At 51.8% G+C, this 113458-nt stretch carries 110 protein-coding genes and 4 pseudogenes (1 of these 114 cut by a window edge); 56 read left to right on the top strand and 58 right to left on the bottom strand.

The annotated features are described in order from the left end of the window. From AC6I8K_RS23140 to AC6I8K_RS23055, 18 genes are all read left to right on the top strand, one after another. Positions 1-425, top strand: partial view of a conjugal transfer protein gene (locus AC6I8K_RS23140; protein ID WP_497827750.1) — the 3' portion only. The gene continues 196 nt to the left of window position 1, outside the view; 425 of the gene's 621 nt are visible here — the last part of the coding sequence; its start codon lies beyond the left edge, outside the window; the stop codon is at positions 423-425. After that, positions 397-3447, top strand: a complete 3051-nt coding sequence (locus AC6I8K_RS23135) for a putative type IV secretion/conjugal transfer ATPase (protein WP_497827749.1) — start codon at positions 397-399, stop codon at positions 3445-3447. The genes AC6I8K_RS23140 and AC6I8K_RS23135 overlap by 29 nt, the downstream gene beginning before the upstream one ends. 18 nt (positions 3448-3465) lie before the next feature. Then, entirely contained in the window at positions 3466-4689 is a 1224-nt protein-coding gene (gene traW / locus AC6I8K_RS23130) for a conjugal transfer protein TraW (protein WP_497827748.1), read from the top strand. A gap of 18 nt (positions 4690-4707) precedes the next feature. After that, entirely contained in the window at positions 4708-5469 is a 762-nt protein-coding gene (locus AC6I8K_RS23125) for a prepilin peptidase-dependent protein (RefSeq protein ID WP_497827747.1), read from the top strand. Continuing rightward, the gene (gene traX / locus AC6I8K_RS23120) at positions 5466-6038 is read left to right on the top strand and encodes a conjugal transfer protein TraX (RefSeq protein ID WP_497827746.1); all 573 of its coding nucleotides are present in this window, start codon (positions 5466-5468) and stop codon (positions 6036-6038) included. Before AC6I8K_RS23125 ends, traX begins: the two co-directional genes overlap by 4 nt. 12 nt (positions 6039-6050) lie before the next feature. After that, entirely contained in the window at positions 6051-6431 is a 381-nt protein-coding gene (locus AC6I8K_RS23115; RefSeq protein ID WP_497827745.1) for a hypothetical protein, read from the top strand. Between the two features lie 29 nt (positions 6432-6460). After that, positions 6461-6883 carry a hypothetical protein gene (locus tag AC6I8K_RS23110; protein ID WP_497827744.1) on the top strand — a complete coding sequence of 141 codons (423 nt, stop codon included), beginning with the start codon at positions 6461-6463 and terminating at the stop codon, positions 6881-6883. Then, positions 6880-7083 (top strand): Hha/YmoA family nucleoid-associated regulatory protein, encoded by a 204-nt coding sequence (locus AC6I8K_RS23105; protein ID WP_497827743.1) that lies wholly within the window; start codon positions 6880-6882, stop codon positions 7081-7083. The genes AC6I8K_RS23110 and AC6I8K_RS23105 overlap by 4 nt, the downstream gene beginning before the upstream one ends. A gap of 87 nt (positions 7084-7170) precedes the next feature. Further along, on the top strand, positions 7171-9309 hold the full coding sequence (locus AC6I8K_RS23100; RefSeq protein WP_497827742.1) for a DotA/TraY family protein: 2139 nt from the start codon (positions 7171-7173) through the stop codon (positions 9307-9309). A 66-nt stretch (positions 9310-9375) separates the two neighbouring features. Continuing rightward, a complete protein-coding gene (excA, locus tag AC6I8K_RS23095) occupies positions 9376-10038 on the top strand; it encodes a plasmid IncI1-type surface exclusion protein ExcA (protein ID WP_497827741.1) in 663 nt (220 codons plus the stop codon). A 105-nt stretch (positions 10039-10143) separates the two neighbouring features. Beyond that, the gene (locus AC6I8K_RS23090) at positions 10144-11358 is read left to right on the top strand and encodes a secretion/conjugation apparatus DotM-related subunit (protein ID WP_497827740.1); all 1215 of its coding nucleotides are present in this window, start codon (positions 10144-10146) and stop codon (positions 11356-11358) included. Between the two features lie 12 nt (positions 11359-11370). Next, positions 11371-12471, top strand: a complete 1101-nt coding sequence (locus AC6I8K_RS23085) for a thioredoxin fold domain-containing protein (RefSeq protein ID WP_497827739.1) — start codon at positions 11371-11373, stop codon at positions 12469-12471. Continuing rightward, positions 12458-14650 (top strand): F-type conjugative transfer protein TrbC, encoded by a 2193-nt coding sequence (trbC, locus tag AC6I8K_RS23080; RefSeq protein WP_497827738.1) that lies wholly within the window; start codon positions 12458-12460, stop codon positions 14648-14650. The genes AC6I8K_RS23085 and trbC overlap by 14 nt, the downstream gene beginning before the upstream one ends. A gap of 217 nt (positions 14651-14867) precedes the next feature. Next, the gene (locus AC6I8K_RS23075; protein WP_497827737.1) at positions 14868-15401 is read left to right on the top strand and encodes a phospholipase D family nuclease; all 534 of its coding nucleotides are present in this window, start codon (positions 14868-14870) and stop codon (positions 15399-15401) included. 141 nt (positions 15402-15542) lie between these two features. Then, a complete protein-coding gene (gene repA / locus AC6I8K_RS23070) occupies positions 15543-15797 on the top strand; it encodes a replication regulatory protein RepA (protein ID WP_479490507.1) in 255 nt (84 codons plus the stop codon). 228 nt (positions 15798-16025) lie between these two features. Next, on the top strand, positions 16026-16097 hold the full coding sequence (gene tap, locus AC6I8K_RS23065) for a RepA leader peptide Tap (RefSeq protein WP_072034413.1): 72 nt from the start codon (positions 16026-16028) through the stop codon (positions 16095-16097). After that, positions 16090-16956 carry a plasmid replication initiator RepA gene (repA, locus tag AC6I8K_RS23060; RefSeq protein WP_497827736.1) on the top strand — a complete coding sequence of 289 codons (867 nt, stop codon included), beginning with the start codon at positions 16090-16092 and terminating at the stop codon, positions 16954-16956. Before tap ends, repA (AC6I8K_RS23060) begins: the two co-directional genes overlap by 8 nt. Positions 16957-18365: 1409 nt before the next feature. Then, the gene (locus AC6I8K_RS23055; protein ID WP_497827735.1) at positions 18366-19412 is read left to right on the top strand and encodes an NAD(P)H-dependent amine dehydrogenase family protein; all 1047 of its coding nucleotides are present in this window, start codon (positions 18366-18368) and stop codon (positions 19410-19412) included. A 241-nt stretch (positions 19413-19653) separates the two neighbouring features. Here AC6I8K_RS23055 and AC6I8K_RS23050 read toward each other — a convergent pair whose 3' ends face one another. Together AC6I8K_RS23050 and AC6I8K_RS23045 are read right to left on the bottom strand one after the other, a co-directional pair. Next, entirely contained in the window at positions 19654-20388 is a 735-nt protein-coding gene (locus AC6I8K_RS23050) for a metallophosphoesterase family protein (protein ID WP_483818602.1), read from the bottom strand. A gap of 198 nt (positions 20389-20586) precedes the next feature. Next, positions 20587-21015, bottom strand: coding sequence for an Rrf2 family transcriptional regulator (locus AC6I8K_RS23045; protein WP_483818601.1), 429 nt, complete (start codon positions 21013-21015; stop codon positions 20587-20589). A 140-nt stretch (positions 21016-21155) separates the two neighbouring features. On the opposite strand from AC6I8K_RS23045, the gene AC6I8K_RS23040 reads away from it, so the two are divergent. Beyond that, positions 21156-22043 (top strand): NAD(P)/FAD-dependent oxidoreductase, encoded by an 888-nt coding sequence (locus tag AC6I8K_RS23040; RefSeq protein ID WP_497827734.1) that lies wholly within the window; start codon positions 21156-21158, stop codon positions 22041-22043. A 203-nt stretch (positions 22044-22246) separates the two neighbouring features. On the opposite strand, the gene AC6I8K_RS23035 is transcribed toward AC6I8K_RS23040, so the two are convergent. Both AC6I8K_RS23035 and AC6I8K_RS23030 read right to left on the bottom strand, forming a co-directional pair. Continuing rightward, positions 22247-22924, bottom strand: a complete 678-nt coding sequence (locus AC6I8K_RS23035; RefSeq protein WP_483818599.1) for an HAD family hydrolase — start codon at positions 22922-22924, stop codon at positions 22247-22249. Between the two features lie 311 nt (positions 22925-23235). After that, entirely contained in the window at positions 23236-23592 is a 357-nt protein-coding gene (locus tag AC6I8K_RS23030) for a DUF6404 family protein (RefSeq protein WP_483818598.1), read from the bottom strand. Positions 23593-25081: 1489 nt separating this feature from the next. Between AC6I8K_RS23030 and AC6I8K_RS23025 the strand changes: the two genes are divergently transcribed. From AC6I8K_RS23025 to AC6I8K_RS23015, 3 genes are read left to right on the top strand one after another with little or no spacing between them, the layout of a single operon-like run. Next, positions 25082-25915 (top strand): SUMF1/EgtB/PvdO family nonheme iron enzyme, encoded by an 834-nt coding sequence (locus tag AC6I8K_RS23025; RefSeq protein ID WP_483818597.1) that lies wholly within the window; start codon positions 25082-25084, stop codon positions 25913-25915. Next, positions 25912-26460 (top strand): carbapenem self-resistance protein CarG family protein, encoded by a 549-nt coding sequence (locus tag AC6I8K_RS23020; protein ID WP_483818596.1) that lies wholly within the window; start codon positions 25912-25914, stop codon positions 26458-26460. The genes AC6I8K_RS23025 and AC6I8K_RS23020 overlap by 4 nt, the downstream gene beginning before the upstream one ends. Then, positions 26457-27002: an SEN1982 family lipoprotein gene (locus AC6I8K_RS23015; protein ID WP_483818595.1), complete on the top strand. Its 546-nt coding sequence runs from the start codon at positions 26457-26459 to the stop codon at positions 27000-27002. Before AC6I8K_RS23020 ends, AC6I8K_RS23015 begins: the two co-directional genes overlap by 4 nt. A gap of 293 nt (positions 27003-27295) precedes the next feature. On the opposite strand, the gene AC6I8K_RS23010 is transcribed toward AC6I8K_RS23015, so the two are convergent. Next, positions 27296-28198: a pyridoxal-phosphate dependent enzyme gene (locus tag AC6I8K_RS23010; RefSeq protein ID WP_483818594.1), complete on the bottom strand. Its 903-nt coding sequence runs from the start codon at positions 28196-28198 to the stop codon at positions 27296-27298. Between the two features lie 415 nt (positions 28199-28613). On the opposite strand from AC6I8K_RS23010, the gene AC6I8K_RS23005 reads away from it, so the two are divergent. After that, positions 28614-29237 carry an aspartate/glutamate racemase family protein gene (locus tag AC6I8K_RS23005; protein ID WP_497827733.1) on the top strand — a complete coding sequence of 208 codons (624 nt, stop codon included), beginning with the start codon at positions 28614-28616 and terminating at the stop codon, positions 29235-29237. A 133-nt stretch (positions 29238-29370) separates the two neighbouring features. Here the strand turns inward: AC6I8K_RS23005 and AC6I8K_RS23000 are convergent, their stop codons facing one another. The 6 genes from AC6I8K_RS23000 to AC6I8K_RS22975 form a co-directional block, all read right to left on the bottom strand. Next, complete coding sequence (locus AC6I8K_RS23000; RefSeq protein WP_483818666.1) at positions 29371-29718, bottom strand: cupin domain-containing protein; 348 nt, start codon at positions 29716-29718, stop codon at positions 29371-29373. A 312-nt stretch (positions 29719-30030) separates the two neighbouring features. Continuing rightward, the gene (locus AC6I8K_RS22995) at positions 30031-30498 is read right to left on the bottom strand and encodes a hypothetical protein (protein WP_483818592.1); all 468 of its coding nucleotides are present in this window, start codon (positions 30496-30498) and stop codon (positions 30031-30033) included. 347 nt (positions 30499-30845) lie between these two features. Next, positions 30846-31022, bottom strand: coding sequence for a hypothetical protein (locus AC6I8K_RS22990; RefSeq protein WP_483818591.1), 177 nt, complete (start codon positions 31020-31022; stop codon positions 30846-30848). Continuing rightward, on the bottom strand, positions 31012-31353 hold the full coding sequence (locus AC6I8K_RS22985; RefSeq protein ID WP_497827732.1) for a hypothetical protein: 342 nt from the start codon (positions 31351-31353) through the stop codon (positions 31012-31014). Before AC6I8K_RS22985 ends, AC6I8K_RS22990 begins: the two co-directional genes overlap by 11 nt. Further along, entirely contained in the window at positions 31344-32486 is a 1143-nt protein-coding gene (locus AC6I8K_RS22980; RefSeq protein WP_483818589.1) for a hypothetical protein, read from the bottom strand. The genes AC6I8K_RS22985 and AC6I8K_RS22980 overlap by 10 nt, the downstream gene beginning before the upstream one ends. 462 nt (positions 32487-32948) lie before the next feature. Then, positions 32949-33401, bottom strand: coding sequence for a GNAT family N-acetyltransferase (locus AC6I8K_RS22975; protein ID WP_483818588.1), 453 nt, complete (start codon positions 33399-33401; stop codon positions 32949-32951). A 291-nt stretch (positions 33402-33692) separates the two neighbouring features. On the opposite strand from AC6I8K_RS22975, the gene AC6I8K_RS22970 reads away from it, so the two are divergent. From AC6I8K_RS22970 to AC6I8K_RS22960, 3 genes are read left to right on the top strand one after another with little or no spacing between them, the layout of a single operon-like run. Beyond that, the gene (locus AC6I8K_RS22970; protein WP_079970346.1) at positions 33693-34016 is read left to right on the top strand and encodes an antibiotic biosynthesis monooxygenase family protein; all 324 of its coding nucleotides are present in this window, start codon (positions 33693-33695) and stop codon (positions 34014-34016) included. Next, positions 34009-34401, top strand: a complete 393-nt coding sequence (locus AC6I8K_RS22965; RefSeq protein WP_497827731.1) for an amino acid-binding protein — start codon at positions 34009-34011, stop codon at positions 34399-34401. The genes AC6I8K_RS22970 and AC6I8K_RS22965 overlap by 8 nt, the downstream gene beginning before the upstream one ends. Beyond that, entirely contained in the window at positions 34398-35108 is a 711-nt protein-coding gene (locus AC6I8K_RS22960; RefSeq protein WP_497827730.1) for an ArsR/SmtB family transcription factor, read from the top strand. The genes AC6I8K_RS22965 and AC6I8K_RS22960 overlap by 4 nt, the downstream gene beginning before the upstream one ends. A gap of 184 nt (positions 35109-35292) precedes the next feature. On the opposite strand, the gene AC6I8K_RS22955 is transcribed toward AC6I8K_RS22960, so the two are convergent. Further along, the gene (locus AC6I8K_RS22955) at positions 35293-36156 is read right to left on the bottom strand and encodes an alpha/beta fold hydrolase (RefSeq protein WP_497827729.1); all 864 of its coding nucleotides are present in this window, start codon (positions 36154-36156) and stop codon (positions 35293-35295) included. A gap of 637 nt (positions 36157-36793) precedes the next feature. On the opposite strand from AC6I8K_RS22955, the gene AC6I8K_RS22950 reads away from it, so the two are divergent. Then, positions 36794-36976, top strand: coding sequence for a con-10 family general stress protein (locus AC6I8K_RS22950; RefSeq protein WP_483818580.1), 183 nt, complete (start codon positions 36794-36796; stop codon positions 36974-36976). Positions 36977-37109: 133 nt separating this feature from the next. Here the strand turns inward: AC6I8K_RS22950 and AC6I8K_RS22945 are convergent, their stop codons facing one another. Then, on the bottom strand, positions 37110-37325 hold the full coding sequence (locus tag AC6I8K_RS22945; protein ID WP_483818579.1) for a YdgH/BhsA/McbA-like domain containing protein: 216 nt from the start codon (positions 37323-37325) through the stop codon (positions 37110-37112). A gap of 401 nt (positions 37326-37726) precedes the next feature. After that, positions 37727-38707, bottom strand: coding sequence for an IS110 family RNA-guided transposase (locus tag AC6I8K_RS22940; RefSeq protein ID WP_483818578.1), 981 nt, complete (start codon positions 38705-38707; stop codon positions 37727-37729). Between the two features lie 433 nt (positions 38708-39140). Here AC6I8K_RS22940 and AC6I8K_RS22935 point away from each other — a divergent pair, with 433 nt between their 5' ends. Continuing rightward, the gene (locus AC6I8K_RS22935) at positions 39141-39347 is read left to right on the top strand and encodes a hypothetical protein (RefSeq protein ID WP_483818577.1); all 207 of its coding nucleotides are present in this window, start codon (positions 39141-39143) and stop codon (positions 39345-39347) included. Positions 39348-39564: 217 nt separating this feature from the next. Here AC6I8K_RS22935 and AC6I8K_RS22930 read toward each other — a convergent pair whose 3' ends face one another. Continuing rightward, the gene (locus tag AC6I8K_RS22930; protein ID WP_497827728.1) at positions 39565-40245 is read right to left on the bottom strand and encodes an SOS response-associated peptidase family protein; all 681 of its coding nucleotides are present in this window, start codon (positions 40243-40245) and stop codon (positions 39565-39567) included. Positions 40246-40434: 189 nt separating this feature from the next. On the opposite strand from AC6I8K_RS22930, the gene AC6I8K_RS22925 reads away from it, so the two are divergent. Continuing rightward, positions 40435-40680, top strand: a complete 246-nt coding sequence (locus tag AC6I8K_RS22925; protein ID WP_309836976.1) for a type II toxin-antitoxin system Phd/YefM family antitoxin — start codon at positions 40435-40437, stop codon at positions 40678-40680. Further along, on the top strand, positions 40661-40936 hold the full coding sequence (locus AC6I8K_RS22920) for a Txe/YoeB family addiction module toxin (RefSeq protein ID WP_483818575.1): 276 nt from the start codon (positions 40661-40663) through the stop codon (positions 40934-40936). The genes AC6I8K_RS22925 and AC6I8K_RS22920 overlap by 20 nt, the downstream gene beginning before the upstream one ends. Before the next feature lie 430 nt (positions 40937-41366). On the opposite strand, the gene AC6I8K_RS22915 is transcribed toward AC6I8K_RS22920, so the two are convergent. From AC6I8K_RS22915 to AC6I8K_RS22865, 11 genes are all read right to left on the bottom strand, one after another. Beyond that, positions 41367-42140, bottom strand: a complete 774-nt coding sequence (locus AC6I8K_RS22915) for a nucleotidyltransferase domain-containing protein (RefSeq protein WP_497827727.1) — start codon at positions 42138-42140, stop codon at positions 41367-41369. Between the two features lie 466 nt (positions 42141-42606). After that, the gene (locus AC6I8K_RS22910) at positions 42607-43635 is read right to left on the bottom strand and encodes a tyrosine-type recombinase/integrase (RefSeq protein WP_483818573.1); all 1029 of its coding nucleotides are present in this window, start codon (positions 43633-43635) and stop codon (positions 42607-42609) included. A 683-nt stretch (positions 43636-44318) separates the two neighbouring features. Continuing rightward, positions 44319-45440 carry a hypothetical protein gene (locus tag AC6I8K_RS22905; protein WP_497827726.1) on the bottom strand — a complete coding sequence of 374 codons (1122 nt, stop codon included), beginning with the start codon at positions 45438-45440 and terminating at the stop codon, positions 44319-44321. Further along, entirely contained in the window at positions 45440-45940 is a 501-nt protein-coding gene (locus tag AC6I8K_RS22900) for a DUF4365 domain-containing protein (RefSeq protein WP_497827725.1), read from the bottom strand. Before AC6I8K_RS22900 ends, AC6I8K_RS22905 begins: the two co-directional genes overlap by 1 nt. A 1504-nt stretch (positions 45941-47444) precedes the next feature. After that, positions 47445-47795 carry a CopM family metallochaperone gene (gene copM, locus AC6I8K_RS22895; RefSeq protein ID WP_497827724.1) on the bottom strand — a complete coding sequence of 117 codons (351 nt, stop codon included), beginning with the start codon at positions 47793-47795 and terminating at the stop codon, positions 47445-47447. Between the two features lie 127 nt (positions 47796-47922). Then, on the bottom strand, positions 47923-49329 hold the full coding sequence (locus AC6I8K_RS22890) for a heavy metal sensor histidine kinase (protein ID WP_497827723.1): 1407 nt from the start codon (positions 49327-49329) through the stop codon (positions 47923-47925). Then, the gene (locus AC6I8K_RS22885) at positions 49326-50006 is read right to left on the bottom strand and encodes a heavy metal response regulator transcription factor (protein WP_031374864.1); all 681 of its coding nucleotides are present in this window, start codon (positions 50004-50006) and stop codon (positions 49326-49328) included. The genes AC6I8K_RS22890 and AC6I8K_RS22885 overlap by 4 nt, the downstream gene beginning before the upstream one ends. A gap of 26 nt (positions 50007-50032) precedes the next feature. Continuing rightward, entirely contained in the window at positions 50033-50965 is a 933-nt protein-coding gene (gene copD, locus AC6I8K_RS22880; RefSeq protein ID WP_497827722.1) for a copper homeostasis membrane protein CopD, read from the bottom strand. A 4-nt stretch (positions 50966-50969) separates the two neighbouring features. Continuing rightward, the gene (gene copC / locus AC6I8K_RS22875) at positions 50970-51350 is read right to left on the bottom strand and encodes a copper homeostasis periplasmic binding protein CopC (protein WP_479408755.1); all 381 of its coding nucleotides are present in this window, start codon (positions 51348-51350) and stop codon (positions 50970-50972) included. A 31-nt stretch (positions 51351-51381) separates the two neighbouring features. Continuing rightward, complete coding sequence (locus AC6I8K_RS22870) at positions 51382-52290, bottom strand: copper resistance protein B (RefSeq protein WP_497827721.1); 909 nt, start codon at positions 52288-52290, stop codon at positions 51382-51384. 34 nt (positions 52291-52324) lie between these two features. Then, positions 52325-54145, bottom strand: coding sequence for a copper resistance system multicopper oxidase (locus AC6I8K_RS22865; RefSeq protein ID WP_497827720.1), 1821 nt, complete (start codon positions 54143-54145; stop codon positions 52325-52327). A gap of 298 nt (positions 54146-54443) precedes the next feature. Between AC6I8K_RS22865 and AC6I8K_RS22860 the strand changes: the two genes are divergently transcribed. After that, positions 54444-54662: a PcoE/SilE family metal-binding protein gene (locus tag AC6I8K_RS22860; RefSeq protein ID WP_497827719.1), complete on the top strand. Its 219-nt coding sequence runs from the start codon at positions 54444-54446 to the stop codon at positions 54660-54662. Positions 54663-54952: 290 nt separating this feature from the next. Next, positions 54953-55279: a four-helix bundle copper-binding protein gene (locus AC6I8K_RS22855; protein ID WP_497827718.1), complete on the top strand. Its 327-nt coding sequence runs from the start codon at positions 54953-54955 to the stop codon at positions 55277-55279. Between the two features lie 239 nt (positions 55280-55518). Here AC6I8K_RS22855 and AC6I8K_RS22850 read toward each other — a convergent pair. Next, positions 55519-55950: pseudogene (locus AC6I8K_RS22850) on the bottom strand (heavy metal translocating P-type ATPase); the annotation flags it as partial. Positions 55951-56031: 81 nt separating this feature from the next. Here AC6I8K_RS22850 and AC6I8K_RS22845 point away from each other — a divergent pair. The 3 genes from AC6I8K_RS22845 (at position 56032) to arsC (ending at position 58244) form a co-directional block, all read left to right on the top strand. Then, positions 56032-56385 carry a metalloregulator ArsR/SmtB family transcription factor gene (locus AC6I8K_RS22845; protein WP_497827717.1) on the top strand — a complete coding sequence of 118 codons (354 nt, stop codon included), beginning with the start codon at positions 56032-56034 and terminating at the stop codon, positions 56383-56385. 97 nt (positions 56386-56482) lie between these two features. Continuing rightward, positions 56483-57766: an arsenic transporter gene (locus tag AC6I8K_RS22840; RefSeq protein ID WP_497827716.1), complete on the top strand. Its 1284-nt coding sequence runs from the start codon at positions 56483-56485 to the stop codon at positions 57764-57766. 49 nt (positions 57767-57815) lie between these two features. Then, positions 57816-58244 (top strand): glutaredoxin-dependent arsenate reductase, encoded by a 429-nt coding sequence (gene arsC, locus AC6I8K_RS22835; protein ID WP_497827715.1) that lies wholly within the window; start codon positions 57816-57818, stop codon positions 58242-58244. A 60-nt stretch (positions 58245-58304) separates the two neighbouring features. On the opposite strand, the gene arsH is transcribed toward arsC, so the two are convergent. Together arsH and AC6I8K_RS22825 are read right to left on the bottom strand one after the other, a co-directional pair. Continuing rightward, positions 58305-59027 carry an arsenical resistance protein ArsH gene (gene arsH, locus AC6I8K_RS22830; protein WP_497827714.1) on the bottom strand — a complete coding sequence of 241 codons (723 nt, stop codon included), beginning with the start codon at positions 59025-59027 and terminating at the stop codon, positions 58305-58307. Further along, positions 59024-59359, bottom strand: a complete 336-nt coding sequence (locus AC6I8K_RS22825; RefSeq protein ID WP_497827713.1) for an ArsR/SmtB family transcription factor — start codon at positions 59357-59359, stop codon at positions 59024-59026. Before AC6I8K_RS22825 ends, arsH begins: the two co-directional genes overlap by 4 nt. Positions 59360-59666: 307 nt before the next feature. On the opposite strand from AC6I8K_RS22825, the gene AC6I8K_RS22820 reads away from it, so the two are divergent. Beyond that, positions 59667-60095: an ASCH domain-containing protein gene (locus AC6I8K_RS22820; protein ID WP_483818581.1), complete on the top strand. Its 429-nt coding sequence runs from the start codon at positions 59667-59669 to the stop codon at positions 60093-60095. 60 nt (positions 60096-60155) lie between these two features. Here the strand turns inward: AC6I8K_RS22820 and AC6I8K_RS22815 are convergent, their stop codons facing one another. The 4 genes from AC6I8K_RS22815 to AC6I8K_RS22800 all read right to left on the bottom strand — a co-directional run bounded on the left by AC6I8K_RS22815 (position 60156) and on the right by AC6I8K_RS22800 (position 62945). After that, a complete protein-coding gene (locus tag AC6I8K_RS22815; protein ID WP_483818582.1) occupies positions 60156-60614 on the bottom strand; it encodes a GNAT family N-acetyltransferase in 459 nt (152 codons plus the stop codon). Between the two features lie 63 nt (positions 60615-60677). Beyond that, positions 60678-61010 carry a hypothetical protein gene (locus tag AC6I8K_RS22810; protein WP_483818583.1) on the bottom strand — a complete coding sequence of 111 codons (333 nt, stop codon included), beginning with the start codon at positions 61008-61010 and terminating at the stop codon, positions 60678-60680. 326 nt (positions 61011-61336) lie between these two features. Further along, positions 61337-62230, bottom strand: a complete 894-nt coding sequence (locus AC6I8K_RS22805; protein ID WP_497827712.1) for a dihydrodipicolinate synthase family protein — start codon at positions 62228-62230, stop codon at positions 61337-61339. Between the two features lie 28 nt (positions 62231-62258). After that, positions 62259-62945 (bottom strand): B3/B4 domain-containing protein, encoded by a 687-nt coding sequence (locus AC6I8K_RS22800; RefSeq protein WP_497827792.1) that lies wholly within the window; start codon positions 62943-62945, stop codon positions 62259-62261. A gap of 43 nt (positions 62946-62988) precedes the next feature. Here AC6I8K_RS22800 and AC6I8K_RS22795 point away from each other — a divergent pair, with 43 nt between their 5' ends. Next, positions 62989-63591, top strand: coding sequence for a helix-turn-helix domain-containing protein (locus AC6I8K_RS22795; RefSeq protein ID WP_483818533.1), 603 nt, complete (start codon positions 62989-62991; stop codon positions 63589-63591). A gap of 139 nt (positions 63592-63730) precedes the next feature. Here AC6I8K_RS22795 and AC6I8K_RS22790 read toward each other — a convergent pair. After that, a pseudogene (locus AC6I8K_RS22790) lies at positions 63731-64921 on the bottom strand (aminotransferase-like domain-containing protein); the annotation flags it as partial. Here AC6I8K_RS22790 and AC6I8K_RS22785 point away from each other — a divergent pair. The 7 genes and pseudogenes from AC6I8K_RS22785 to AC6I8K_RS22755 all read left to right on the top strand — a co-directional run. Then, a pseudogene (locus AC6I8K_RS22785) lies at positions 64918-65076 on the top strand (EamA/RhaT family transporter); the annotation flags it as partial. The pseudogenes AC6I8K_RS22790 and AC6I8K_RS22785 overlap by 4 nt on opposite strands. Before the next feature lie 154 nt (positions 65077-65230). Beyond that, on the top strand, positions 65231-65932 hold the full coding sequence (locus AC6I8K_RS22780) for a GNAT family N-acetyltransferase (protein WP_497827711.1): 702 nt from the start codon (positions 65231-65233) through the stop codon (positions 65930-65932). 755 nt (positions 65933-66687) lie between these two features. Beyond that, positions 66688-68232 (top strand): annotated as a pseudogene (locus AC6I8K_RS22775) (methyl-accepting chemotaxis protein). A 160-nt stretch (positions 68233-68392) separates the two neighbouring features. After that, positions 68393-69940 (top strand): sensor domain-containing diguanylate cyclase, encoded by a 1548-nt coding sequence (locus tag AC6I8K_RS22770; protein ID WP_497827710.1) that lies wholly within the window; start codon positions 68393-68395, stop codon positions 69938-69940. 593 nt (positions 69941-70533) lie between these two features. Further along, positions 70534-70920, top strand: a complete 387-nt coding sequence (locus AC6I8K_RS22765; RefSeq protein WP_497827709.1) for a hypothetical protein — start codon at positions 70534-70536, stop codon at positions 70918-70920. 324 nt (positions 70921-71244) lie between these two features. Next, positions 71245-71724: a hypothetical protein gene (locus AC6I8K_RS22760; RefSeq protein ID WP_497827708.1), complete on the top strand. Its 480-nt coding sequence runs from the start codon at positions 71245-71247 to the stop codon at positions 71722-71724. A 147-nt stretch (positions 71725-71871) separates the two neighbouring features. Further along, on the top strand, positions 71872-74469 hold the full coding sequence (locus AC6I8K_RS22755; RefSeq protein ID WP_497827707.1) for a bifunctional diguanylate cyclase/phosphodiesterase: 2598 nt from the start codon (positions 71872-71874) through the stop codon (positions 74467-74469). A gap of 677 nt (positions 74470-75146) precedes the next feature. Here AC6I8K_RS22755 and AC6I8K_RS22750 read toward each other — a convergent pair. Then, a complete protein-coding gene (locus tag AC6I8K_RS22750; RefSeq protein ID WP_269294620.1) occupies positions 75147-75383 on the bottom strand; it encodes a hypothetical protein in 237 nt (78 codons plus the stop codon). Between the two features lie 937 nt (positions 75384-76320). Then, positions 76321-76905 (bottom strand): recombinase family protein, encoded by a 585-nt coding sequence (locus AC6I8K_RS22745; RefSeq protein ID WP_497827706.1) that lies wholly within the window; start codon positions 76903-76905, stop codon positions 76321-76323. Between the two features lie 335 nt (positions 76906-77240). On the opposite strand from AC6I8K_RS22745, the gene AC6I8K_RS22740 reads away from it, so the two are divergent. Continuing rightward, positions 77241-79379 (top strand): AAA family ATPase, encoded by a 2139-nt coding sequence (locus AC6I8K_RS22740; protein WP_497827705.1) that lies wholly within the window; start codon positions 77241-77243, stop codon positions 79377-79379. A 30-nt stretch (positions 79380-79409) separates the two neighbouring features. Here AC6I8K_RS22740 and AC6I8K_RS22735 read toward each other — a convergent pair whose 3' ends face one another. The 6 genes from AC6I8K_RS22735 to AC6I8K_RS22710 form a co-directional block, all read right to left on the bottom strand. After that, positions 79410-80414, bottom strand: coding sequence for an Abi family protein (locus AC6I8K_RS22735; RefSeq protein ID WP_497827704.1), 1005 nt, complete (start codon positions 80412-80414; stop codon positions 79410-79412). 154 nt (positions 80415-80568) lie between these two features. Next, positions 80569-80805 (bottom strand): hypothetical protein, encoded by a 237-nt coding sequence (locus AC6I8K_RS22730; RefSeq protein WP_497827703.1) that lies wholly within the window; start codon positions 80803-80805, stop codon positions 80569-80571. A gap of 12 nt (positions 80806-80817) precedes the next feature. Continuing rightward, the gene (locus tag AC6I8K_RS22725) at positions 80818-81801 is read right to left on the bottom strand and encodes a hypothetical protein (protein ID WP_497827702.1); all 984 of its coding nucleotides are present in this window, start codon (positions 81799-81801) and stop codon (positions 80818-80820) included. Continuing rightward, positions 81798-82427 (bottom strand): hypothetical protein, encoded by a 630-nt coding sequence (locus AC6I8K_RS22720; protein WP_497827701.1) that lies wholly within the window; start codon positions 82425-82427, stop codon positions 81798-81800. Before AC6I8K_RS22720 ends, AC6I8K_RS22725 begins: the two co-directional genes overlap by 4 nt. A gap of 15 nt (positions 82428-82442) precedes the next feature. Next, a complete protein-coding gene (locus tag AC6I8K_RS22715; RefSeq protein WP_497827700.1) occupies positions 82443-83387 on the bottom strand; it encodes a hypothetical protein in 945 nt (314 codons plus the stop codon). 588 nt (positions 83388-83975) lie between these two features. Then, on the bottom strand, positions 83976-84347 hold the full coding sequence (locus tag AC6I8K_RS22710; protein ID WP_049852802.1) for a helix-turn-helix domain-containing protein: 372 nt from the start codon (positions 84345-84347) through the stop codon (positions 83976-83978). A 749-nt stretch (positions 84348-85096) separates the two neighbouring features. On the opposite strand from AC6I8K_RS22710, the gene AC6I8K_RS22705 reads away from it, so the two are divergent. Continuing rightward, positions 85097-86617 (top strand): recombinase family protein, encoded by a 1521-nt coding sequence (locus AC6I8K_RS22705; protein WP_497827699.1) that lies wholly within the window; start codon positions 85097-85099, stop codon positions 86615-86617. A gap of 710 nt (positions 86618-87327) precedes the next feature. Here AC6I8K_RS22705 and AC6I8K_RS22700 read toward each other — a convergent pair. Continuing rightward, positions 87328-89685 carry a phosphoketolase family protein gene (locus AC6I8K_RS22700; protein WP_497827698.1) on the bottom strand — a complete coding sequence of 786 codons (2358 nt, stop codon included), beginning with the start codon at positions 89683-89685 and terminating at the stop codon, positions 87328-87330. A gap of 201 nt (positions 89686-89886) precedes the next feature. Beyond that, positions 89887-91671, bottom strand: coding sequence for a thiamine pyrophosphate-requiring protein (locus AC6I8K_RS22695; RefSeq protein WP_497827697.1), 1785 nt, complete (start codon positions 91669-91671; stop codon positions 89887-89889). 572 nt (positions 91672-92243) lie between these two features. Here AC6I8K_RS22695 and AC6I8K_RS22690 point away from each other — a divergent pair. The 4 genes from AC6I8K_RS22690 to AC6I8K_RS22675 all read left to right on the top strand — a co-directional run bounded on the left by AC6I8K_RS22690 (position 92244) and on the right by AC6I8K_RS22675 (position 94963). Next, positions 92244-92732, top strand: a complete 489-nt coding sequence (locus tag AC6I8K_RS22690; RefSeq protein WP_483818548.1) for a CinA family protein — start codon at positions 92244-92246, stop codon at positions 92730-92732. Positions 92733-93569: 837 nt separating this feature from the next. Then, positions 93570-93785: a hypothetical protein gene (locus tag AC6I8K_RS22685; RefSeq protein ID WP_497827696.1), complete on the top strand. Its 216-nt coding sequence runs from the start codon at positions 93570-93572 to the stop codon at positions 93783-93785. Positions 93786-94094: 309 nt separating this feature from the next. After that, positions 94095-94424: a hypothetical protein gene (locus tag AC6I8K_RS22680; RefSeq protein ID WP_497827695.1), complete on the top strand. Its 330-nt coding sequence runs from the start codon at positions 94095-94097 to the stop codon at positions 94422-94424. 272 nt (positions 94425-94696) lie between these two features. Continuing rightward, positions 94697-94963: a hypothetical protein gene (locus tag AC6I8K_RS22675; RefSeq protein ID WP_497827694.1), complete on the top strand. Its 267-nt coding sequence runs from the start codon at positions 94697-94699 to the stop codon at positions 94961-94963. Between the two features lie 486 nt (positions 94964-95449). Here AC6I8K_RS22675 and AC6I8K_RS22670 read toward each other — a convergent pair whose 3' ends face one another. The 8 genes from AC6I8K_RS22670 to AC6I8K_RS22635 all read right to left on the bottom strand — a co-directional run bounded on the left by AC6I8K_RS22670 (position 95450) and on the right by AC6I8K_RS22635 (position 101711). Continuing rightward, on the bottom strand, positions 95450-95668 hold the full coding sequence (locus tag AC6I8K_RS22670; protein ID WP_497827693.1) for a hypothetical protein: 219 nt from the start codon (positions 95666-95668) through the stop codon (positions 95450-95452). 37 nt (positions 95669-95705) lie between these two features. Next, on the bottom strand, positions 95706-96623 hold the full coding sequence (locus AC6I8K_RS22665; protein ID WP_483818544.1) for a manganese catalase family protein: 918 nt from the start codon (positions 96621-96623) through the stop codon (positions 95706-95708). Positions 96624-96694: 71 nt separating this feature from the next. Next, positions 96695-97201, bottom strand: coding sequence for a ferritin-like domain-containing protein (locus AC6I8K_RS22660; RefSeq protein ID WP_400459584.1), 507 nt, complete (start codon positions 97199-97201; stop codon positions 96695-96697). A gap of 164 nt (positions 97202-97365) precedes the next feature. Next, positions 97366-97839, bottom strand: a complete 474-nt coding sequence (locus AC6I8K_RS22655; RefSeq protein WP_483818543.1) for a YciE/YciF ferroxidase family protein — start codon at positions 97837-97839, stop codon at positions 97366-97368. Between the two features lie 269 nt (positions 97840-98108). Continuing rightward, positions 98109-98273, bottom strand: a complete 165-nt coding sequence (locus tag AC6I8K_RS22650) for a con-10 family general stress protein (RefSeq protein ID WP_323275964.1) — start codon at positions 98271-98273, stop codon at positions 98109-98111. A 343-nt stretch (positions 98274-98616) separates the two neighbouring features. Beyond that, the gene (locus tag AC6I8K_RS22645) at positions 98617-99810 is read right to left on the bottom strand and encodes a zinc-dependent alcohol dehydrogenase (protein WP_497827692.1); all 1194 of its coding nucleotides are present in this window, start codon (positions 99808-99810) and stop codon (positions 98617-98619) included. A gap of 163 nt (positions 99811-99973) precedes the next feature. Then, positions 99974-100882 carry an SDR family oxidoreductase gene (locus tag AC6I8K_RS22640; RefSeq protein ID WP_497827691.1) on the bottom strand — a complete coding sequence of 303 codons (909 nt, stop codon included), beginning with the start codon at positions 100880-100882 and terminating at the stop codon, positions 99974-99976. Between the two features lie 229 nt (positions 100883-101111). Next, on the bottom strand, positions 101112-101711 hold the full coding sequence (locus AC6I8K_RS22635; RefSeq protein WP_497827690.1) for a DUF2913 family protein: 600 nt from the start codon (positions 101709-101711) through the stop codon (positions 101112-101114). 317 nt (positions 101712-102028) lie between these two features. Between AC6I8K_RS22635 and AC6I8K_RS22630 the strand changes: the two genes are divergently transcribed. The 4 genes from AC6I8K_RS22630 to AC6I8K_RS22615 all read left to right on the top strand — a co-directional run bounded on the left by AC6I8K_RS22630 (position 102029) and on the right by AC6I8K_RS22615 (position 104004). After that, a complete protein-coding gene (locus tag AC6I8K_RS22630) occupies positions 102029-102535 on the top strand; it encodes a hypothetical protein (protein ID WP_497827689.1) in 507 nt (168 codons plus the stop codon). 12 nt (positions 102536-102547) lie between these two features. Next, positions 102548-102997, top strand: coding sequence for a DUF421 domain-containing protein (locus AC6I8K_RS22625; protein ID WP_497827688.1), 450 nt, complete (start codon positions 102548-102550; stop codon positions 102995-102997). 141 nt (positions 102998-103138) lie between these two features. Then, positions 103139-103360 carry a hypothetical protein gene (locus AC6I8K_RS22620; protein WP_497827687.1) on the top strand — a complete coding sequence of 74 codons (222 nt, stop codon included), beginning with the start codon at positions 103139-103141 and terminating at the stop codon, positions 103358-103360. A gap of 461 nt (positions 103361-103821) precedes the next feature. Further along, a complete protein-coding gene (locus AC6I8K_RS22615) occupies positions 103822-104004 on the top strand; it encodes a con-10 family general stress protein (RefSeq protein WP_483818537.1) in 183 nt (60 codons plus the stop codon). A gap of 445 nt (positions 104005-104449) precedes the next feature. Here the strand turns inward: AC6I8K_RS22615 and AC6I8K_RS22610 are convergent, their stop codons facing one another. Beyond that, the gene (locus AC6I8K_RS22610) at positions 104450-104644 is read right to left on the bottom strand and encodes a hypothetical protein (RefSeq protein ID WP_497827686.1); all 195 of its coding nucleotides are present in this window, start codon (positions 104642-104644) and stop codon (positions 104450-104452) included. Between the two features lie 442 nt (positions 104645-105086). On the opposite strand from AC6I8K_RS22610, the gene AC6I8K_RS22605 reads away from it, so the two are divergent. Further along, positions 105087-105956 carry a tyrosine-type recombinase/integrase gene (locus AC6I8K_RS22605; protein ID WP_497827685.1) on the top strand — a complete coding sequence of 290 codons (870 nt, stop codon included), beginning with the start codon at positions 105087-105089 and terminating at the stop codon, positions 105954-105956. 1017 nt (positions 105957-106973) lie between these two features. On the opposite strand, the gene AC6I8K_RS22600 is transcribed toward AC6I8K_RS22605, so the two are convergent. The 3 genes from AC6I8K_RS22600 to AC6I8K_RS22590 form a co-directional block, all read right to left on the bottom strand. Beyond that, the gene (locus AC6I8K_RS22600; protein WP_285088965.1) at positions 106974-107696 is read right to left on the bottom strand and encodes a replication initiation protein; all 723 of its coding nucleotides are present in this window, start codon (positions 107694-107696) and stop codon (positions 106974-106976) included. A 718-nt stretch (positions 107697-108414) separates the two neighbouring features. Beyond that, entirely contained in the window at positions 108415-108993 is a 579-nt protein-coding gene (locus AC6I8K_RS22595; protein WP_497827684.1) for a hypothetical protein, read from the bottom strand. Further along, complete coding sequence (locus tag AC6I8K_RS22590) at positions 108990-109685, bottom strand: hypothetical protein (protein ID WP_497827683.1); 696 nt, start codon at positions 109683-109685, stop codon at positions 108990-108992. Before AC6I8K_RS22590 ends, AC6I8K_RS22595 begins: the two co-directional genes overlap by 4 nt. Positions 109686-110002: 317 nt before the next feature. Here AC6I8K_RS22590 and AC6I8K_RS22585 point away from each other — a divergent pair, with 317 nt between their 5' ends. After that, positions 110003-110566 (top strand): hypothetical protein, encoded by a 564-nt coding sequence (locus AC6I8K_RS22585; protein ID WP_497827682.1) that lies wholly within the window; start codon positions 110003-110005, stop codon positions 110564-110566. 500 nt (positions 110567-111066) lie between these two features. Here AC6I8K_RS22585 and AC6I8K_RS22580 read toward each other — a convergent pair whose 3' ends face one another. Next, positions 111067-112053, bottom strand: a complete 987-nt coding sequence (locus AC6I8K_RS22580; RefSeq protein WP_497827681.1) for a ParB family protein — start codon at positions 112051-112053, stop codon at positions 111067-111069. Then, positions 112050-113258 carry an AAA family ATPase gene (locus AC6I8K_RS22575; RefSeq protein ID WP_497827680.1) on the bottom strand — a complete coding sequence of 403 codons (1209 nt, stop codon included), beginning with the start codon at positions 113256-113258 and terminating at the stop codon, positions 112050-112052. The genes AC6I8K_RS22580 and AC6I8K_RS22575 overlap by 4 nt, the downstream gene beginning before the upstream one ends. Between the last annotated feature and the right edge of the window lie 200 nt (positions 113259-113458).

The following is a 113458-nucleotide window of genomic DNA, read 5'->3' as shown; positions in this document are numbered from 1 at the left end:
ACCTCGACAGCCCCACGGCCGCGCACGGACATCTGGTCTGGCTGCCTGATGCGCCGCCGTCCGACATCATCAACCTGCAGCGCCGCGCGCTTATCGGGCAGCACAGCGAGAGTAAAGCCGTGCGTAAAGCGTCACGGAAGATCTGGAACTGGCTGGCCCGTCACGCGCGCGAGGTGGAGGGCATGTGGGGCACCTCCCGCGCACCCGAGTTCGCCGCGGCCTTCGCGCGGCTTCCCCCGTTAAAGCGCGCGCAGATGCAGCAGCGGCTCGAAGGCTGCGTGCTCATTCTGCCCGCTGACGTTTTTACCGACCTGACCCTGCTGCTGCCGCTGGGCCGCACCGCCGATAACGCGGTGCATACCCCGGCGTGGGCGACCTATACCCGGAGCGACCTGTATGCCAAACCGCCTCATCCGCTGGACTGAAGAAGTGATCACCGCCGCGACGCGCTTTGTCGTGTCGCGCGACCTGCCCGACTACTGCGACCTGCAGACCGTGGTGCGCCTCACCGACGACGATCGCATTCGTCACCCGGAGCTGAGCGCGCCATACATCATGGTCACTCATCGCGGTGACTATCTGACGGTTTATGAAGTGGCCGGCAGCTACAGTGAGGCAGACGAAAAGCTGGCCGCCGGGCATGACGACGCGTGGCAGGGGCGGCTTGACCGCATGACTGAGTCCTTAAACTCTCACTATCGTCATGCGGGTCATAAAATCAGCACCGTGCACGAGTGCGATCCGGACGGCGGCGGGGCTGTCATCCGTCGGCTGCTGGCGCCGCAGTATCAGTCACTGAAGCGCACCGGACTGGATCTGAAATTTCTGCTCGATGAGCAGGTGAAGAAGCTTACGCCGTGGGTGAACGCGGAGCGCACCTGGCTTGTCTGCTACAGCGGCCGCGGCGTGCTGGCCGGGCACGAGCTGCGTGATGAAAACGCCCGCCTGAAGGAGCTGGTGAAGGGCAGCCCCGCGGCCGCGTTCGGGCAGAACCCGCTGCTCGCCGAGCTGGCGGGCCTTAAAATCCGCCACGACGCCTTCCTCTCACAGGTTGAGCGGGCGCTCGGCGACAGCGGGAAGGGCGTACTGATGCGCCGCATCGATGCGCACGAAGCCGGGCGGGTGCTGCGCGCGCAGGTGGACCCGGGCACGGGCGCTGACTGGCAGCCGCTGCTGCCGGACGATCGCATCATTCCCCGGGGGGTGCGTCAGGGGGAGGACGCCACCGCGCTGCTGGCCCCCTGGCTGAACTTTCAGGTCATGGGCGCGGGCGTTGATGAGATACGCAACAACCTGATCAAAATTAAGGGCGTCTGGCACGGCACGCTCGCCGTAAACCTCGGGCCGCAGAGTCCGCAGAGCTTTGCCCGCCTGCGCGAACTTATTCCGCGCAGCGTGCCGTTCCGCATCCGCAAGGACCTGATGCCCGGCGGCATGCGTCGCCTCGGCGGCAAGCACGTCGTGCTGAGCATGGCCTCCTGGGTGCCGGGCCTGAAACCGATTTTCGATTCCATTTCGATGCTGGCCGAACGCGAGATGCACGAGCCGGTGTGCATGATGACCATCACGGCCGCAACCTGGGGCGATTCGCCGGAAACGGTGACGCGCAACCTGACGCTGCTGCAGCAGGCGCTGACCTCGTGGGGGATATGCGGCGTCACGCAAACCTTCGGCGACCCGGTTAAGGCGTGGGTGGCTACGCTCACGGCCTCGTCTGCGTCAGGCGGACCCTGCCTGATGTATCCGCCGCTGTCTGAGGCGCTGAACCTGATGCCGCTTACCCGTCCGACGACGGCCTGGAGCGAGGACGGCAACGCGCTGTTTGTGTCGCCCGACGGCAAGCTGATGCCGGTGGCGCTCGCGCCCTCCAACCAGACCAAGAAAACCAGCATCGTGGCCGGCGAGTCAGGCGGCGGTAAGTCGGTGTTCATCAACCGGCAGCCGATCATCCTGGCGATGTCCGCGCAGCAGCAGCTACCCTTCTTTGCCGGCATTGATAAAGGGTTCAGCTCGCAGGGCATGGTCTCGATACTGCGGGATGCGCTGCCGCCGGAGCGTCAGGACGAGGTGCTCAGCGTCGTGCTGCGTAACGACGCGCAGCACTGCCGCAACCTGTTCGACATCCAGCTGGGGCTTTCGATGCCGCTCAGCTACGAATCCGAATTTATGGAGAACGCGCTGCAGGCCCTGTGTATTGACCCCGGCACCGGCGTGCCGCCCAACGGCCGCGATACGCCGATCATTCTGCGCCGTCTGCTCAGCGACTCGTTTAAGGCCTGTCGCGAGGAACCGCGGCGCTACGAGCCGGGGCTCGTGCCGGAGGTGGACGCGGCGCTGAGTGACGCCGGCATCTGGGAGGCGCACCCGAAATACCGCGATAACGCTACATGGTACGAGGTGCGTGACCTGCTGCAGGACGCGGCCTACCCGGCCGCCGCGCAGCGCGCGCAGTTTCAGGCGGTGCCGGAGCTCGCCGACATGGCGCCGCGCCTGCTCAGCGAGGATTTCCGCAGCATGTACGGCAACATTCAGCGCGACGGCAGCAGCGAGCCGCTGATTGAGTACATTGCCCGCTGCCTGCGCGACGCCTGCGGCCAGTACCGCATGTTCGCCGGGCGCACGCGCTTCATGATAAGCCCGAAGGCGCGCGTCATTACGGTCGACATTCAGTACGTCGCCGGCGACAAGTCAAAGGCGGGCTACCTGCAGACCGGCATGATGTACCTGTTTGCCGGCCACATCGCGGGCGGCGACTTCGTACTCCCGCAGTATCAGGACGAGCTCTTTCCGTCGCTGCACAAGCGCTGGCACCCAATGCACCGCGCGCGCGTGGAGCAGCTCGACCAGGAGGTTAAAACCCGCCAGTACGACGAGCTGCACAACGCGAAGGGCGTCCCCTTTATCTTCCCGATGCTCGAAACCGCCGACCGCGAGCAGCGCAAGTTTGGCGTGCGCACCGTGCTGTCCTCGCAGTACTTCCGCGACATGCCCGACGCGCTGCGCCAGTCAGCTAACTCCGTCTACATGGTCGGCGTGGATCCGGAAGACCGCGCGCTGCTGAAAGAGCGCTTTAAGGTGCCGGACGCCACGCTTGACCGCTTTGAGCGCATGGGCAGCGGCCCGGCGGCCGACGGCAGCGGCGTGCCGTTCCTCGGCATCTTCCGCATCAGGGGAGGCAGCACCATTGCCCACATCATGAGAAATACGGTGGGTCCAGAGGAGTTGTGGGGCCACAGCACCACGCCGGTGGATATGTCGCTGCGCCGCATGCTTGAAAAAGACGTCGGCGCTGGCACGACCCGCCGCATCCTCGGGAATTTCTTCCCGAACGGCTCGGCCGAGAAGGTCATAGAGCACCGTCAGCGCACCGCGGGCGAGGCGCGCGGCGACAACGTCATCCGCACCCTTGCCACCGAGCTTATCGATAAACAGGGCTACGACCTCTGACACATCAGGAGTTCTGACATGCATAAATCCACAACATGGCGCCCCGCGGGGCGCCGGCTGCTTGCCGCCTGCGTGCTGGCGGCGCTGGCGCCCAAAGCGCTGGCGTACCCGACTGAGGAAATGAGCAGCATCCCCATTCAGACGCAGGTGATGCCCGCGCTGCAGACCATGCAGGCCACGCTGGCTGAAATCCTGTCCGCTGAGAAGGAAACCGGCACGGCGGTGGTGCAGTCTTCGGACAAAACCACCACGGCCATTACGGAAGCCGCGCGCACCCAGCGCGAGGCGGAGAACTTCAACCGTCAGGCGGACCGGCTTGAGAAGGCCCGGGCGGCCTACACGGTGCCGGACAGCATCTGCAGCGAGTCGGCCTCCGGCACGGCCGCGCAGGTGAGTCAGGCGACCCGCGCGGCGGCGTCAAAGCTTGCCGGCGGGAGCGGCGTATCCAGTGCGGCCGTACGTGAGACGCTGGCAAGCCTGCCAACTTCACCCCGGCAGGGCGGCTACCGCAGCGCGCTTATTCACGCGGCCTACTGTACGGCGGAGGAGGCGAAGCTCTATGGCGGAACCGGCCTGTGCCCGGGCGTCTCGCCGCTGCCGGGTGGCGACACCGAGGCGCGATCGCTTTACGACGGGGCGGGGCCCGCGGGTAAAGACCCCGAGCTCACCTTCACCCAGGCGCAGACCGATGCGGCGATGGCCTACGTGAACAACTCCGCGAAGCTCGACGCGGGGCGCACGCCGGGCAAGGGTGAAATCCAGACCGCCACCGGGCAGGAGTATCAGGGCCTGCTCACGCAGTACAAGGCCATGCAGAGCGCGGCGATGCAGCCGCAGCTGGACATGGTGGCGGCGAGCCAGCCGCAGGACGCCACGCAGGCGGCGCTCACCGAGGCCCGGCAGGCATCGTCGGCGGAGAGCTACTTTCAGCAGACCGCGTCGGCGCAGGCTAAGCAGACCGGCACCATGAGCGAGCGCGAGTTTGAGGCGTTCGAAGTCGGGCGGCGCTACGCCAACACCGCGTGGGTCACCGACCTGCAGGGCATGGACGGCGACAACCTGGCGCGTGAAATGGCGCGCCAGCAGAGTCTGGCCAACTGGCTGGCGCTCGGCATCAAAAACGAGCTGCGTCAGGCCAACATCATCAGCGGCCAGCAGCTGGCGCTGGCGGCAAAAAATGAATACGCCCCGCAGCTGCAGGCGCTGTCCTCGCAGATGAGCGCCGGCGTGAGCGCTAAGTAATCCCTTACGGAGCATTCCATGACGACAAGCGGTACCTTCGCGCCGGACGCCGGCGCGCTTTCTTCCCTGCTGGACGCGGCCGCCGGCCCGGTTCTGGTGCTGGACCCCTGCGGCGCACTGTGGGAGGCCTTCTGGCAGGCGCCGCGCTGGAAAACGCGGTGGCAGGCGTGGCGCCTGGCGCCCGGACAGACGCAGGAGGGCGACGTCTGGGACGTGCTGGGCGCGCTGAGGCACGTCCGCGCGACGGACGGTAGCGAGGCGATTTCAGCCGCGCTCTTTCCGGCAGACGCGCACAGCGACCTGACGCGCAGCCTGATGACGTGCGTGTTGGCATTCGCGGACGACACGGGCCACTTCATCGGGCGGTCATCCGGGCTCGGGGCGCTGGCCGGTCAGCTGTGGGCTGACGACCTGTGGACGGCTATCGCCCGCTGGAGCCGTCAGTATCCGCACCATCCGGCGCTGCAGGCGGCGCGCGCGCTGCTGACGCATGAAGGCGCCGGCGAGTCTGTTCTGGCTATCCGTAGTCGCATGGCCATCTTCCACCACCCGCACGTGGCGGAGACGTTCACGGGCGCGCAGGGGTTCAGCCTCAGCGCGGTGCGTCAGCGTCCGGGACAGGTCATCTTCCTGACGCCCGATATCCGCTGCATGGAAAGCGGGGAGCTGACGTCCGTGTACGGCTTTCTCTTTAACGCGCTGCAGGCGTTGGCGGCGCTTCACCACGTGGCGTTTTCGCTCGCTGAGCCCGCCCTGACCGCAGAAGGAGATCCCCTGTGAAAGAATCTGATTCAGCCGCTCCGCAGGGGAGCGCAAAAAAATCCCGCATCACGCCAAAGCGCGTGGGCTGGATAGCGCTGAACGTGGTCCTGCCGGCGTGGGAGGTGTCCAGCTGGGGCCGCCACGCCGGGCGCAACGTGTCACGCCTGTGGCAGCGCCTGCGCGAGGTCACGGCAGGGCGCGGCGCAGGAGACTATCGTCCCGCTGACTGGTCGCAGGCGGTGGCGGACAGCGGGCTTTCGCCCGACCGTCTTGCGCGTAACCTGCGCGTCAGCCGCTGGATTTGGTGGGGGCTGATGTGGCTCACCGGCCTGCCGGTGACGGGGTTCCTGCTGATGCTGACTGCCGCAGGCAGCAGCATCGGCGGGACCGGCTGGCTGCGCGTGGGCTGCGTGATGCTCGTGCTGCTGCTGCTGGCGGCGACCGGGTTCGTGCAGGCGCTGGTCACCAGCTTCCGCCTGTGGCAGCTGACGGAAAAGCGGGTGTCGGCGTCAGAGAAGGGCAGTTTTCAGGACTATCTGCAGGAGACGCGCTGGTGCCGGCAGGTGCTGAGCGGCGGCCTGCTTTGAGAGAGGTGCACAATGACAGATAAGAATCCCGAACAACATTTCATCAGGCTTTGCAACCTGCTGGACGATGCGGAGCTGGGTGAGCGTCATGAGACGATCATGAACCTGGTGCACAGCGCCCGCCGTGCCTGCAGGGAAGGACAGAGCAACGTAGCGGAACAATGCAGGTCAGAGGCGCTCAGGCATCTGCGTAGTGCACGCCAGAGTCTGCAGGGCCCGGGAGCCGCTCCCGCGGTTGCCGTCGTCATTGATGAGGCTATCATCCAGCTTGACTCCGCACGTGAGAATACGCTTTCTTCTCCTTTCAGGCTGAATCCGGAATTCACAGAACCCCTGTGTTATCTGCTGATTTTTACCCTGCTGCTGACGCTTGTGCTTCATTTCGCGTTGTGAGCGGCTGACTGAGCTGAAGGAGGACTTTTATGTATATACGGCTCGATGTGTTTGCCGACCTGCTGAGAGTGCCGCCGGGAGAGCTGCTTCACGCTGTGCGCACCACGGGCGAGCTTGACGGCATGATGCTGCCCGCCCGCCGGCAGGTTCGCGGTGCGGCGCTGATGTTCGATCACGCGGAGGCCACGGCGTTTGCGGCGCGCTGGCACGCCCGGGAGCCTGCGGATCATCCCGCGCCCTCCGGTGAACCGCTGATACCGCTCGATGAGTTCGCCAGAGAGGCGGGCATTGCGCCGCTGGCGCTCTGGCAGGCCGTCAGCCGGCGTAAGCGCCTGCGCGGTATCACGCTGCCGGTGCCGGTCAGCTCCGAAGGACAGCTGCTGTTTGAGCCGGCGGCGGTCAGCCGGTTCGTCAGCGCCCTGAGGCGCGTATCGGACGGAGAGTGCTCATGACCCGTGATGAATGGCTGCTGAAGTTCCGGCGTCACCAGTCGCCCGACACGCTGGAGAAGGTTTACGAGATGCTGAAATACAGCGGCGACCCGTCGGACGAGTATGCGATGACCTGCGCCTGGGACCACCGCAGGGCGGAGCTCGCCGCCGGCCGGCTTTTCGATCGCGTGCCGATGCACGTGTGGCGGTTCGTGGAGTAACGTTAAGCGTACTCAGCCCGCCTGCACTTCACATACTGCCATCCCAACACTTTTCACTCAGGTCATCCCCTGACCCACAGGTAAACCATGAAGCTACTGACAAAAATTCAGGCGGCGGCTCTGCTGTGCGCCGCGTCCTGCCCGGCGTTCGCCGACGGCGTGGACTACCAGACCATCAGCGATGCCGCCAGTAAGACCGGTGACCTGTCCCGGCAGGCGCTGGTCATGATATTCGGCGACGTGGTGCTTACGCCGTTTCAGCCCGGGCAGGTCACGCTTATCGGCTCGCTGTTTGCACTGCTGAACGGCGTACTCTGCTCGGTAGCCCTGGTGTGGTTCCTTATTGTGACGCTGAAGACGGTGTTCAAGGGTGGTCAGGACGGCAAGGTATTCAGCGCCGGCCGGACCATGCTGCATCCCGTGATGAGCTTTGCCGGCTTTATCACGCTCGTGCCAACCGCGTCCGGCTGGTCGCTGTCGCAGCTGGTGATGCTGTGGGCGGCCTCCACCATGGGCATCGGCAGCGCTAACCTGTTTACCGACAAGGCGGCGGACATGATAAGCAGCGGGATGTCGCTGGTCGTGCAGCCCACGGCACCCTCCACGCGTTCGGCGGCGCGCGCGGTGTTCGAGATGAACCTGTGCAAGTACGCGACCAACCGCGAGCTGTCCTCGCTCTATCAGGACGGGCAGGCGCGAACGGCGCTGATGGAAACGAAAGGCGGGAACGGCGACTACACCACGGGCAACGGCAGCGCGCTCTGCGGCAGCGCCCGCATCCCCGAGCCGTCAACCGGCGTCGTGGACAGCCTGTTTGGATCTGCCGTGAACACGGCGAGCGTCACCACGGCATCGCGGGGCGCGCTGGACACCATGCAGTCTACGCTCGATGCCGCCGCGCAGGCCTACGTCGATGCCTATCTCAGCCGGCGTGATCAGGATACCGGCACCCTGAGCGATCCGGAGACGACCATTCAGAACGCGGCGGCCGCGTATGAAACCACGGTCAACAACGCGCTGAACCAGCTGAACTACAAAGACTCGCTGCAGAGTCAGCTGACGACGCAGCTTAAAACCTACGGCTGGATTTCGCTGGGCGCGTGGTACAACACCTTTGCGACGGCTAACAGCAAAACGAACGAGGTGGCCAATGCTGCACCGGTGACGTCAGGGGCCAGCCTGCACGGTGAAACGGGCACCGGTGATCTGTATCACCAGGTATTTACGGCGTATCGATCGCAGGTGCAGAACAGCACCTACACAGCGCCTCTGGGATCTCAGACGGCTAAAGATGATGGGGCAGCTGCAAACGCAGCAGATCCTGATGCTGTCTTTATCAGCATTTTCAAAAATCCGATGCAAAGAATTACGAAAGCAATTGCGACTGGAGAAATTGGCACTCAGGCAGATTTTTCCAACCAGGTAAATCCTCTTATCAAGATGCAGACCATTGGTGACTGGACGCTACTGGCAAGCGAAAGTGCATTAACAACTTATACCCTCGTCTACGCGGCCGCTTCCGCTGCTGATAATTCGCTATTGGGCACCGTTGGAAGAATACTCCCGTTCAACGTAACTGCAGCGGCTAAAGATGTTCTGACTGAACTGTCACCGCCATTTTATTTCCTGCTGTTGCTCTTATTTGCAGTGGGTTTTTCGCTGGCAGTATTCCTGCCGGCGGTACCCTTTCTGTACTGGATGGTTGGGGTATTTAACTGGCTGGTTAGCGTCATGGTGGGCTGTGCGGCTGGCCCAATGTGGTCGGCGACCCACCTCGGTGCCGAAGAAGATAAAGGCAGCCGCAGTGCGTATGGCTATATCTTCCTGATCGACATGATGCTGCGTCCTTCTCTGATGGTGCTCGGATTCTTTTTTGCCTCTGTTGCCGTTATGGCGGGGGGGACGCTCTTAAACCTGCTGTTTGGAACCGCGCTGGCCAACGCTAACGCCGACTCAATCATCGGGTTATTCAAAATGGTGGGATGGCTGCTGATCTACGCCCGCATTGCGACATTTGGCGTGACGCGCGTATTCGGGCTGCAGGCCACGCTTGCCGATTACGTGATTACCTTCCTGGGCGGTGCTGGTATGGCCGGCATCATGGGTGGACTGGTGGACGACGTCAAAGGGATGTTTGCCGGCGCAGGAGGCGGTGCTCGCAGAACGCCTGGCCTTCAGAAAGTTACCAATCCTGAAGGGCCCGGTAATAAAGACGGAGTCAGGTAATAATACCTGGCTTTATTTACAGTCGTGCGTATAATTTAATCAGAAGGATTGCGGCAGGAGGATGCCATGAAAACAGTACAACGTCATGATAACTTGATTGATTCTATCTGGGCACTTACCCGAGTACTTTATTATTTTTTGGCACTTCCTTGCCTGGCATTTTTGGCGTTGGCAAGCATCATCATCTATTCCAGTAATGAACCTGGAGGGCATGATCCGGATATGGCTTTTCTTTTTTTCCTTATCTGGATGGCCATTATTCTTCCGTTGGGCTATCGCCGTTTAGGCATTGTTCGTCGCCGCCGCCAGCTTAAACAGATGGTCACCCTGCTCAGCAGTGACGAACGTTTCAGTCCACAGAAGCACCATCAGGTTATGGATGCGGGCCGCGGTAAATATCTGGGTGTCGATATCAGGTCCGGCAATCTTCTGTACATCCACATGGTGAAAAAGGGCGTTGTCGACGTTATTGGCCTCACCATGCGTGACTGGACGGAGCGCGAACTGGAAGGCAGTACGCTGCGGTTGAACACGAGAAATCCTGAGGTACCGGTGCTGAGCATTAATGCGCATCCGACCGTGACCAAAGAGCTGTTTAATACGATCGGCGCAATGAGCCACAAGAGTTATTCAGAATTGTTCCCGCAGGAGCCGTGGCCGGAGTATGTTGGTCGCCAGAGCCGCTTTGTTGAGTTCGAACACAACGTGGTGGTCCCGCAGGTCGTCTGATTTACCCCTACATTCTGACGCTTTTCCTCTGACACCGGCCACGCGCCGGTGTTTTCTTATCTGCAGTCTGACGGGCCTCCCGTCTCCGCTTCCGGACACTCTCACATGTACTCCCAACATCCGAACGCCGCCGGCAATAACGAGCCGGCCATGGTGCTGATCACCCTTTGCCTGACGCTGCTGCTTTGCTGGCTTTTCTTTGCTGACTTCGTGCGCTGGAGCTGCTGGTTCCTTTACTGGCTGTGGCGCTTCGCTGACTTCCCTCAAATTCACGGCTACGCCGCCGAACGCATCAACCTGCTGGCCGCTACCGGCAACGGTGCGGAGTCGGTGGAGCTGGCCGAATGGCGCGACGTGATGAATCTCACCGCCGGCATCCTTTTCGTGCCCATGGTGCCGTTAGTCGCGGTGACCAGCTGGGCGCTGGCGCGTCACCCTGCGCTGGGCTTTCGCAGCCGGCGCGCGATTGATATCCATTCGCTGCCGCGCGTGATGGCCACCTTCGCGCCTAGCGTCATTCCCGTGCTTTCCGGGCATCGCGGTGACGGGCTCATGAACGACACCACGCCGGAAAACGCCTGGGCGCTGAAGCCCGAGGAGTTTGCGGAGCAGCACGGGCTGATCAAGCGCCGCGTGCTCGATCGCGACGCGGCTACAGCCTTATTCGATGCACAGAACGGGCCGGCCATAACGTCACCTGACCAGTGGCAGCCGCATGAGCGTGCGCTGCTGGCCATCTTTGGCCTGCAGGTGTTCACCGGCGACAGGAAGGCAGCCACCACGCTGCTGGATGACCTGAACCGCTCCTGCATGACCCGCCGGCTGTTTCGCGCGCCGGAATTTCGCAGCGTGCCCGACTGGCAGGTTGCAGAAAAACACGTGTCCCGCGTGCTGGCCAGCCCGGGCGTCAGCGAGTGGCTGAACATGCACGGAACGGTGCGCTCCGCGCTGGCCGGGCTCTACGGCCGCGACCTCCGCCTGCCGCCGGCGCGCTTTCGCTGGCTGAAGGGCTGTGACCGCACGCTTTGGTACGGACTTCACACCGCCGACACCGCCAAGGTGTTCGTGGAGGGGGCAGGCATCGTGGCGCAGGCGCGCGCGGAGCGGATGGCCGCCCGCATGAATCTGCCGCGCCCGCCGCTGATGACGGATGAGGCAGTGACCGGGCTGCAGCTCGAGCTCGAGTCGCTGGGGCTCGTGTACTCGCGCGACGCGCGACCGAAACGCGCGAAACCGCAGCGCGAAATACCGTTCCCCGACGCACTTTATCTGCCCGGACAGGGCGAAGACGAATTTTCTGACGGCGCCGGCGCGCGCTGAGACAAGGACCTGATGATGATAATTTCACGCAGAGAGGGCCTCTTTGAGGCCACGCTGACCGGCAGACTTCTGGCAGTTAAGCGCTACACGCAGACGCAGGCTGATAACACCGGAGGCGTGGGGTCTATCGTCTGGAACCCTTCGCCGATTTTTACGTGTTCGTTGAAAAATGTGCCATGGCTCGTGATGCACAGCGATGGCCTTTACGCTCAGAACGCTCACGACGCGCTGACGCCGCTTTACCGGGGAGAGGATGCTGCTCAGCTGCTCAGCTGCCTGACCGGCCTGCTGACCACTGCAGCAAGAAGACGCCGCTTATGGCTGGCACTCGGTGGATGCGCTGTGGCTGTCGCGCTGGGGATACTGTCGTGGTTTTCGCATGTGCCGCAGACGGTCCTGGTACCGGAAAGGACCGGTTTACTCTCTACAGTGGGCACTCCGCCCGCAATCACTGCGCCCGATGCGCCGGTCATGACCCCAACCTATAAAAATGGATCGCGTATCGATACTTCTGTTCCTCCACAGCGACCAACACAACCCCAGCAGCCGCCAGTTGCCGCACCGGCTGACGGCTGGGAACTGCCACAGAATGTGCGCGCTGAGCTGCCGGCAAAACTCCATAACGCGGCGGCACGGGGGCTGTTCACCGTACCGCTGTCATCCGGACACGCGCGTACGATTTACGTCTTCGCCGATCCTGCCTGCCCGAACTGCCAGCGTATGGAGCGTCACTTTGAAACCGCTGCCGGCACCGTCAACGTGGTGATTTTCCCGGTCACCATCGAGGGGCGTGAGGCGTCGCTGAAGACGCTGACGCCGGTAATGGCGTTGCCCGAGGCTCAGCGTCCTGCCGCGTGGAAGCAGCTTTTTGCCGCCGACGCCGGTATCGGCGTGCCGGGCGCCGCACCGGTCGCACCGGCGGTCACCAGTGAGAAGCAGGCAGAAACGGCGCGCGGGGCGATCGGCGTCAACGAGGTGGCCTTCCGGGCCTACCGACTGCCGGGCACCCCCTGGACGATTTCAGACGACGGCCGCTACGTGCCGCAGAGCGTGCTGAGCTCGCCAGCGGCGCTTACGGACTTTTTAAAGGGAGGCGATCATGGCGGACAATAACGCTGCGCTCGACAGCGCGCGCGTCAACCGGCACGTTGGCCGCTCGTGGCTCATCGACGTGTTGTGTGAGACCGGCACGCTGGCCTGGGGGATGCTGGCCGCCGTGATCGCCGGCATCATCTGGCCCGCCACGCTGGTGCTGAGCCTGCCGGTGCTGATGTTCTGGGCGCTGGTCGTGGCGCCCGCCGGCCGCTGGAAGATGCCGATGCGCATGCCGACCGACATTAACCGGGACGATCCGTCGACCGAGCGAAAGGTGCCGGCAAAGGTGCTGGGCTTTCTGCCGGTGGCCACCGTGCGCATTCATACAAGCCGCGCGGCCGGTATTCTGTACGCCGGCTATCTGCGCGGCAGGGACGCCGGGCGTGAGCTGTGGCTTTCCATGGACGACCTGACGCGTCACGTGCTGATGTTCGGCACCACAGGCGCCGGTAAAACGGAGGCACTGCTGGGCTGGGTGTTTAACGCGCTGTGCTGGGGCAAGGGCGTCATTTTCTCTGACCACAAGGCGCAGAACGACGTGGCGCTGGCCATGATGTCCATGGCCCGCCGCTTCGGCCGTGAGGACGACCTGCGCATGATGAACTTCATCACCGGTGGTCGCTCCCGCGCGCAGGAGCTGCTGGAAGACGTGAAGGGCCGGCCGCAGACGAACACCACCAACGTGTTCGGCATCGCGCAGGAAACATACACCATCAACCTGATGGACTCCATGCTGCCTAAAACCGGCGGTAGCGGCGGCGACTGGCAGGAAAAGGCCCGCTCAATGAACCAGGCGCTGGTGACCGCGCTGATCTATAAGTGCCGGCGCGAGGGCACGGTGATGTCGCAGCGCACCATCCAGGCGCACCTGCCGCTGCGCAAAATTGCCGGGCTCTACGTGCAGGCGGTAGAGGAGCAGTGGCACGAGGAAATCCGCGTGGCGCTGGAGAACTACCTCAGCACGCTGGCTGGCTTTGACATGGACAAGGTGGCCACGCCGTCCGAGTGGGACCCGGAGGCAAACCGCCAGCACGGCTACCTGATGCAGCAGTACACCCGCATGCTGAGCCTGTTCAACGACACCTATGGCCACGTCTTTGCGCGCGACGCGGGCGACATCGACCTGAGAGACGTAGTGCATAACGACCGCATCCTGATCGTGCTGGTGCCGGCGCTGGAGTTGTCCGCCACGGAAAGCAGCACGCTGGGCCGCCTCTACCAGTCGCAGCTGGCCATGATATTAAGCCAGGACCTTGGCGAAAAGCTTGAAGGGCGGCCGGACGAGAACATGAAGGTGCGGAAGTTTAAGGACCGCTTTCCGCTGCTCTGGATTATTGATGAGGTGGGCGCCGGCTACAGCGAAAAGCTGGGCGAACTGGCCACGCAGATCCGCTCGCTGGGCTACTGCCTGCTGCTGGCCGGACAGGAGGTACAGCGTCTGAAGACGGCGGCAGGGGACGCGGTGTGGACGCTGATTGCCAACATGGGCGTGCGCATCACCGGCAAAATTATGGATCCGAAAGACACGCTGGAAATTCTGCAGCTGATGGCCGGCACCGAATACCGCGCGCACATGAGTGCGCTGGTGCAGCAGGGCAGCATCCTCGGTAGCGGCCTGAACGATGACCCGCGCCTGCAGGTGAGCGAAAAGAAAAAGGTCGACGTAGAGGAGGTGCAGGCGCTGCAGGAGGGGGAGAACGTCACGCTTTTCAGGGGCCAGGTTGTGCGCGGCAGCTCACTTTATATCAGCGATGCCGACAAGTTCACGAAGGAGGCGGTGCGCATCAACCGCTTTATGGAGGTCAGTCCGCCATCCGAAGCCCGGCTGCTGGCCACCATGCCTTACCGCCGTCGCCGCAGCTACGTGCGGGGCGACCGGGTTCAGCACATTCTGCAGGTGCTGGACGCGCCCCCGGCCGCGCAGGATACCCGTGGGCTGGTGCTGACCGATCCGGCGCTTGCCGCAGTATGTGAATTTTCCCTCGAGTGCGAATACAGCTGGAAGCGGGCGCCCTCAGCCGCGGTGCGTTCGGCAATACTCTGGCACATGGTGCTGGAAAGCCTGCCTGCGCGGGGACGGGGCTATAAGGTCCGGCTGCGCGAACCACGCCTGATGGGCGTAGGGCGCGAGGCAATTGAAAAAGCCGCGCAGAACTATGTGGCGCTGGCGTCTGAAAATACTAAAAAGTTTATCTAACTGATTGTCACATATAGTTATTTGCAGCGAAATGGCTAAAGCTTTTTAGTCTGAGTTCGATAACAAACGTTAGACTGCTCCACAGTCTGCCACTGCTTAAATAAACGTTTGTAAAGCTGATCCCTTTAAGGGCCTTTAAGGCCCTCTTTTTTTGCCTCTGCAAAATGAATCATCCGACTTATTGCCGGCCACTGCCGTCTTACTGCAGGAACAAAACATGAAATTAACGTTTGCAGCGATCGCTATGGCGACCTCGCTGAGCTTTGTCGCTTACGCATCAGCCGCGACGCCTTCCATTGACGTCGGATTTTCGCCTGAGGGCAGCGCGGAGCAGCTGGTCCTCCGCACGCTGGACGAGGCGCACGAGAGTATCCGCCTGATGGGCTACAGCTTTACCTCGCCCACGATCGTTAATTCCTTGGTTGCGGCAAAACGTCGTGGTGTGGACGTCAGGGTAGTGGTGGACGACAAAGGCAACCGCAGCAAAGCAAGTCAGGCAGCAATGAACGTGGTGGTCAACGCCGGCATCCCGGTGCGCACTAACGGCCAGTATAAAATCATGCATGACAAAGTGATCATCACCGATCGCCAGAATGTGGAGCTCGGCTCGTTTAACTATACGCGGAGTGCAGCGGAGTCGAACTCCGAGAACGCGCTGGTCGTACGCGGGGTGCCCTCGCTGGCGCAGATGTACCTGACGCACTGGCAGTCACGTTGGGACGGTGGCACAGACTGGCGCTCCACTTACTGATATCCGACATCAGACTTTCTTCCCTACAAGGTGAGATGCGCGCCAACGCATCTGACATCTCTAAATAAGTTAAGTCGCTGATTTAAGAGATCTGTAGTATTCTCTGCACAATTGAGTCCGAATTAAGCAGAGGGGGCCGGGATGTCGCAGTCCTTTAACGCAGTCAGTTCCTCTTATAGCGCGAAGCGAGTTGATTCTAAACCCAGACCGTTGAGCGCTTCGGAACGTCAGAAAGCTCTGGTTGAACGCCGTAAAAAAACTCATAAAGAAATAAAAGTCCAAGTTCCATCTGAACTTAAGCAGAGCTTGCAAAAACTCTGTAAAGCCGAAGGTGTAACTCAGGCGGAAATGATTGCTCGCTGGATAGAGCAGGCGACATCTTCCGCTGATAATTAACTCGTTATGGGTTAACGCTTGAGGGAAGTAATGTTCAGTGGTAGATTGCTGATCGTTCGAGAATTTTGGCTGGCCACGTCGTAAGGTGGCAGGAGACTGGTTCTGACGGATTACTGAAGGCCAGAAAAAAGAAAACCCCGATAATCTCTTAGTTTGGCGACGGAGAAGATTAACGGGGCCTACTGAATCTGCATAGAAGCTGTTGCTCTATGCGGGGAGTATAGTTTTATGCCCGGAAAACTGCAATACCTTCTGTGCGTACTCCTTCTGTGCAACATAAGCGCAGGAAGGCGTGACTGAACAGGTATCTGAAAACACTTCATTTTACCGGCAGGTAAAGAATCCGAATCCTGAATTTATTCCGGAGAAAGGAAAGAAAACGCTGCCGTTCTGCGAAAAAATTCGTGAGAAGGCGGTGGGTTTTACGCAACGCGTAGAATTCCAGATGCTGGTTGCGATGTCGATCGCCCGTGGTGAACGCAAACGCCGGCCACCAAAGCTCCGCATGCGCGCGCTGGAAGCAACACTTCAGGCAATGTGCTGGTATCTTAATCCGCTGGCCAACCGCGTGGGCGCCTCGCTCACGACTATGAGCATCCGCTGCGGTCTGGCCACGGAGAAAAAACGTCTCTCGATCACCCGATTCACGGGTGCCTGCCATACGCTTGAGCAGCTGAAGCTCATCACCTACAACACCGAGTATGATAAAGATATTGGCTGCAACATTCCGACTGATATCACCTTCACGCCGCTGATGTGGCAGGTGCTGGACGTGTCGGAGGAAGCCGTTGCAGCCGCACGCCGCAGCCGTATCGAGTGGGAAAACCGGCAGCGTGAGAAGAAGGGGTTACCGCGTGCAGACGCCGGTGAACTCATCAATGCCGCCTGGGCATTCGTGCGCGAACGCTTCCGCGAGTACCAGAAGTCGCGCCGCGAACACGGCATGAAACGTCACCGTGCGCGTAAAGACGCACCGCGCACCCGTAAAGACATTGAGCAGCTGGTCCGCACTCAGCTGAATAAAGATATCGTGAACGGCCGTTTCTTTGGCGGCCTGGACGCGGTGAAAGCTGAAATCGAGCGCCGCGTGACGGAGCGTATGAAGATATCGCGTGGCCATTATGCGCGGCTTGATGACGACCAGCTGGTTACCACCTGACGCGTTTCTGACCTCCTCTGTTTGAATGACTGGCGCTTTGGCGCCGGCTTACCCGTGTCCGCAAACCGGCCAGAAGGCCGCTTTTTATCTTCACACCCTCTCTTTCAGCTATCCGGTTTGCGCCGGAGGCCCACGCTCGCTTGTTATTCACCTTCCGTATGAATATCATCCACTTTTCGCTGACAGCCTCCATAAGTCCAGGTCAAACCCAGCCCATAAATTCACCGGAGCAGCGACGTTGAGGTTACGCACCTAAGCGTTTCTGAGTTATCCACATAAACCGCGAGAGGGTATTAAAATAATCTCCTGACCGAATAGCCGGTTAACTGCTATCCGGACTTTTTACAAACCGCGATGATCCTTTTAAAAACCAGAACTACCTTCTTTTAAAGATCCGTAGTTACTTACCTTTAAAACTAAAACCTATACGGCTGCGCCCTGTGGACAAATTAATGCCCGCCCTCGCAGCGAACTCACGTTCGCGCCGGTTCGGTACAGCCGCTTTGCGTCTGAAGGTAGCTCCCGCAAAATTGCGGGCAACAAACACTAGTTACAACATTCACCTCCAGTAAACCTGAAGCCATGAAAATCGTGCTTATCTCAATACCGAGCGAAACCCACCCTGAAAAGCGCCGCCGCCCCGGCCCAGAGGGCCGGAACAGGGTCGCTTTATAGATGGATGTTGTAACTTTAGATTTGGGTAGCGGTAAGACTGAGCCCTGCGGTACGTATCTTTCGTCTGCGACCGTCAAGCTAATTCGCGCCTGAAAGGCCGCTGCTTAAACAGCGTCTGGCAGCTACCGTGTTAAGTTCAGTGACTGTTGCTGAAAGTTATGACTAACACCCCCCTAAGCGTCAGCAGCAAGCTGCCGCCGCCAAGTCCCCGGAAATCACGCACTTCACGTCGCAAGCGCCGTAAAGCCCGCTCACCGGGGTGAAAGGGGTTACATAAACTTCTTCATTGTTAGTAGCTGGGTTAGGCTAAGCAGGGCGAGGGATGGGCTTGCAAAATATATAGGTCAGAAACCGGCTACGCCGGGCGTACGGCGCCGTTTGCCATCCGAGTTATATGTGACGTCATCTGGCGCCTCCATGACGCTGACGCGTCATTCAGAAGGCCAGCTGCGCACTGCTCGCCCGCCAGAATCACATTAAGTAGGGATTTTAAGAAACATTATGTCCGCTGTGTGCCAATAGCGGGTATTGGCGTTCTCGGTCATTATTAAAATGCACCGTTGAATCGTTCGCTGATCGCTGTCATTTTATCGGGATAAGCCGACTGCGGATTTATCGGTTATTTCCTTTGCCAGAGCGGCGAAGCTGCGTTTCGGTTATCTCTTCATTTATCGATGGACTTGCATAAGGAACGTCAGGCTTCACCTTCAGGCCCATTTTCTAGAGGCATCTTTATGAGCATTGTCTACGGCGCCGCTGCAAAAGACCCAGCACGATTCAGGCCCAGAGTCATGATTTATGGAGTCGGATACTACGGGATGGAAGCTGTGCGCATTCTGGTAAAAAAAGGCTGGCCAATCGTTGCGGCAGTTAACCGGGCTGGCCCTAAGATTGGCGCGGATTTGGGACGGCTCGCCGGACTAAACGAAGATTTGGGCATCATCGTCCAGGACTGTGAAACTGCCGACTATGCGGCCATAGATGTGGACATCGCGCTGGTGGTGCAGACAGAGAGGCTGAGCCTCAACTTTGCGGCTTATCAACGCCTGCTGGGCGCTGGCATCAATGTCATCTGCCACGGCTCAGAGTCCTATTTTCCGCAAGGCGCCGATCCTGACTTAGCCGGAAAAATCGATGCTCTGGCCAAAAGCAACGCGGTTACTTTCACCGGGACGGGCATTTGGGACTTCTCTCGCATCTGGGCGGGATTGCTGATTGCAGGACCCTGTACCGAACTCCGCTCGCTCACGCATCGCAGCCTGACAAACGCAGAAGTGGCGAACGAACGCATGATGCGCGCCTATGGCGTTGACATGACGCAAGCGGAGTTTCTGGAAAAAGTCACCAGGGTGCCCGGACAGCTGGGAGAGTTATATAAAGGCATTCCGGCGCATGTGATGTATGCGCTTGGTTTTACAATAAAAAAGGTGAGCGAGGTACGGGAGCCAGTACTGTCCGATCGGCCAGTATGGTGTCAGATTCTTAACCGGTTTCTGGAGCCCGGCACCACGCTTGGTCTTCGCATCATCGCGTCTGTTGAAACCGTTGAAGGGCCTTCGGCAAGCGCGCACATTGAACTGCGCCTCCTCGCGCAAGGCGAGTCTGAAAACATGACGTGGGCCGTTGATGGCAGGCCACCCTCCAAAATTCGCATTGACCGCGCCGACGGCGTACATACCTCGGCATCTTGCATGGTTAACCGCATTCCAGATGTGATTGCTGCGCCGCCAGGGATAAGGTTGATCTCGCAGCTGGGTCCACTGCACCCCTCGCTGACCTGAACGCCATTGCGGAATTAAACTAAATCACGACCACTAATCCTGGTCCGTTTTCGCTTTAGCCATAAAAAGGTTTTGTGGCGTCTCGTGAGATTCAATCAGCTCATGCGACTAAAAACCTTTTCTCTCAATATCCGCTGTTCGCTCAAAGCTGACCGTACGAGGTTAATTTAGGGGGCTTGTTGCCGGGTGCTGACGTATATAAAGCAACGCATTTAATGGCAGTGACAATGCTGAGCAGGTTCTACATTCGACCTGTCCTGAGAGCATTTACCCAGTCGGGCCGATTATGTTTAAACGCAACTGAGGCGGCCGACTCCCAGTCATAATCAATCGCTTTAAAATCCACATTCCATTCTCCATTTTGACGCTCCACAATTGCATAACGCGCATGGGGCGAACCACTTTCCATCACATGCGAGCGGGGCTTATCATCATCATATGCCTGAAGCCCCACGCTGCCGGGGTTGACGATAAGGCGACCGTCAGCCAGACGCAACTGCCGGGGAATATGCGTGTGCCCGCAAAGGATCAATGATGCATTTCTGTCAGCCACAAGCGATAAAACCCGCGCTTCAGACGAAGGTCGCACACCTCTAGCAGTAACTTCTTCGAGAAGATAAATGCGGTCGTTCCCTGGTACTCCGTGCACCATTAAGACGTCATTATTGATGGTCAGCTCTGCCGGCAGGTTTTTAAGCCAGTGCCAGTGTTGTGCGCGAAGGTGCTCAAAGGCATGCCTGTCGGACAGGCTCATGCTTGCAACATCCTGCTCTAGCAGTTGCCGTTCGTGATTTCCTCTGATAGTCGGAATATCGAGGGGCATGAGCCTGTCCGCAGTTTCTGCCGGAAATAGCCCTCCAGAAACTATATCTCCTAAGTTCAGGATTAGATCGACACTCTGAGTCTGTATGTCTGCCAGAACGGCGTTTAGCGCCGGAAGGTTCCCATGGATGTCTGATATTACTGCCAGTTTCATGCTGACTTTCCTGTACTGTATGACTCATATGCCAGCCACTGCGGCCTGCAACCCAAAGAGGATGTTATACAATTTCAAAAGATATTAGAGAATAAGATCTAATTTACCGCTCCGGGGATGTCTGTTAGTGCCAGAAGCGGACATTGATATCGCGTTTGGTCAGTTAAATCGCAACGCCGAATTGTGGATCACATCGCTTCAACGACTCTGATAGCGTTGTTCGAAATCAATGGCTAGCTGTTCAAGCGTGACGCTTCCCAAACGGCTTATTAGTAATGACTGCGCCGCGTCAAACGCTTCAGTCAAGGCTGCGTTCACCGCTTGTTCTACCAAGCATTCCGGGTGATCGGTTGACAAACCGATGGCGAAGAGCGAGGACGAACCCAGAGCTTCATGAATGTCCAGCAGGGTCATATCCGCTAGCGGTTTCGCCAGCGTCCACCCTCCACGGTGACCCTTTTCTGAGTGCACATACCCCTTTTCCTTGAGTAGCGCCATGGTTCGTCGAATCACCACAGGGTTGGTACCGAGCATCTGCGCGATGATATCAGACGTGGCGGGCCGGTCATGACGAGCCATATGGATTAATACGTGCAGCATGCGGGACAAGCGAGTGTCATTTCTCATGATGATCGGTTTCCTAAATTACTGGCATTCATAATATCTCGATACAGCATAAGTTACGAGACAATTGACACCTTTATGTCATGTAACTTATGTTGTATCTTGAATTGTTCGAACAGCTCTGAGAACCAGGAGATTAATTCATGATATATGACGTGATTATTGTCGGCGGTAGCTACTCCGGTATTTCCGCTGGCCTGCAACTGGCACGGGCGCGCCGAAAGGTGTTGGTAATTGATGCAGGCCAGCGCCGAAATCGATTTGCCAGCCAATCACATGGATTTCTTGGGCAAGACGGCCGTAATCCCGGCGAGATAGCCATCGAGGCACTAGCTCAGTTGCTGCTCTATCCAACAGTAGAATGGATTTCTCAAACCGCTATCCACGCTAAGACGGGCGATGATGGATACGTGGTAACAGTAATGAGTGGTGAACATTTTGCGACCCGGCGTATTATCCTGGCGACAGGGGTGGTGGACAAAATACCTGAAATTCCCGGGCTGTCAGAACGATGGGGCCAGCGAGTGTTTCATTGTCCATATTGCCACGGATATGAATTGGACGGTGGACCGATTGGCGTTTTGGCGGCATCGCCTCTGGCCATTCATCATGCGTTGATGCTACCCGACTGGGGGCCAACAACACTCTTTCTCAACGAAGTATTCGAGCCGGACGGCGATCAGCTTGTAAATCTGGACAGGCGTGGGGTTATTGTGGAGGCCGAACCAGTCTTGTCGGTCGGCGGAGAACAAGCCGATGTGACGCTCGCCAGCGGTCGCGTGATAAAACTTGCAGGACTCTTCACTCAGCCTCGGACGCACATGGCCAGCTCATTAGCGGCGCAACTCGGTTGTGAGTTTGAAGCCGGGCCGACAGGTGAGTTTATAAAGGTCGATGCGATGCGTGAAACAAACGTCTCCGGGATATTTGCCTGTGGAGATGCGGCGATAGGCGCAGGCAATGTCGCAATCGCGGTGGGTGACGGCGCACGCACTGGCGCCGCCGCGCATCAGTCGCTGATGTTTAGCTGACTACAGATGGCGGATGATTCTGCGATTACGTACAAATTATTATGTTAGCTTTGAGTCATTCTCTGCCGGTCAAAACCACGAATAATGAGGGCTAATCAAATGGTCTGACCGGAGAATATCCCGGTGAGACAGTTTGGGTATTCTTACAGCACATGTCCGCTTTGAGTAAATAGCTGACCTTGCCACGCGTACAGGACTTTCTTCTATCTGAATAAACCAATTCCATTGTTCATCAGGTGGATAAAATCGTCAAACACCGGAGCACCTGAATCCGTCAGCACTTTAGCCTTAACGCCGCGTCCAATGCCTATAAATGGCAGGTTGAGATTGTAAGCAGTTTTTAAGTCCCATAATCCATCGCCTATTGAAATCAACGAATGCTTATGTGCAGCTGGAAATTTTTCACTACCCTGACGAATAGCTTCCCGCACGATCTCTTCGCGAGTCCTGAACTCTGATGCGGTAACTAAATCAACCCTTTCAGCGTCCACGCCTACTGCCGCCAGTTTTTTCACGGCACCAAACCGCAGGCTGCCAGTGGCGAAAACAACGCTCCATGAATGATCCTTTAACCACTGCAGGAAAAAAGCGGCACCGTTAATTTCAGTAAAAGGTCTCAATGCAATTTCATGCTCAAGCGCACAGTGATACTGGTACTCCAGCTCGGGTAAATCAGGGTGACCTTCATAATGCGCCTCTTCCCAGGCTTCTTCGAAAATAGCGCTATCCGTGTGGTGGGTGTAGTCGCTCCAGTTTGTTCTGAGGTTGGGGAAAGAAAAGGTGCGTAAGGCGATTTCGAATGCACGCTGATGTTGCGCAACGCTGTCGGTCAGCGTGCCATCAATATCAAATATTACAATCCCTGCATCTGCTTTATTCATCAACTCGTTCCATCATGACAAAAAATATTAGTCAGTGGCTTGAAAAGTAATATCAACATATGCCTGATATTCGGCTACTTATACTAATTTATTCGCAATTAGAAACGCGTATAACGGAAAAGGTAGCCGAATACATGTTTCAGCAGGCTCCGTCCAGCTCTGAGTAAACGACCCGGTTTTAAAATTTATTTCCAGTGCAGTTATGTAAAAGCTGGGCTCTCTCAGGATCGGTGGCAGTGAGGTGCGTTGAACATCAGAAACCGGCCAGCCGCAGAGCGGCAGGCGTTTCATTGCAGGTTCGGCGCGAATAATTACAACTGTTCCCAGTCCGGGAGGTCCTGTGATTTACGACGCGATCTGAATACAGCCGCCATGCAAAGTCCATAGAACAGGCCAGCTAACAGCGAAGATATCAGGCTGGTACTCGGGTTCATTCCCTGTGGGCGCCAGCTGACAAACCACATAATACCTCCATACATCATTGCAAAATAAACCCCGAGAAAGCACGCATTACGGCCGAAGCTGTCAAAAAGTGCGGGACGTTTCTTTATGCCCACCGACCACAGCAGCCGGTAAGTTATCGGTATACGATTTTTTTTACGCAAACCCCTTTCCCTTAACAGCGCAAAGGCTTTCTCCGTTTTTCGCTTAAACTCTTCATCTTTCATACAATAAACCTCCCTATTAACCCTATAGCAGAAGTTCTAAGCATAAGGATTGACACTAGCGAGGCAACCCTTTACTTAGTCAGCCTTTAGCCTGAACAATAATAATTAACAGACTCAGCTCCGATCTGGTTTGTATGACCCGCTGCAGGCTGGTAAAAACACAGCGGCTCATCAGGTGCAGCAGACTCTGGCTCACGTCATGCTGCGCCACGCAGCTCAGAGTGAATACCGCATTGCGGGCTGAATGCGTTTAAATAATTAGCTAACAATCGTTTAAACAACCCTGGGTGATATAATTTCATCTCTTAGTAAAGGTGTGATGTTCAGATCGATTGAATTTCTAAACCTGAAACATGGCGTAGATGCGCCGCCGCGATCAGGTAAATATCTCTACAAATATATGGTACTTTTGCTGAAACGAGATGAAGCCATGCTCTCTCATATTTACAAGGAGGATGGCATGCTTTTCTGAATCAGAAAACAGGCGATGAGTGCTTTCTCGGGACGCGTTTAATATGACGTGTACTTTTAGTCTTTAATTCAGAAATATGCACTTTAGTGGGGCTGGCTTCAGGCCTCTTACTGGAACTCAAAAATTTATCTGAGTTCTCCTCTGCTGGTGATTCACGGGTGTTATTCTTCAATTTCATACACTCCTGGCACTGGTCAACTTCAGGGTAACGCTGCCTGGCTATGACCATAGCATGGGAATAACCGTAAAACGTCCCAAGAAATGTTTTTTCATTTTCCCGGAGATTTTTGCAACCTTTTTGATGGACTACCATCCCCAGGAATGAATTATTACAAATATAATAATAACCCGACTTCATTTTTTTCCTTAAAGTTTAAATGAAATAATACGCATTTTAATAAATTTTAAGCGGGAACATACTACTAACCTGTAACTACAAGCGCAACCTGCTAATAATTGTAGGTTTCCTGACAACAACCCCATAATAAAATATCTAATTGTAAACTCCTCCCTTGCTGTCTGAATAATAAACACAATAGACACCGTATAAAAAGAGACTGTTAACTAATTTTTAGGTCCCATTAAAAGTAGTGAAAGCAATCTTTTCATATCGCAACCAGGAATATGTGACTTCACCAACCCGGAGAAGACCAGTTAAGAAAGTAAGCCTGCACGCTCTGATATATTGCCCTTTTATTGACACAACTGTGCTGATTATTACCCCCTTAACTAAAAGCTCCCAACGGACATCAGCCAGATTATCAGTCCGTTCTGTGCCAGAAGCGGACGTTAGCAGAACGTCTGTGACAAACCTTTCATGGCATTTTCAAGTTGTGGGCGAAGACGCTGTTAAAATTACGGCGTACTGCCTTTGCCAGTCAGTACAAGGGGGCTGAAAAGAAGCTCCAGATCTTACCTGCCTAATATTCTTACCTTTAGGCATATAACGTTGCTATAGTCTGGCTACGTTGGAAACCAGCCATATGAATGAACATTTTAGTCAGCCAGGATGGCTCTGTGAAAAATAAACTCTTCTGCCTGCTAACTGTCTTTTCCTTCTTTGCCGCTGCAACACAATCCCCTGATGAAATCGTGGTTGCCGGGGGGAGATATTATGCCGGTAACGTTTTTGGCCAACATGACTATGCAGCACACGCCAACATCACGCTGAATACCTTCTGGATCATGCGTACTGAAATCACCTACCGGCTTTACTCAGATGTTCACGAATGGGCTGTAGAGCGTGGTTATGTATTCGGTGTCGGATGTAATGGGGCCGCTTACGAGGACTGCCGGCCGGCGGATACAGATAACGGTGCACATCCTGTTACCAGTGTCGAATGGTCAGATACGGTAATTTTTGCAAATGCCCTGAATGAAAAGGCGGGGCTGAGACCGGTCTATCTCAATAATAAGGGCGTCCCGGCACGCGACAGTTCCCGTTATGAATTTACCCAGGATGCCCGGGCTAATGGTTACCGCTTACCCACGGCCGAGGAATGGCAGGTTGCCGCCCGTGGAGGAAGGGCCGGACTGGAAAATGGCTCGTATGGTTTCAGATTTGCTGGCAGCAACAACGCAAATGCTGTCGCCTGGTTCCCTGACTTCAACGATCCGCATTTCGGCACTGTCCGGGTGAAAAGCCTGCGGCCCAATGCGCTCGGTCTGTATGACATGAGCGGTAACGTTTCGGAATGGGTTGATGCTTTCGACACCCTTTCCGGTGTGAAAATGTACTATTTTTGCGGCGGCAGCTTCTTGTTGCATACGGGCAGTCTGACCAGCTGCGACACGCACAGTGCCGGCTACGCCCTGCCGGACACTGGCTTCAGACTGGTGCGGAAATTTTGAACCTGAAGATGCCTTTTATAATACTGACAGCCATTCTGATAAGCCTTCCGGCTTCATTACAGGCAGACACCCATATTTACCTGAAAAAGGGGCTGAACAGCATTGATTTGAATGGTGATGGCATACCAGACACCGTCTTTTCCGCGACTTACGACAATAATACTTCTCATCCCAGTGAAACTCTCAACATCTTTATCAGCCAGGAAAAAAACTGGCTTATCGTACCGGTCCCGGATGACGATGGCTTTACCTGGACCGATCTAAGGCTATCAGCATCCACCCTTAAGATAAGCGGCACAGAACTTCACCGTTATAAAGGGCGGGTTTACCTTATCAGGGCGGACAAATATGGCGGCAGCGGTGGCGGCGGAGATCTTACCGATAAATCGCGAGTAAAGTTTTCACGATTTCGGCTGGAGCAAAATAACGACGATCCCGGGACGTCTGTTTTTTACTGGGAGCCAGCAGGGATTTATTTTACTGAACAAACTTTTGATGAAGTGAATGAAGCTTTTCAGATTCTGAATATGGAGAAATTTCGTTGAAATGTATCACAGGGCTTTTGCTTTTATTCCTGTCGTTCTGCTGTTGTGCGGGATACAAAAGTCAGTACCGTGAGCTTATACAGCAGTCACTTAATCGGCAGTCTCTTTGTCTGGGTGAAAAGCAGTGGCCGGTTTCAATAAGAACAGGTACTGACCGTTGGATTAATGCAAAAATGGAGGCGCTTGTCGATGCCGGCCTTATCACCGCTCATGTGGAAGCAGGCAGTAAAATCTGGCAGCTAACACCGTACGGCCAGGCTTCATTCACGAAATATCATGATTTCTGCTATGGAACCATGCGCGTCAGAAGCTTAAAGGCTGTCTCGACAGATAAAAAAGGCATGGCTGATGTGACATTTACCTATTATATTCATGCCCTGCCAGACTGGGCGAAAAATCACTCAGTGCGCGTTGCCAATACTGATCTCGATAATCTGGTCATGGGTATTGATTCAGTGCGATACCAGGCCCTCTTTAATACGGACAACCAGGGAAATCTCCGTCTTATCAGTGAACCTGAACAGCTTGATTTACTGTATTAGCAGACGGGTCTGAAAATTTTTTGGGGCTTAAAGCTTCGCAATCTACTTTGTTTAACAGCGTAAAGACTGACACTCCAGCAATAAGCTCTCACGTAGGGGCCTTCTGTCCTTAACAGCTTCAGCATCGGATATGTTTACAAAGCCAGTGTCTGCTATTAACTAAGAGTAACCCGCACGCTCCTGGTCGTCTGACGCCAAAGCATACTTACATCACATCACCATACGTCGGTCAACCGGGCAGCTCACCAGCATTTCTCAGGAATAGACTCCAGAGTAATCATTCCATTCTTTTGTCAGCCAACTATCTCTTCCAGCGTGATCGATGCCCCGCCGCAAACAATGACCAGTACATTGTCGGCAGGAGTGAACCTGATTTTGTTGTCATACAGGAGTGACAATGATACTCCGCATGCCGGCTCAGTGAGTACGCGATGATCATCGAGAAAGCGCCGGCAAGCATGCAGTGCTTCCGCATCAGAAACCAGCATACTTCTTACATTCAGTCGGCTGGCCACGTTAAAAGCATTTTCGCACACCTGGCTTGCGGCCAGCGTTGTGGCTATGCCGCTGACCTTATCAAGACGCATCAGCTTATTGGCATTAAGCGAGGCATTAAGCGAGGCCGTACCGTGGGTTTCAACGGCATACACCGGAATGTGGCCAAGCTGATGTTTTTCCAGTCCCAGCGCTATGCCGGACAGCATGCTACCGCCGCCGACGGACAGAATAACGGCATCAGGTTTCACACCCTCACTGATGACTTCATCCACGATTGTGCTGATGCCTTCCCACAAAAGCGGGTTATCAAAGGGATGGATATAGATGATGTCCTCTGTCGCCAGTGACATGGCGTAATCGTTAGCCTCACTCCATACTTTCCCGTGCACAATGAGCAAGGCACCTTCCTGCTCAATAAGCTTTCTTGCTCTGACTGACGTGGTTTCCGGCACAACCACAGTTACCGGCAGCCCCAGCCTGCGACCGCTGTGTGCCACCGCAATTCCGGCATTTCCACCGGATGAACTGACAAATGCTGTAGCGCCCTTACTGGCATAATAGCAACAGGCATGTCCCGCGCTGCGGAGCTTAAAAGAGCCGGTGGGCTGGGAAGACTCCATCTTCAGCCAGACATGACATCCGCTGTGCTGGCTTAAAGGGAGAGAATGTATGAGAGGGGTACGGATACCTGTTTCCATTAATCTAAATCCTATGAATTTATCTCACAGCATAGTTGCTGTTCTGCCCGAAGCTTGTCCAGGATGACATCATAAGGTTTCTCAGCAGAACGCGGTGGATACACATCTGAATGGTTGTGCTGGTTACAGTTAGACATGCATATTCCACGGATGTGTTCTTACCCGTGATACTCTCACTGACGGGAAGCCAAACGATAATTATAATTAACTCAGGTAAATAACCATAAAAACCATAAATCTGTAATTCTTTAAGCCATTCAGCGATAATTGGTCAATCGGAAAGAGAATGTCGAAAGGAGGCACTGGCGATGACTGTTTCTATAGGTGTGCTTGCAGGTATGGGACCCCGCTCCACAGCCCCCTTCATTGATATGCTGGTGACAGACTGCCACGTCGGGTACGGGGCGAATATGATATGGATTTCCCTAAAATGCATATCATCTCGTTGCCAACGCCTTTCTGGCCGGGCAAGAAAATTGATGATGATGCGATGATCGCAACCCTGCAACAGGGTATTTCAGAACTCGTCAGGGCAAAAGTGAGTCTGATCGCTGTTCCCTGTAACCTTGCACACTGCTATTTTGCTGAAATGAAAGCGGCGAGCGCTGGTATTCCACTTCTGCATATTGCAGACACCGCACTTAAGTCACTGCCTGCAGAAGTCACCAGGGTAGCAGTACTGGCTACAGAACCTACGCTGGATGCGGGTTTCTATCAGGCGCGGATAGAGGCTTCTGGCAAAGAGATTATTGATTCATCTCTACTTCGTGAAATGACCACATCGCTGATTGGGCGGGTTAAAACGAAAGGTTTTCATGACCCTGATGCACAGGCAGAGTGGAACAATTTAATGTCTGTAGTGGAAAATCTTAAGGTGGAGGCTCTTCTTATTGCCTGTACAGATCTGAGTCCCCTTATAACTGAAAATACTTTCAGCTTTGTCATCGTGGATACGGCAGCCAGCCTTTCCAGCGCGACCATTAAAAACTACAGGAGACTGTCCGGGAAAACTACAGGCGAAACCCATATTACCGGCTAACCTGAGGTCAGCTTCAATGGCCCTGAATAGAGCTGCTTTGTGCCAGAAGCATGTGTTGTAAGCACTCAGGTAGGTTAATACATAGTACGCTGGCCTTACGTTAAGACAAACCGTAGCAATTGTTCATAAGTCGTCAGCAGGATGAAGGGAGGTCAGAACGATCTCCTCGAGTCGTCGGATGTGAAATTACAATAAATTCTACGGAAGACCTTGTGTCGTTTCTGGCTTGATGCTTTGCTCCCGGTGGAATTTCCATCCCCTGCAGGGCTTTGATATTATGCAATTTACCTTCCAGCTCCATCGATAGAACACCATTGAGAACAAAGAAAAACTGTCTGGAAACGGAGTGAAAGTGTCGCTTTTCATAAGTGCCGGCAGGCATTTTTTCATGAATAACCAACATGTCCTGACGGTTTACCAGATACCAACCATCGCAATCGTCGCCCCAGAAATAATGCTCTGCATTTTCCTTTGAAATCATCATCCGTCTCCTGTTCACATGCGCCCATCTATAAAGACCTTAAGAAGGTTATACCGAGAAATGCTGTCGATTCGCAACAGGTTATGATTTGATTATTTACCTAAAGATCTGAACTGCGTCGTTCAACATATCTGGTAGTTATCAATGTATTGGGATAGCAGAATTTTATCGGGCCATAATGTCCGCTCTTCGCTCTTAGCGGACATAAGCCTTACGTCAGTCCGTTTTGTGCCAGAAGCGGACATCGCTCAAGTATTCTTAACAGAACCAAATTGAAATTAGATAAGAACTCTAAGAAGACAATGCGAAGGCCTATTTTTTTAGCTCTCGCTCTTCATATGGAAAATTGAGATATTCGTGTTCTATCTTAATGTCTGTATTTTTAACCCAGCTCCACCACTTTTCCCTATACTCTGAAGCTGTACATTCATTTCTTTTTTCTTGAATTAAGTCTAGGATTTCATCCTTCAAATCAGGATGTTTTTCCATTATTTCGTTTAACACTCTTACAAAAGTGTTTGAGCGAATGGCCAACTTAAAAAAAGCCTCTTTATGATTTTTTATTTTGACATTTAAATTAGCTTGCGTGTTAGCAGCAACATCAATTTGTTGTTGTATCTCCTGTCTATCTGAGTCAGCCTGGGTCTTTAAAAGCGAGTTTTCAAGTTTTGCACTGTGTGCTTCACCTTCTGCAATGCGTTTTTGCAGGTCGTTTAACGCAGCATCAGAATCATAGTTCCAGTAAGGGTTTTGCCCCTTTCCCCAATACCCACCTGCCATACCTTTACCCCCTGTTGTCTATTTTCGAGATATTAATACTTTGTCTATTCGACTGCTATTCTTAGCTCAATTTGTTGGTGAAATTTAGCCAATGCATCCGCTTTTCGCTCAAAGCTGCCTGTTAGACTTTGCATTAGGGTAGCTTCGTGACAAAAGTGACCCTGACCAGAAATCCTGCTTCATTTGAGACCTTGCTATTACTTCATTCCGACTTTACTTGCCTGGTCTGAATGTCTTTTTTTTAGCTTCCTTCATCTCTCTGTGCTTATTCTGTTTTCTCCCTTCAAGCGTGGTGAACCTGAATGCAAAAACCCCAATTAAAATAATCAAAAGAAATATTATGACGATCATTTTTTATCGTCCTTCATTTTTTTATAAATAAGCTCATTGTCTTGGTCAAGCTTACTTTTTCGTTTTTCCTCAAGGCTACGTGACGCTAATGTAGCAGTAACCCAGGCTGTGGCCGCTGTGCCCGCAGCTGCGACTATTGTACCCAGTATTTTTAAAGTCGAGTTACCCGACATAGCCATATCCTTTATTCAGTTCAACATAAAACGCTCGGTCGACTTTACCGTTATCAAAAGGCTCACGTTTGTGAGAATCGATTAGTGCCTGTCTGACCGACTGAACTTCTGCCTGGTAGCTATCAAGAGGCAATTCATCATTAGCAAACCGATAACGCAGTCTCTCAAGCTCCATTATGGCAAGTAGTTGGGCACGATCTGCATCGTTGAAATCACTCCGATGGTTCAACAGATCGGATACCCTTGCAATATGTCCAAGGTCGCAGTAATCCTGCGATGATTCAAAATGATACTCTTCGCGTGCGTTGTCTTTATGATTTGTCAGGTGCATTGTGTTTTAATCCAAGTATCAAATGAGGTTTCACTGTCATTAAGACATGAAATCGACGCCTCATAATCTTTCATGATCTCGCCGTGCTGCTTACCGATGATGATTACCGATTTAGATGCATTCCAGAGAAAAGGTCCGGCGATTAGATAGTTGAATTTTGCTGTCATTCTTGTCGCACCAGCTGTTGTGCCGACCACCCCACCACTGCCTGCATTAACAAGACATAAAAAGAGCTGAATCAGCAGAGTAGATCCATAAGCGATAGTACTCATCTGGGCTTCATGCAGATCTTTATCCCGCTCGGAGGTGGACTCACCCCAGAATGTGTAAGCTTTATACCCTTTAATCATCAGTTTCATTACTGCGTAAGAAGTCATGTCTGAGGCATGGATGGTGCCAAATTCCCTGCCGAGTGCATCAAGCACGGGGTTCTCTGCGCTATATCCAGACGCGTTCAGCGGATTTTCTTTCCATTTAGTGAAAAAAGATGTGAATGGCAAAGGCAATCCATCGTTAGTAGGCAGATCACTCAGATAGTGCGTCAGTAGGTGCATGACAAGCTTAAAATGTGTAGTAAGCACACCAGAACCGGGATAATGGGCTTCTATGTAATTCAGAAGTAACTGATAAAGACTTTTACCTCCGACCTGCTCCCCGCCGAAAGTCATCCCTTCGGGAAATTTCTGACCCAGATTGAAATCATGGCCGAAAATGTAACGATGCTTCGCTCCGCTCCTGTAGTCGTGAGGACTGGTAGCGCCATCGGGCTTGAAGTTCTCATGAAGCTTGAGGGCTTGTTCCTCAAGAGCTTCTGCATTTAGATTTGTGGCATATGCCGCTGCTACACCCATGAGGCCAATGCCAATCGCAACAGTGATATCGGCTTTTGAGAGCTGCCGATAACCGGTATCGACATCAAGCGCGATAAGCATCTCTTCGAAATTAACATGCCCTACTGCTCTTTGTGCCTGTTCAGCCAGACTCAAATTTTGATCATCGAGACTTAAGACCACATTTCCACGGTGTAATTCACCGAGAAATGTAAGTTCAGCAGCTTTCTTATCCCAGTAATCGGAATCATCTTCTTCAACGAATAGGGACTTAAACCTGGACATAAACGTCATGATGAACATTCGCTCCCTGCGCATTTTCTACCCGGCTACATTATCGGGTAAAAGTAAATGCCGCATTGAATTCTGCCTGTAGTGGTAGATGAAACACTTTTAAGTACTTGTTATCGGCAATCAATGCGAAAAGTTGAGTTTTCAAAAGGCTCTACTATACCCGCTATGATCAGCTCCCCATTGATTGACACACGGCATTGCTAGCAACATCCATGGCGACTCTATTGCGAACTTCCGCTCATCGCTCAAAGCGGCCAGTCAGTTCCTTTGATTTTTTGAAGATGTTTCAGTTTCCGTTCTGCATTCCTGGTCAGAAACGCAGTTTGTCCAGGGATGCACGGATTTAACTGTATTGGTTCTGATTTGCCTGAAAGTGGTTCGGTTTGGTTACGTCAGGGCTGTATCCCGGCAGGCGTCCCTGAAAAATGTTTCACTGGACAGAATATGCGGTCTATCCAGGACGTGACTGTATCAACGCGCTGGGTCTCTGAGGCATAGATGGTGCGTGACTTTTTCTATGCCAGTTAAAGCAACAAAGCCAGCTCGTTCGTAGAAAGTGAATGCTGATGGAGGCGCGTTTGTGTTGATAAAATCAAACCAGTGATCAGAATCCTTAAGTATCTCACTGAGCAGGGCGCTGCCAATCTGCCTTTTTCTCCATCCTGAGTCTACATAGAGATGTCGAAGACGTCCGATGCCAGTTTTTAGCGTATATGGATCGATGTTGAGTCCACAAACGCCAACGATTAATCCATCTACAGAAGCCCCAATTAGTTTTTCTCCGGGTCTATCGAAGCGGTTCTTTCCGCTAAGCCAGTTATCTTCCAGTCGGCGTAACATGTTAAATCCTTCAGCCATGCTCTGCGATCTTAACTCAGCAAATCCTGGGCTGTCCGGGGTGACGTTGGTAAGTTGGATGTCCATGATTCTTCCAGTGATTTCAATTGGCGTAGTCTGGTCAGAATTACGATTGTGTCCAGTATGACAATGGCACTGTCATACTTCTAATGCCATCAGTGTCCGCTCTGTGCCAGAAGCGGACATTGCGTGTGTACCAACCCTTCTATGTTGTCCCGCCTTTCAACTTATGAGTTTTCTGTTCATCGCTTATCCATGTCGATGGCTTCGCTAACGCACAAGCATACTTCGGTGCCGGCCGAAGCAGCATACCTTCGTCATCATTAAACTGTCCGTAAATTAACAACGGAGCGGACCATGATTGCAGTACTTTTTGAGGCAGATGCCCTGCCAGAGGCTCAAGAAAGATATCTTCAGCTCGCTTCGGAGCTGAAGCCTCTCTTATCCGACACGCCCGGCTTTATTTCAATTGAGCGTTTCCAGAGCCTAACTACGCCCGGAAAGATTCTTTCTTTGTCGTGGTGGGAAGATGAGGAGTCTGTAGCCGGATGGAAGCGAAATGTAATGCATCAGGCCGCTCAGAAAGAAGGTAAGCAGTCGATTTTTTCATTCTACAGAATACGCGTAGCCAGCGTATTTCGTGATTACTCTTCTGATAAGGGAACAAATCAGCATGTATGACATTCACGTTATTCTCAAAAATAGTCCGGGCTCACTTGGTTCACTGGGTAGTGTACTGGGTGAAAATGGAGTGGGACTTGAAGGCGGTGGCGTATTTACCACACCTGAAGGCGGGCACGCACATTTCCTGGTTGAAGACGGCTATAAAGCTCGCAAAGTGTTGACTGAAGCCGGTTTTGAAGTCTGCAACGTGTGTCGTCCCCTGGTAAAAAAATTACCTCAGGAACGGCCCGGAGAGCTGGGAGAAATTGCTGACACAATTGCCCGGAACGGCATCAATATTCTGGTACAGTACAGCGATCACAGTAACCGGCTCATTCTCATTACGGATGATGATGTCCGGGCAGCCGAAGTAACCCAAAAGTGGGCCATACCTTCTGAATGAACCTCGTTAAAACAAAGCGCGACAGTGAGCCAGATGATGCCCTTGAAACATCAATGGCAATGGTGGCTTCTGCGCTGTCTGACCCGTCAAGGGTAAGTATCCTGTGCGCCCTGATGGACGGGCGCGCATGGACAGCTACCGAACTTAGCGTAGTGGCTGGCATAGCAGCCTCGACAACCAGCGGTCATCTGAACCGGCTTCTCAGGAACGGTCTGGTCATTTGCCTGACGCAGGGGCGTCATCGCTATTACAGCCTTGCGGGCCATCATATCGCCGGACTGCTGGAAAACCTGATGGGAGTTTCCATGGGTACTTCCAAAGCACCCGTTTCCAGTACGCCGGTCAATCTGCGTTTCGCACGCACCTGCTATGACCATCTAGCAGGCGAGCTTGCTGTCAATATTTATGAATTTATGCTGCAGGAAAAATGGCTTGAAGCAGATGGCTCGGTACTGACATCAGCCGGCAAAATGCATTTTGAGAAAATGGGCATTTTGCTTAACTCTCGCACACGACGCAAGCCCTGTTGCGGCTGTCTGGACTGGAGTGAAAGACGTTTCCATCTCGGCGGTGACGCTGGCTCAGCACTGTTTACACTTTTCCTGCAAAAAGAATGGGTAACGCGTACCCAGGGATACCGTGAAGTGAACGTAACCGATTCAGGCCGGGTTGCAATATCTCGGCTGTTTAAGCTGAAGATCGCCTGATCTTAAGTCATATACCGGTTGATTTGATCGGGTGACTCAAGATGCCTTCATCTGACTCTTCCATTTTACGTAAAAGGTCCGCTCCTCGCTCACAGCGAACCTCGCCCAGCTGCAGTTCGGCTCAGTGCCAGAAGCGGAAGTGGCCTTATCACTTTAGGCGAATGAAGAGTATATCTATGGGCTACTAGCAGCGTTGTAATAGAAAACGCTGCAGTTCAGCTGTGACTTCTTCTGGAGCTTCCTCTGCCATATGGTGGCCGCTGGCTATCGCCTTACCTCTAACATCCTGCGCCCAGGTTTTCCAGATACCTAATACGTCGCCATATATATCTTCCATATCATCATATTTTGACCATAAACAGAGCGTTGGACACTTAATCAGGTTGCCTTTCTGACGATCCTGGAGCTCATGTTCTTTATCAATGCTAAGACCAGCACGATAGTCTTCGAGCATCCCATGTACAGTTTCCGGATCATGAATAGCTTTTCTGAACTCAAGGTACTCTTCATTACCCATCGTTTCAGGCTGACCTCCATACCACTTGTCAGGATCAGCCAGTATTGCCCGCTCCGGTTTTTCTGGCTGAGCAAAGAAGAACCAGTGATACCACTGCCGGGCAAATTTATCATTACACCGGTTGAGCGCTTCAAGTATTGGAATGCAGTCAAGTACGGCAAGCTGTGTGATGCGTTCCGGATAGTCAAGAGCGGCTCTGTAAGCTGTGTAACTCCCCCTGTCATGCCCAACAAGTGCAAATTGCTCAAAACCAAGCTGGCTCATCAATTCAATACAATCTTTTGCTTTAGCTCTTTTAGAAGAACCAGCATGGTCGGGCTGATCAGCGGGCTTTGACGATTGGCCAAATCCCCTCAAATCAGTACAAACGACGGTAAACGATTTGGCTAGCTCGGGAGCCACTTTTGACCAGGTTACATGGGTACGAGGATGCCCATGCAATAACAGAACAGGTGGCCCACTACCCCCATAGCGCACATTGAGCACTGCTTCTGAAAGGCTGACCCGAGTATGTGTAAATCCCTCAAACATATGCAATCTCCCCCACCAGTAGTGTGGGGATAATTATAGGCTGTCGTTTAATCATACCCTTTGCTGCATAAGTGGATGATCAGCATTCACCTCTAATGACAAGGCAGGTCATGCAAATCCAGATAAGGTTGTGGGAAAAATTTTAAACTGATTGTCCGCTTTTCGCTCTTAGCGGACATTGGGCTGAATGTCAGTCCGCTTCGTGCCAGGAGCTGACGTTTGCAACATCAGCATGCACTAATCGGTGGATAACAGATCTCACTTTATAGCCATGCAGACGCAGCGGAGCCATTAGGGGCGTTTTTCTGGGTTTGAGCCGCGGAAAAAAGTGCCGTAAACCCCCCGTTCGCCGCAGAAACGCCCTCAGTGCTCCTGCGGTGGGCGGGCAAGAACTCTAATTTTAAATTCGGGTGCCTGGCGCGTCGGGAACTTAAACAGTTTTCCGCTGCCTGAATAAGTACAGAGATATTCCTCTGTAACGAATTTTCTCCCGCCCTGAGCGGGTTTTTTTTACCCCAAATACGGCAGAACACGTCCGACATAGCAATTTTGGCGTTAAGCATGTCTGAGTTGGCTCCGTATATAACGGCTGCGGCTATGCTTAATCTGGTTTTACTTAACTCAAACTGGAGGCGTTATGACGGGACGTAGAGGCGGTGCCGGGAATTTTGCGGAGAACCCGGAGCGTGCGGCAGATGCCGGTAGAAAGGGCGGTCAGATAAGCGGCGGGAATTTCAGGAATGACCCTGAGCGCGCGATCGAAGCAGGCCGCAAAGGCGGTAAGGTCAGCCGAAGAGGAAAGGCTGAACACTTGTCTTAGTCGTTTCTACTCCCCGGTTGCGATGGCCTTCGCAGCAGGGATGTTATGTTCAGTTCACCCGAGTGGCGGGTTAAAACACAAAAAAGGCCGCCCGCGGGCGACCTTTCCTGGCACTTCCTTTTGCGACCATCCCTTATTTGTACAGCTCAGCCGTCATGTGCACGACGTTGCCGTTGCTGGCCTCAATGATTTTGTACTGCTGACCGTTCTGCTGCGCCTGAGCGGCGATTTTAGCTTCGGCACCGTCCAGTGTCAGGGACGTTGCGGTAACGCTCTGCGCGAAGCTGGCTGCAGACATCAGTGAAAGAGTGGCAACGGCGGCGATAGACATAGCTTTAATGGTTTTCATGGTCTTTATCCTTGGTTTGTATGGTTGAAAGCCTGTGTGCTTTCGATGGAATAATGATAACCAAGGTTACTATTACCTAGTTAACAATAAATGCTGGTATTGTGATCGTGCTAACTATTAAGCTGATAGGCGCGGCTTATGAAAGATTCGCCGCTGGGTTGTTATGTTTAATGGGGCAGAGATTCCCTGTCGCCGTCATTTGACGTCCGCTTATCGCTAGCAGCGGACATGCAGCTAACTGTCTAAAGCTCGGACCTGCATTTTCCAGGCATGAGCAGAGCGCTACGGCTTAGAACTGCCGTAATACAATTATCACTTTTCATCTCCTTGTCATTGGTGACGCCACACGTCAAAGACTCGGGCTATTTTGTGATTAATATTTCAATATCAGACTTGAATCCTTATGTAGCCGGCAAGTTTTCAAAAGCTTTGCCGGTATGAAGCACGCCGTAGCACCAGTGAACCAGCTTTCGCATAACAGCCCCGATTGCCACCATCTTAGGTTTGCCACGCAGGCACAATTCTTCATAAAAGTTGCGCATTCGCGTATTGCATCGTCTGGCACAGAGGGCGGACATATACAGCTTTGCACGTAGCTGCGGTGGTCCGATTTTAGACATCTTTGCTTTACCTCGAACGGAAGTGCCCGATCGTTTTTCCACGGGCACCACGCCCAAAAAGGCCGCTGCCTGACTGGCAGACTCAAAATCATGACTACGCAGTAAAACCAGCATGTTCATGCCCAGTTGTGGGCCGACGGCCGGGATGGACGTCAGAAGGTCATAATCAAGCTGTAGCGCTGCATGTGCTTTTATGTGTGCCTTTATCAGCTGCTCAGTGAATTTTACTTCTTCCCGGAGAAGTTTCACCATGCGCATGCAGGAGCTCATCACGTCAGAAGGCGTATGCGTGCTCTGGTATTTTTCGAGCCGGTTTTCCTCACGTACGGCGTCACTCAGCAATGCATCACGCCTGCGGATAAGCGCACTGAGATGCATGACTTCAGCAGAAGGCGGCAGCCATCGGTGCGGCTTTTTCAGCAGCGCGTAGCAGGCCAGCATGTAAGCATCTACCTTGTCCGTTTTGGTCAGAATACCCATACCCTTTGCAAAATCGCGGCTGCGGTGCGGATTTGCAAGAGAAACGTATGCGCCAGTTTCATGCAGCGACAGAGCCAACCGTTCATGATAAACGCCGGTTGCTTCCATAATCAGATGAACGTCTTCCGGGCCACAGTGCTGAAGTCGAAGCCAGCGGATAATATTGGCTGCTGCACTGTTGTCATTTTTTATCTTCTTGGTTCGTATACGACCCTTTATGCCATCATAGAGGATGCAAAGGTCGAGCGAGTCTTTACTAACGTCTATGCCTACAGGGAACATTTTTATTCTCCTCTCACATTGACCGTCACGCCTGTTCGCCTTATACATTCGGAGTCATGCTCCCGGTAACCGTTCAACAAAATGTGCTGGCGTGAAAGGTGAAGCGTAGGGCCGCAAGCTGTCAGGCAGGATCAGTAATTCAGACTGTCCTCAGGGAGGGGCCCGGCTCTCTCCGCTTCGTGTGATGGTAGCTAATCACCACATTATGTTAGATACAAGGGAGGGGTTGGGCTTTCGCCACCATTGAGCCTGTAACCGGCTACGCCGGGCTGACGGCGCCAGCCAGCATCAGCTATTCATGGCGCCTCCATGCCGCTGACGCGGCATTCAGTGCGCAGCCTGCCCGCCCGCCCTGGCAGCAGCAGGGAGTGGAATACTTCCAAAAAAAAAACGTAAGCTAATAACACTCACTTAAATAAGGAGAGCCGGGCTGATGAGAGATAGGACTGTCACGGAATTAGTTGATAAGATTGAGCTGCTTGCAGCAAATGTTAACGCCTCTCCCGCGGAACTCATGGCAGCGCTAAGTATTATTTTTGTGGAAAACCTGAATGCGAATGAAAGTAATATCCTGAAAGTGGATGCCGGTGAGCAGCGCTTACTTATAACTCTCGAAGGGCCGCCCCCTGCGCGACATTAAGGGGATTGAGGGCCGAACCCATTGTGATACCCAAAAAATTTTTTCGTAATCCATTTGCCGGTCATCTAACAGCTGACTAAGCTGGTATGCGCTTCGTATTTTCCACGAAGGCTACACACAGCACGCACACGGTGCGAGAGACTTTCCATACTGTCCTGTTTATGTCCCCACTCTGGCGGGGATATTTTTTTATATCTGGTTTTGCATGCGACCTTTTTCAGTCGGTTGCCTCATGAAGTTGCTCAATCAGTTTTTTTCCCTGATTGTGTATGTTCCCCACAGCCTTACTTACCGGATGCCAGGTAAATTCTTTCTCCGGAATAGCTGCATCATGAGCAATTTCTTCTGCCCGCTCAGGTGATGTATCAGCACCCAGCCATTCACGGACGGCGTCAGCAGTGATCACTAACGGCCGGCGGTTGTGGATGTCGACCATGCCCTGGTTGCTTGATGAGGTAACAATTACAAACCCCTCTTTGCCGTGGTCCTGCCCGTATGGTTGCTTACCGATCGCGGCAAAAAACAGAGGCTGCTTTTTCCTGTGGTAGATGTAGAACGGCTGCTTTTTGCTGCCCTCTTTCTGCCATTCGAACCAGCCGTCGGCCGGCACTATGGCCCGCCCGTGGTTCCACAGCGGCTTGAACATGCGACCGCTTGCCGCCGTTTCTCCGCGTGCGTTAATGAGCGGCTGCTTATCCCACCACTCCGGGCCGTAACCCCAGAACACGGGGTCGAGGTGCAGCGCATCCTCACGCTCGCTGAGGAGGAGCACCTTTGTGCCGGGCGCCACGTTGAAACGGCCAACAGGCTCCGGGTCGAACGTGATTTCGTCCGGTTTCAGACCGAGTGAGTCAAAATACTCATCACGGCTGCTGTACTGCGTAAATCGTCCGCACATAGACACCTCCTGCTGTAAGGATAGCGGGGTATACTGACGTCATAAGGATTCCGGGATCAGATTTTCTCGCTTCCCTTCCTAACCTTTCCATTACAGGGGCGTTTTCCTGAAATGAAATCGGGATAATTTAAAATGTACTTATTTGAGTACATGTTTCATAATGGTCATCAACTGATGGGAGTTAACAACATGCATTCAATCAATTTTACCGATGCCCGCAAGCATTTCGCAGATACGATGAAGCGGGTCACCGACGATGCCGAGCCTGTCCGCATTATGCGTCGCGACGCACCTGACGTGGTTATAATCGATGCGGAAGAGTATGAGGCACTGATAGAAACGGTCTATCTTTTCAGCAACCCGGCGAACGCAGCGCATATTAATGAGTCAATGAAACAGGCGGAGCGCGGCGAGTTTGTCGAAGTGGAATATTAAGTTCACGAAAAATGGCGCTGACGATCTTAACTACTGGCGTGATACAGACAAAAAGAAGTTTGAACGCGTCCGGCAGTTACTTCACAGCATAGAGGCCGATCCGCTGACCGGCATTGGAAAACCAGAACGGTTGCGGCATCACAAAGATCCGGCGCTCTATTCGCGCCGCATCGATCAGAGCCACCGGCTGGTCTACTCAGTCCAGAACGGAGAAATCATTATCTATGCAGCCCGCTATCACTACGGCGATAAATAGTGATAATCAGTCAGCCCGCCTATGCGGGCTTTTTCATGTCCGGCGGGTAAGCAGGGATACAGCCTGGAATATGAGGTTTTCTGGCGGGAGACTCATCCATCTTCACGAGACAAGCAGGGCGGGCGTGAACGAATGCGCAGTCATCACAGAAATATGATTTCACGCCTGCTGACAGCCGCGCAGATCCTTTTTAGCCAAACGGCGGGACTTCGGACGGAGTGTGCTGGGATCGCATTTGGCGCGAAATTCTAACGATATGAACAATCCCTTAGCCTCACGCGAGGTTTGCGGGCGCGTCAGAACGCCGTAAACGTTCCATCGTGCATTGTCGCTGTTGTTTGCTGACTCATAAGCCTGGGCTCTTGATCCGGAATATCTTCCGCTGCTGAAAGAAAGGTGTCTTCTGAAGCCTCCGCCGGCTCATTCGCGATTATCGGTTACGCGTGCTGAACTCGGCATTCAACCAGTAGGAAAATGTTGAGACTCTGCCGGCAAAAGTCATAATGTCGCCGCGCGGGCGGTGGCTGATGCTGAGCAGGTAATCCATTTCTTCCGCGAGGGCCGGATACCGACTGTTAAATTTTTCACGATGCTCCTTCAGCGTTGACGGCCAGTCCGTATCGCTTTCATCCCTCAGGATGTTTGTCGACCGGATAGCCTTGCGAGCTGCCGTCCGCTGGAGCGCATGCCGTTGTGAAGGCTCAAGGGAGGGCTTCATCCGTGAAATATAGCCGTTCAGCACAGTATAAAAATCACCGTTAAGGGCAATCGCGATACTCCTTGAGGGTTTGAAAGGTTTAAAGTGATCCCGCAGATCTTCGCCATAAATGCAGATACAGTGATGTTTCAGCCAATAGCCCCATCGCTCTGCATTAGCAGGCAGCATAACGGTATCCAGAACGCCAGGGTCGATATCTATCTTACTGATGACCGGATAACGCTGCTCAAGGCCGGACATGATTGCCGTAAGTTCGCTGGTCGCGAGGTCATCCGGCTCACGGCTGTATATCACCGTGAGGTCGAGATCAGAAACCGACTCCTTTGCTCTGCCTTCAGCCAGGCTGCCATATACATAAACGCTGTGGATCAGGTCTGACATCGCGGCCCCCAGTTTATGCCCTAGGTCAGCTATCAGGGGCGAAAAAGCCGGCTGAAAGCCGGTGAAGGCAGGCAGCGGGATAAATCCGTTTTTATCGATGGCCATTTATTTTCCTTCGCATCATGCATGATTTCATCAGGTTAATTCAGGCAGCCACACAAAACACCTATGTCTGCAGCAGCATGGGCATTCCTCCGCTCAGATGCTCCACGGTCAGACCCCGCACAGATATCAGGAACCTGCGTCATGAAAAAGTACCGTTCTCGCCGCAGATATTGATCAAAAGCCAGAGCAAATCATAAGCCAGCTTACTGACATGCCAACAGCAGGTGTGCTGTGAATGGATGACCGTCATTCACAACTCACTTAAGTTAATTACTTAATTTTCTGACTAAACACCGCCAGCAGTAGCGGGGTAAGCACGGTGGAGCATGAGTCCGGAAAGGGCCCGGCGGAGCAGGGAGCCGGCCTCAGGCCACAATATTTTTAGTAAGCAATCTGCACTTAAAATCCCCTTCAGCGGGAGGTAGCCATACCTGGGAATTTTTTAAAAGGCGCGCAGCAGGCCAGACTAATCCTCATCTTCCATTAGCGCGACCATGGCCCCTTTATGCGCCTCGACCATGCGGATATACCGCATCACTGTATGGGTCTGCGTCCAGGTGCCTTCCTGCATGATCTGCGCGATGGATACGCCTTTTCTGGCCATATCCTGCGCGGCACCGACGCGCGCGCTGTGGCCACTCCAGCTCGCGTAACGCCCCTTATTGGTTTCAGGGCGTGAAGTCTGGCCAGCATGCCGCCTTGCCCGGTGCCAGATATCTTCCAGACTTGGCGCACTCATGGGCGCAGTCGGGACGCCGGTCACCTTATTTGACCGGTGAACGGGGCAGAACAGGACGGCATCAGGCTCGTTTGCCATGCCCGCCGCGCGGATCCACTCCATCAGCCGCTCTGATGAGCGCGCGCTCAGCGCCTTGACGATGCCGCCCGACTGAAGGATGGTTTTGGTCCAGCCCACGTCGAGAATAACGCGGCCGTCAGCCGCGCGCGTAACGTCCCGCACCCGCAGGCGTGACAGCTCGCTCATTCGCAGCAGGGTGCCATACGCCACGTGGACGAAAGCCAGATCCCGCAGGTGCTGCAGGCGGGGCGAATGCTGCCATAGCACGTCCAGATGGTCGAGATCCGGACGGCAGAAGGGCACGGCCTGTCCCGTACGCTCGCCGGACATGATAGCAGTGCGGTTAATTTTCTTCCTGGCCCGCACCACGTCGGGCGATACCGTCGGCGGGACCAGACCCGCATTACGGTGTAACATTGCAACCAGCGCGGCGTGCACCGAAACGGTTGACGTTGACCGGCCGGCGGCCTGCAGGTGAAAGAGGTAATCCTGCAGATCATCCGGGGACATGGGCAGAAACGAGCGCCGGTTTTCCTGCGACCAGCGCCAGCAGATCCGCATGACGCTCAGCAGCTGCCGCCACGTGTTGGGCGAAAACGCCTCGCGGTGGCGGACGAAAGCCGACAGCCTTGCGGTCAGGTCATCATCCGACGCCGTCCGGGGGATGAGCCCGGTAAAAACGGAGAGATCGTTCATCCTGTACAGTTTTCCCCCATGTACGCTCTGGCGACGCTACGTGAATTCTGAGGAAACAGCAGGGTGGTTACCCGCCAGATTTTACGTAGCGCTGCCGGTTTTTCAGCCGCCTTCAAATTCGGAAGCCGTCGGTATAAACGGCAGCAATAGTCAGGATCCGACCCGGATCCGCATGATACAGGGTTTCCGGAACCCTGTCTGGCCTTATATAAAGATAATTATATGAAGTTATGGGCCTCATATATGATCCTTTAGTAGCAGGGAGGTGCGGAGTATGAGCCAGGTTGATAGAAGGTTAATTGTATAAGGCCGGAAGCTATTAAATTAGCCTTTAACTCTATGGAGAGCAGAGATGGCCCACTTTTGATAATCCTTATTTAAGGTGGGCCATCTCTACTAAAGCAAGGGCAACAATGAATGAGAAGAGACATGAGAAATATTAATTTATACATTAAAATTTAAAAGATCCTGCAAATAATTAACCTAATTTATTAAGGATTAGATATATAAATAAATTTCTCTGGGAAAGGGTATTTATAGATAATCAGTCGCAGCGCTAATCGAATTGTGTCACATTCAATAAAATTAATTTATAATTAAAGTTTATTAATTATTTAAATGACAGCTCAATCTATAAAATTAAATAATCTCACCCCAGGGTGAGATTATAATACAAAGTTAGTTTACCTGATTGAATGCTTAATTATTTCGAACTCGGCAACATTAATCAATCTAGCTTTACGAGGTGTGACTACAAGCTTTCCAACTAAATAAACATCGTCATTTTTAAGTTCATGTGCCTTAATTGCCTGAAGGTAATGCTCTTCATCCAACTCCACAGTTACCTTTCTATTTTTTTCTGAAGGCTCTGTTAAGGTTATTTCACCACCTATAGAATTGATATCTCTATTTAACTTAGTTACAAATCCTTTAAGAGCATAGTTTGAAATAACATAATCATTAGAAAAGAACCTTTCGGCGTCTTCAATGTATTTTATTTTATCAGCAGTTATCAATAACTTAGTTGTCGATGAAATTTCTGAGCTTGAAAATGGGGATGGTTGTACTGATATTTCAACAGATCTATTTCTGTTATTTCCACTAAGGCCAATAATAGCGGAGCACAATGTTGCATTAACACCATTCGAAATGATCTTCTCAAACTCTTTAAAATCTCTATTTTCCTCAAATCTATCGATAGCATGACTTAAAGAAGAAACACTCTCAAGTAATCTGGCAGAGACTGTTCGAGAAAATGGCACAATGCAATGATCAGCCTGTTGGTTTTCTACGAAATAAATTGGAGCAATTACATTAAGAACATAACTACCAACTTCAGTCTGTCCTAGTTTTAAGGAAGATAGAAAATTTTCTACGATTTCTGGGCTTTTACCAGTATATTTTGCTTTTTGAGGTTTTACAACTGACCTTGCAGCCGAAACGATGAGTTCCTTTGTCTTATTAAGTAAGAGAATTCCATCAAAAAAAGGTATTTCTCCATTAGCCACATCATCATGAATAACGCGCAAACTAATCACATCGCTACTAGCGTTTTCAATTTCCTTAACAACTTCAGTTAAACTCTTATCCTCTGTAATTGATATTACATTAATAAGGTCATCTAAGCGATTTGAAAAATCCTTCAATTCCATGCTTAGAGGTTGAAGGATTTCATAATTAGAGTGAGTGTTTGAATGCCAAACTTTAGCAAGCCCAGGCATGTCCAGAGATAAGAACCACCCTTTAGCCTCGATATATTTACCAAAGCCTTCAGTGATGATGAATCTTTTATTGTATAAGTTCATTATACACTTTCCCTGTTGCTAGCTGCCAACATCATGTCTTTTAGTAAAGACGATGTCAATATTTGAGTTTCTGGCATTTTTATTGTTACAGAGTAATCGTTACTAGTTGGTGGGCTGTCTTTCAGAGAGCACCAGTAACAGTGATTATGAAGCGATATCCCTGAAGATAAGCTACATAGCCAATCAGTCGAGTCAGCTGACAAATTAAGCAATATTAAATAACGTGGCGACAAAACATTGTTACCAATAAGATCCATGTAATTTTTCTTTTTTAATGCATATGAAACAGTACCATCTTTAACAATGAAGTTTGATGTTGATTTAAGTTGAAAGTCTATCTTGGGGTTTCTTATTTTACTTTGTAGAAAGCCAGTTCCCTCAATAGTCAGATCAACACTGTCATCATCAACATCACATCGCGAAATTTTAAATCCTGCATGAGAGGCAAGAGCATAAACATAAGCGATGTTAAATTGCTCCATCTGTTTAAACTTATCCATTAGATAAACCTGTTCGCCACTTTAACTAAAAAAAGCATTCTGCTGTCGATAAACCTGATCATTTTTTCGTCTGTAACTACAAAAAAAGAGGAAATGTCCGACTTCTCTGCGATCGGTATCGAATACTGGATGGCAATAATCGTCATTTTTAATGTAAGGAATGTTAATCCAGTTCATAACTAAAGTCCCAGCAGTTTTCGATAATCGTATCTATAAGTTCATTGCTGCTTTTGATGAAACATGAAAATCTGCAATGACCAATACAATAGATTCAGATTAATCTCAAAAGACTTATGGTGCTAGTTTTTTTATCAACCAGTGGCGTATTGCAATGCGGATGGCATCACAATCCTTGCCATCTAGTCGCAGATGGAGAGTCGATGTCTTCACTCATTTGCCTCCACACAATTGAAAAGTTCAAAACGGCATGATGCTGTAAATTGATATTATCCCGGCAATCTAGGGCGACACAGAGGTCAGTCCTGAAAAGTGCTTGCTGCTAACTGCAAACCTTGATCAGTAATCACTATCTAAACCTATGACAACGAATCGAATCACGCAGCCAATATCTGCAATGAGTATCGAACTCAACAATGAGTGACAGCTATTTCGAACAGCGTGACTTATTTAAGGCCGTTCATACTGGCAGAAAATTTAGCGCTATGCGTTGATAAAATATCTTTAGGGTCTTCTAAAACAGCGCATCAAATCGCTAAATAGTCTTAAGGAGGAAGAAAAACGGGAAGACTCCTGCATCGTGCGATTTTTAGGACTTAATATTTAACATAATAAGTATTTTGCGTATTTTTGTATCCAGTTGATATGTAGGATAAAAAATAGTTGTATTAAACTAGGCTCGGTTATACTACGCGCTCGGCAGCGACTATTCATTTCTTCCAGGGGGCCGCTTGGAAAACGGAAATTATCCTACGCTAAGCGCGTTATTTGATCTGTTCATGGCTTAATCGTCGGATGACACCTGCAAAATGTTATGCCGTCATGCTGTTAACATCTTCGACATCAAATCAGCATAAGAACGCTCTAAGGATGAACTAACACATGACATTTAGGTCATGACAATTATATCCATGACATATAGGTGATGACATTAGGCGTTTTCAGGCGTTATTTACCCTATGACATTTAGGTATACTCAAATGTCATAATAAAATGATAACAACTGCAATATTAACCGGTAGAATTCACACAAAAACATCTCGATTTTTTATTTGTGTTTTATGACTTTGATAATATTAACAACAAGACCCACTTTAATAATATTAAAATAAAATATGAAGTTGGTTAAGTGATGTGCGATTGTTTAAACACGGTCATCCCTGAATATCAGTTAGTGATAATCAGGTTTTAACGTACTGGCGTCAGATATATCTGCATGATGACGCTGTAAAATTAAACCGGTTTAGCTGAGCGTATAATGGATGCAAGCTTACTGAAGGATTCTTTGGGCAGAACCCTTCAGAGCGTTTATAAAGCCGGATGACCGTTATTTTTTCAGCCACGCTTCCATGTGCTCTATTTCACTTTTCTGTGCCTTGATGACATCTTCTGCCATCGTCTTCATTTCCGGATCTTTCCCGTATTTCAGCTCCGTTTCAGCCATGGCAATCGCGCCCCTGTGATGCTCGATCATGCCTTTGGCAAACGCCCTGTCAGCGTCCTGCTCCTTCAGGGCAATCATCATGCTACTGTGCATCTTTTGCATACCTGACATGTACTCTTTTGATGCCGGAGACATGCTCATCTCATGCGTCATTTTTGAGGCCGGTTGCTGAGCCATAACCGCAGCCGGCAGGACAAACAGCAGGGAGGCAAGAATTATATGCGGCTTTTTCATAAGGTAACTCCTTTATAGGTAAGATATTTACTTCAGGTTTTCCCGGGCATCCTTTCATATCTCCGGGAACATAACCTTGATACAGAGCAGTTCAAATCATGAAATTTTAGCCCGGAAAGTTTTGTTATTACGGTCCCTCTGTTGCCGGCATGATGGCCGTGAACGTAATGACATTATCATTCACGGCTACCTGCAGATCGCCTTCATGGGCCAGCAAAATGGACCGCGTAATAGAAAGACCGAGTCCCGCGCCATCCGTATTATGCTGCCTGGATGCATCGCCCCGGTAAAAACGGTCAAACAGTCGGCCCAGACTTTCCGGTGCAATATCTTCTGTGTGATTGGAAATATGTACAAAGGCCCTGTCCGAGTTATGCTCTGCTGATACGGATATGGCAGAGCCCGGCAGAGAATATTTTATGGCGTTGGTGATCAGATTACTCAGCGCACGACGCAGCATCAGGCGATCGCCTCTGACGAGAGCATCACCTTTAAGCTTCAGCGTTTTATGACTTTCACCAGCAAGAGGCTCGAAGAAATCAATCAGTTCCTCGAGTTCTTCGTGCAAGGAGACGTTCTGCTTCTCCAGTATCATCAGGCCATTTTCTGACTTCGCCAGAAAAAGCATGTCGCTGCTCATTCTTGCAAGCCGGCTCAGCTCTTCCAGATTAGAGAAAAGTACCTCCCGGTAACTGGCTGCATCACGATCCCGGGACAGGGCAACCTGCGTCTGCATCATCAGGTTACTGACAGGCGTACGCAGCTCATGGGCAATGTCCGATGAAAACTCAGAAAGGCGCCTGAAGGATTTCTCCAGCCTTTCAAGCATGCTGTTGAATTCAGCCACGGTAGCCATCAGCTCGGCCGGCAGATTGTGCGCAGGAAGACGTTTACTGAGGTTGTTGATGGTGACAGCAGAGGCCAGACGGTTTAATTCATTCAGCGGCTTGAGACCCATCCTTGTGACAAACCAGCCCAGTAATACCGAAATGAACATCAGCCCGCCGTCGAACCAGATCAGCCATTTTTTGAGCTGGCTGATAAATTCATCATGAAAGCCGGTATCATAAGCGGCTGTTATCAGGACATCATGTTGTCCGCCTGCTTTCTGCGCACTGATTTTTCTGACAATAACATTATAACGCCAGCCTTCATCCTCTACTGTCTGCATCGTATCCGGATATGCGGCTTCGCTGGCAAAACGTCCGTAAGGAAGCGGAAAACCGGGCGAGGAATAGTCGGCAAGCAACCGGTTATCCGACGTTTTAATCGACAGATACAACCCGCTGTGACCTACCATGGCATCGGCAACCTTGCGTGCAAGCGAAGCACTGTCTGGCTGCCCGGAATCAGCTTCACTTTCCAGTAGTTCGGTTGCCAGCTCAAGCTTTCCTGTCAGCAGTGAGGCATCCTGATGGCGAAAATAGCTGCTCAGGGCAGCAACAAGCAGGACGCTGGAAAGAAGCCAGGCAGACATCATTACACCGGCAAATATCACGCTCAGCCGTGTGGTCAGGGACCAGTTACGCTTCACTCTTCACGTATCTCCAGAACATAACCGATACCCCGCACGGTATGAATGAGCTTTGGCGTAAAGTCATCATCTACCTTGCTGCGAAGCCGCCTGACGGCAACGTCAATGACATTGGTATCGCTTTCAAAATTAATATTCCAGACCAGGGAGGAAAGCAGGTTTCTTGGCAAAACCTCCCCGGTTCGCTGTAACAACAGCTCAAGCAGCACAAACTCTTTGGTAGACAGGTGAATTTTTTTCCCCGACCGGCTCACGGTCCGGCGGGAGGCGTCCATGATCAGATCTGCAATGCTGTGGTTTCCTGAAGCCTGTGTACGGTTACGCCTGAGCAGCGTGCGGATGCGGGCCAGAAGCTCGGCAAAATCGAAAGGTTTTAGCAGGTAATCATCCGCACCCAGATCGAGCCCTTTAATTTTTTCGCTGACGTTATCTCTGGCCGTCAGGAACAGGACGGGCTCTTCGTGGCGTGCCATGCGCATCTGCTGCAGGATATCCCAGCCGTCCATTGAGGGCAGCATGACGTCCAGGATTATCAGGTCATAATGCTGACGCAGAATATGCTCCAGGCCCTGACGCCCGTCGTTCACCAGGGTCACGTCATAGCCTGCTTCCTGGAGTCCCTGCTTCAGGTAAGTACCGGTCTTCAGTTCATCCTCAACAATCAGCATGGTTGTCATGGTGTGTTTTTTCCTGCAGTTAATTGTTACTCCATACCGGTTCCTGGCGACAGGGTGCCCAGCCAGGCAACAATTGCCAGTATCAGTACCGCTACGGTAAATTCTGTAATAATGCTTTTACGCATCAGTGTAATACCCGCCTTATAGTGGCCCTGAAGCAGGGCATTTTCCAGCTTTGGTGCAAGCCGGAAGCGGTTGGCGGCAGCCAGCAATAACATCAGAAAAAACAGAGCGGTCTTTATTACCAGCAGCAGGCCGTAAACGCTTCCCGGCAAAGTGCTCAGTGGCTTTTCTGTAATAAGCACGAAATTAACCACTGCCGTGGTAACGATGCTTATCACAATAACCGTGCCGGCACGGGCAAATCCCGTTAATGCCCCGGACAGCTGCAGTGCATAAGCCGCTTTACTGGCTTTTTTTATACTCAGCAGAACGGTAAAAGCCGTCAGGGCTCCTACCCAAGCACCGGCTGCGGAAAGATGAACAATATCGCTCAACAGATGGACGTAATAGCTCACACCGTCATTCATGGCTGCATGCCCCCCCCACGCCAGGGTCGCCAGCGCCGTACCGCCTGTCAGCATCAAAACATAACGTGAAAGTATGGCATTCTTGTGCCGCAGACCGAGCCCGGCAAAAGCGATGATCAGGGCAACGAGCCGGACAATCCAGCTCATGCCAACAGCGGTCTCGCCGACCATCATTTCAATAATGTGCAGAGTCAGCTCACCGGGGTCGCTGACGCCGCTCATAGACTGGGCAACCAGCAGCATGTTTGCCAGTGACAACACAATCCCGGCAGAAATGAGCGTGAAAAAGAACGACCAGACGCTGAACAAAGATACCGGTTTTTTTAAGACGCCTTTCAGGGCATAAAGCTCAAATAAAGGCAGGCCAAAAAGAACCATAAGATCAAGGTAAAGAAGAAACCGGATGACAATAAAAGTCTGATCGTTCATAGCATTACTTCACGCTAAAACTGTAGTTGCCGGTACGGGGATGTGTGTCAGATGACACTGCACGCCATTCCACCTTATAAGTCCCGGCGGGCAGCGGTTTTGCCGGCGTGATAATCATGGTTTTGGGATCGCTGCCGGCTGCAACTTTAGCTGCAACAGGCATTGGCGCGTGCGATGACATGCCCGGCATGGCAGTCATTATCAGACGTGCGCCAGAGAATTTGGTCACCAGATTTTCGGTGAAGTGAAGCTCTACTTTTGACGGAGCCGCAACCTGTGCCTTGTCTGCAGGCACTGATGAAGCCAGTTCAGGATGTGCCTGGACAGCGAAAGCAGTGACAGAAGCCACAACAGCGATAAAATACTTAGCAGATGAATGTTTCATTATAATACCTGTCTTGTTTGAATTAACTGCATCAGAACCACATGCGTGCCCCGAGAAGGAAGCGCACTTCGTCATCTTTTTCTCCTTCACGGGCAGCTATATCGGCGGCATTACCGTAAAGCTGGCTCCAGGAAACCCCGACGTATGGAGCAAACTCACGTTTCACCTCGTAGCGAAGGCGCAGTGAGAGTTCCGTACTGGACAGTCCCTTACCGGTTTCACGCGCTTCATCATCTTTCCCGTAAAGATTGGCTTCAAAGGAAGGCTGCAGGATCAGACGGTTGGTCAGCAGCACATCGTAATCCGCCTCCAGCCTCAGCGCAGTTCGACCCTTCTCGCCGGCAAACGCTGTCAGCTCGGTTTCAAAATTGTAAAGGGCCATTCCCTGCAGGCCGGCGGCAAGCCAGGTCTGGGGCTTTCCGGGCCGGAAATCCTGTCGGACCCCGGCAACCACATCCCACCAGGGCGTAATGGCATGTCCCCACAGTGCCTGCACTTCTGCGGTTTCAGCTTTACCGTCGCTGGTTTCGCCTTCGCTGCGCATCCAGAGCCGGTCAATGTCACCCCCAATCCAGCCGCTCACATCCCAGCTGAATCCGCCAGGATCGTTGTTTTTCTGCCATTCCAGCTGATCGGCAAGCAGAAAGTAATTCACGCTGCTGTCATGAACTTTATGACCGTGGACATCCGGAAATGCCGCCTTACGGTCAGCCTCGGTAACCGGTGGGATGGGCGTTCTGCTTTCTGCTGACGCAGCGGGTTGCATGGACTCCATACCATCCATCGGATCCATCCCGCTCATAGCAGAATGCTCCATCCCTGACATATCATGCTGCTGCATGTTATGCGCTGGCGCGGCATAGACGGGTGTAAACGTCGTTCCGGCAAGTGCAGACCAAACCAGCAATCCTGCCGCAGAACGCGACACATTCTTTTTCATATCACTCCACCCTGAAACTGACATCAGCAGTACCTCATTCAATGACCCGGACTTCACGGAACATGCCCGTTTCCATATGGAAAAGAAGATGGCAGTGATAGGCCCACCGCCCGAGTGCGTCAGCCGTGACTCGATAGCTGCGGCGGGTTCCCGGAGGCATATCAATGGTATGTTTACGTACCTGGAAATTGCCATCCTCGTCTTCAAGATCACTCCACATACCGTGAAGATGAATGGGGTGCGTCATCATGGTGTCGTTGACCAGTACGATACGAACGCGTTCACCGTAGCGGAGCGTAACCGGTTCTGAATCTGAGAATTTGATGCCGTTGAAAGACCAGGCAAACTTCTCCATATGCCCCGTAAGGTGCAGTTCGATGGTGCGCGACGGTTCACGGCCGTCCGGATCCTCAAACGTACTTGTCAGGTCAGCATAAGTCAGAACTTTTCTGCCGTTATTACGCAGGCCGATGCCCGGGTCATTTAATTTTGCTGCCGGCATCATTGCCTGCATATCGACCAGAGGGTTATTCGTTTCGGAAACCGGGTGTTTTTGCATGTCACTCATGCCAGCCATGCTTGCGTGATCCATACCGCTCATGGCGCTGTGATCCATTCCCGCCATGCTGTCTGCTGGAGGGGCTGGTATATCTGAACCATCCATACTCTGCATATCGCCGTCGTTCATGCCCTGCATCTGACTGTGATCCATCCCGCCCATGCTGCCATGATCCATCCCGCCCATACCCATATCATCCATGGTCAGCCAGGGATGCGGATCGGGTTTCGGAACCGTTGCTGACAGCCCCTCCCGGACGGCAAGCGTGCCACGTGCATAGCCGCTGCGGTCCATAGACTGAGCAAAAATAGTGTAAGCATCATCAGTCGGCTCTACGATCACATCGTAGGTTTCGGCAACGGCGATACGGAACTCATCAACGGACACGGGGGTGACATACTGTCCGTCTGCAGCCACGACCGTCATTTTCAGACCGGGAATACGAACGTCAAAATAAGTCATGGCCGAGCCGTTAATGAAGCGCAGGCGTACTTTCTCACCTTTACGGAACAGACCGGTCCAGTTTTTACCGGGTCCCTGTCCGTTCATCAGGTAGGTGTATGTGAAACCACTGACGTCGGCCAGATCTGTCGGGTTCATCTTCATTTCAGCCCACATTTTCCGGTCAGCCAGCGTATTCGCGAGGCCTTTCTCCCGCGCATCACGGAAAAAGTCGGTAGCGGTGGGTTTAGCGAAGTTGTAATAATCTGACTGCTTTTTCAGTTTTGCGAGAATGTCTGAGGCTTTTTCATCAGACCAGTCGGTCAGCAGCACAGCCTGCTCGCTGTCCCACTGAAACGGCTCCGGTTCAGCGGCATCGATAATAATCGGACCGTATACTCCTTCCTGCTCCTGCAGACTGGAATGGCTGTGATACCAGTAAGTTCCGTTCTGCTTTATTTTAAAGGAGTAAACATACGTGTCGTCCGGTTCGATCCCGTGAAAACTGAGACCCGGTACGCCATCCATATTTGCCGGCAGGATAATGCCATGCCAGTGAACAGAGGTCGGCTCTAACAGGCGGTTTTTTACCCTTAATGTGACAGTGTCGCCTTCTTTCCAGCGCAGCAGCGGCCCCGGAAGACCCGCATTTATGGTTTTTGCATAGCGGGTGTTACCGGTGATATTCAGTGGCGTTTCGCCGATAAACAGATCAAAGTCGGTCCCGGTCAGCGTGCGGGACTGCATCAGGCTTACCGCCGAGAGCGCATCAAACGTTCTCAGCCCCAGGCCGCCCACGAGACCGGCGGCGGTTATCCCTTTAATAAAATTACGTCGTGAACTTTTAAGTTCCATGACTGAGCTCCGGCAAAATTCACAGTATCCCGGGAGAAAAAATCTCTCCGCTCCGCAAGCACAAGCCGTGCTTATCGTTCAGGAAGTTTATTTTTTGTTACCGGAAAGCTATCACAGCTGAAAGACGGACATAATTACAATTGTGTAATGTTGTAACTTTCTGTTTTTACATTACATTTATGTCATTTTCGAGCAGAAGCATTTTTCTCCTGTACGATAAAAATGACTGAAGACGGAGAGCATCCGGCCCGCCATTATTTAACTTTTACTCGTAAGGACAGCCGGCATGAAAAAATGAATGTTTATTTCTTTTCTGGCCCTGTTTTCTGCCTCATCAGTATGGGCACAGCCGCATCCTGTTTCAGAGCCGGACGGCCAGGTAACTAACAACGCTGTTGCCATGATGAATGAACATGAGCGTGCCATCCTGGCGCACCAGGGTATGGATAACGCAAATTCTGCAGCACATCAGAGCATCATTGATATGCACCGCAGGATGATGCAGCAGGAAAAATAACGGGTCGCACCGGACAGAAGATTCGCCCGGTATCTTCTGTCCGTTTCTGTCACTGCTCCGGGATGCGGTTGTGTTTTACCCTCATCGTTAATGCTTTTTCCGGTAAATCTTCTTTCAAGGCTTACGTGAGCCGGCCCGTCTTGCTGCGACGGGCTCTTTTTTACCGCCTTCCCGCTTTCCGCATCGTTAAACTGCCGCCCATGCTGAATACAGCGGTATTTTGCGGCAATGAAGATTCTGTACCAGGCTTATTACGTATTCGCAAATAAGCTAAGTTAAGAGCGGAAAATATGTCAGAGCATCATCGCAACTGCATTGAAGCCTGCTATATCTGTGCCGCCACCTGTGATTATTGTGCCACGTCATGCCTTAAAGAACCTCAGCTGGAGATGATGCGTGAATGCATAAGGCTGGACATGCAGTGCGTAAGCATCTGCCGGATAGCGGCAAATTTAATGTCGCTTGAAAGCGAATTTGCTCCCGAACTCTGCAGAGTTTGTGCAGAAATTTGCCAGAAATGTGGTGATGAGTGCGCCCGACATGAGCATGAACACTGTAAAAAATGCGCAGAAGCATGCCATCATTGTGCTCAGGAGTGCAGAAATATGGCAGCATAACTTTCTGTCATCTGCGGTACGAAGCAAGGGACAGCTACTTCATGCGCCGGAAAGCAGTAAATTGGCGTCGCCAGCCCTGCCTGGCCTTTCGCGGGAAAAACGCAGTTGTAGCTGATAATGCGCAACAAAAGACAAGGCTGCCTGAACGTGCCCTGTAAGCTGTTCAGGTGTCGAGGGTTCTGGTGTACGCGAAAAGCGGGCATTGTCTGCAGTAACCACCTGACGGGCAGCAGATCCGGCTACTTACGCAACAGGCGCAGGCCGTTTGCCACTATAAGCAGACTTGCACCCACATCCGCGAACAACGCCATCCACATGGTCCCCATTCCGGCAATGGTCAGGGCCAGAAATGCTGCCTTGATGCCAACTGCCATAATGATGTTCCTGACCAGCACGCCGTATGTCTCATGGAGAGCCGGACAAAGGTCGGAATATTACGTAAGTCATCCTCCGTCAGAGCCCCGTAGGCAGTTTCGATGGCGGTATCCGTGCCCATCGCGCCCACGGCAAAGCCGATATCGGCGCGGGCCAGCGGCCCTGATCAGCATGAGCGTTCTGACGTCCAGGCTGTGCAGCTGAATGCTCGCCTCGCGACTGCTTTCTGTTAACGTATCTGCCACCGCGAACAGCCCGGGCACCTGATGACTGTCACAGACCATGATGACCGCCTTAACATATATGATTAATCGAATATAAAATTGACATGCGCAGCCCTGGAAACGACACTGAACTCTGTAATTCAGGAGAATGTCATGCCACCATTTATGCCCCTGCAGCTTTTCAAAAACCTGTCTGAAGAAACCCGGCTCAGCCTGGTGCTGTTACTGCGCGAAAAAGGTGAGCTCTGCGTCTGCGAGCTTTCATCCACGCTGAAGGAATCACAACCCAAAATTTCCCGTCACCTTGCTTTGCTGAGAGAAAGCGGCCTGCTTATCGACCGACGAGACGGCAAGTGGATCCATTACCGTTTGTCTCCGCACATGCCAGCCTGGGCAGCAGCAGTGATTGAACAGGCTTACCTGTGCCAGCGGGATGACATCCTGAAGCTCAGCCAGCAGGCTGAACGCGATAACGCAACCACTAACGGTAAGCCTGTCTGCATTTAAAAAATTTGCCCATTCATATTCGTTTTTTTGAATGTGTTATGCATAAGCTAATTATCAGCCCGTTTTAACGGACGGTGATATTTAAAAAGGAGAATGTATGTTTCTGGCGGTTGCGATATTCGTCCTGACCCTGGTGCTGGTTATCTGGCAGCCGAAAGGGCTCAGTATTGGCTGGAGTGCCACTATAGGTGCCGCTCTGGCGCTGCTGACCGGCGTGGTACACCCTGGTGATATTCCAGTGGTCTGGCAGATTGTCTGGAACGCCACGGCTACCTTTATTGCCGTCATCATCATCAGCCTGCTGCTCGACGAGTCCGGCTTTTTTGAGTGGGCGGCGCTGCACGTTTCCCGCTGGGGAGGTGGAAAAGGCCGGCTGCTGTTCACCTGTATCGTTCTGCTGGGTGCGGCGGTAGCCGCCCTGTTCGCCAATGACGGGGCGGCGCTTATTCTGACGCCGATCGTTATCGCCATGCTGCTGGCGCTGGGCTTCCCCCCCGGCGCCACTTTGGCGTTTGTGATGGCGGCAGGTTTCATCGCCGACACCTCCAGCCTGCCGCTCATCGTGTCGAACCTGGTGAACATCGTCACGGCAGACTTCTTTAAGCTGGGTTTCAGCGAGTATGCCTCGGTGATGGTGCCGGTAAATATCGCCTCGGTTGCCGCCACGCTGGTCACGCTGCACCTGTTTTTCCGCAGGGACATCCCGGCCACCTACGACCTGGCGAAACTGAAGGCGCCGCGTGAGGCCATTCGCGATGCGCGCACTTTTAGAACCGGCTGGATTGTTCTCATCCTGCTGCTGGTCGGCTTCTTTGCTCTCGAACCACTCGGCGTGCCGGTCAGCCTGGTGGCAGCGGTGGCGGCGTGTATTCTCTGGCTGGTTGCCCGCAACGGACACGTGATTGATACCGGCAAGGTGCTGAAAGGCGCGCCCTGGCAGATTGTTATCTTCTCGCTGGGCATGTATCTGGTGGTGTACGGTCTTCGTAACGCCGGCCTGACGGATTACCTTTCTGCCGCCCTGAACCGGTTTGCAGAGCACGGCGTCTGGGGCGCAACGCTCGGCACCGGTTTCCTGACGGCGGCGCTCTCTTCTGTCATGAACAACATGCCTACCGTGCTGGTTGGCGCGCTTTCGATTGACGGCAGCACCGCGCAGGGCGTGGTGAAGGAGGCGATGATTTACGCCAACATCATCGGCTGCGACCTCGGCCCGAAAATCACCCCCATCGGCAGCCTCGCTACCCTGCTGTGGCTGCACGTACTGGCGCAGAAAAACATTACTGTCAGCTGGGGCTACTACTTCCGCGTGGGTATCGTGATGACCCTGCCGGTACTTTTTGTGACGCTGGCCGCGCTGGCCCTGCGCCTGTCTGTTTAACCTTAACCCCGGTGCTGCGACTGTGCAGCGCCTTTACGGAGTACCGCTTATGACTGACATCACCATTTATCACAACCCGGCGTGCGGGACGTCCCGCAACACCCTGGCGCTTATCCGCAACAGCGGCACCGAACCCACGGTTATTCTGTATCTGGACACACCGCCGTCACGCGACGAGCTGAAGAAGCTGATTGCGGACATGGGCATCAGCGCGCGCGCCCTGCTGCGTAAGAATACCGAACCGTACGAGCAGCTCGGCCTGGCAGAAGACCGCTTCAGCGATAACGAACTGCTCGATGCCATGCTGGCTCATCCGATCCTTATTAATCGCCCGGTGGTGGTGACGCCGCGCGGAACGAAGCTCTGCCGCCCGTCCGAAGCGGTTCTGGGTATACTGCCAGACCCGCAGCAGGGCGCGTTCACCAAAGAGGATGGTGAAGTGGTCATTGATGAGCACGGTCACCGCGTCAGCCACTGATTTTTCACCAGGCTGCAGACATAACGAGTGTGAAAGAAAGCCGGCATCTGCCGGCTTTCTTTATATGCTGCGCTGGTTGACCCGCTCTGAGAGCTGAGCGGCACTCTCTTTCCTTTCACTGTAGCGGTCGGTCAGGTAGTTGCTTCGCCCGCGCGTCAGCAGGGTGAACTTCATCAGTTCCTCCATGACGTCCACGATGCGGTCGTAATACGGTGAAGGTTTCATGCGACCGTCCTCATCAAACTCAGCCCAGGCTTTTGCTACGGATGACTGGTTCGGAATGGTAATCATCCGCATCCATCGCCCGAGAATGCGCATCTGATTTACGGCGTTGAACGATTGTGAGCCGCCGCTGATCTGCATGACTGCAAGGGTTTTCCCCTGCGATGGCCGGACCGCCCCGGACGTCAGTGGTATCCAGTCAATTTGCGTCTTCATGATGCCGGTCATGGCACCGTGACGCTCAGGAGAGCACCACACCATCCCTTCTGACCAGAGTACCCGTTCGCGCAGCTCTGCAACCTTCGGGTGCGTCTCAGGTGCATCATCCGGCAGCGGCAGGCCGGACGGATTAAATATTTTCACCTCCGCGCCCATAGCCGTCAGCAACCGGGCAGCCTCTTCCGTGGTGAGTCGGCTGTAAGAGCGTTCCCGCAACGAACCGTAGAGCATCAGGATACGGGGCGGGTGCGGCACTTCTGCGGCCTTCAGCTTCTCTTCCGTAAGGGGCGCATCCAGGAGCGTCGGATCGATATTGTTCAGGGCATCATTCACGTTATTCACAATGGAGTCTCTTTAAGGGGGATCGCAGCAGACAGGCTGCAGTCGCTGCCGCCGGCGCAGCACTCTTCAGTCAGAAAAGCCATCAGCTGCTCAAGCTGCGCATAACAGGGCCTGCAGAACAGGGTTCGGCTCTGCCGTTCCTGACTTATGAGGCCAGCAGACATCAGCGCAGAAATATGATGGCTGAGCGTCGAGGCAGGAATCTCAAGGTGCTTCTGTAGTTCGCCAACCGGCAGGCCGTCATGACCCGCCCTGACCAGCTCCCGGTATATGCTGAGACGGGTTGGGTGGCCCAGCTCCCGAAGTGCGTTTGCTGCGGTATGTAAGTCCATACTGGCTCCAATAACTATATTTCCAGAATAATAGAAATATAGTCAGCGTCAAACATTAATTTGATCAACTTGGCGCTCTGTTGCTGACTTAAAATGACTGGGCTGTTTCTGAACAGGTAATGCATTAACGTCCGCTTCTGGCACAAAGCGGCCTGACTACGCGCCAGGTCCACTATGAGCGAACAGCAGACGTCAAAATTCTGGTGATAGGGATGTTACGCCACATTAAACATACCACTCCAGAAACGAATTCAATGAATCTGTGCTAACTTCAACCACCAAACGGTTGCTGCAAAAGGATTTTATTATGAATTTAGTTGATGCTCTGAAGGCGAAATATCCGGGTTCCCAGGCTTGGCAGATCGGAGACAATGCTGATATGGCTAACGAGCTGGCGGACTTGGTTATGAAAGGGATTAAAACCGCATCCTGTGGTTCTTTGGCCTCATACTTGGCAGAAAAATCGCCACCAAGAATAGGCAGTCACAATATTATCCTCGACGGTCGGGATGAGCCGGTATGCGTCATCAGAATGACTTCAATGCGTCTGGTTCGCTTCTCTGACGTTACTGAGGAATTAGCCCGCAAAGAAGGCGAAGGAGATTTGAGCCTCGAATACTGGAGATCTGAGCATAAAGCCTTTTTTACCAGAGCTGGCTTTTACGCTGACGACATGGAGCTTGTAGCAGAAGAATTTGAGGTCGTTGAGGTCTGTAACAGGACTGACCATGCCTAGCGCTCATATTTAATATAACAGTTCTGTAGCGCGCTTCCTTGGCTGTATAACAGCTTTAAGTTAAGGAAGCTCTTTGCGCATAAAAACACTCAGCGGATCTGCTTTATACGGGGGAAATGCATCGCATACCTCGTACCCGCACCTGCGATATAGCGCTATAGCCGGTTGCTGGTGAATCCCTGTTTCAAGCTGCAACAGCCGCGATTTCTTTTCTGAAGCAATCACCTCGATTGCACTGACTATCTTCTCCCCAAGCTTCCTTCCGCGGTATTCCGGTCGAATGTAAACCCGCTTAATCTCGGCTGAGCCGTCTTCGTGAAATAGCAAAGCACCACAACCTGCAGGTGCATTTCCTTCATCACGTACGATCACGCATCGGAGCTGCTCGTCACTGACTGCTGAAAAATCTAGGCAGTGGTTACTTTCTGTAGGATACAGTTCGCTTTGAAAGGCATCGAGCTCGCTAACCAACCACGTCAGGTCAGTATCCCCTTTTTCGACTTCTGAAATGTTGAACATTCACTATCCTCAGCTGAGTTTTAACTACTGAATCTACCATGCCTGCTCTAACTATGACGCCTATCAAGATTTAACATACGCCGCAGGCTGTAAATGGTGGATGACCGTAACCTCTGAATCCATCTCGATGGACGGGTAGTGCTCACGCATCCCTTCTAACAGTTCAGCATCAGGCCATTCCGCACTTTTTCCAAGCCAGGCCGCAACGTCAAAAAGCGGCATTTTTTCGACATGCGTGACCCACACCATGACCGTGTCAGAGACATCTTGCACGTTTACGTAAAGCATAGGGCCCGGCACAATTTCGCGTTCCCGCCATCGAATGGTATGACGGTTCCTGCCTGCGCGAACGTCCGGCAGTAGGCGAGGCTCGATTTCAAGACTCTGCAATGACACATAACCTCCGGTGACCTGCTCCGGTATTTGAGACAACGATTAGTAGAAATACTGGTTTTTAACTAATGGATTGATTTTAATCTTGAGCAGGTTAGTTGTGTAGCAAAGCGTATCTTTTAAACGTCCGCTGTTGGTACAAAGCGGACAAACTGACTGAGCTGAAGGGTCGCTTTGAGCGAGCAGCGGACATTGCTAACTGCATTTTGTGTTAATCAACGGGGGAGCACAGGTTTATAACCAGTCCTCGCTTTTGATGCTGACACATACTTGCCTCTGGGGAGGCGAATAAATATCGGAGGTCGGCAGATTGCCGACCCTGCGGTGCGTTATTTAAGATCTAGCTCAGCAATCACTCGTGCAACATCTGCAATATCGCCTGCCGATAGTGGCAACAGAGGACGAGGCAGGCAGTCCGCATCGGTGAGTCCAAGTACGCCTGCAGCAGCTGCAATAACGCGGATACTTCCACCATGTTGACGGAACAACGCCCATAAAGGATTGAGCTTAGTCGTTAAGGCAGTAACACGTTCATTATCGTTAGCTGCTGCAGCCAGGGTAATGCGTTTCGCTGTTTCCGGGAACAAGCCACCGCAAACGGAATACCAAACTTCGCAGCCAGCGTTTAAGCCCAGCCCGGCACAAGCGTCACCGCTAATGCCAATAGTTACGCCTGGACGAAGATGTTGCCGTAGTGCATTAACTCGTTCAGCAGCAGCAATACGGGTATCAGGTACTCCCGGAATTTTAACCGAGCGAATCCCATTCAGTGACGACAATTGCCCGTGCAATTCATCTGTAAAGGTGAAATGCGTAGTGCCTGGGTTGTCATAAACACAAACCGGTACTGAAACATGTTTGGTAACCGTTTCAAAAAGCGCATAAACCTCTTCATCTCGCAGCGACTGATAACTCACCGCCGGAAGCAGCAGCGCCTCAGCGCCTGCACACTGTGCATCTTCAGCAAGCTGCAAAACGGCATCGGTGCTGAATGCTCCCACGCAAACCATCACCGGAATATCTCCGGCAAGCTCTACTGCCAGCGTTGCGATACGTTTACGCTGTTCCCGGCTCAGATAGGCATAGCTGCCGGTTGACCCCAGAACACCTAATGAATCGACACGGGCTGCCGTTAAACGAGCCAGAATCTTGCTGAACCCGTGTTCATCAATACCGCTGGCAGTGACAGGCGTTAAAGGAAAAGCAGACAAACCGGTGAACATGCAGGTTCTCCAGAATAAAATTAAAGGGTTATTCGCCGATGAGGGTTGTTTTAAACTGCATGCCGGGCATCATTTGTTCAAGGCCATCGGTCAACATTTTGCCAGCTTCATGCAGCTGCTCCAGTGGCATTTGAGGCAGACTTTCAAGAATAAACCACATGTGTTCAGCTTCGACGCTTAAGCGAGTTCTGATCCCCTGCCGCCAGTTCCAGCGGCGACAGGTGACACCGACATCATCACACCAAACGACTTCGCCGGATGAAGGATATTCCACCGCTTGGTCCCCTTCTTTTACCGTGTCGAAAGGTTCAGTGCCTTTAGCCACAATCAGGCGAGGTGTACCCTTATAGGCAGCGATATTTTCTCCACCCACTGGCACGGCATACCGCAGGCTGACGGCGTTATACAGATCAACTATGGGATCAAGTGCTGGCATGGCACCATCGCGCAGTACGCGCTTACGCAGCGCATCAGCAGAACAGGGAGTACGTTTTGGTTTGGCCCCAAATTTCTGAAATACATCGGCCCATGCGGCCAGATGCGACTCGGCCCAATCGGGATCACCTAACAGTACCGTTTCACAGGCGGTTTTCAATGCCGTTTCGGCAACGTGAGGGTTCACCACTGGCGCTGCCTGTACAGAGATACTGAGTGCCCTAAAGTCGGGACATATTTCATATATTTCAGGAGAAATTGACGGAGAGACTATTAACACGGGATAATCCTGTAATGACCATTTTATTGCATAATATCGACCAATGACTAAAAAAGTCAATTTAGTGACCTTCTCCAGTGCAGATGTCAATACAGTTAATGAAGCTGTTGCCCTGCGGATTAAGCAGTTCCGTAAAAATAGGAACATGTCTCTCGATGCGTTATCCCAACGCGCAAACGTCAGTAAGGGCATGTTGGTCGAGATCGAAGGGTGTAAGGCTAATCCCAGCATTGCATTGTTATGCAAGCTTGCGACAACCATGGGTGTGTCAGTAGCTGATTTTGTTGATGTGAGCACCAAACCTGATGTGCATATCATTGCTGATACAGATATTCCTGAACTCTGGAAAGGTGAAAAAGGTGGGAGCGCCAGGCTTCTTGCTGGCTCAGGAGGGCCTGATATGATTGAGCTTTGGCTATGGGAAATGCTTCCGGGTGAGAAGTATGAATCAGCGGGGCATTCATCAGGCACGCTGGAGCTGTTGCATATACAGTCAGGAACACTGACTTTGGGCGTGAAAGAGAGCGTATTTCAGGTAAATGCAGGGTTCTCCGTTACAGCTAAAACTGATGTTCCGCATTTCTACGAAAACCAGGGTAAACACACTTTGAACTTTATTATGACGGTTAATGAAAAAGCTTCATAAGGGTCTTTAGTTTTGCGCCCGGAAACATCCTGATAAGCAAGTCAATGTGCTCATACCGCGCATTTGCAATGTCCGCTTCTGGCACAAAGCGGACCTTCAGCAGGGCAAGGTCTGCTAAGAGCGAAGAGAGGACATCAGTTCAGAACTCTCTTTCATATTCTATAGTCTCTTTAATCGTAGTGAGTGCCTCGCTCAGCTGGTTCATTGTGACTGAGCCAAGAGCGAGGCGAATAGCGTGCGTCACGCTATTTGAGGTGCTGAATGGTTCTGCTGTGGAAACTGAGATGCTTTGCTGCATCTACCGGTGGACAAGTCTGTCAGCCCTTACCTCCTGAGGAAGCAGTAACCAGATAAAGTTACTTATCCAATCACTGTTCTCCAGTATTTTTCGGGCCAGCGCCTGACGCTGACGGGCATCCCGTTTTTTTAGCAACTCAAAGCGTTTTATGGTGCCATCTTTAATCCAGCTGCAGACAATCGAAACCATGAGAGAGGGTGTGTTCCAGGTCGTTGCCCTGATAGCCTGCTCCAGGGCGCTCCGCATGCCAGCGGGGCATACTACGGCACCTACACGCAGGCCTGTGGCAATACTCTTGGCAAAACCGGTTACGTAGACCGTTCTTTCGGGCGCATAAGTGGCAAGCGGCGGTGGGGGACGGCGGGCAAGAAAAGCATAGGCCGCATCTTCAATGATGAGCAGATTGAACGTTCTGGCAATCAGGGTCAGCTCCCTGCGCCGGGCATCATTCATAACCCAGCCAAGCGGGTTATGCATTGTCGGGATCGTATAAACCGCATGGAGGCACCTGCGCTGGCAAATATGTCTGAGTGCAGTCAGGTCCGGTCCGCTGGCACTGGCAGGTATCGCCACAAGTTCAAGGTGGTACAGACCGGCCAGGGCTTTGAAGCCGGGGTAGGTCAGCGCGTCAACAGCCACCACATCGCCGGGTTTCAGCAGCCCCATCACGGCAACGCTAAGTCCGTGCTGCGCGCCATTGGCGATCAAGACATCATCGGCTGACGGACTCAGACCGGTGGCATGAAGCCATAACGCGATGGTCTCCCTGTCGCTTTGCCTGCCAGCATGAGGCTGGTAGCGCATCAGGGAAGCCAGATCGCCTGATGTGGTCAGCTGTCGCATTGCTTCGCTTAACCGTTCCGCCTGGTCCGGCAGGGAAGGATAGTTGAAGTTCAGGTCGATCACGTCTGACGCCACCGCGAGCTGATCCAACCCCAGCCCCGCAGGCAGCGAAATCTCCCTGACGAAAGTCCCTCTTCCGGTTTCTCCGCTCACGAGCCCTATGGCTTCCAGCTCAGCGAAAACGCGGGTATGCCGAAGGCGCAAAGCTGTCGCGTGAGCTGGGGGGATGGCAGGTTATCTGCTGGGCGCTGATCATTTCGCTGCCGCTGATGCTGGTTGCTACCTGGGAGACAATGCCGGAGGGCATTGGTGAGATAAGCCTGCCGGTATGGCTTGCGCTGGGATAAGTATCAATGTTCAGTATGCTGCTCGGTTTTATTTTCTGGTACCAGACTACACGGGCACGGCAGGCAACTTTCAGTGATGATGAAGAGGACACAACATAATGTCGGGTTTACAATGATGAGCTGGCAGGTAACAGTTGTGTGAGGACATAGCATGGTTTTTCAAAACGAGTACGGTCAGAGCCTCGGCAAACCTGCAGAGGGTTGGGTAAAACGCTCCCTGCCCGAGAAAGTCACCTTAAAAGGAAATTACTGTATCGTTTGTCCGTTATCAGTAGATCACGCAGAGGACCTGTATCATGACTGGCTGAGCATTGATGATGAGCGAGACTGGACTTACCTTTCGGACTCAAAACCCGGTTCTAAAGAGCTCTGTTATCAGTATCTCCGTCATCTCTGCTCCGATAAAGACAGGTTATACTTCTCCGTAAAAGGCGCCAGTGATGGCAGTGTAAAGGGTTTGTTTTGTGTTAATAAAGTTGAACCGGATAACGGTGTTTTTGCTCTGTCCGAAATCAACTGGAGTCCGGTAATGAAAAGAACCAGACTCAGTACAGAGTCCCTGTTTCTTGTCATCAGTTACTTCATGGACACGCTGCAGTACAGGCGATGCGAGTGGCGCACAAACTGTCTTAATGCACCCGCCATCAGTGCCGCAGAGCGGATTGGTTTCAGAAAAGAAGGCATTCTGCGGGACCGGAAAATTTTAAAAGGTTACTCTGAGGATGTGGCAGTTTTTTCAATCACAGCCAGTGACTGGCCTGAAGTTTCAGCCGTGCTAAAAGCCTGGCTGAGGAAAGAAAATTTTGACGAGCGAGGCAGGCAGCTACAAAAAGTAGCTGACTTCCGTTCTTAACGGAGGCCCATGTCGTACTGCCGTCTGGCATCCTCAGCCAGAGGTTTTTGTGCAGCGGGCTGCTGGATTTGACTGAAGCGAATTATTTCGCTTCAGTCATGACCGGTTCTTTTCTGATGACAGTCGCTTGTAGCGTAATTAAAACAAAAAGCTGAATAATACAGGCTTCGGGCGGAAGGCAGATAAAGAATGTCATTTACCGGCCCCCGCCCGGTTTTTTCTGATGTGGTACAGATAAATTACCCTGGTGAGGCATTTTAGTTATCGGCAACCGCTGCTTTTTCTTTAATCACTCACTGTTATCTTTAACAGCCCCCCCTGCCAGAGCTCCCGTACCGATACAGGAGAATACAGAAAGCGGCAACCGCATCACTGACGCTGACTCAGCTTCGCGGCTGGAGAAAAAAATAAGGATGCTGGTCAGCGCAGTTCCCTGATTCGGGCGGCAGACACTGCGGGTAACGAAGCGAGTCAAACTGTCATCCTGTTTCTCTATACCAGCCGTGGCGGCAGCGTAAAAGCGGGCTGCACAGTACCTATTTTTTACCCCAGTCAGGTTTCCGGCACCACCGACGCACCTCCTTAACTCGGCAGTGACGCGGCGCGGCTGTCGCATAACGTGATAACCCTGACAGGGGAACAGCCTGTCCGCCAGCGGCGGAAAATGTTCGTGTCAGACATGAGCAAGAAAGCCTGAAATTTTCCAGACGGGTGCCGATATTAATGTTGCTGATTAATTACGGTGATAAATTTCCATGAAAGTTTCAACACGCCTTGCCACAGGTTACGGACTGCTGATTCTACTGTTAGTAGTCTGTACGGGAGTGGCAATATACAGCCTGAACAGTGCCCGACACAGCATGAACGATGTCGTTAACATTAAAATGAAAAAGTACCAGCTCATCCTTGATATGCGCGGCAGCGTACGGGACATGGCCATTGCGGTACGTAACCTTGCACTCCTGACGGACCCGGAAGAAATGTAGCCTGAATGGGAGCGCCTGCAGACACAGAAGCAACAGTTCATCAAGGACCGGGAGGAGCTGAAGCGTCTGATGCTGGCTGAACCCGTTCCTGCGGGACAGGCGGCCTTCCAGAAAATTACCGCAAGTGAAGGGCTGGCCTTTTCTACTTTCGAAAAGGCCGGACAGCTCGGACTTCAGAATCTGCAACAGGAGACTACTACCTATCTGCTGACGGTCACCCGACCAGCGCAGCGGGCACTTCTCGATGCGCTAAATGCGCTGACTGATATTGAGAAGCAGAACGCCCGTGGTGCGGTGGAAGAAAGCAGCAGTAATACCGGCCGGGCAGTTATTTTTCTGGTGATACTGGTCACTGTATCGGTGCTCCTGGCTGCGGTGACCGGCACCCTGACGGTGCGGGTGCTGATGCGACAGCTGGGTGGCGAGCCGGCACTGGCGCAGACCATGGCAGCTGCCATAGCCGACGGCGACCTGACCTCACAGATGACGCTGCGTCCGGGAGATAATAACAGCCTGCTGGCCTCTCTTTCAGGAATGCAGGATCGCCTCAGGGGAATGATGACGCAGATAAAGGATGCGTCGGCATCGGTTGCGCTTGCTTCCGATGAAATAGCCCGGGGTAATACCGAGCTCTCGGCCCGTACAGAGCAACAGGCTGCAGCCCTTCAGGAAACTGCCGCCAGCATGGAGCAGATAACCGCCACGGCAAAAAGCAACACGGCTGGCGCCACGCACACGGCAGGTTCGGCACGCAGTGCGGCTACGCTTGCCAGTCAGGGCGAAGACAGTGTGCGGACCATGACGAAGACCATGGCGGAAATATCAGCAAGCGCATCGAAGGTCAGAGAAATCACCGGCACCATCGAAAGCATTGCCTTTCAGACCAACATTCTGGCGCTTAACGCCGCGGTTGAAGCCGCGCGTGCCGGCGAACAGGGACGCGGGTTCGCCGTGGTGGCGGGTGAAGTACGAACGCTGGCGCAGCGTAGCGCCGCAGCGGCAAAGGATATCAAAGGGCTGATTGAAGAGGCCGTGGTACTGGTCAAAGATGGCGTGACTGTCGCAGATAATACCGCAGCCAGCATTATGGGTGTGGTTGGTATGGCCGGTGAACTGGCCGATGAGATGGATAAAATAGCCCTGGCTTCAAATGAGCAGATGCACGGCATCGCACAGATCACTGTGGCCGTGAGTCAGATGGACGGCGTCACGCAGAGCAACGCTGCGCTCGTTGAGGAGTCGACTACTGCATCGCAGTCACTTGCAGAGCAGGTCCATGCGCTGAGGGGCATGGTGGATACGTTCCGCGTGTGAACTGATGGAAAACCGGTGCGCCTGCCTTTCAGCAGAAACTGATTAACCAGTCTGAATTTTTACAGGGATGTCGTTAACTGCATCCCTTACACTGCCTCACACTCCCCGTTTAATCTATTATGGAAGCTTAACAGTTAGCCGACTTCAGGAATATCAGGATATGGACAAAAAAACGGGCGGACCATCCTCACTTATGCATAATCCGCTGGGCAGAAGCATGGCTGTTTTTCTGCTGCTGACGGGGATGGCCGTCACAGCCGTCAGCGTGTGGTCAGTATGGAAATCCTGGCAACTCATGCTTACCGACAGAGAAAATGATGCCCGGAATCTTTCCGTTTCCCTGGCCAGGCAGGCAGAAGATGCCTTTCTGCAGGTCGACATCACACTGACCGACGCTGTGAGGCAGCTCCGGCTGAACGGGGCGGATTATGCCGCAACGCCCGCCTTTACCAGACAGATAAGGGAACAGCACGGAAAGCTTCCTCAGCTTCACGGACTATTCATCTACGACAGCCGGGGCAACTGGATTGCCACGTCGGGCAACTATATCCCGGCGAAGGCCAGCAATGCGGATCGCAATTACTTTATCTGGCACCGCACCCATACCGGCACTGGCGTACACATCAGCCAGGTCATCCGGAGCCGCTCGACGGGTGACCTGGTTATTCCTGTTTCAATGCGGCTGAATGACCAGGCCGGAAACTTTGCCGGCGTCGCGCTGGCCACCGTAAAGGTGGACTACTTCCGGCAGTTTTACGGTCATTACAGCCTGGGTGAAAAGGACGTGCTGGGCCTGATCCTTGCCGATACCTCTGTCATGTACGTCCGCCCGCTTCCGGATTCGTTTATTAACCGGAGTTTGTCGGCCAGCCCCCTTTTCAAAACGGCGCTGCGTCAATCCGACAGCGGCAGCGCAACGTGGCGCTCCGCGCTGGACGGTATTGAGCGTATATACGGCTATGCACGCCTGGACCAGTATCCGCTCATAGTGACCGCTGGTTATGACCGCGACAGAGTCAAAGCCGAATGGCTTGAAGCAAATCTCACCGTCGCCGTCCTTAACCTTATCCAGCTGGCCGTGATAATGGTGATGGGGATGTTTATGCTGCGGCAGGTAGGTACCAGCGTCAGAAATCAGCTGGAGCTGACGCAGGTCAGGGATGAGCTGACCACTATCAACCATACGCTGCAGTCACTGGCGCTACTGGACGGGCTGACAGGACTGGCCAACCGCAGGCAGTTTGACGCTCTGCTGGAGCAGGGCCTGCAGCGCTCGCATAAGACCGGGGAACCCCTGTCACTGATTATGATAGACATCGACTTCTTCAAACGCTACAACGATACCTACGGACACGTGGCGGGTGATATATGTCTCAAAAAAGTAGGCGGGCTGCTCAAGGGAACCACACACCGTAGTGCAGACCTTGTGGCCCGCTATGGCGGCGAGGAATTTGCCATCATCCTGCCCTTTACCAGCGAGCCTGATGCCAGAAAAGTGGCAGAGCGGGCAGTCAGAACGATAGCAGAGAGCTGCACTGTGCATGAAGCGACGGAGCTTACCCCGAAAGTGGTAACAATCAGTGCTGGATACTGCACGCTGATTTCTACCGGAAAGGCAGGAGAGGCGCAGCGACTCAGGGAAAGGGCGGACAAGGCGCTTTATGAAGCCAAGCGCAGCGGGCGAAACCGCGCTCACGGGGAAACCTGACAGGACAAACGCACAACTGGCTTTGTATCGCGTCCTTTCGTAGCCATGATCAAAGGCGGCAGTAAACGCCTCTACTGCCGCATCACACATCACGTACGGCAGTCCTTCTCCAAAATTTTGACGCCTGAAGCGTAACTAACGCCGCTTCAGCGTTCAGGCGCGTGCGTTGCTGAAAGCTGGCAGCAAATAAAAAACTTTATCAGAAAAGTTAAGCAATATTTAATTAAATATAAGGATTATTAATCATTTACCTTCCCTGAGCAATTATCCTGTCGCTCTCAGTCACTCTTCAGATAAAAAATACACTTGCTTTCACCTGCTTATCAGCGATTTTTAGAAAATCAGAAATTTCAGCAGCAGCTGAATTAATAATAAAAAGTAATTTAATTAACCATAAATGCTGTTCTTGTTTATCGTGGTTATAAAAAAACCTGAGGGAAACATAAGGAAATAATGAGTAATACCGTAAAAGAAAGCAAGCGCACCATAAATATGTTCGCCAGGTAACCTGTACTGTCAGCTTAAGGTTAAACAAAGTCCTGGCCGTCGTTTTCTGTTTATCCAGGCGGGTTAATATCACTTTGGGAGCAGCTATGTTTGATGTCCGATCGTATGCGGTTTTACTGAACGAATTTTTTGAGACCGGCATGAGTTGTGAGCAGCTGACGGCCTGCATCAGGAATAAGCTGGCAGCCGAAAACGAATCCGTCACGCCGGTTGCCCATTCTTCCTCGCATCTTCATCTGATCCTTAATAACAATAAAGTCATGTTTGTATTCACTGCACTGACGGGCGGAGAGGTCAGACTGCACAGGCAGTTCCGGGAAAAAATAAAAGAGGCGGGTAAAACTGAATTTTTACCGGCAATAATGGATGGAAAAAAATGCTTTGGCCTTTTTGTCGACGGCAAGATGGTTTGTGCCGTGACGCCGGCTTCGCCCGGAGAGAAGGACAACAGCGAAAATGTAACCATACATTAGCCCTAAAACGGACGTAATGAACTGACTGGCGGGAAGAATTAATGAGTCTGTTTTATTACGCAGAAAAAAAGAATGTCTGTCAGCGGGACCCGGCTGGTACACAACGCGGGATGCCCTAATTTACCTGAAGCTCGGAAGCGTATTTTTCTGGGCTCGTTTCTGCATATGGGGTTTGCCGTTCAGGCGGCAAACATCTGGTACCTCCGGGCGGGTCCCTGCCTGCTCTGTCTCGCCCGGCATCGTCGTGAATAATACCGTTTCAGTCAGGACAATCAGACAACTTCCTGTCACCTCTGCCGTCAGGCCGGCAGCCGGAGAAATTACATGAGAATGTACCAGAAGCTGAGGGCCATGGTGAGCCTGTGTCGCTGGCAAAGTTTATTTTTCATCCTGGGCTGGCTGCTGTTGTCAGATGCCGCCTTCGGGAGCGGAATGGAAATGAGAGAGAGCAGTGCCGTGAATCTTTTTGCCCGCTCAACGGACGGAGAAAGCATACTGCGCTTCAGCTGCCTTGATGGTGAATCACTTTTTATTTCACTTATTGTTCCTGATGGCTCCGTCCGGGCTCCAGCCATTACAGCCACCGTTCCTGAAGCAAAAGCAACTTTCAGGTGGCTGGCATGGTATCCCGGGCACAGCAATATTATTTATGCGGTCCGTCCGAAAGAGCTGGTTCGCACGCTGCTCAGGAGGCACGACAGGCGGATAATATTCAGTAACCCTGCCCCGGGCACTGCCGGGCCTGTATTTGGTCCGTTCGGCAACGGGGGGCCGGCAGCATTGTTGCCTGCCGGTTGCCAGTGAGAAAATGAGGAAAATTTTACGAGGATAACTTGTCGCCGTCCGGCCTCATAAAAACCGTAAACAGAAGCAATCTTTCCGCCAGCCTGCCGATATACATCCTGTGGCGCGGTAACAGCCATAAAAAGATATCTTACGGAAGGCTGCATAATGAACCATCCTGTTTATTTAAAAAAAATCACTCTCAAAGAGTACACCCGCGCTGTTGTCCGGCCACCTCTCGTAACGATGTGTGTGCTGCTGGGTGTGTTTTTCTCGGCGGCATTTGGTGTACTGCTCTATATTGCTGACGATCTGAACCTGAAGGCCAGCCAGCAAAGCCGGTTGATTCTGAAGAAAGCTCTGCTTAACCGTCAGAAAGAAATCAGAAACCACCTGACGGATTATGCAGTATGGGGCGAGGCTTACAGTAATCTTTCTCCCCGGGTTAATACAGAATGGGCATGGGACAATCAGAATCTCGGAACGTCCCTGTACAGCGTGTTCGTGTACGAAGGCGTTTTTGTTGTTACCGGCGACGGTGTGACAGCTTACAGCGTGGTCAACGGAAGGTATTCCCCACCGTCTCTCCCCGCCTGGCTGGGAAGCGATCCTCTGCCCGGGCTCCGTCATTCGCTCAGCCTGTCAGAGGGAAGAGCCATATCGGGGCTGGTTGTTACCGCCGGGAAGCTGACCATCCTGTCAGCTGCATGGATAACGCCTGAGGAGGGAAAGGCAAATTCTGCCGGCAACTCGCGTCCGTCACTGATGATATTTGCCGATCAGTTGACGCCCGGTGAGCTGAACGACATGGGACAGGAATACGGTATAAAACAGGTCCGTCTTGAAGGAAATACCCCTGAATTTATCCCGGAGGATGGATCCACTTTAGTCGTCTCTGGCAGCGGAGGCAGCGTGAGGCTCCGGTGGGCGGGCGAGGATCCCGGTGGTGCGCTCCTGACGGGTATGCTACCCCTGCTGTTTCTGTCCATGCTGGCGGCCGGGATTATTTCAGTCTCACTGATACAAAGTGCAGCACGTCGGGCCCGGATTAATGATGAAAACACGTTTCTTCTGGAGCAGAGCCGGCTGGCGCTCCTCTCCAGCGAGCGACGCTTTCGCGATGTGGCAGAAACCACGACCGACTGGATCTGGGAAACGGATGACCAGCTGCGCCTGACCTGGATCTCCGGGCGCTTTACGGCAGTAACCGGGCATCAGGTATCTGACTGGGCGGGCCGCAGCCTGGCTGAGTTTCTACTGGATGACAGCCATGTGCTTTCCCTGCTGAAGCAGAGCCTGCGGAAGAAAGAAAATCTGACGCTTTCAGCGTGCCGCTACCTCACGGTTCATGGCGAACAGCGTTTCTGCCGGATGACGGTTAAACGCTATTCCATCAGCACGGGCAGGAGCGGTGTGCGGGGTACAGCAACAGACGTTACGTCTGAGCTGGAGACGCAGGTCCGTATACGTTATTTATCCTATCACGATGACCTGACCGGCCTTCCGAACCGGGCCAGACTGAAGGAATTCCTGACCGAGCAGTTACAGAACCCGCCTGATACAGAAAATCCCCTGGCCCTGATGATGGTTGATCTTGATAACTTTAAGCCGGTCAACGATATATACGGACATACGGCAGGCGACAGGGTATTGCATGAAACAGCGTCACGGCTCAGCGACTGCCTGAAGTCAACCGGCCTGGTGACGCGCCACGGGGGTGATGAATTTATCATTGTCATTTCCGAAACCGGGGGAAAGGAGTCTGTCGAAAACCTCTGTAGCGCCATTATCCGGGAGGTCAGTCAGCCATTTTATATCAACGGCAACGCCGTCCGTATCGGTGCCAGCATGGGGATTGCGCTGGCACCACAGGATGCGCAGGATATGGCAGGTTTACTGAGATTTGCAGACATCGCCCTTTACGCGACGAAAAACGCCGGCCGCAACGGCTGGATGTTCTATCAGCGCGAAATGGGCGAAAAAATTGCTCAGCGGCAGGAAATGGAAAATGAACTGCGTAAAGCTATTCATGAAGAGCAGCTACGTCTCGTCTATCAGCCTCGTTATGATATAAAAACGTCCCGTGTCACGTCTCTGGAGGCTCTGGTCAGATGGGAACACCCCCGGCAGGGTCAGATTATGCCAGACCGCTTTATTCCTGTTGCAGAAGAAGCCGGGTTTATTAGTGAACTGAGTGACTGGGTAATGCTTACTGCCTGCCGGGATGTGCATGATTTGTTTCCCGGCTTATCGGTATCGGTAAATATTTCAGCGGTTGAGTTTAAGGATGGTGCGCTTTACGGACGTGTACAGCGGGCACTGAAGCTGTCGGGACTGGAAAGCACCCGAATGGAAATAGAAGTTACTGAAAATGCCATGCTGCTGAACCCGGAAAAAACGATACAAATCATGAACGATATCCGCGTACTGGGTGTTAAGTTTCTCATTGATGATTTTGGTACCGGTTATGCCTCACTGGGGCAGCTGAGGCGCTTTCCCTTTGATGGCATCAAGCTTGACAGGTCGTTTATTATGCCGATAGAGACCTGCCCTGATGCGCGTGATATTGTGGCGAGCCTGATTAATCTTGGTAAAGCCTGCTCGCTGGACATTACCGCTGAAGGAGTGGAAAGCAAGGAGCAGATGGATCTGCTCAGTCAGATGAAATGTGATGTGCTCCAGGGCTATTACATCGGCAGGCCTATGGCGCCTGAGCAGCTGAAGAAAGTGATGCCGGAATTGCCGGGTGTGCAGGATGTTTTATAACGCTACACGGATGTTACTTTCCATGCTGCAGGCTGTGGCGTCCATCTGAACGCTGTCCGGGCCGCCCCGGAATGAATTAATGGCCTGACGGCTGCCTGCATTACTCCACAGCCGGAGAGCGGGACGATGGCAGCACTGTTCCGGCATAACCGCATGTGCCGGCTTGCAGGGCTTCAGATATCTTCGTCAGGCCCGTGTCAGCCCTGTTTGTAAAACAGCCGATACATGGCCTGGCGGGTAGCTTACCGGGGCCGTTGGCTCTCACGGATGAACGCACCGGTGGGAAAAGTCCGTTTCCTGTTCTGGTTTCGGGGCAAACCGCCGGGCAGAAACATAATACGCCGACCGGTCATCGAGATTAGCTGTGCCGGTGGAAGGCTGCCGGAGCTGGCATCAGCCGTTACTGCACGGGCCGTGCCCATCAGAAGACGTCCGCATACGAACTGATGAAGTGTCCGGGTCACTTTTTACCCCAGCCCACCATTTATTATATTCGTATAATCGCTAATCTCTTTGTATTTCCTTCCCTGTTGCTGATCGCGCCATACTCAGCCCCTGTATGCGCTCTGCTGTGCCTGCAGCAGGTCAGTTATCGGGACATAGCGTCCGGTCTGTATCCTGTTGTCTTTTTATGCACACCGTGAATCCGGTAAAATTTTCCGATATTCTTAAGACGGTTAACGTCGGGCCAGCCTGATGTTCAGGACGTCAGGGTTAAGTTCAGGCGTGGCCGCCCCGAAGCCTGTCGTCCAGGGGATTTCATTAATCATTCCGTCCCGGGAAAAACAGATCCGGTTCTCAGCCATAAACAGGGCCGTAAACCTTCCCAGTAACCGGTTGTTCAGCTCGAAGCTGAGTTCTCTGGCTTGCCGCCGTCCTTCCTGTGTTGAAATATAATCTGTCAGTAGATTCATGCGTTACTCCCGTATACGGATAACAGTATCTTTTGTTTCGGCTGGCCTTTCTATCCGGCTGATTCTTAAAATATTCTGATGGCAAATCACTGCCCTGCCCGGAAAGATAAACTTTCAGGCAGAAAAAGAATGTCAGAAGTTATGTGATAACGCTGGAGCTGACGTTGTTTAAAATATGAAAATTACTGCAGCGAAAAATAATGCGCCTGATGTAGTTTCACAATAACGGGTCGTATCAAGTCAGTGCATATTGTTTCCAGAACGCACAAAAAATATCTGACCGGATATTTTTTGTGCCACGGCTTCATCAGAAAGCCGGGTACAAATTTTCTTTACAGCGCATAGTCAGAAATTCGGGTTCATAGTCAGTGCTGATAAAATTTTCAGGCATCTTCAGGATAATTTTGCAGGGAAACAATGTCCCGGATCAATATTCCACTGGCACCGTTATGGAGAATTAACGGCTCAACCTGTATCGGGTGATGCTATGCATCCCCTCCGGAAGCGTTACGGATTACGGTTCCGGAGGGTTGTTTTTTGCTTGTGTCCGGGACACGGCTGTCAGTAGAGAAGTGGCCCGAATGACTGCCCGTTGCCTGAGATGTGGCGTTTTTCTGCCGCCTGATGAAGCGTACTTTTTATGACTGCTGTGAGCGCTGTGAACGGCTTGAAATGACAGAGCAGAAAGAATCATGTCTTCTGATTAAACCGCCGTTACTTATACGCCTGCAGTTCAGGATGCGCCTTTTAATATCAGGACACTTCAGGGCATAACAGGGGCGAAGGCAGACATCACCAGAAGCGCAGGCCCTGAAATGCAGGTTCGTTGTTTCATGGCAACGTCCTCCTCGTTACAGGATAGCGTTGCATCGGCCAGTTGAACTCACAGCACAAAGCGGACGGTCAGAGTCTGTAGCATCTGAAACCGTTTCTGTATTCAGGATTGTTGCTGCCCTGCTTTTACCCTGAGTATGGTTTGCCGGGTTGTATTAAATTCACGCGCAATGACGCTGGTGCTTATCCCGGCTTTAAGACGTTCTGTCACTACTCGTTTTTGTTCCTCGCTCAGGACAGGCGGGCGACCAAAACGTTTACCTGAAGCTTTAGCCCGGGCAATGCCTGCATGGGTACGCTCAAGAAGTAAGTCTCGTTCGAACTCAGCGACGGCAGAAATAACCTGCATGGTCATTTTTCCGGCCGGACTGGTGAGATCCACACCGCCCAGCGCCAGGCAGTGAACGCGTATTTCTGACGTGGCGAGCAGCTCTACGGTTTTCCTGATATCCATAGCGTTACGACCGAGGCGATCCAGCTTGGTTACGATCAGTACATCGCCGTGTTCCATGCGGTCAAGCAGACGCATAAACCCCGGACGTTCACCGGCAGCGACTGAACCACTGATATATTCCTCAATCAGCCGCTGCGGTCGGATAGCAAATCCGGCAGCTTCAATCTCCCGACGCTGGTTCTCGGTATTCTGTTCAAGGGTCGATACCCTGCAATAGGCAAAAACTCGTGACATGACGTTATTTTGTGTACGAAATAGATGTACTTATTATAAATCATGTACGAAATGAAAAGCACTAACTTTCGGACAGGGATTATATAGCATGTACGAAACCGGTCATATTCATACACCCTCACATCACCTTCTCACGACCTGCGTGACAAAAAATTTATTACAAGCAAACATTCCTGATGAGAAACAATTTCTCAGCTACTTATTAATCGCTGCGAACGCCGGTATGCTTTACCTGAAAATGAAACAGTGCTTATATATTCTGGCTTCAGCATGATTAATTAATCGGGCCTGTAATTCAGGGATCCGCTCAGTGTCTTTGCCGTAAAGGATTGGGTATGGAAATTGAAATTAATAGCTGCAATAACATCGATAAAGCAAATATCACTCTGGCCGAGAATAAATTAAATATTAAATTTGCGCCTAATGGTACCGGAAAAAGCACCATTTCCCGCGCGATTCAGTGCACAGTCAACGGGGATGAGCAGGGGTTGAGTGACCTGCTTCCGTTCAGATATCGTGGTTCTAATCCTGATGCAGTCAGGCCAGCGGTAACCGGCGCCGATGGTCTGCAGAACGTCATGTGTTTTAATGAAAAATATGTCGATCAGTTTACTTTCCAGCCGGACGAACTCGTAAGCAACAGTTTTGATATTTTCATCAAAAGCGAAGCGTATCACGAGACCGAACGTGAAATCGAAGCCATGGTCGTGGCCATACGGCAGCAGTTTGCTGATAACGCCGGCCTTGAAGAATTCATCACGCACTTGGGGGAGCTCAGCGCGGCGTTCAAACTGAGCAGTACCGGAATTGCAAAAACTTCCACAGGAATGAAGGGCCTGTCTGCCGGTAACAAGCTTCAGCACATTCCTGAAGGCCTGGAACTGTATAAGCCATACATCCAGAGTAAAAGCAGCGTGGAGTGGATTGAATGGCAGACACGGGGGTATGAGAAATTCTCTACGCTTTCTGAAGGCTGCTGTCCGTTCTGCACCGGTGACTCACGTGAAAAGGCCGAGCAGATCAGCCGCGTTAGCACAGAATATGATAAAGCCATTATTAAAAACCTGATCGGCCTGATTGGGGTGCTGGATAAACTCGGCGAATATTTTTCCGAGCCTGCCCGCGCCCGCCTCGCTGACATCACAACACGAAAAAGCGGGCTGGAAAAACAGCACGAAGAATATCTTGTGACGGTGAAGAAACAGACAGACAGCCTGATTGGAATGCTGAATACCCTGAAAACCCTCAATGGCTTTACGTTCAGCGCGTCCACCAACGTTAAGGCGGCGCTGGAAGCCTGTCGCCTGGACGTGAAGTTTTTCCCGGAACTGCAGTCAGATAAAACGGCCAGCACCGTGGCCAGCCTTAATGCCTCCCTGGATGACCTCACGACGCAGGCCGGGCGCCTGCAGGGACAAATCAACAAGCAGCGCCAGGGCATGCAGAGGCTGATCCTCAAGCATAAAACCGACATTAATACCTTTCTGGCTTACGCTGGCTATCGTTATCAGGTGGATATCTCGGGAGAAGGCGATAAATGCCGGCTTAAGCTGCGCCACGAAGATTTTGACGGCTACGTCAGCGGCGGCAGCCAGCATCTCAGCTATGGTGAACGTAATGCCTTTGCCATCGTCCTCTTCATGTACGAATGCCTGGCTAAGAAACCGAATCTGATCATTCTTGACGACCCGATTTCATCGTTTGATAAAAACAAAAAGTTTGCCATTCTGGAGATGCTGTTTCGCCGCAATGCCGGTGAATGCCTGAAAAACGAAACGGTACTGATGCTGACTCACGACGTTGAACCCATTATTGATACGCTGAAGTCCGTCAGGAAGCTGTTCAGTAATCTGGTTACGGCCTCACACCTCCGCTATAGCTCAGGCTGCATCACCGAGCAGCTGATCGGCGAAAGCGACATCCGCACCTTTGCTCAGATCTGCCAGTCCGTTACTGACTCTGACAGTGAAGACGTGATAAAGCTGATCTATCTTCGCCGGCATTATGAAATTATGGACGACCGCGGTGATGCCTATCAGGTGCTGTCAAATCTCTTTCATCACCGGGAAACGCCCATTGACAGCCGTGAACCCGTTCAGCAGGGAATGGGATATCCTGAAATGGCCGCAGAGAAAGTCGCTAATGGCTGCGAGGCAATTGCCTTACGTATACCCGGATTTGATTACGCAGCGACTCTTGTGCAGCTAACGGACCCGAATCGTGTTCGTGCGCTCTATTCTCTCTGCCGGAGTGGCTACGAGAAACTGCAGGTGTTCAGGCTGCTTCAGACCGGACTCGAAAATGCGGTCATACGTAAGTTCATGAACGAGACCTACCATATTGAAAATGAATTTATCTGTCAGCTGGATCCCGCCCGGTTTGATCTCATTCCTGAATATGTCATCAGAGAGTGCGATGCGCTGATACTCCCTCCTCCGTCTGCGAATGACGATGCTATGGAAGAAATTGCCTGACTCGTCGGAGTCATAGGGCGGTTACACGCTTCAGTTTTCAATCCGGTTCCAGTCAGGTCCTATCACAGCCAGCAGGCGGTTACGATCCGTTATCCGGATTGTTTTCCCCTGCTGCAGCGACCGGATAAGCTTTCTGGCCTCGCGGCTGGGCCTGACGTTCAGGGTAAGCGTAACGTTGTCACGTTCTGTGTAACATTGCAGTCCCTCACGCGTGGCCAGCGTTTCAAACCGCACGTGGTGACCTTCCGTCATAAAGGTGGCGTGACGCGCCGGGCTTATCCAATGAAGGGCCTCCAGCACGTCGTCCCACGCCCTGCGTAGCAGCTGCAGCGAAGCGTTCAGCCCATAGACGGGGCGCCCATAGTCGGGCTTACCGTTTACGCCCAGCTCCTGAAACTTCCACACGGCCTCGTGGTGTGCCAGCCGGTTGCGAAGATCGCGAATGCGGGTGAACTTGTCTTCAATATGATGCCGGCGGATCCCCGCTGGTCGTGCAGGGAACACGTCTGCTGTCAGGTGCGGCCACAACAGCGAGAGGTTTCTCGGCTCTTCGTACTCCGCCGTGAGCAGATTAGTCCAGAATCCGAAATCGAGCCCGGAAATAACACGCTCGGGCGTAAGGTCCTTACCGGCATCTTTGATGCGCTTTGACACCCTGCGCACGCAGTCCTCTTCCCAGGCGGTAAAGTGATACATCGGCCTGCCGTCCGGAAACGTCCGGGGTTTTCCCTGCCTGTCCGTTTTAAATCTTTTGCCCTGGCGGGCGTAAGTTTTATCACCCATATAACGCGGCAGATCGTAGATCCAGTATGCATCAGTCCGCCACTGTCTGGCCGCGCCCGGCGGCGGGTTATTGCGGATGGCAAAGTCAATAGCGTTGCGCAGCGTCACTTCCAGGCAGTGCATCAGCGGCTGCATGGCCGCCGAAAGCGCCTTGTTCCAGTTGTAGCCGCCGAGCGCCTCTTCAGGCTTCAGCTTGAGTACGTCCGTGTAAATTTTCAGGCGCTCTTTTGAAATGTAGTCTTCAAGTTGCATGCCGCCTCCGCGACGCTTTAAAGAGATAAGGTTGACGCTTTCGTCAGACGGGAGTAAATTAAGCACCATCAAGGCGCGGACTTCTTCGGACCCGTGCGTTTAAGTTAGTATCGGAAAAGCCATCTCTCGGGATGGTTTTTCTCGTTCTGGGCTCTCAGAAAAGCGGCCAGTCAAAAGGCTTTATCCGCATGGCCCTGCGCAGTTCATCGGCCATTGCCTGAAAAGCCGCTTCGGACTTCAGGCTGAAAAGAGAACGGTGGAGCGCCAGCGCCGTATCCGGGGCCTGGTCATAGTAGTCCAGCAGCGCATGCTCAAAATCACACAACGACTCAGGGTTGTTCACTTCCAGAATGGTTTGCTTAAGTGATGATTCATACCTGACTTCAGCCATCTTATTTCCCACTTATTTTTGGTCATCAGTTTCGGACTTGCAGCCTTTAGCCGGGTCGTTAAATTTGAGAATGTAGCTGAACAGGGCGATGCGGGTCAGGGTTTCCACCTCGTTCAACAGCCGGATTTCCTTCATTGAGAACCCAGACAGAGAGCGATCCAGTTCCAGTATCTGGCCGGCGTGGGATATTAGGCTGCGCTGTTCATAAAAGCGCTTGATAAGTTCCTGCGCAGCTTCTCCGACAAACTCCTCTTCCGTGTGGTAATACCCGCGGACGTTATGCTCCCTGACAAAATTTTCCTCAGAGTAAATTTCCATGAAGTCCCTGAAGCGCCGGGTAACGCTGTAGCGTGGCTGACCGCAATTTTTGCACTTCTCAACCACAAAACCCTGGCGTTCGCCCTCAAAAAAGACCAGATTTTCAATGGAGGATATCAGGCCGACAAAGCCCATGCTGGCAGAATTCAGTATCAGCCTGCGCATTTTCTGATGCAAAAAAAGAGACGCATTGATGCGCTCGCGCGTGTCCGTGTCCATGTCGAAGTAGTTGTCCAGTAAAGCCACAGCCTGACTCTGCAGGGACACAAATTCCGGACCTGCATTCATCCGATTTAGGATTCGGGCCTCACTGAAGCGCAAGGGATAACGCGCATCCGGCGTGCTGAACGCCTCAATCCGTTCCTGCGGGCCAGGGCGGACGCTCATTCCGTCTGATGGAACCCAGGTGATGCAGCTGGTGATAAGCTGTAACAGGGCTGTAATCTCCTGCAGCAAATCGAGATGCCCGTAGCCCTCACCGAAAATATTGGTCCGTTCTTCTTCCCCGTCCTTCGGCGGCAGCCGGTAACGGTCATTGTACTCAATAATGACCGGCTGACCGTGTTCGCTCTGGTTGTTTACCGGTCCGGGATAAATCTGAAACACGTCCCGGTACCTGAAATAACCGGCCATCATTGAACCCATGTGGAACACTGAACGGTAGATTTTGTTCGTCATGATACTGATCCGCCTGTTTCCCGGGAGAAACTGGCCAGCAGGGCCGCAATCAGTTGTTGTGGTACCTGAGCCAGATCGGCATCTGCAAACGTTGCCGCTGTCATGTTGCTGAAAACCGGCTCCACGCCGCGCAGATGACGAATGGCATCTGGCTCCACTTGCAGCAGCTGGCGTACGTGCGACGCTGCGTCGCGATAGCGCTGATCTTTGGTATAACCCGCCTTATTTTTCTCCCCTAACCACTCTTCAATAATATCTTCTGAGAAAGCCGTGGCGAGACCTTCTTCTATGACCTTTGCTTCACCAAGCTTGACGGGCGCAAGCAGGTGCACGCACTCGTGCGCCAGCTGATAAACCGCACGCTTTTCGTCAAAGAAGGTTTCATGCCCGAGCCTGATGGTAATATCCCCGCGCGGAGGATCCTCATTTCCGCCCGGAAACCAGATGCTAGGCACACCCTCGCAAAACTCCACACCCAGCAGCGTCCAACGGTCATCACGTCTGCCATAACGTTTCTCCATTTTAACTATGCATCTGCTCATTCGGCCGGCCAGTGTAAAACTCCAGCGGTTTTGTGGCTGAGGAACGGTGAACAGGTGGTCCGGAATGTCGTATTCGTTATTCATGTCCTTCTCCTATGGTTACTGACTGCCTGACCGTTCATTTTCATGAGCCCGCATCTCCTTATCTATCACTCCGGACAGCTGCTCTGCCAGCCTGTCCAGAGACGTACTGTTTTCCCTTTCAGTACTTCCGTTTGAATACATATAGAATTCGCTGTAGCCGCTGTAGAACCGGAAACCCAGTTCATACTGCAGTGTCTCCGGGTTGCGGACGGGGCCGCCGTAAACGCTGCCTGGCGTGAAGACCCTGCCCCGGGCTTGTGGAAAAGGCAGCGGTACGCCTTCCAGCACGTGTTCGGCTGAAGCAGACTTCGTGGTCATTCTGACGACCCAAGCACCGTGCATGTAATCATCCGGCTGAACAATAGCCATCGTGACGTGCTGCCCGCGGAACACTAACTCACGGACCGGCTCCGGGCGTGGCAGCACGTTCGCCTCGCGCAGAACGGACTGCATATGCGCGAGCTCGCTGCCAAAATCCTGCAGAGCCGACTCATACTTTGCCATTTCTTCCTCTGCGGGCGGCAGCAGGGAGATACCCGACACAGCATAGTCGCAACGGGTCAGCTGAAAATTGACGCGGGGCAGCATGTGGCGCGTGGCTGAAGCTGTGCCTTCTTCTTCGGGCTCCGACTCCAGCCGCCAGCCGTTAAGCAAAATTTCGCCCTTCAGACGGGAGAATTCCAGTTTCAGCTCATCCAGAGCCGGTCCGTTCTCTGATGCCAGCGCGGTCTGGATTGCTTTCAGCTTACCCAGCGCGTCGGCAAACTGCCCTGCTATCTTGACGATCGCATCTGTGGTCGTATAGACGCGCGTTTCCGTTTTAAATGGCGGTCGCCCGTGCTGGGCCAGGTACTGCCAGCAGAGCGTGATGTACTGCGTGGCGTTCAGGTTATGCTCTCGCAGGACGCTGTCGCCCTGGTCCTTCAGTATGTCAGATAACTTTATGTTAATTGCAGCCATTTTTTTACCCCTGTGATTTTCATTAAGGTTAAAGCTATACACACTTTAAAGTGTAGTAAATACGCTACATTATTTATTTTTTGTTTTATTTACCTGCCCCATGCGTGTATGTGCTTTCAGGCGAGGGTCCGGAAAAAGGCAGAATCTGAAGTGGAGTAGATTATTGATATTATTTATAATAACATCATAAGTGGTTAAGTATTGACCAGTGTATCGATCCGGAAACGTCAAAAAAAATAGAATTTACGGAAGACTAATTTGTGGAAAGGGCTGTTTATAAATCTCTTAATAAACAGCTAATTAAGAAAAATACATGTTTAAAATGCGACAAACCGAAAGTTTTCGGAAGCAGAGGGGAGTGCGATTTAGCTTACAGCTGGAGTCCAAACATTAAACCAAAGAGCGTTGCGGTGACCTATCGTTAAAAAACATCCAACATATTGACATTTCACATAATTATGATTTAGCGCACCTTAATAAGCTATTGATCTTATTCCATAATTAATATTATGTGTGCTTAGCCATAGTAGCAAAGTCATTACTTCAGCTCGCTTTTAACGCCTGCGATGGCGCGGGTACCATATTACCTCATTCATCTGTTAACTGCGCTGGCACACAACCGTACAACGCGGCCAGCTTTACAATAGTAGAAAAGTGAGGTTTCGACCCTCTTTCGATCGCCGAAACAGTAGCCTGTGTAATACCCATCGCCTCAGCAACCTGTAACTGAGTTAGATTGCGGTAAAGACGCCACGCAGCACGAAGTGTGACGCCTTTTTCAATTGAGATGTTCATTACTATGCCAGGAACCTTCGATTCCTCATTAAGACCTGCCGGGTGAGGGACTGAATCCCAGAGTTCAGGAAGCCAGTTGTCGCTGATGAGTTTTTCGAATAATTCAATGGGTACGATTGCCGCTTTACGTTTACCGGAGCTATCAGTAATAAATTCAATTTTCATGTATAAATTCCAATTAATTCAGCAGGCGAGTTCAAGATATGTATATTTATCCACAAAACGCGCTGGCTCAGCAATAAATCCTCAGTTTCACGGAATTATTCAGACTTATCGAATATAATGCCTCAAAAGCCTCATCCAAGCTGGTATTACCATGCAGTCTGAGATATCAACCACTCCAATCCATCTTCGCCCTAGCTGGCCGGGCTCATCATCTCAATAAGTCCGCTAATGTACCTGTGCCGCTAACAGTGAATTATTGGTCTTTAGGATGGCCAGTATGGCATGCGGAAAAAGTTACTTAAGTATTTCGACGCAGGTAAACAGACGAAACAATACCTCATCAATTATTAAAATGTCTCAAATAAGAAAATAGTACAATTATTTTCCGTTATCCTTTGCCACCTTATCGCTGATAATGTTGTCCGCCGAACACAAGGCACCAGCAACTACTTCATGAGGCTGATACTCTCCTGAAGCAACATTCAGGATATTTCTGTTAAGTATGCTCTTACCTGCCGGGAGTCGATTGACGTTTTAAAATCTACTCGTAACTCAGTTATGACCTAAGTCTAATGGGTAACTAAGGCCGCTATAGGACTGAAAAAATCCAGAAATTGAACTCACCAGGCATTTCCGGCCTAACGTTTTGCTATATTGCTTCCGATGACCTTATGCGTATCTCAACGCAACAGAACGGCAATCTTGCATGCAGATGCCCTCACATATTAATGCTCGCTGTGGAGATCGTTATGAAAAGGGCGATTGCCTATCTGCGTTTTTCCTCACTGACACAGCTTCAGGGCGACTCCGTCCGCAGGCAGAAAAGACTAATTGATGAATGGCTGAAACAACACACTGACTACTACCTCGATCCGGTGACGTTTGAGGACCTCGGCCTCAGTGCCTGGCGCGGTGAGCATGCTGCCCGGGGCGCCTTTTCCGCGTTCATGGAGGCAGTGCAGCGTAACCTCATAGAAAGCGGCAGCGTGCTGCTTATCGAAAGCCTGGACAGGTTGTCGCGCGAAAAAATCGGCGATGCAACCGGTCGGCTACACGCAATTCTCAAGGCTGGGATCGATGTCGTGACCCTCAGCGACAGCACGCATTATACTCGTGATTCGCTAGACGATCCCTTTGCCATCATCAGGGCTATCCTGATCGCTCAACGTGCGAATGAAGAAAGCGAGATTAAGTCAAAGCGTATGCGCGCGGCGTGGGCTGAGAAACGCAGGGAAGCGGCGCAGAGCGGCCGCGTGATGACGACCAAATGCCCTTACTGGCTCAGGGTTAATGACGCGCGCGACGGTTTTGACGTACTGGAAGACCGGGCAGAGGTTATACGGCAGATTTTTCGCTTACGCCTGGATGGGCTGTCTTACGGAAGAATCAGTCGCGAGCTTAATGAAAGAGGCATTGAGAACCTCAAAGGCAAAGCCTCCCAGTGGCATTCTGCTTCTGTCGAGCGCCTGATTAAGAAGAAATCCGTCATCGGGGTCTTGCAGTCTTCCCGGCACCTCATCGTCTCCGGCGTTAACGAAATTCCCGGCTATTACCCTGTAATAATTGAGAAAGACGATTTTGAGCGCGCCCAGCTGATAAATTTTGAGCCTGAAAGCAGGAAAGACAGCAATTTCAATCCTTACCTTATAAACATATTCAGAAGCCTGATGCGCTGTAAACAGTGTGGCCACTCCATTATTCTGTCCGGCATCTCGGCGAAAGGTTACGGGTACTATGTCTGCGCCATGCGCCGGGAAAACCGCTGTCAGTCGGCCTATCTCCGCCGGGATCTAACCGATCGTTTTCTCATATCAGGCCTGTTAAAAGGAGCATCCGGTATGTTTACCCAACAGTCTGAGGCGGACCGGCTGTCGGTTATGGCATCACGAAGAGATGAGCTGGCCGGCAGGCTCCAGAACATCATTACGGCCATTGAACACGCACAGGATGTGGCCGAGCTGAGCATGCGGGCAAAAGCGCTGTCGGCTGAAATCAGGCAGCTTGAAAGAGAGATGACATTGTCAGACGGTGAGAAAAATATCAGAGCAGCAATCCCTGAAAACTGGATAAATATCGGAGAGCGCAGAGAATGGCAGCGGCTTGCCCGGAAAATGGTGCGCATTATTAAAGTAGACGCGTCTGCAAAAACCTGTGATATATACCTCATTAATGGTATGAACATAATTAATTATCCGCTGGCGAGGCCGGTAGCGTGGTCTGGTATTGTGGATGCCATGGCCTGGTCAGACGAAAAAGAAATTATCCTGTGAACATCCGGTAAAATAATTTTCCGCATCGGTCCCGGACCGCGGCATAATATGCCTGCGGTCCGGGAAATATCGTCATGCGTTTTTTTCTCTCGCCTGATGTCATTCTCTCTGCGTCACGTTCACCCGCTGCCTTCATTTTCCGGGTGGCCACTGTATTCGTGGTGAACACATTTTCAATGTAACGCGCAATGTTCAGTAAACCTTCCTGGAGGGGGGCCGCATTTCTTTCTCAGGCGCGGGCACAGGATCGTCTTTCACGTTATCTTTCCTGCGCCAGGCATTCAGCCAGGAGTGCCTGGTCCGCCACCTGCCCCGCCTTTTTTCCACTCTTTCCTTCTGCGTCAGCGAGTTACGCGGCGATCGGGGCCTTAAACGCGCGCGCACCCCGCTGTTTAATTCGCGCCGCCAAGGTTATTTTCCGTATACGGGAAAAAGCCGGAACGGATCCGCATAGGATCGATTTATTCCTGTTGATTATTATTCCCAAACATAAATACAAATAAAACATGAACATACTTAGCATAGTTATGATTTTGCAGACTTTTTTAATTCATTGATAATAAACAACAAAGCACCTTAATGCGCTTTTGTATTTTCAAGCTCATAGTATTTCCTGCCCGGTATTACGGATAGCTAGTCTTATTAAGGCATAATCACTGACTGTGAGATTTACCCCCTACTCGTATGCGGATACGTCTATTCCAATTAATCTATTCAGTCCCCGCCCATGTCCAGTTTTTTACTTCAGGCAGATCGTCCCCATTCTCCCGGACATATCGATGATGTTCAGCAATACGTTCCTGAAGATCGTCAAGCAGTTCTGGATGGTGGTCAGCCAGCCCCGGCACATGAATTATCGCTGCCTGTACCAGATGATAGCGATCCAGTTCGTTCAGCACGGTCATATCGAAAGGTGTGGTTGTAGTCCCTTCTTCATTGAATCCATGCACATGGAAGTTTCGATGATTGTTACGCTGATAAGTGAGTCGGTGAATTAAGCTGGGATAACCGTGGAAAGCAAAGATCACCGGCTTGTCGCAGGTAAATAAGGCATCAAATTCAGCCTCCGATTTGCCATGTGGATGTTGTTCCTGTGTCTGCATTGCAAGCAGATCAACGACATTCACAACGCGAATGCGTAAGTCAGGCAGATAGGCGCGTAATAAATCGACTGCTGCCAACGTTTCCATTGTTGGTACATCGCCAGCACACGCCATAATGACATCGGGTTCACCCGCGCTGCTGGCCCATTCCCATACTCCCATTCCTGCTTCACAGTGAGCAATCGCGCTGTCCATATCCAGCCACTGAGGCGAAGGCTGCTTACCGGCCACAATCACATTGATGCGGTCCCAGGTACGCAGACAATGATCGCCCACCCACAGAAGCGTGTTGGCATCCGGCGGAAGATAAATTCGTACTATATCGGCTTTTTTATTGGCGACGTGATCGATAAAGCCCGGATCCTGATGGCTGTAACCGTTATGATCCTGTCGCCAGACGTGGGAAGAGAGCAGGTAATTGAGTGATGAAACAGGCTTCCGCCAGCCCAGTTTGCGCGCCACTTTAAGCCATTTCGCGTGCTGATTAAACATTGAATCCACAATATGGATAAAGGCTTCATAGCAGTTAAACAGTCCGTGGCGGCCAGTAAGCAGGTAACCTTCGAGCCATCCCTGACACTGATGTTCACTAAGAATTTCCATCACCCGTCCATTACGGCCTAGTTGTTCATCATAATCTTTGAGAGATTCCATCCAGGTACGGTCTGTGACATCGAAGACCGGTGAGAGTCGGTTTGAAGCCGTTTCATCCGGGCCAAACAGGCGAAAGTTATCGTGGTTGCGTCTGAAAATCTCGCTAAGATAACGGCCAAACTGTTCAGTCGCCTGACCACTGGTGCTACCGGGTTGACCAATCTCAAGCGCAAAATCATGGATGTCGGGAGTCCTGAGCTCGCGTCGCAGACGCCCTCCATTTGCATAAGGAGACGATCCCATACGTTTGTTGCCCACGGGTACAAGCGCCCCCAGCTCGGGTTTAAGCCTGCCACTGATGTCGAACAATTCCTCTGGCTGATAACTGCGCATCCATTTTTCAAGTATCAGACGATGCGATTCGTCCTCCCTGCACGCAGCAACGGGTACCTGATGCGCGCGCCAGAAGTCCTCCACTTTTTTTCCATCAACTTCCTGCGGCCCGGTCCATCCTTTAGGACTGCGCAAGACAATCATGGGCCATCGGGGAACGGCCGCAGTTGCACTCCCGTCGCGCGCTTGATCCTGAAATTCAGCAATGCTTGTGAAAGCCAGATCCAGCGCCTTTGCCATTTGCCTGTGCATATCGGCAGGTTCATGGCCGCAGACAAATAGTGGTTCATAGCCATAGCCGCTGAAGAGTTGCTTCAGGTCCTCATCACTGCTGCGTCCAAGGATGGTGGGGTTGGCGATTTTATAACCGTTAAGATGCAGAATGGGTAATACAGCCCCATCACGCCTGGCATTGAGGAACTTAATACCGTGCCAGCTAGCCGCCAGCGGGCCGGTTTCTGCTTCTCCGTCGCCTATAACACAGGGCACGATAAGGTCTGGGTGATCGAAAGCCGCTCCGAAAGCATGTGACAGCGAATATCCCAGCTCTCCCCCCTCATTAATGGAGCCTGGAGTCTCAGGCGCTGCATGACTGGGTATACCGCCGGGGAACGAAAACTGTTTGAAAAGACGCTGCATTCCGGCTTCGTCTTCACTGATGTGGGGGTAAACTTCACTGTAGCTTCCCTCAAGCCAGGTGTTTGCAACCATCCCAGGCCCACCGTGGCCCGGGCCACAGACATACAGCAAATCCACATCGCGCTGACGGATAATTCGGTTCAGATGGGCGTAGATGAAGTTCAGACCAGGGGTGGTTCCCCAATGACCCAGCAATCTGGGTTTAATGTGCTCAGGCAGAAGGGGGGAGCGCAATAGCGGGTTGCTCATCAGATAAATCTGCCCCACCGAAAGATAATTCGCAGCGCGCCAGTATTTATCCAGCAGTTCCAGCTCATTAGTCATGGATTCCTGAGTCATCGTCTTTCCCTTCAACATTGTCATTCTTTAACCCTAATAGAGGATCGGAGATGACGCGAATGCGGGAGTGACGGATTCATAATTATTGAGACCCTGGAGCGTGAGGATGGCTTGATGGAGCCAAGCGAGCATGAATGACCGAGGAAATGAGTATCTGCATTAGCATGTTCAGAGGCCTGGCTTCTGAACATGCTACCTATCTTAATTACTCTTCTTTGAAAAGAGCTGACTGGCTGTATCTTTTATCACCTGTGATGCCCCGCGGTCACCTTTTGCCATGGATGACATAAAGGCTTTCGCCTGCTGAAAAGTAATGTGGGGCGGAAGCGGTGCTATTTCTGGATCAGTTTTAACTTCGAGGACAACCGGACGATCTGCGCTCAACGCGCGCTGCCATGCACTGGCAATTTGCTCAGGGTTATCAACGTAAATGCCTGTCAGCCCCAGAGAGGCTGCAAATTCTGCGTATTTTACATCCGGTAGCTGTTGTGTGGCATCAAAACGCGGATTACCTTCCATTACGCGCTGCTCCCATGTCACCTGATTCAGATCCTGATTATTGAACACGCATACAATCAGGCGCCCGTCAGACCACTGCTTCCAGTATTTCTGTATAGTGATCAGCTCCGCCATATTATTCATCTGCATGGCGCCATCCCCCACCAGAGCAACCACCGGCCGTTCCGGATGCGCGAACTTCGCCGCTATGGCATAAGGAACCGCGGCTCCCATACAGGCGAGTCCGCCTGAAAGCGTGGCACGTTGCCCCTGTTTAACGCGATAGTCGCGAGCGAACCAGTTAGCGCAGGAGCCCGAGTCCGACGTCACGATTGCATTGTCAGGTAGCTGCGGTGACATTTCCCACACTACCCGTTGAGGATTTACAGGGTTTGCCGGCGCAAGGGCGCGTTCCTCCATCTGCTTCCACCACGCCTGAATCTGTACAGCAATATCCTCCTGCCAGCTACGGTCTTCTTTATGCGTGAGCAAAGGCAATAATGCACGAAGGGTTTCTGTTGCATCACCATGGAGATTGACCTCACAGGGATAGCGCAGTCCGAGCATGGCGGGATCGATATCAATCTGGACGGCCCGCGCCTGGCCTTCTTCTGGCAGAAACTCCGTCCAGGGGAATCCGCTACCGATCATGAGCAGCGTGTCGCAGTTTTGCATAAGTTCCCACGAGGGTTTTGTGCCCAGCAGACCAATTGAGCCCGTAACAAAAGGCGCATCGTCCGGCAGTACATCTTTTCCGAGCAGGGCTTTGGCCACGCCTGCACCCAGGATATTTGCCGCCTGTACCACTTCTACCGCGGCATTCCGCGCGCCTGAACCTATAAGGATCGCGACCTTTTTACCTGCGTTCAGTATCTCTGCTGCGCGCGCCAGATCGGCCTCATAGGGGATCACTTTAGGGCGCTGATAACCACTTCCTGAATGCGTAAAGCCATGGAGGTGTTGTGGCGGCTGCCATTCTTCATCCTGGATATCTTTTGGGATGATGAGGACAGCCACACCATTCTGCGCTTTAGCAATACGCACACCCCGGTCGATCAGATGACGCACCTGAGCGGGAGACGCCGCTTCCTGCACGAAATTAGCCACATCTGAAAAAATCCGGTCCAGATTCATTTCCTGCTGATAACTCGCCCCTCGGGCGGTTGATTCTGCCTGACCAGCAATCGCTAATACGGGGGCATGATCCATTTTTGCATCATACAGTCCCGTCAGCAGATGGGTTGCCCCGGGCCCTCCCGTGGACAAACAAACACCAATCTCTCCGGTAAATTTTGCATGGCCTGCAGCCATAAACGCAGCCATTTCTTCATGGCGAACCTGAATAAACTCAATACCCTCCCCTTTTTTATCGGCGCGTTGAATAGCGCCAAGTACGCCATTAATGCCGTCGCCAGGATAGCCGTAAATGCGCGTCACGCCCCACTCTTTCAGGCGCTGAACAAAAAAGTCACTGGTTTTCATTTTCATCGTTACTTTCCCCTTAAAGGATGCTGCGAACATAAAGGATAGCCAATGGGTATGAGTCAGGAGAGGTTGGTTACATTCGGCTTCTGGTAGTAAACGAAGCAGACCCGCAACCGGAGCCTCCCGATAACTTTCCAGGGGAAATTAAAAGAATGTTTTTCAACTGTATGCCATAGACATGGGTTTAAAATTCAGAAGAAACTTCGTCTGCGTTCTCACGTTCTTTGTCAACAAGTGCATGTCTCCACTTAGGCGCGTTTGGAGGTGCAACTGATGTATCTCTGTATCGGTTTGATGGCTGAGGTGGGTTTTAGTGAATATTCCGGCAAACTCTGGGTAAACAAGGTTGATTGTGAACCATTGCAACACAACGAAGCAAAGGCTGTAATGAAGAGGTGACCATTTGCTAATGAAAGCAGATACACTTAATGAAATGCATAATTTTTAGGCGGCACCAGGACTAAATCGGGAGGAGGTAAAATATCTCCTGGGTGGTACGACATGCCTGCAGTAATCGTAAACTTCGCGCTTTTCTAGATATAATTTAAGCATCATTATTATTCAGGACTCACGCTATGAATAACCAACTAAAGATTGCCGCCGAAAAATTAGGTACAACGCTGAAAACTAAAAGGCTGACTATTACTACAGCAGAATCTTGTACGTCCGGATGGGTTGGCGCAGCGCTGGCCGCTGTGAAAGACAGCAGCGCTTTTTATAGCAGTGGATTCATAACTTATACCGACCAGGCAAAACACCGGGTTCTTGCTGTTACGGAAGAAACCCTACGGCATCATTCAGCCGTTAGCGAAGCTGCGGTTAAAGAGATGGCCTGCGGAGCTAAGCGTCTGTCAGGTGACGATATCGGAATTGCCGTGAGCGGTTATGCCGGTCCAGCAGGTGGCGCTGATGGAACACCCGCGGGAACAGTCTGGTTTGCCTGGTGCCTTAAGGATGACAGCGTTCTGACATCCCGACAAATGTTCTCAGGTAATAGTGAAGAAGTGGTCATAAAGGCAACGTTATTCAGTATCAATGAACTACAGGGTTTACTGAACTCTTGAAAACGGGTAACTCTGCAGCTCTGAATCAGGATAAATTTCATTTTTAGCATGAAAATACATGCAGTTAAGAACATTCGCTTTCTTAAAATCCCTTTGAAGGAATAGTGAGAAGCGTCTTTCGCCGTAGCAAGATTTTTTGGAATTTTAAAAAAAAAATCCCGCCGGAGCGGGAGCCATATAAATGACAACACAGGGAAGCACTTTTGAGCTGGATTTTTTGCAGCTTTGCTTATCTCTGTCAGCTCTTTAAAGAGATTAGCAATACTTAACGCCCCTGCATTAAAGTCTTGATATAATATCACTGAATTGACTCTAATTAAGATTATTCTGAGCCCACTTTAAGCGAAGCAAATTTTATCCTTTCGTTCTAAGTCTTGAGCGTGAATTTTAAACCTGTATTGCCAGTACATTTCAATCGGCAGGGAGCTGAGCGAACAACCGCTTTGTGAAAGTCTGCTTTTACCCTGTAATGCTTAGTCTGGTGAAAAAGCGGAACGGAATATTTAAATAATACGTTAATGAATTCCTAAAAGTTGCGTCGCGGCTCATTTACAACTTGGCCCATCTATGTAAAATACATGGTCATAATTTAACACTTCTTAAAACTTAGTTTTGACAGTAAGCAACCGGCTTATGGCTATATAATCATCGATCAACGCAAATTATTCGCGTTATGATACAAACGCAATACTTCACCAGATAAGATAATTAACAGCTTAAACCGAAACGACATGATGAAACGGCTGTCGGCAGATAACACTTTTTTGGTTATAGGCGTTTCGGTAATCCCCACAACGTTATAAACATCAGTTTTCAAGACAGGCATGAACGAACAGTATGAACACAGATCAGAAAGCACGTCATAAATTAATTGAGCTTGCTATTGGTAAGGCGGTAAGTGACTTAATTGAAAGAGGCCTTCCGGTGAGCCATGAAAATATTCTCTATGAACTTGAGAGGGTGAAATCCAGATCTCGCGATCTCTCCACAAAGTCTGTCTTGCAGGAAGCGGCACAACGCCTCCGAGTTGGACACCAATCAAAACCAACATGAAGTAAGAAGGTTAGTGGCTTTAGCAGAAAGTGACGCACCGGTTATTCACACATACTTCGGGACAGTCCCAGAGCAGAAGTGCCGGGAGGAGAATGAGTGACAGATATAACCGGTTTTTTTGCTCACTGGCCTGCCAATAAGCCTATCTCTGACAAAACATACTAAAAATAAAATGATATAAGTGGTTTAGCCTGAATGACATTAACGCATTGTTTAAAAAGAACTTTATTTATTATGACGCCATATCGGAAGGTATAATGAAATATTGGCATGCTTTGAACCAATCTATGCATGCTAAACCATTAGCTCATGTCTCTCGTTGAGGAAGAACCGCTCTCACCCGGCCTGAACCACCGCTATAAAACAGATTATCCACAAAAAGCATGGGTGATACTGCTTCCCGGAGAAATTCATGACGCACCCATAGGACTGGCGACCGGCATTGAGATTTTCAGAACCCGCCATACCATCTTCATACTGATTGATCGCCTGCGGTGGGTTAACATCTTTTTTGAGGCCGATGTGTTTTTTCGATCGCATTCAGGGCCATCAGAAAAATCTGCCTCTAAGCTGTGTCTCACCACCTTACTAACGTTAGATCTAACAGGATGCTGCTCTCATGATAAACTTGCCAATTGAATGCAACTTTTGTATAACTCCTGTTTACTATGCATCATGCCCTTTCAAAATTAATTTTAAAAATTATGCTTTCAGCTTTCATTTTTTCTTAATTTTTTAATGAGGTAACCAATCAAATTAAATGTCATTGAAGCTATACTTTTTGCTGCCGCTATATTTTTTCTGCTGATGGCTTGGCTTGCAGACAGGTATTTATAAAATTCATTTTTCCGCGGCTCTTTTTTATTAACACGTTAATAATACTGAATTTTTATACAACAGGGTATGTAGAAATGTTTAAACCAGTTAGCCAAAGCCTGATTGATCATCTGATTGGTGAAGCCACGCTTATCCTTATTAGCGAAAAAAACGGTCTAAGCCTGCCGAACCTCCTTAATGAACTTCACCAGATGGCGACCGTTGAGAAATGTGATACACGTAAAGCCGCTTTCAGTTGTGCAATCAATGATCTGAGCAGGTTTATTATTCCGTTAGCAGCCAGCAAAACTGTCTCCAAGCGTTTTGAACCTATACACCAGACTGAAAAAATCATTCACTAACGTGCTGATCCCAGACTGCATGTAAAATGCCATTTCATCAACCAGACTCAGCTGCATTTACGAACCGTTATGTAGCGGATAAGCTAGTGCCAGGCTACTGCCTTTTCTGGCAAGAAGGACAACGCACATAGCCCCGAATGATCTTTACCCATACTTATCTTTAAGGCTTCAGTGATTAGGAGATAATGACGAGTATAAACATTCCAGCAGCCGGCATAGTGAAAAAAATATCCCCTATACGGTTAATTGACCGGATAATTTGCTGCCGATAAGCATTCTAACGTGATTAGCCATACTCGCTCATAACCACAGGAAATGTGTGCTTGCCTTTATAAGCGCTCGCTGTCTAAGATTGTTTGCAAAAAAAAACCTCCGGCGAGGGAGGCTGAAACTGAGCTTCAGTAAGTTTACTCATCCAATCTTCAGATAATCATACAGGCACTTTTCCGGCATCCCTTACATGATCTTTGCGCCTTAGCCAACGTTTCATCCGCGAATATATCCTGTACAGATGTTACGAAGCGTGGCGACATGACGGGCAAAATCTTCCTGTACATCCCTGCACAATGTATTAACTGAGGCACCTCCATCTTCATTAATGATGACGCGTTCCCCCTCTTCGTACAGATCATCAATATCACTTCGTGAAAGACCGGAAAGGAGCTTTTCAGGACTGCTAAAAAAATACCTGATGGAATTTAACATTCATTATCCTTTATCAGTCATGTTGGAGAACACACTTCTATTTTTTAGGCGGCTTTTTTACAGGACGCTGAGATGCGGCTTCATTTTCAATCGGCGGGACGGCTCCTAAATCGGTTCCCGTTACTGGATTTACCTGCCGATCGGAAGCCGTTCGTGCCGCCAGCGCTTCAACTGCTGCCTGTTGCCCTGCGGGCAGTTTGACGCTTGCTGTTCCGTCGCCGCCATCTACCGCGGGTGATGGATCGGCTACATAGGTGAAGTTTTCGTCAGAGTTCCAGCTTCCCCTGAACTCACCGCCTTCGGACATGTTGTAATAGACGCTGGCATATTTTTCAATCGGCGGGAGTTTCCCTGGCGGGAAGTTATTCTGAATGGAGTAAAGCGCCTTTTCGAAGGAAATCTGATGCGCGACTTCCCGGGTCATCAGAAATCCCAGCGCGTCCTTCACCCCGGGATCGTCGGTCATATTGATGAGGCGTTCATACAGAATTTTGGCGCGCGCCTCTGCTGCAATGTTGGAACGTAGGTCGGCCGTGACTTCACCAATGGTATCGACGTAGGCGGCGGTCCAGGGAACGCCGGCAGAATTCGTTAAGGCGGGGCCACCACCATAGAGCAGAGAGGTCAGATGACTGTCATTACCGTTGCCGGTAATGGTTCTGTACAAATCGCCCTCTTTTTCCGTGCCTTCAGCGAGGTCACCTTTTGCACCCTTATTGAGCATACCTACCAGCGAACCGATGATCTCCAGATGACTCAGTTCTTCCGTGGCTATATCCATCAGCATGTCCTTGCGTCCAGGATCTTCATCGCTCAGCCCCTGAGTAAAGTAGCGGCATGCCGCGGCCAGTTCGCCCTGAGGGCCGCCAAACTGCTCAAGTAATAAATTAGCGAGCCCCGGGTTAGGCCCCGCAACGCGTACCGTGTACTGCAGTTGTTTTACATGTCTGAACATTGCTCACTCCTGTTAACCGGTATGTTACGGACGAAAAAATGCCCGCCTTGAGCGGGCAGAAGAACACAGGATTATTTTTTTGCTTCCACACCGGGCGTGGCAGAGCGGATCATAAATTGCTCCGTCACGTCAGGCAGGTGCTGCAGGCACCATTCGGCCATGGCAATCTCCTGCTCGCGGATTTGAGTAAAGATGCGTACGCCCTCGGCATCACCAACAAGTTTTGCGGCAGCAATGAGCGACGTATAGCTACCGATTTCAAGGTTCTCAAAAACGTAGCCGCTGATGGCGCCTTTTACTACTTCATCATCAGCCATCATGCCGCCCATAGCCTGTCCCATAGCCGACAGTTTACCCATCGCATCCTTAAGGGTAGAGCTAGATGTGTCATAGCGTTCAATAACAGACTGGACGAGGGCCTGCTGTTCACGCGTTTCTTCAATATGCTGATCGATACGCGCCTTTAAGTCTGGATAATGCTCAAGCCGGCCGGACATTTTTTCAAGCATGCTTTCCGCCTGCTTTTCCATCGCATGGGCATCTTTCACCCAGGCCAGATAGTTCTCTTCATTCGTCATGGAATACCTCTCAGGTTAACTATGTTCCCCGTTCAAAACTGACACCGGGTTCAGGGCCTGGGACCTGATTATTTACCGTAGCCCTTCTCGTATGCGCTTCGAGCGTTTGTTGTCATTGCTACAAGCGTGAAAGCGCGAAATGCGGTAATGCTGGCGCTGACGGACTATTGCTGGTCCGCAATGATGGTCAGCTTTTCGTCAGTCGCTTTTTCTTCCTTAAGCGTTTCTGCCAGCAGGCGCGCCGCTTCCTTATATCCAAGCTTGGTGGCCAGTGCATGCAGCGTCCCGTAGGTGGCAATTTCATAGTGCTCAACCTTCTGAGCGGCACCTATCAGCCCGGCATCCCGTACGGGTCCCGCCTCAACCGAATCGATTATTTCCTGCGCTTCTTCTGCAAGGCCCTCTAAGGCATGACACTTCATGCGTTTTATCTTCACGCCTTCAGTACTCTCAACCAGCTGATCGATTCGCTCAATCTGTCCGCGGGTTTCTTCAAGGTGCTGCTCAAACGCCGCAATCAGCTTTTCATCCGAGGCAGCTCTGGCCATTTTCGGCAGAGCACGGGTGATTTGCTTTTCAGCACTGTAGATATCTGACAGATCATGAATAAATAAATCTTCCAGCGTTTTAATCGTCATAATGTTCTCCGTAGATGTAGGGGCATCATGTTTGAATATTATTTAGCATCAAGGTAAATCTTAGATTACTATTTGAAATGCGGAAGATAAAAAGGGAAAAAAGAATTGATTGGGAATAATCTTAAGTGGTGGGAAATACAATTCCTGTAAATTGCAGGCAAGATGAAAAAGTGTTTCAGTAAATATTTTAAGCCTGCCTCACCATCCGGTGAGGCAGGCTCTTGTTTAGCAGCCAAGGGCCACTGTGCAGCATTCCCTTGCGTTACCGCCTAGCTGCGGTGGCTGTTCTGTCCACCTTTCTTACCGGCTTCAGAAGCCTTTTCACGGTCGTTCTGGAAGTTACCGCCACGGTGCTGTCCGCCTTTTTTACCGGCTTCAGAAGCTTTTTCACGGTCTTCGGCAAAGTTGCCGGAATTGCCACGATGCTGAGTCATAATAATATCCTCTTCGTGTTAGAATTTAACACCAGCCTGAATACACCATCTTTTTCAGATAGCAGCCCGGTGCGCGTTCTGCAGAGTAAATATTAGCAACCAATACAGGATGTGCAAATAATTTTTCGAAAAATCAGAGGTGGTTAATCATCAAATATCTCACGCTTCGTTAATTTATGATTAATGATTTAAAATGGTTTCATTTATACCAATAATAACATTCTGATTCGCGGAGATTAATTAAGTAGGCTCCTGACATAGACATCGTCAAACTTAACCTGGGGAGCAGAATAAGAGGGTCAGTCCCCGCTAAACCTGCAGCGGGGAGACGTTCCTGTTCAATTCATAGCGTTGCGCTGGCGGCAGGCATTCCCGGCACGAGTATCACTTTCCGGCATTCTTCCTGCCTTTTCTCAAATATCTCATACCCACGGGCGGCATCCTCAAGTGGAAGGTGATGAGTAACGATCTCCTCAGGCTTAAGATGTCCCTGTTCAATCAGGGCAAGAAGATCCGGCAGGTAAGCATGCACGTGCGTTTGCCCCATCTTAAAGGTTAATCCCTTATCAAAGGCGTCGCCAAACAGAAAGCCATGAATGAATCCTGCATAGACGCCAGGCACGCTTACCGTTCCGCCCCGGCGCACCGCGGCAATACACTGACGCAGCGCTTTGCCACTGCTCCCTTCAATTTTCAGGTTAGTGAGGATGGTTTCAGTCATGCTTCCTTTCGCTTCAAAGCCTACCGCATCTATAACGGCATCCACGCCCCGTTTACCGCGGGTATTTTCGATTATCCACGCCGCAGGATCGTCCACTTTGTCAAAGTTGACGGGAATAACGCCGTAACGAGCCCGGGCAAACTCCAGCCGGTAATCGTTGTGATCAATCATAAATATCTGTTCAGCGCCCTCGAGGCGTGCGCAGGCTGCGCTTAAAAGCCCCACAGGGCCTGCACCAAAGATGGCAACGCTTGAACCTTTCTTCACCTCGGCATTTTTAACCGCTTGCCAGGCCGTTGGCAGGATATCCGAGAGGAAGAGAACTTTTTCATCTGACAGCGTGTCCGGCACCTTAAAAGGACCTGTATTCGCTTTGGGCACGCGTACATACTCCGCCTGCCCTCCAGGGATCCCACCATACAGATCGCTGTAGCCAAACAGCGCTGCCGGCGGGGTAATATTCTTGCGATTGAGGGCTGCGCCTTTTCCGCTGTTGGTATTCTCGCAGGCTGCATACTGGCTGAGGTGGCAGAAGAAACAGTCGCCGCAAGCGATCACAAACGGTATAACCACGCGGTCCCCCTTGCTTACAGCCGTCACCGCCGTCCCTGCTTCGACAACCTCCCCCATAAATTCGTGGCCGAAAATATCGCCATGGTGGGTTCCCGGAATTTTACCCCGATAAAGGTGGAGATCAGAGCCGCAGATTGCGGTAGCGGTTACGCGAAGAATAATATCATCCGAAGCCTGGATCTCCGGATCAGGCATGGTGTCTACGCTGACTTTATGGGGGCCATGGTAAGTAAGGGCTTTCATATTTTTGCAGTCCTTTCTGAGGTATCCCTGCTGGCCCCGGGCTGTGAGCGGAGGGTATACCGCTGAAGCCTGAGGCATGGCTGCCTGGATACACGCCGTTATCGATGGAATGCTCAGGCAGCCTAACTGAGCCGCCCGAGAACCGTGGGTAAAATTTAAACGATTACAGCGTTCCGGTCCCACCGTCGCTACACCAGACCTGACCGGAGGTATAACTGCTTTCGGGGGAGGCCAGCGTCACGTAAAGAGGGGCAATTTCGGCTGGCTGACCCGGGCGGCCGAGCGGGGAAGATGCGCCAAATTTTTCTATTTTTTCCTGTGGCTGTCCGCCACAGCACTGCAGGACAGTCCAGTATGGACCCGGCGCGATGGCGTTGACCCTTATCCCTTTCTGACCAAGCTGTTTAGCAAGTGATTTGGTAAAGGCGACGATAGCCGCCTTGGTCTGGGAATAATCCAGGAGAATATCGCTGGGCTTGAAGGCCTGAACGGAAGAGGTGTTAATTATTGATGCGCCACGGGGGAGATATTCGAGCGACGCTTTGGTGATCCAGAACATGGCGTAAACGTTCGTTTTGAACGTGGCGTCGAAATCCTCAGTACTGAGATCGGTTATCGACTCGCAAAACTGCTGACGCCCAGCGTTATTGACGAGTATGTCAAGTCCACCCAGTGCGCCGGCAGCCTGACTGACCAGCAACTGACAGAAAGACTCTTCGCGGATGTCACCGGGGATCGCGACAACTTTACCGTTCTCTGCCCGGATCAGTTCAACCACTTCCTGAGCATCTTCTTCTTCGGCAGGGAGATAGTTGATGACAATGTCAGCACCTTCACGTGAAAACGCGATGGCAACTGCGCGTCCGATCCCGGAGTCCCCGCCCGTGATGAGCGCCTTTCTGCCTGTAAGACGTCCGCTTCCCTTGTAGGATGCTTCTCCGTGATCGGGACGCGGATTCATTTTACCGGCCAGACCAGGAAAAGGCTGTTTCTGATGTTCGAAAGGAGGGACTGGATAATCGTCAGCGGGAGAATGTAGTTCTTTAGCGGGAATACCGTTTATCTTGCTCATTGAAATACCCCTGTGCTTTATATGCAGACAAGTAAAGCATAGGTATATATTCCGACTTATGACAAACGACCGGTATACATTAAGCCGCGGTCAAAAACGGCGCGCTATAATAAGCGCAGCCAGGAAAGAAAAAATAGGATGCGAACCGGAGAAATAATACTGAAATAATATTATTAATTGGCAACCCGCATATTCACGTTAAACGGAGCAGCTCCGGTGCTCAGCCTGACTATCTTTTTGTTAAAACATAGCTGCAATCATCCGTACTCTCACTGACAAGTTCGGCCTTAAGGAAGCAGTCCTCAGCGATCAGCTTAATCCCCTCCCAGGACTGGCTCAGGCGAAGCGAAAGGGGACGGGTCATGTTTTCACCGGCGTCAAAAGCATCGTTCAGCTCGCTTTTTCGCAGGTACACCGTGGGGAGTGCCGTATTGGTTTTTTCGACGTTAAGCCATTCCGCATCGCTGACCAGTTGATCCTCCCAGCCCATCTTTTTTAAAGCATCAAAGAAAAAGCTAAGCCGGCGCAGGTCGCTTTGCTGGCGCCTGGCTCCTGTAGCGGTGTGCCAGATATATTCAGCCTTAGCGCGGAGCCCTGCGCGCGCTCCCTTGCGTCTTCCTTCTGCAATAAACCAGTCAATTTCAGCAGCAAGTGATTTAGGAAATAAGTGACGTTTTCTGCACTTTACCAGCCAGCTCATAATGTGCAGATGCTGCTGCAGTTCTGAACATCGGTTATCCTGAAGATGCATATGCAGGGAAACCAGCAAAGCCCATGCGAAATTGACGAGCGCCGGTGCCGGGCCCTCCTGATGTGTCTGTCCGGTCAAACTTACGTGTCCTATTTAGCCATGATACACCTCCAGAATAATTAATAACTGCTTGTTTAAAAACAACACGCAGAGACACTAAGTATTTATTCGGATTGTTCCTAAGGATGATGAAGACATGGCGGGACTATCACGTTATGTAAACCGCTCTAAAATTTAAGAGGACATAAGACGTAAGTAAAACCCCGGTTCTTATGGCCATCACAGAGACAAGTAAATTATGCCCTTATTCATGCCTGGAAGACGCTATCAGGCAGCTAATCCGCCGGGTATTTGAGTGCCTACGCGTCTACCAGAAGTTCACTTATGGGATAGCCATGATAAATCAGAATAAAGAAGCCGACAGGCCGGAGCGCGTTCATGAAAAGCAAGGGTGGATAAATTTTGAAGACAGGCTGAAAGTATGGGGAACGGGTTTCCTCATCATTTTCGTTCTTTCTGGAATGGCTGGTGCGTTCTCAAAAGGCTTTTTAAGTGAGGGGCGCGCCGGAGATGCTACTACACAGGTTACCTATGAGCGCTTCGGCAGAGTGCTCAGCGGTATGGATATGAAAATAACGTATATGTCGTCCGGCACAGAAATGGCCCGCATCTCACTCGGAGGTGATTTTATGGAAAATTATGAAGTGCTGACGCTACACCCTCAGCCACTTCGGGCGTTTAGCGACGGAAGAAAACTGATCCTTGAATATCATCTGTTAATCCCCACTCGACAGCAGACCATCTGGCTGGGTTTACAGCCCCGTAAAGCAGGCGCAGGACGAACTCTCATCACTGTTGACGGAAATAAGCCCGTTTCTTTCTTTCAGCTTGTCTACCCGTGACAGGAGCCTGAAATGGAAACGGTACTTCGAGCGGCAGGGATTTACGTTGTTTTGTTAGTGGTATTCCGGATTGCAGGTCGGAGAGCGCTACTGCAGATGACATCATTTGACCTCATTCTTCTACTGATAATAAGTGAGGCAACCCAGCAGGCCTTACTGGGAGATGATTTTTCTGTAACAGGCGCCGCGCTGACAATCATCACGCTTACCGTCCTTGATATTATTTTTGGTTTTATCAAGAAAAGGACACGTTGGGCTGATTATATGCTCGATGGTTCTGCGGTAATTCTGGTCGAATATGGCAAGCCGAACGAAGACAAGATGAAGAAAGCCGGGATCACACTGGATGACATCATGGTGTCGGCGCGAACAAGCCAGGGGATTGATAAACTATCGAGAATCAAATTCGCTATCCTTGAAAAAAATGGTCATATATCAGTCATCAGCAGTGATACTAATTAATAGTCATCAGCGTAAAAGTATTGTGAGAGCAGCAACAGGGAGATTTCTTTCAAATACCTCTCCCGCTTGCGCTTGCCTTATAAGTCGATATTGCTAGTCTAACTAGAAAGATTTGGTACCGGTTTGATAACTAAAGGTGAAATGATGAATGATGAAAATTTCTGGATCAGAGAGCACTCTGCTGACAATCCGCCGGTGAAAGGCATCAAGAGTATTAACGGCTCGCCTCTTGATAATCGAAATAAGACAGTAGCGGAAGTTTGGGCCCTTTTCAGAAAACTGGAAGCTGAACCAGACCATCAGAAAAGAGTCAATATCCGTCTTAAAATCTGGAATATGGTTGAAAATGGAGCCGGTAATTGACCCAATTTAAATCAACGACTGGGGACTCTGTAAATCAATCTCTTCAATGTGTTATTGAACTTTTTATAGCGGTCGAGCTCTATAGTAAAAGGAGAAATCTCCGTTGTAACGAATTTCACCCGCCCTGCGCGGGTATTTTTTTCCTAGATGCAGTCTGAGACTTGATTTGAAAAACTACTGCCTTAGCGGTAGCAAAGCGGTATGCGAATAACATGCAGACTTAAATCAAGCCTGACGAGTAACTACTGTAACAAACGAGAGATCCAGAATAGTAATGACGCTTAAATATGCCTCGAAGCCTAATTCGGGATATCGAATCACGCTTATGTTGATGCATTTAACTTAGGAATAGTCCTAAAAAGTATTAAGCGAAGCGTCATTGCCTTGCTCTTTATTTTCCGGTTCACTGTCTGATAGCTATTATTTTTATGCACTCAATACAAACCCATTAGGAGAGTATTATGACGACTTACAGAGGTGGTGCAGGTAATTTCGCTTCAGACCGTGAACGAGCATCCGAAGCTGGCCGTAAAGGTGGAAAGCTAAGTGGGGGAAATTTCAGATTTGATCCAGAACGCGCCCGCGAAGCCGGACGAAAAGGTGGTCAGATTAGCCGGCGGGCAAAAAATGAGATTCAGGAATGAGATAGCACTGCCGTCATGCCTGTTAAACGGCGCGTATTACAAAAGGGCCGCATTTCGCGGCCCCTCAGGACGTCCTGTCGCCATGGCTGCCGCCGCAGCAGATCCATTCAATCTCATCCGCAGGCGGCTGACATGTGGTTTGCATCGATTCCGAGCTGCACAAAGAAGGCCCCGGAAGTACGACTCCAGCAATAAATGACGCCCCGTCCGTGGCGAAAAGCGCAACCAGCTGGGCGGAGATGACGGTGCCCATGATTACCCAATTATACCATGCCATGTTTGTCTCAAGCGCCCCAAGGAACTGGCGGATCCCGGTGAGCTTCCAGATAGCCGCCAAAAGATTGAACACCGCGGCCGCAGTGGCCTGTTTCCCCTGCGCGCTGCTAACCGCCTGCAGTAGCTCCTGCAGCCCGTTAAGCTGGGTTTCCGTGATTTCACCTGCGATTTATGCCGCCGCCTCCTCCAGCACTTTTCCCTGAACGCCGGCGTACTGAAGCCCGACCGAGATGACGTCACAGATAACGGTAATTTCCATCTGCGTGCATTCACTGACGCCGACGCCCTGCACCGCGACTGTACCGCCAGCGGCAGGTGAAGCGACCCATTCGACGTCATAACGCCCGTGAACCATGTCGTACATGTCACGGACTGCTTTATCCCGGTCAATTACCTCACCCGCGGGTGGCGGATTATCCTGAATTAACCGATCAAGCTAGGGCTGAACGTTTGTCCGTCCCGCCTGACGTGGCCTGATTTTGTCACGTTGTCCCCTGGAGCTCACTGTTTTACCTTTATCTCACACTGACCAGGTGCCCAGCGCAGAGTGCCTGGTACGCCCCCTGCCCCGCCCTTTCTGCGCTCTTTCCCTGTGCGTCAGCGGGTTACGCGCCGATCGGGGCCCGAGAGGCGCGCGGGCGCCCGGCTGTTTAATTCGCGCCGTCCAGGTAATTCTCCCTGTACGGGAAAAAAGCCGGAAAACCGATCCGGAACGGATCCGCAGCGGATCGATTTATTCCCGTGGTTTTCGCTGGACAGACAGGGGAAAATACGCTCCACACCGTCAGACAACGGAGACTGAAAGTTTGGGCACTTTACCCCGCGAACTGACGCAGATTTCACGCAGCGACGCCGCCGGTCACTTTTCAGGCGATACCGGCGCCGCGCGCTACTTTGACTACGAAAGCGCCGTGGCGCTGCGCAACCTCGCCGCCGCGTACGGCACCGACATGCCCCGCTACCTGCTGGCGCCCGAGGTGGCCGTGCTGCTGTCAAAGGTGACCGATCTCCGCAAGCGGCTGTTCATCGACGCGCTGTGGAACACCGGCGGGCGGCTCAACGAGATCCTGCCGCTGACCCGCGGCGACTTCGCGCTCGACGATCCGCTCACCGGCGCGCCGCTCACCTCGCCCTTCGTGGTGCTGCGCACGCTGAAGCAGCGCAGGCTGGAAGAGGCGGCGAAAAGCCGCAGCCGCCGGCGCGGCCGCCCGACGAAGGAGGAGCAGCAGGCGGAGCGCGACGCGGAGAAAGAAATTCAGGAGAACCCGCCGCGCGCGGTGCCGCTCACCGATCCGGGGTTCGTGCAGCGCCTGAGGGAGTGGTTTGCGACGGCGCAGCTGCCGGCCGCCAGCCGGCTGTGGGACATCAGCAGCGGGGACACCGCGCGCAGCTGGATAAGCAGGGCCCTGGCGGCGGCGGCGCGTGACGGCATCACCTTCTCCATCCGCCCGGTGACGCCGAAGACGTTCAGGGACTCGTTTGCGATGCACCTGGTGCAGCACCAGGTGCCGCAGAAGGTGATCCAGACGCTGATGGGCCATAAGGACGCGAAGTCTACGGAGTGGTACACGCGGGTGTTCGCGCTGGACGTGACCCGCCAGCTCGGCGTGCGGTTCTCCATGGATCCGGGCGAGGCCTCGCGGCTTCTTATGCCCGCGCCTCGCAATCCTGGCTGATCGCCGCCGGCGCGTCCCCCGTAAGGCCGTATAGGCTCTTCACGGCCTCTGTCCCGGAGAAAAGAAAAAGCGTTCCCTCAGGCTGAGTTACTTTGCGCAGAATGATCACTCCACGGGGCCGGCATACCTGTCTGCCCGTTTTTCTTGATTTTTAAAGGACGAGATGATGAACCATTCTGAACTCCGGACGGCTATCCTGGCACGCTGCCGGGACGTGCTTGCCACGCGATACGCGAATAAAATCTGTTCCGTAAGCTGGTTTCCGGACGCGTGGCCACCTGAGGACGTCATGGCGGTACTCGAGGCAATGCGGCGCAACGGCATCATCTCCTGCACCGGGGAGAGCAGCCAGGTCGTGGATGGCTTTCTGATTAACCTGCAGTGGGGCCGTTCACCTGCCATAAGGATACCGCGCGGGGGGACGCAGTGAATTCAGGCTAGCGGTTCTTGATCTGCAGCGCCGGAGAGAAGGTGCTGCCCGACCGGCCACGCGCTTAGCGCCACAATAACTCTGCCGCCCGCGCGGCACATCACGGCGCGGCCCACAGAAGACGCGGTGAAATCAGGCTGCCGGCAGGATGTTCTGGCGCCCCGTATGGGAAACAGGTCATGTTTGAGTGAGGGTGCTATGGGAAAGACATCATGTTGCCGGCGATCAGCCGTGACCTCAAACCCCGCCCGGTAAGCATGTGGGAAAGACATCACGTTTGTTCCGGGGCGTGCTGTGTGGGTAGCTGACTGTGGGAAATACATCAACTTTGCTGCGCCGCAGGCGCGAAAACGCGGATCCGCGCTTATACGGGGCTGCCGGTGTGGGAAACAGGTCAGGTTTACGCGGGCGTGCGCGGAAAATCCCGTCCGGAGTCAGCAACCTGTGGGAAAAATGTCATGTTTTCAGGGGGGGAGCGTCAGGCCAGTATGGGAAACGCATCAAGTTCAGGGCAGCGTTATTGTGGGAAACGCATCAACTTCAGAACCGTATGGGAAAAAGGTCAACTTTTGCGATGCCGCAGCCCGTCAGCTGATGGCCAGCGGCTTATCCATCACGCTGAAAAGCAGCCGGCCGTCGTCCTGAGTGCGGTAGCTGACCCGTAACGGCGTCTTCTCGTTGATTTTTTTGATAGCCGGCTCGAGGAAGGTTCGCTTCATCTCCGCTTTATTCGACCGCTGCGAGTCCGGGAGCATAAACCGCTCACAGAGCCACTCATGATCCGTTACCCACGTGCCGGTGCTGCGGAACTGACACAGGCTCTCATAAAGGCGGATGACCTTCACGCTGTTAAGCTGGCCACAGTCATAGAGGGAATACGTGGTGAACTGAGAGGACAGGCCCACCAGGAAAGGCATCACCTTGTAGTTAAACTCGATCTGCCATGAGCCCCTGCCGCGCTTCATGCCCGCCTCCGAAAGCCACGGACGCGTAACCTGCTCAAACTCCCCGTCCCTTGGATAAAACGTCACGGTGGACTCACCCAGCGCCTTCACGCCGGCCTTCACATCCCGGCTGGCCACCGCGGTAGCCACGTTAAAATACTTTACGTAGTCGGAGACGCTTACGCTGAAGAGGGGCAACACATCAGACTCAAGGTCTTCGGAGGCCTCGCTGAAATAGGCCTGCATCAGGCACAGCCACAGTACGCGCTTTGCCTGAAGAGGAAGGTAATAGGCTGCTTCCGTAAGCTCATTGGATTGCTTGATGCTTACCTTTTTTTTAAAACTTTTCAGCGAGATAGTGCTCATCCAAAGCCTTTGTGGGTAAAAAAATAATTACCCATATTCGCATCAGGAGAGAAAATTGCAACACCTGATCCCGCACTTATCAACATGTGCATAAACAGATTTGAAACTTGATGTCTTTCCCACAGCTTGTTGATGCATTTCCCATCTGAAGATGCTTCCGTTCCCACGGAAAGTTGTGCAGTCCCCCATGCGGAGTTGTGCAGGATCCCATTGCGGATCCGGTCCAGGCCCCGCACACCAAGGGCTGGCCGCACGCTAAAAAGCCTAAAAAACATAAAATACTAAAAAGTCATTTAAAATTTAGTTCTGTGGACAGTGTGCATAACCCCTTCCTGCGGGTAAGAACCGGGCGTAAGCAGAAAATGCAGATGCGGGTGACGTTTCGCTTCCTCGGTCATTCGCGAGCGGGCTCGGTCATGACCTGCGGCGAGCGTTAATGGAAATGCAGTAAATCCCCGGACCGCAGAAGTGTATCTGATCAGTCATTCACCGACCTCCCCCGGTTATCGCTGTTCCGGAAAAGGACAGAACCGGCTCTCCGGCACCTGGCGGCGGCTTTTTACGCAGGCCACTACACGCAGTAGCCTTATCAGAATCAGCCTGCAGGATATGGGCTAAAGGCCACTTTCGGCCCCGCTAATCTGAACCTCCTGCCGGGCATTTCGCCGCGGACCGATACGGGAAAGCTGCCAGACTGTCGCGGAAGAGCCTCCCGGTGCTACTTCCCGTGCCACGGGACACGCCAGATGCCATCATCAAGCTTCATTACACCGGCCTTTTCATCCGTTCTGAAGCACCGGGTGGCTTTACCGTCAACGGTGCAGTCGTGCCAGTACAGCGGAAAGCGTTCAGCCGCCTCCTTCGCCTGTGCCAGCACCGTCCGTCGCGCGTGGATATCATCCAGCGAGGGAACAAACCTCAGGATAAGCACGGTGGCTACCGTACACAGCACCACCTGCGCGCCGAGAAACCAAAGCCAGTTTCGCCAGCCAAGTGACCGGCAGGCACGCTCATAACGCTCTGCCGCCCTGTCTGCTGCGCGATCGGCTTCGCGGAAGTGCTCCGCAAGAAGGCGTGCCGAGTCCAGCGCTGTGGATTCGGCCATGGACGTGACAGCACTGATGACATCATCCCTGACGTCCCGCATCTGTCTTTCATGCGTTTTGGTGACCTGAAGCAGCGCTGACGTTGCTCTCTCTGCCGTTGTTCCCTGCAGCTTTGCGGCCTGAAGCAGCCGGTCTGCGGCATCAAAAAACAGGCGTATATCGTGTTCGCTGATGGCGTTGGTGTTTTTCACAGGCTCAGGTCCACCCCTCTGTCGTGATCAAATGTCTTCTCTCTGTTCAGTTCTTTCTGATGCTTCATATCCTGCCTGTACTCCAGCCATTTTTCATGCGTCATCGACAGCTCCATGATGTTCTTCAGCTCTGCGTACCGCAGGTTACCCTGACCGTCGCACACGACGATAAGCGCGCCCGCGCTGCTCTCTTCATCCACCCCCTGACACCATCTGATAAGTTTCAGGTAATCGCTGACGGCCTCCGGATCTTCAGCCTGAGCCGAAAAAATGCTGCGCGCTGTCTGCGCAATAAAGCGCTCAAGGTTGAGGGGTTCAGCCGGACGGACCGGCAGGGAAAGTGCGCTGAGATAGCTTGAAAAGTAGGTTTTCACGCCCGCCGGCACGTCAGGTGTGGTCTCAACGTACCAGTGAATCCGGTGAGACAGTGGCATCATTGCTTTACTAATCGTTAGTGAGAGCTTTCGGAAGCGGGCCTCTTCTTTACCGGACCGGTTAGCCGCGGATTTGAACTCAATCAGCCGCAGCGTGCCGGGAAAGGACAGCAGTACATCGCCCAGCGCCTTGTCTTCCGGCGTCTGCTGAAGCAGGTTCACGGAGGCTGGCAGCACATTGCTACCCAACTGCGCTCCCACTGAGACGCCCAGTCCGTAAAGGAAATTACCGATAACCACGTTCTCGTATAGCTTCACTTCCTGTTTTATCTCTTCTTATTTTTACACTGAGCCAGAGGCGTTTATATCCTCTGGCTGGGACGTGCAGATTTCTGATCGTTATTCATCAGAGACACTGGAGGGTTATCGGCTTCTGTTCAGAAAAGATGATTGTTTCCTGAGGGAGTTTGACATTACAGTCAGCGCTGGCGCAAACGAGGAACTCAGAAGGAGGTGAAGCTTTCCGCTCTGTTACCAGCTTTTGTACATACAGTTTTTTCCCTTAGACAGCGTTAAACATTGTTAAGGATAAGCCGATACCTGTTCATATTTCTGATATGTGGAGCAGTGGATCTATGCCTTCTTTTCGTCTTTTCATCCCCTTCCTTGCACTTATACCTGCTGTGTTTATCTCTGGGTGCTCTGTCCTGCTGCCACGTGACTATACGAACTATACAGGTCAGGATGCGGCGACGGTATTTGTACAGGACCCGAAAGGTTTTGTCGGTACTTTCTACCTTTCCGTGTATGAGAAGAAGGGAACCTGCTTCGACAGAGCCGAGCGCTACGAACTGGGGTCGAATGTCCTTCCTTCTGAAGGACGACTGATGACCGCCAAAGTCAGACCCGGCCAGCTTATGGCCCTGCAACAGCTCTACTCCACAGGCAAGGTGGCAGTGGTGGAAGGGAAAATAAAATACAATAAAGACGGATTTATAGCGTCACGCTGGGTTGCATTCATTCCTGAACCGGGTAAACGCTATTTCCTCGATCCCGCGCTTGGAGCAAGGGAAATTCCTTCCAGCTATTCGGTAACAGCTTATACCCAGGCCTCCAGAGTATTTTCAGATTTTACAACTCCTATTAAGCTGAACTGGGATCCCAAAAACCTGTGTCAGCATCTGATTGGCGGAAGCTGAGGATCTTATGCTTGTGCATGTGGCTATTAGGGCCTCGATGCACAGCTAATGGCTATGCAATACGACGTGAATAACTACCGGAGCGGGATGTTCTTCTCCTAAAACTGCCTAATGGGGCAATTTTTGTTATGAATGAGTGGCATAAGGGACTGGGTAATATTGGCATTCACGGTCACAGCAGACGCGAGGACGGGCTCCGTTTTGATTCCGACCACAAGCTTAACGGTGGAACTGGAGCGGACTTATTTGTAAGGCATGACTGTGTGGATCTTTTTCATACTTCGACCCAGCAGAAACTTAATAAAGCGACGGCAAAGGCGTTAAAAAAACTGGCGAGTAAACATTGACCCTCCACGAATATGTGGGGATTTCAGCTTGAAATTTTATAGCTTAACCTCTAAATAACAGTTAGTTAGGTTTGATTTTTGATGGGTAAATAAGAGTTGTGAGCTTAGTTAAGCAATGGGACAGAGGCTCTGTCCCATTTGATATTTTCGAAATCAATTTTCTTTCGTGTCCGCAAGCATACGCTCTATAACTGCTTTAACTGCTTCATCTAATTCCGCCTGGTAAACTGACGGAAGACGAGCAAACTCGTATGTAACAAGTCGCTTTTCCGAGTCAGTCTTCTTACGCGCAATCTGCTTTTTATCAGCAAAATCCGCGATCTTAACTGTCACAATTTTAGACGCTACCTTACTTTTCTTTAACCCGGCGACTTCATTGTGGAAATATCCAATAATTTTAGATTTATAAGCTGTCTCATCAGCCTTCAAACTTGTATCTTCGTCCATCTTTTCAAGGACACTGATTACAAGGTCGCTAATGGAAATGTTTTTAGCGTTAGCTTTCTCCGCTACATCTAGTAGCGCTTGATAATCGCTTATTGAAAGCTCATTTACCGAGGGGAACACACCGATCATTTCATCGGGCACCGATGCTGCCTGGAAAGCGCGTGTGATTTTGGCTGGAGATATGCCCTCTGCCTTAGCAATCTCAGACTGCGTAATGCCTTCCGGATACATCAGCTTTAGGCGTTTGCCTAGTTCACGCAGTGTATGCTCCTTCGCAGTCTGGATGTCAATTGCGAGCTGACGCGCATCAGCAAGTGATAAATCGTCTTTGGTCACCAAAACGTCAAAAGCGGCGCCATTAAAGATACAGGCTGCACGGCGGCGCGAGCCATCCAGTACTTCGATACGTCCTTCCACTTCTCTGCCGATAGCTGGGAAGAACTGCTGAAGCTTAATAGTACGAGCAATATCGCTGACCGATTCTTTCGTGATGAATAACTGATCGCGCCCGTTTACGCCGGCATCCACGAAAGTTTGTTGTTCTATTTCATCGTGAAGTACGTGCGTGAGCGTAAAACTTGCTTCTGCACCTGATTTCAGTACAAAAGTTCGGTTGCCGTCTGTTTCACTCAACTTTTTAGAAAAGCTGGATTCACTTAGTGAACGCCCTAGCCCCTTCAGTTCTTTCTTCATTTTATTCCCCTCACGAATTCAATCCTTTTAAATACTGCCTGAGTAAACCGTTCCGCCTCGCGCTTTGCATTTTTCAATGCTTCCGCACTTCCTGGATATGACTGAGGGTCGGCACTGACTATCGTGTCAAAGGTTTCACCGCAGCGTTCAAACCCATCAAGACGTGGCAGCGTCGCGTCCAGAATGTATGATGTGAAGACGTCACGCGCTAAACCATGCGTCATCTCATGATCACGCTTAGAGGTCATTTTTGACATAAATCCAATATTGCCTTTAATTCTTGGATTAATGCCTTCATCTTCAAGCTTCTCAAGCATTTCTGGTAAACGCGTCAGGTACTTCAGCGTAGAGTGAAAATCAACCTGGGCTGGAGGCGTTGGTGTCAAAAGCAGATCGCTCGCGGCTATAGCATTGAGCATGAAGGCATCAAGATGTGGTCCGGTATCAATAAAAATGAAATCGTAATTTTTCCCTACACGATCAATGATGTTGCGGCGCAGAACTTCCGAAGGCTTCATACCGGGCAGATGTTCGCTTACAAGTTCCTTCCATTGACTTGCCACGAAGCCATCATCGATGGATGCCGGGATAATATCTACACCAGGGATAATGGTTGGAAGAATTATATCTTCCATTATCTGTTCCGCTTCCAAATCATTCAACATGGCCTGAGCTGCTGTTTCCATGATTGAACCAATGCTGCTTGAATGATTAAGAAACATCGTGCTGGACGCTTGCGGATCAAGATCGACAACCAAAATGCGGAGGTCATACTGCAGGAGGTCAGGGTGGACGCGCATCCCATGCGCGAGGGTTACAGTGCTAACTGTCTTGGACACGCCGCCTTTGAGATTGACAACGAAAATAGTGAACGGACCATCTTCTCCGTGAACCTCGCGATATTTAGGCACTTTACGATGTTCATAGATATCCACGACATCCTGAACCGTTAGAGCGTAGTGCTTGGCATTGCCAGCATCTTTTTTTCCGAAGACATGCCCTTCTTCTTCCATTTCTCCAATCGCCTGCTCTACTGCGCGGCGACTCAGTTTTGGCATGTTTGCCACAGTATTACGCGTAAAAGTCTGATAATACTTATCCAAACCAAATTCGTTACGCTTTCCTATTACGTCATCGCTCATACTGCGCAACATCGCGGTCGCCCTGCGGGCTGTTTCATCCACGCCACCGTAAGTACTTTTCATCACTCAACTCCTTTGGCAATTAATGAAGTGAGTGTACAGCTAAAACTTGTTTGTGCAACATTATTTGAAATTCATGAAAATGTTGTACTGGCATCTTTTTCTATGTCGATGTCAACTATTTTGTATGAGGCGAGGGCAAAGAATTACCCTCCCAACTCCTTTCACATTTCACTTTACTTACTGTAGTAAAAAAGGACTGT

This window comes from Pantoea sp. X-Soil-ISGK-421, from assembly GCF_059730785.1.
This window is presented reverse-complemented; position numbering and strand designations above follow the sequence as displayed.

What these genes read in the sequence shown, in the direction of transcription:
- AC6I8K_RS23135 (WP_497827749.1), top strand. Translation starts at nt 397, where the DNA reads ATGCCAAACCGCCTCATCCGCTGGACTGAAGAAGTGATCACCGCCGCG.
- traW (WP_497827748.1), top strand. Translation starts at nt 3,466, where the DNA reads ATGCATAAATCCACAACATGGCGCCCCGCGGGGCGCCGGCTGCTTGCC.
- AC6I8K_RS23125 (WP_497827747.1), top strand. Translation starts at nt 4,708, where the DNA reads ATGACGACAAGCGGTACCTTCGCGCCGGACGCCGGCGCGCTTTCTTCC.
- AC6I8K_RS23115 (WP_497827745.1), top strand. Translation starts at nt 6,051, where the DNA reads ATGACAGATAAGAATCCCGAACAACATTTCATCAGGCTTTGCAACCTG.
- AC6I8K_RS23110 (WP_497827744.1), top strand. Translation starts at nt 6,461, where the DNA reads ATGTATATACGGCTCGATGTGTTTGCCGACCTGCTGAGAGTGCCGCCG.
- AC6I8K_RS23105 (WP_497827743.1), top strand. Translation starts at nt 6,880, where the DNA reads ATGACCCGTGATGAATGGCTGCTGAAGTTCCGGCGTCACCAGTCGCCC.
- AC6I8K_RS23100 (WP_497827742.1), top strand. Translation starts at nt 7,171, where the DNA reads ATGAAGCTACTGACAAAAATTCAGGCGGCGGCTCTGCTGTGCGCCGCG.
- excA (WP_497827741.1), top strand. Translation starts at nt 9,376, where the DNA reads ATGAAAACAGTACAACGTCATGATAACTTGATTGATTCTATCTGGGCA.
- AC6I8K_RS23090 (WP_497827740.1), top strand. Translation starts at nt 10,144, where the DNA reads ATGTACTCCCAACATCCGAACGCCGCCGGCAATAACGAGCCGGCCATG.
- AC6I8K_RS23085 (WP_497827739.1), top strand. Translation starts at nt 11,371, where the DNA reads ATGATGATAATTTCACGCAGAGAGGGCCTCTTTGAGGCCACGCTGACC.
- trbC (WP_497827738.1), top strand. Translation starts at nt 12,458, where the DNA reads ATGGCGGACAATAACGCTGCGCTCGACAGCGCGCGCGTCAACCGGCAC.
- AC6I8K_RS23075 (WP_497827737.1), top strand. Translation starts at nt 14,868, where the DNA reads ATGAAATTAACGTTTGCAGCGATCGCTATGGCGACCTCGCTGAGCTTT.
- repA (WP_479490507.1), top strand. Translation starts at nt 15,543, where the DNA reads ATGTCGCAGTCCTTTAACGCAGTCAGTTCCTCTTATAGCGCGAAGCGA.
- AC6I8K_RS23055 (WP_497827735.1), top strand. Translation starts at nt 18,366, where the DNA reads ATGAGCATTGTCTACGGCGCCGCTGCAAAAGACCCAGCACGATTCAGG.
- AC6I8K_RS23050 (WP_483818602.1), bottom strand. Translation starts at nt 20,388, where the DNA reads ATGAAACTGGCAGTAATATCAGACATCCATGGGAACCTTCCGGCGCTA.
- AC6I8K_RS23045 (WP_483818601.1), bottom strand. Translation starts at nt 21,015, where the DNA reads ATGAGAAATGACACTCGCTTGTCCCGCATGCTGCACGTATTAATCCAT.
- AC6I8K_RS23040 (WP_497827734.1), top strand. Translation starts at nt 21,156, where the DNA reads ATGATATATGACGTGATTATTGTCGGCGGTAGCTACTCCGGTATTTCC.
- AC6I8K_RS23035 (WP_483818599.1), bottom strand. Translation starts at nt 22,924, where the DNA reads ATGAATAAAGCAGATGCAGGGATTGTAATATTTGATATTGATGGCACG.
- AC6I8K_RS23030 (WP_483818598.1), bottom strand. Translation starts at nt 23,592, where the DNA reads ATGAAAGATGAAGAGTTTAAGCGAAAAACGGAGAAAGCCTTTGCGCTG.
- AC6I8K_RS23010 (WP_483818594.1), bottom strand. Translation starts at nt 28,198, where the DNA reads ATGGAAACAGGTATCCGTACCCCTCTCATACATTCTCTCCCTTTAAGC.
- AC6I8K_RS23005 (WP_497827733.1), top strand. Translation starts at nt 28,614, where the DNA reads ATGGATTTCCCTAAAATGCATATCATCTCGTTGCCAACGCCTTTCTGG.
- AC6I8K_RS23000 (WP_483818666.1), bottom strand. Translation starts at nt 29,718, where the DNA reads ATGATTTCAAAGGAAAATGCAGAGCATTATTTCTGGGGCGACGATTGC.
- AC6I8K_RS22995 (WP_483818592.1), bottom strand. Translation starts at nt 30,498, where the DNA reads ATGGCAGGTGGGTATTGGGGAAAGGGGCAAAACCCTTACTGGAACTAT.
- AC6I8K_RS22990 (WP_483818591.1), bottom strand. Translation starts at nt 31,022, where the DNA reads ATGTCGGGTAACTCGACTTTAAAAATACTGGGTACAATAGTCGCAGCT.
- AC6I8K_RS22985 (WP_497827732.1), bottom strand. Translation starts at nt 31,353, where the DNA reads ATGCACCTGACAAATCATAAAGACAACGCACGCGAAGAGTATCATTTT.
- AC6I8K_RS22980 (WP_483818589.1), bottom strand. Translation starts at nt 32,486, where the DNA reads ATGTTCATCATGACGTTTATGTCCAGGTTTAAGTCCCTATTCGTTGAA.
- AC6I8K_RS22975 (WP_483818588.1), bottom strand. Translation starts at nt 33,401, where the DNA reads ATGGACATCCAACTTACCAACGTCACCCCGGACAGCCCAGGATTTGCT.
- AC6I8K_RS22970 (WP_079970346.1), top strand. Translation starts at nt 33,693, where the DNA reads ATGATTGCAGTACTTTTTGAGGCAGATGCCCTGCCAGAGGCTCAAGAA.
- AC6I8K_RS22965 (WP_497827731.1), top strand. Translation starts at nt 34,009, where the DNA reads ATGTATGACATTCACGTTATTCTCAAAAATAGTCCGGGCTCACTTGGT.
- AC6I8K_RS22960 (WP_497827730.1), top strand. Translation starts at nt 34,398, where the DNA reads ATGAACCTCGTTAAAACAAAGCGCGACAGTGAGCCAGATGATGCCCTT.
- AC6I8K_RS22955 (WP_497827729.1), bottom strand. Translation starts at nt 36,156, where the DNA reads ATGTTTGAGGGATTTACACATACTCGGGTCAGCCTTTCAGAAGCAGTG.
- AC6I8K_RS22950 (WP_483818580.1), top strand. Translation starts at nt 36,794, where the DNA reads ATGACGGGACGTAGAGGCGGTGCCGGGAATTTTGCGGAGAACCCGGAG.
- AC6I8K_RS22945 (WP_483818579.1), bottom strand. Translation starts at nt 37,325, where the DNA reads ATGAAAACCATTAAAGCTATGTCTATCGCCGCCGTTGCCACTCTTTCA.
- AC6I8K_RS22940 (WP_483818578.1), bottom strand. Translation starts at nt 38,707, where the DNA reads ATGTTCCCTGTAGGCATAGACGTTAGTAAAGACTCGCTCGACCTTTGC.
- AC6I8K_RS22935 (WP_483818577.1), top strand. Translation starts at nt 39,141, where the DNA reads ATGAGAGATAGGACTGTCACGGAATTAGTTGATAAGATTGAGCTGCTT.
- AC6I8K_RS22930 (WP_497827728.1), bottom strand. Translation starts at nt 40,245, where the DNA reads ATGTGCGGACGATTTACGCAGTACAGCAGCCGTGATGAGTATTTTGAC.
- AC6I8K_RS22925 (WP_309836976.1), top strand. Translation starts at nt 40,435, where the DNA reads ATGCATTCAATCAATTTTACCGATGCCCGCAAGCATTTCGCAGATACG.
- AC6I8K_RS22915 (WP_497827727.1), bottom strand. Translation starts at nt 42,140, where the DNA reads ATGGCCATCGATAAAAACGGATTTATCCCGCTGCCTGCCTTCACCGGC.
- AC6I8K_RS22910 (WP_483818573.1), bottom strand. Translation starts at nt 43,635, where the DNA reads ATGAACGATCTCTCCGTTTTTACCGGGCTCATCCCCCGGACGGCGTCG.
- AC6I8K_RS22905 (WP_497827726.1), bottom strand. Translation starts at nt 45,440, where the DNA reads ATGAACTTATACAATAAAAGATTCATCATCACTGAAGGCTTTGGTAAA.
- AC6I8K_RS22900 (WP_497827725.1), bottom strand. Translation starts at nt 45,940, where the DNA reads ATGGATAAGTTTAAACAGATGGAGCAATTTAACATCGCTTATGTTTAT.
- copM (WP_497827724.1), bottom strand. Translation starts at nt 47,795, where the DNA reads ATGAAAAAGCCGCATATAATTCTTGCCTCCCTGCTGTTTGTCCTGCCG.
- AC6I8K_RS22885 (WP_031374864.1), bottom strand. Translation starts at nt 50,006, where the DNA reads ATGACAACCATGCTGATTGTTGAGGATGAACTGAAGACCGGTACTTAC.
- copD (WP_497827722.1), bottom strand. Translation starts at nt 50,965, where the DNA reads ATGAACGATCAGACTTTTATTGTCATCCGGTTTCTTCTTTACCTTGAT.
- copC (WP_479408755.1), bottom strand. Translation starts at nt 51,350, where the DNA reads ATGAAACATTCATCTGCTAAGTATTTTATCGCTGTTGTGGCTTCTGTC.
- AC6I8K_RS22870 (WP_497827721.1), bottom strand. Translation starts at nt 52,290, where the DNA reads ATGAAAAAGAATGTGTCGCGTTCTGCGGCAGGATTGCTGGTTTGGTCT.
- AC6I8K_RS22865 (WP_497827720.1), bottom strand. Translation starts at nt 54,145, where the DNA reads ATGGAACTTAAAAGTTCACGACGTAATTTTATTAAAGGGATAACCGCC.
- AC6I8K_RS22860 (WP_497827719.1), top strand. Translation starts at nt 54,444, where the DNA reads ATGTTTATTTCTTTTCTGGCCCTGTTTTCTGCCTCATCAGTATGGGCA.
- AC6I8K_RS22855 (WP_497827718.1), top strand. Translation starts at nt 54,953, where the DNA reads ATGTCAGAGCATCATCGCAACTGCATTGAAGCCTGCTATATCTGTGCC.
- AC6I8K_RS22845 (WP_497827717.1), top strand. Translation starts at nt 56,032, where the DNA reads ATGCCACCATTTATGCCCCTGCAGCTTTTCAAAAACCTGTCTGAAGAA.
- AC6I8K_RS22840 (WP_497827716.1), top strand. Translation starts at nt 56,483, where the DNA reads ATGTTTCTGGCGGTTGCGATATTCGTCCTGACCCTGGTGCTGGTTATC.
- arsC (WP_497827715.1), top strand. Translation starts at nt 57,816, where the DNA reads ATGACTGACATCACCATTTATCACAACCCGGCGTGCGGGACGTCCCGC.
- AC6I8K_RS22825 (WP_497827713.1), bottom strand. Translation starts at nt 59,359, where the DNA reads ATGGACTTACATACCGCAGCAAACGCACTTCGGGAGCTGGGCCACCCA.
- AC6I8K_RS22820 (WP_483818581.1), top strand. Translation starts at nt 59,667, where the DNA reads ATGAATTTAGTTGATGCTCTGAAGGCGAAATATCCGGGTTCCCAGGCT.
- AC6I8K_RS22815 (WP_483818582.1), bottom strand. Translation starts at nt 60,614, where the DNA reads ATGTTCAACATTTCAGAAGTCGAAAAAGGGGATACTGACCTGACGTGG.
- AC6I8K_RS22805 (WP_497827712.1), bottom strand. Translation starts at nt 62,230, where the DNA reads ATGTTCACCGGTTTGTCTGCTTTTCCTTTAACGCCTGTCACTGCCAGC.
- AC6I8K_RS22795 (WP_483818533.1), top strand. Translation starts at nt 62,989, where the DNA reads ATGACTAAAAAAGTCAATTTAGTGACCTTCTCCAGTGCAGATGTCAAT.
- AC6I8K_RS22780 (WP_497827711.1), top strand. Translation starts at nt 65,231, where the DNA reads ATGGTTTTTCAAAACGAGTACGGTCAGAGCCTCGGCAAACCTGCAGAG.
- AC6I8K_RS22770 (WP_497827710.1), top strand. Translation starts at nt 68,393, where the DNA reads ATGGACAAAAAAACGGGCGGACCATCCTCACTTATGCATAATCCGCTG.
- AC6I8K_RS22765 (WP_497827709.1), top strand. Translation starts at nt 70,534, where the DNA reads ATGTTTGATGTCCGATCGTATGCGGTTTTACTGAACGAATTTTTTGAG.
- AC6I8K_RS22760 (WP_497827708.1), top strand. Translation starts at nt 71,245, where the DNA reads ATGAGAATGTACCAGAAGCTGAGGGCCATGGTGAGCCTGTGTCGCTGG.
- AC6I8K_RS22755 (WP_497827707.1), top strand. Translation starts at nt 71,872, where the DNA reads ATGAACCATCCTGTTTATTTAAAAAAAATCACTCTCAAAGAGTACACC.
- AC6I8K_RS22750 (WP_269294620.1), bottom strand. Translation starts at nt 75,383, where the DNA reads ATGAATCTACTGACAGATTATATTTCAACACAGGAAGGACGGCGGCAA.
- AC6I8K_RS22745 (WP_497827706.1), bottom strand. Translation starts at nt 76,905, where the DNA reads ATGTCACGAGTTTTTGCCTATTGCAGGGTATCGACCCTTGAACAGAAT.
- AC6I8K_RS22740 (WP_497827705.1), top strand. Translation starts at nt 77,241, where the DNA reads ATGGAAATTGAAATTAATAGCTGCAATAACATCGATAAAGCAAATATC.
- AC6I8K_RS22735 (WP_497827704.1), bottom strand. Translation starts at nt 80,414, where the DNA reads ATGCAACTTGAAGACTACATTTCAAAAGAGCGCCTGAAAATTTACACG.
- AC6I8K_RS22730 (WP_497827703.1), bottom strand. Translation starts at nt 80,805, where the DNA reads ATGGCTGAAGTCAGGTATGAATCATCACTTAAGCAAACCATTCTGGAA.
- AC6I8K_RS22725 (WP_497827702.1), bottom strand. Translation starts at nt 81,801, where the DNA reads ATGACGAACAAAATCTACCGTTCAGTGTTCCACATGGGTTCAATGATG.
- AC6I8K_RS22720 (WP_497827701.1), bottom strand. Translation starts at nt 82,427, where the DNA reads ATGAATAACGAATACGACATTCCGGACCACCTGTTCACCGTTCCTCAG.
- AC6I8K_RS22715 (WP_497827700.1), bottom strand. Translation starts at nt 83,387, where the DNA reads ATGGCTGCAATTAACATAAAGTTATCTGACATACTGAAGGACCAGGGC.
- AC6I8K_RS22710 (WP_049852802.1), bottom strand. Translation starts at nt 84,347, where the DNA reads ATGAAAATTGAATTTATTACTGATAGCTCCGGTAAACGTAAAGCGGCA.
- AC6I8K_RS22705 (WP_497827699.1), top strand. Translation starts at nt 85,097, where the DNA reads ATGAAAAGGGCGATTGCCTATCTGCGTTTTTCCTCACTGACACAGCTT.
- AC6I8K_RS22700 (WP_497827698.1), bottom strand. Translation starts at nt 89,685, where the DNA reads ATGACTCAGGAATCCATGACTAATGAGCTGGAACTGCTGGATAAATAC.
- AC6I8K_RS22695 (WP_497827697.1), bottom strand. Translation starts at nt 91,671, where the DNA reads ATGAAAATGAAAACCAGTGACTTTTTTGTTCAGCGCCTGAAAGAGTGG.
- AC6I8K_RS22690 (WP_483818548.1), top strand. Translation starts at nt 92,244, where the DNA reads ATGAATAACCAACTAAAGATTGCCGCCGAAAAATTAGGTACAACGCTG.
- AC6I8K_RS22685 (WP_497827696.1), top strand. Translation starts at nt 93,570, where the DNA reads ATGAACACAGATCAGAAAGCACGTCATAAATTAATTGAGCTTGCTATT.
- AC6I8K_RS22680 (WP_497827695.1), top strand. Translation starts at nt 94,095, where the DNA reads ATGTCTCTCGTTGAGGAAGAACCGCTCTCACCCGGCCTGAACCACCGC.
- AC6I8K_RS22675 (WP_497827694.1), top strand. Translation starts at nt 94,697, where the DNA reads ATGTTTAAACCAGTTAGCCAAAGCCTGATTGATCATCTGATTGGTGAA.
- AC6I8K_RS22670 (WP_497827693.1), bottom strand. Translation starts at nt 95,668, where the DNA reads ATGTTAAATTCCATCAGGTATTTTTTTAGCAGTCCTGAAAAGCTCCTT.
- AC6I8K_RS22665 (WP_483818544.1), bottom strand. Translation starts at nt 96,623, where the DNA reads ATGTTCAGACATGTAAAACAACTGCAGTACACGGTACGCGTTGCGGGG.
- AC6I8K_RS22660 (WP_400459584.1), bottom strand. Translation starts at nt 97,201, where the DNA reads ATGACGAATGAAGAGAACTATCTGGCCTGGGTGAAAGATGCCCATGCG.
- AC6I8K_RS22655 (WP_483818543.1), bottom strand. Translation starts at nt 97,839, where the DNA reads ATGACGATTAAAACGCTGGAAGATTTATTTATTCATGATCTGTCAGAT.
- AC6I8K_RS22650 (WP_323275964.1), bottom strand. Translation starts at nt 98,273, where the DNA reads ATGACTCAGCATCGTGGCAATTCCGGCAACTTTGCCGAAGACCGTGAA.
- AC6I8K_RS22645 (WP_497827692.1), bottom strand. Translation starts at nt 99,810, where the DNA reads ATGAAAGCCCTTACTTACCATGGCCCCCATAAAGTCAGCGTAGACACC.
- AC6I8K_RS22640 (WP_497827691.1), bottom strand. Translation starts at nt 100,882, where the DNA reads ATGAGCAAGATAAACGGTATTCCCGCTAAAGAACTACATTCTCCCGCT.
- AC6I8K_RS22630 (WP_497827689.1), top strand. Translation starts at nt 102,029, where the DNA reads ATGATAAATCAGAATAAAGAAGCCGACAGGCCGGAGCGCGTTCATGAA.
- AC6I8K_RS22625 (WP_497827688.1), top strand. Translation starts at nt 102,548, where the DNA reads ATGGAAACGGTACTTCGAGCGGCAGGGATTTACGTTGTTTTGTTAGTG.
- AC6I8K_RS22620 (WP_497827687.1), top strand. Translation starts at nt 103,139, where the DNA reads ATGATGAATGATGAAAATTTCTGGATCAGAGAGCACTCTGCTGACAAT.
- AC6I8K_RS22615 (WP_483818537.1), top strand. Translation starts at nt 103,822, where the DNA reads ATGACGACTTACAGAGGTGGTGCAGGTAATTTCGCTTCAGACCGTGAA.
- AC6I8K_RS22610 (WP_497827686.1), bottom strand. Translation starts at nt 104,644, where the DNA reads ATGTACGACATGGTTCACGGGCGTTATGACGTCGAATGGGTCGCTTCA.
- AC6I8K_RS22600 (WP_285088965.1), bottom strand. Translation starts at nt 107,696, where the DNA reads ATGAGCACTATCTCGCTGAAAAGTTTTAAAAAAAAGGTAAGCATCAAG.
- AC6I8K_RS22585 (WP_497827682.1), top strand. Translation starts at nt 110,003, where the DNA reads ATGCCTTCTTTTCGTCTTTTCATCCCCTTCCTTGCACTTATACCTGCT.
- AC6I8K_RS22580 (WP_497827681.1), bottom strand. Translation starts at nt 112,053, where the DNA reads ATGAAGAAAGAACTGAAGGGGCTAGGGCGTTCACTAAGTGAATCCAGC.
- AC6I8K_RS22575 (WP_497827680.1), bottom strand. Translation starts at nt 113,258, where the DNA reads ATGAAAAGTACTTACGGTGGCGTGGATGAAACAGCCCGCAGGGCGACC.